General features: G+C 60.7%; 106 protein-coding genes, 3 tRNA genes and 1 pseudogene (2 of these 110 only partly in view). 33 read left to right on the plus strand and 77 right to left on the minus strand.

All coding sequences use genetic code 11. The features are described from left to right. Positions 1 to 508, plus strand: the 3' portion of a protein-coding gene (locus tag I6E56_RS02220; RefSeq protein ID WP_197135713.1) for a PadR family transcriptional regulator. It extends 131 nt beyond the left edge of the window; only the last 508 of its 639 coding nucleotides appear in the window; the start codon falls outside the window, past its left edge; its stop codon occupies positions 506 to 508. Positions 509 to 558: 50 nt separating this feature from the next. Here I6E56_RS02220 and I6E56_RS02225 read toward each other — a convergent pair whose 3' ends face one another. The 6 genes from I6E56_RS02225 to aceA all read right to left on the minus strand — a co-directional run bounded on the left by I6E56_RS02225 (position 559) and on the right by aceA (position 8,799). Next, a complete protein-coding gene (locus I6E56_RS02225; protein WP_197135714.1) occupies positions 559 to 2,241 on the minus strand; it encodes a bifunctional 3'-5' exonuclease/DNA polymerase in 1,683 nt (560 codons plus the stop codon). Between the two features lie 36 nt (positions 2,242 to 2,277). Next, positions 2,278 to 2,685 (minus strand): DUF779 domain-containing protein, encoded by a 408-nt coding sequence (locus tag I6E56_RS02230; RefSeq protein WP_197135716.1) that lies wholly within the window; start codon positions 2,683 to 2,685, stop codon positions 2,278 to 2,280. An 84-nt stretch (positions 2,686 to 2,769) separates the two neighbouring features. Continuing rightward, on the minus strand, positions 2,770 to 4,293 hold the full coding sequence (locus I6E56_RS02235) for an aldehyde dehydrogenase family protein (protein WP_197135718.1): 1,524 nt from the start codon (positions 4,291 to 4,293) through the stop codon (positions 2,770 to 2,772). A 168-nt stretch (positions 4,294 to 4,461) separates the two neighbouring features. Next, the gene (locus I6E56_RS02240) at positions 4,462 to 5,754 is read right to left on the minus strand and encodes a transcriptional regulator (RefSeq protein WP_197135720.1); all 1,293 of its coding nucleotides are present in this window, start codon (positions 5,752 to 5,754) and stop codon (positions 4,462 to 4,464) included. A 60-nt stretch (positions 5,755 to 5,814) separates the two neighbouring features. Then, positions 5,815 to 7,434: a malate synthase A gene (gene aceB / locus I6E56_RS02245; protein WP_231606214.1), complete on the minus strand. Its 1,620-nt coding sequence runs from the start codon at positions 7,432 to 7,434 to the stop codon at positions 5,815 to 5,817. A 63-nt stretch (positions 7,435 to 7,497) separates the two neighbouring features. Next, positions 7,498 to 8,799, minus strand: coding sequence for an isocitrate lyase (gene aceA, locus I6E56_RS02250; protein ID WP_197124446.1), 1,302 nt, complete (start codon positions 8,797 to 8,799; stop codon positions 7,498 to 7,500). A 142-nt stretch (positions 8,800 to 8,941) separates the two neighbouring features. Between aceA and I6E56_RS02255 the strand changes: the two genes are divergently transcribed. After that, complete coding sequence (locus I6E56_RS02255) at positions 8,942 to 10,411, plus strand: helix-turn-helix domain-containing protein (protein ID WP_197135723.1); 1,470 nt, start codon at positions 8,942 to 8,944, stop codon at positions 10,409 to 10,411. Here I6E56_RS02255 and I6E56_RS02260 read toward each other — a convergent pair. After that, positions 10,408 to 11,235 (minus strand): DUF1684 domain-containing protein, encoded by an 828-nt coding sequence (locus tag I6E56_RS02260; RefSeq protein WP_197135725.1) that lies wholly within the window; start codon positions 11,233 to 11,235, stop codon positions 10,408 to 10,410. The two genes, I6E56_RS02255 and I6E56_RS02260, sit on opposite strands and share 4 nt — an antisense overlap. 76 nt (positions 11,236 to 11,311) lie before the next feature. Next, the gene (locus I6E56_RS02265; RefSeq protein WP_197135727.1) at positions 11,312 to 12,670 is read right to left on the minus strand and encodes a CoA transferase; all 1,359 of its coding nucleotides are present in this window, start codon (positions 12,668 to 12,670) and stop codon (positions 11,312 to 11,314) included. A 34-nt stretch (positions 12,671 to 12,704) separates the two neighbouring features. Here I6E56_RS02265 and I6E56_RS02270 point away from each other — a divergent pair, with 34 nt between their 5' ends. The 3 genes from I6E56_RS02270 to I6E56_RS02280 all read left to right on the plus strand — a co-directional run bounded on the left by I6E56_RS02270 (position 12,705) and on the right by I6E56_RS02280 (position 14,373). Beyond that, complete coding sequence (locus tag I6E56_RS02270; RefSeq protein WP_197135729.1) at positions 12,705 to 12,893, plus strand: PLDc N-terminal domain-containing protein; 189 nt, start codon at positions 12,705 to 12,707, stop codon at positions 12,891 to 12,893. Positions 12,894 to 12,976: 83 nt separating this feature from the next. Further along, entirely contained in the window at positions 12,977 to 13,639 is a 663-nt protein-coding gene (locus I6E56_RS02275) for a Pr6Pr family membrane protein (protein ID WP_197135730.1), read from the plus strand. 65 nt (positions 13,640 to 13,704) lie between these two features. After that, positions 13,705 to 14,373, plus strand: coding sequence for an HAD family hydrolase (locus tag I6E56_RS02280; RefSeq protein ID WP_197135733.1), 669 nt, complete (start codon positions 13,705 to 13,707; stop codon positions 14,371 to 14,373). Positions 14,374 to 14,383: 10 nt separating this feature from the next. On the opposite strand, the gene I6E56_RS02285 is transcribed toward I6E56_RS02280, so the two are convergent. Further along, positions 14,384 to 14,457 (minus strand) — tRNA-Ile (locus I6E56_RS02285). Between the two features lie 216 nt (positions 14,458 to 14,673). Between I6E56_RS02285 and I6E56_RS02290 the strand changes: the two genes are divergently transcribed. After that, positions 14,674 to 15,216: a Dps family protein gene (locus I6E56_RS02290; protein ID WP_197135735.1), complete on the plus strand. Its 543-nt coding sequence runs from the start codon at positions 14,674 to 14,676 to the stop codon at positions 15,214 to 15,216. A 55-nt stretch (positions 15,217 to 15,271) separates the two neighbouring features. Here the strand turns inward: I6E56_RS02290 and I6E56_RS02295 are convergent, their stop codons facing one another. Both I6E56_RS02295 and I6E56_RS02300 read right to left on the minus strand, forming a co-directional pair. Next, positions 15,272 to 16,516, minus strand: coding sequence for a glycosyltransferase (locus tag I6E56_RS02295; RefSeq protein WP_197135737.1), 1,245 nt, complete (start codon positions 16,514 to 16,516; stop codon positions 15,272 to 15,274). A 130-nt stretch (positions 16,517 to 16,646) separates the two neighbouring features. Continuing rightward, positions 16,647 to 17,588, minus strand: a complete 942-nt coding sequence (locus I6E56_RS02300) for a DMT family transporter (protein ID WP_197135739.1) — start codon at positions 17,586 to 17,588, stop codon at positions 16,647 to 16,649. A 40-nt stretch (positions 17,589 to 17,628) separates the two neighbouring features. Here I6E56_RS02300 and def point away from each other — a divergent pair, with 40 nt between their 5' ends. Then, complete coding sequence (gene def, locus I6E56_RS02305; RefSeq protein WP_197135741.1) at positions 17,629 to 18,192, plus strand: peptide deformylase; 564 nt, start codon at positions 17,629 to 17,631, stop codon at positions 18,190 to 18,192. A 4-nt stretch (positions 18,193 to 18,196) separates the two neighbouring features. On the opposite strand, the gene I6E56_RS02310 is transcribed toward def, so the two are convergent. From I6E56_RS02310 to dusB, 12 genes are all read right to left on the minus strand, one after another. Continuing rightward, positions 18,197 to 18,862: a response regulator transcription factor gene (locus tag I6E56_RS02310; protein ID WP_197135743.1), complete on the minus strand. Its 666-nt coding sequence runs from the start codon at positions 18,860 to 18,862 to the stop codon at positions 18,197 to 18,199. Beyond that, positions 18,859 to 20,154: a sensor histidine kinase gene (locus I6E56_RS02315; protein WP_197135744.1), complete on the minus strand. Its 1,296-nt coding sequence runs from the start codon at positions 20,152 to 20,154 to the stop codon at positions 18,859 to 18,861. The genes I6E56_RS02310 and I6E56_RS02315 overlap by 4 nt, the downstream gene beginning before the upstream one ends. Before the next feature lie 196 nt (positions 20,155 to 20,350). Next, positions 20,351 to 20,423 (minus strand) — tRNA-Asn (locus I6E56_RS02320). 51 nt (positions 20,424 to 20,474) lie between these two features. Continuing rightward, on the minus strand, positions 20,475 to 21,512 hold the full coding sequence (locus I6E56_RS02325; RefSeq protein WP_307842729.1) for a beta-propeller fold lactonase family protein: 1,038 nt from the start codon (positions 21,510 to 21,512) through the stop codon (positions 20,475 to 20,477). Then, entirely contained in the window at positions 21,499 to 22,320 is an 822-nt protein-coding gene (locus I6E56_RS02330; protein WP_307842730.1) for an ABC transporter ATP-binding protein, read from the minus strand. Before I6E56_RS02330 ends, I6E56_RS02325 begins: the two co-directional genes overlap by 14 nt. A 1-nt stretch (position 22,321) precedes the next feature. After that, complete coding sequence (locus I6E56_RS02335) at positions 22,322 to 24,001, minus strand: ABC transporter ATP-binding protein (RefSeq protein WP_197135748.1); 1,680 nt, start codon at positions 23,999 to 24,001, stop codon at positions 22,322 to 22,324. After that, positions 23,998 to 25,026, minus strand: a complete 1,029-nt coding sequence (locus I6E56_RS02340) for an ABC transporter permease (protein WP_197135750.1) — start codon at positions 25,024 to 25,026, stop codon at positions 23,998 to 24,000. The genes I6E56_RS02335 and I6E56_RS02340 overlap by 4 nt, the downstream gene beginning before the upstream one ends. A 2-nt stretch (positions 25,027 to 25,028) precedes the next feature. Further along, entirely contained in the window at positions 25,029 to 26,123 is a 1,095-nt protein-coding gene (locus tag I6E56_RS02345) for an ABC transporter permease (protein WP_197135752.1), read from the minus strand. A gap of 108 nt (positions 26,124 to 26,231) precedes the next feature. Further along, positions 26,232 to 27,854 carry an ABC transporter substrate-binding protein gene (locus I6E56_RS02350; RefSeq protein WP_197135754.1) on the minus strand — a complete coding sequence of 541 codons (1,623 nt, stop codon included), beginning with the start codon at positions 27,852 to 27,854 and terminating at the stop codon, positions 26,232 to 26,234. Between the two features lie 160 nt (positions 27,855 to 28,014). Continuing rightward, positions 28,015 to 29,922 (minus strand): DNA primase, encoded by a 1,908-nt coding sequence (dnaG, locus tag I6E56_RS02355; protein WP_197135756.1) that lies wholly within the window; start codon positions 29,920 to 29,922, stop codon positions 28,015 to 28,017. A gap of 32 nt (positions 29,923 to 29,954) precedes the next feature. Then, positions 29,955 to 31,199, minus strand: coding sequence for a deoxyguanosinetriphosphate triphosphohydrolase (locus I6E56_RS02360; protein WP_197135758.1), 1,245 nt, complete (start codon positions 31,197 to 31,199; stop codon positions 29,955 to 29,957). Next, positions 31,189 to 32,397, minus strand: coding sequence for a tRNA dihydrouridine synthase DusB (dusB, locus tag I6E56_RS02365; protein ID WP_374059088.1), 1,209 nt, complete (start codon positions 32,395 to 32,397; stop codon positions 31,189 to 31,191). The genes I6E56_RS02360 and dusB overlap by 11 nt, the downstream gene beginning before the upstream one ends. A 15-nt stretch (positions 32,398 to 32,412) precedes the next feature. Here dusB and I6E56_RS02370 point away from each other — a divergent pair, with 15 nt between their 5' ends. The 5 genes from I6E56_RS02370 to I6E56_RS02390 all read left to right on the plus strand — a co-directional run bounded on the left by I6E56_RS02370 (position 32,413) and on the right by I6E56_RS02390 (position 38,064). Beyond that, a complete protein-coding gene (locus I6E56_RS02370; RefSeq protein ID WP_197135761.1) occupies positions 32,413 to 32,892 on the plus strand; it encodes an aminoacyl-tRNA deacylase in 480 nt (159 codons plus the stop codon). Then, on the plus strand, positions 32,892 to 33,332 hold the full coding sequence (locus I6E56_RS02375; RefSeq protein ID WP_197135762.1) for a hypothetical protein: 441 nt from the start codon (positions 32,892 to 32,894) through the stop codon (positions 33,330 to 33,332). The genes I6E56_RS02370 and I6E56_RS02375 overlap by 1 nt, the downstream gene beginning before the upstream one ends. 304 nt (positions 33,333 to 33,636) lie before the next feature. After that, the gene (locus I6E56_RS02380; RefSeq protein ID WP_197135763.1) at positions 33,637 to 35,307 is read left to right on the plus strand and encodes a glycosyltransferase; all 1,671 of its coding nucleotides are present in this window, start codon (positions 33,637 to 33,639) and stop codon (positions 35,305 to 35,307) included. After that, the gene (locus tag I6E56_RS02385; RefSeq protein ID WP_197135764.1) at positions 35,304 to 36,038 is read left to right on the plus strand and encodes a biotin/lipoyl-binding protein; all 735 of its coding nucleotides are present in this window, start codon (positions 35,304 to 35,306) and stop codon (positions 36,036 to 36,038) included. Before I6E56_RS02380 ends, I6E56_RS02385 begins: the two co-directional genes overlap by 4 nt. 4 nt (positions 36,039 to 36,042) lie before the next feature. Then, complete coding sequence (locus I6E56_RS02390) at positions 36,043 to 38,064, plus strand: glycosyl hydrolase (RefSeq protein WP_197135765.1); 2,022 nt, start codon at positions 36,043 to 36,045, stop codon at positions 38,062 to 38,064. A gap of 65 nt (positions 38,065 to 38,129) precedes the next feature. On the opposite strand, the gene I6E56_RS02395 is transcribed toward I6E56_RS02390, so the two are convergent. The 5 genes from I6E56_RS02395 to I6E56_RS02415 form a co-directional block, all read right to left on the minus strand. Beyond that, positions 38,130 to 38,285, minus strand: coding sequence for a hypothetical protein (locus I6E56_RS02395; protein ID WP_197109842.1), 156 nt, complete (start codon positions 38,283 to 38,285; stop codon positions 38,130 to 38,132). A 3-nt stretch (positions 38,286 to 38,288) separates the two neighbouring features. Continuing rightward, positions 38,289 to 38,957, minus strand: coding sequence for a DsbA family protein (locus I6E56_RS02400; protein ID WP_197135766.1), 669 nt, complete (start codon positions 38,955 to 38,957; stop codon positions 38,289 to 38,291). A gap of 57 nt (positions 38,958 to 39,014) precedes the next feature. After that, positions 39,015 to 40,004, minus strand: a complete 990-nt coding sequence (locus tag I6E56_RS02405; RefSeq protein WP_197135767.1) for a hypothetical protein — start codon at positions 40,002 to 40,004, stop codon at positions 39,015 to 39,017. Between the two features lie 464 nt (positions 40,005 to 40,468). Next, positions 40,469 to 41,854 carry a glycine--tRNA ligase gene (locus I6E56_RS02410; RefSeq protein WP_197135769.1) on the minus strand — a complete coding sequence of 462 codons (1,386 nt, stop codon included), beginning with the start codon at positions 41,852 to 41,854 and terminating at the stop codon, positions 40,469 to 40,471. Positions 41,855 to 41,909: 55 nt separating this feature from the next. After that, on the minus strand, positions 41,910 to 42,956 hold the full coding sequence (locus tag I6E56_RS02415; protein ID WP_197135771.1) for an aminotransferase class V-fold PLP-dependent enzyme: 1,047 nt from the start codon (positions 42,954 to 42,956) through the stop codon (positions 41,910 to 41,912). 81 nt (positions 42,957 to 43,037) lie between these two features. On the opposite strand from I6E56_RS02415, the gene I6E56_RS02420 reads away from it, so the two are divergent. Then, entirely contained in the window at positions 43,038 to 44,000 is a 963-nt protein-coding gene (locus tag I6E56_RS02420; RefSeq protein ID WP_197124404.1) for a LysR family transcriptional regulator, read from the plus strand. Here I6E56_RS02420 and I6E56_RS02425 read toward each other — a convergent pair. The 7 genes from I6E56_RS02425 to recO form a co-directional block, all read right to left on the minus strand. Continuing rightward, positions 43,970 to 45,136, minus strand: coding sequence for a cysteine desulfurase family protein (locus tag I6E56_RS02425; protein ID WP_197135773.1), 1,167 nt, complete (start codon positions 45,134 to 45,136; stop codon positions 43,970 to 43,972). The genes I6E56_RS02420 and I6E56_RS02425 overlap by 31 nt on opposite strands. After that, a complete protein-coding gene (gene nadC, locus I6E56_RS02430; protein WP_197135776.1) occupies positions 45,133 to 45,993 on the minus strand; it encodes a carboxylating nicotinate-nucleotide diphosphorylase in 861 nt (286 codons plus the stop codon). The genes I6E56_RS02425 and nadC overlap by 4 nt, the downstream gene beginning before the upstream one ends. Then, positions 45,990 to 47,555, minus strand: a complete 1,566-nt coding sequence (gene nadB / locus I6E56_RS02435) for an L-aspartate oxidase (protein ID WP_197135778.1) — start codon at positions 47,553 to 47,555, stop codon at positions 45,990 to 45,992. Before nadB ends, nadC begins: the two co-directional genes overlap by 4 nt. A 2-nt stretch (positions 47,556 to 47,557) precedes the next feature. Then, positions 47,558 to 48,847: a quinolinate synthase NadA gene (nadA, locus tag I6E56_RS02440; protein ID WP_197135779.1), complete on the minus strand. Its 1,290-nt coding sequence runs from the start codon at positions 48,845 to 48,847 to the stop codon at positions 47,558 to 47,560. Beyond that, positions 48,834 to 49,550, minus strand: a complete 717-nt coding sequence (locus I6E56_RS02445; RefSeq protein WP_197135780.1) for an NUDIX domain-containing protein — start codon at positions 49,548 to 49,550, stop codon at positions 48,834 to 48,836. Before I6E56_RS02445 ends, nadA begins: the two co-directional genes overlap by 14 nt. A 133-nt stretch (positions 49,551 to 49,683) precedes the next feature. Further along, positions 49,684 to 50,496 carry an isoprenyl transferase gene (locus I6E56_RS02450; protein ID WP_197135781.1) on the minus strand — a complete coding sequence of 271 codons (813 nt, stop codon included), beginning with the start codon at positions 50,494 to 50,496 and terminating at the stop codon, positions 49,684 to 49,686. Next, the gene (gene recO, locus I6E56_RS02455) at positions 50,493 to 51,221 is read right to left on the minus strand and encodes a DNA repair protein RecO (protein WP_197135782.1); all 729 of its coding nucleotides are present in this window, start codon (positions 51,219 to 51,221) and stop codon (positions 50,493 to 50,495) included. Before recO ends, I6E56_RS02450 begins: the two co-directional genes overlap by 4 nt. A gap of 201 nt (positions 51,222 to 51,422) precedes the next feature. Between recO and I6E56_RS02460 the strand changes: the two genes are divergently transcribed. Beyond that, entirely contained in the window at positions 51,423 to 52,169 is a 747-nt protein-coding gene (locus I6E56_RS02460; RefSeq protein WP_197135783.1) for an SDR family oxidoreductase, read from the plus strand. A gap of 347 nt (positions 52,170 to 52,516) precedes the next feature. Next, entirely contained in the window at positions 52,517 to 53,179 is a 663-nt protein-coding gene (locus I6E56_RS02465) for a trimeric intracellular cation channel family protein (protein WP_197135784.1), read from the plus strand. 150 nt (positions 53,180 to 53,329) lie between these two features. Here I6E56_RS02465 and leuA read toward each other — a convergent pair whose 3' ends face one another. The 9 genes from leuA to hrcA all read right to left on the minus strand — a co-directional run bounded on the left by leuA (position 53,330) and on the right by hrcA (position 62,266). Then, positions 53,330 to 55,108, minus strand: a complete 1,779-nt coding sequence (gene leuA / locus I6E56_RS02470) for a 2-isopropylmalate synthase (protein WP_197135785.1) — start codon at positions 55,106 to 55,108, stop codon at positions 53,330 to 53,332. Positions 55,109 to 55,298: 190 nt separating this feature from the next. Further along, positions 55,299 to 56,198 (minus strand): GTPase Era, encoded by a 900-nt coding sequence (era, locus tag I6E56_RS02475; RefSeq protein ID WP_197135787.1) that lies wholly within the window; start codon positions 56,196 to 56,198, stop codon positions 55,299 to 55,301. Next, positions 56,195 to 57,505: a hemolysin family protein gene (locus I6E56_RS02480; RefSeq protein ID WP_197135789.1), complete on the minus strand. Its 1,311-nt coding sequence runs from the start codon at positions 57,503 to 57,505 to the stop codon at positions 56,195 to 56,197. The genes era and I6E56_RS02480 overlap by 4 nt, the downstream gene beginning before the upstream one ends. Before the next feature lie 6 nt (positions 57,506 to 57,511). Then, positions 57,512 to 57,973: an rRNA maturation RNase YbeY gene (gene ybeY, locus I6E56_RS02485; protein ID WP_197135790.1), complete on the minus strand. Its 462-nt coding sequence runs from the start codon at positions 57,971 to 57,973 to the stop codon at positions 57,512 to 57,514. Position 57,974: 1 nt separating this feature from the next. Continuing rightward, the gene (locus tag I6E56_RS02490; protein WP_197135791.1) at positions 57,975 to 59,024 is read right to left on the minus strand and encodes a PhoH family protein; all 1,050 of its coding nucleotides are present in this window, start codon (positions 59,022 to 59,024) and stop codon (positions 57,975 to 57,977) included. Then, positions 59,011 to 59,364: a histidine triad nucleotide-binding protein gene (locus I6E56_RS02495; protein ID WP_197135792.1), complete on the minus strand. Its 354-nt coding sequence runs from the start codon at positions 59,362 to 59,364 to the stop codon at positions 59,011 to 59,013. Before I6E56_RS02495 ends, I6E56_RS02490 begins: the two co-directional genes overlap by 14 nt. Before the next feature lie 17 nt (positions 59,365 to 59,381). Then, positions 59,382 to 60,113 carry a 16S rRNA (uracil(1498)-N(3))-methyltransferase gene (locus I6E56_RS02500; RefSeq protein ID WP_197135793.1) on the minus strand — a complete coding sequence of 244 codons (732 nt, stop codon included), beginning with the start codon at positions 60,111 to 60,113 and terminating at the stop codon, positions 59,382 to 59,384. A gap of 6 nt (positions 60,114 to 60,119) precedes the next feature. Then, entirely contained in the window at positions 60,120 to 61,220 is a 1,101-nt protein-coding gene (gene dnaJ, locus I6E56_RS02505; protein ID WP_197135794.1) for a molecular chaperone DnaJ, read from the minus strand. A gap of 23 nt (positions 61,221 to 61,243) precedes the next feature. After that, entirely contained in the window at positions 61,244 to 62,266 is a 1,023-nt protein-coding gene (gene hrcA / locus I6E56_RS02510; protein WP_197135795.1) for a heat-inducible transcriptional repressor HrcA, read from the minus strand. A 211-nt stretch (positions 62,267 to 62,477) separates the two neighbouring features. Here hrcA and I6E56_RS02515 point away from each other — a divergent pair, with 211 nt between their 5' ends. Continuing rightward, positions 62,478 to 62,846 (plus strand): DUF4870 domain-containing protein, encoded by a 369-nt coding sequence (locus tag I6E56_RS02515; protein ID WP_197135796.1) that lies wholly within the window; start codon positions 62,478 to 62,480, stop codon positions 62,844 to 62,846. Between the two features lie 107 nt (positions 62,847 to 62,953). Beyond that, the gene (locus tag I6E56_RS02520) at positions 62,954 to 63,328 is read left to right on the plus strand and encodes a DUF4870 domain-containing protein (RefSeq protein WP_231606215.1); all 375 of its coding nucleotides are present in this window, start codon (positions 62,954 to 62,956) and stop codon (positions 63,326 to 63,328) included. Between the two features lie 31 nt (positions 63,329 to 63,359). On the opposite strand, the gene hemW is transcribed toward I6E56_RS02520, so the two are convergent. Next, positions 63,360 to 64,610 (minus strand): radical SAM family heme chaperone HemW, encoded by a 1,251-nt coding sequence (hemW, locus tag I6E56_RS02525; RefSeq protein WP_197135798.1) that lies wholly within the window; start codon positions 64,608 to 64,610, stop codon positions 63,360 to 63,362. Positions 64,611 to 64,714: 104 nt separating this feature from the next. On the opposite strand from hemW, the gene I6E56_RS02530 reads away from it, so the two are divergent. Further along, positions 64,715 to 65,386 carry an HAD family hydrolase gene (locus I6E56_RS02530; protein WP_231606379.1) on the plus strand — a complete coding sequence of 224 codons (672 nt, stop codon included), beginning with the start codon at positions 64,715 to 64,717 and terminating at the stop codon, positions 65,384 to 65,386. Positions 65,387 to 65,430: 44 nt separating this feature from the next. Here I6E56_RS02530 and I6E56_RS02535 read toward each other — a convergent pair whose 3' ends face one another. From I6E56_RS02535 to I6E56_RS02545, 3 genes are all read right to left on the minus strand, one after another. Then, positions 65,431 to 66,069, minus strand: a complete 639-nt coding sequence (locus I6E56_RS02535; protein ID WP_197135802.1) for a DUF1990 family protein — start codon at positions 66,067 to 66,069, stop codon at positions 65,431 to 65,433. A 4-nt stretch (positions 66,070 to 66,073) separates the two neighbouring features. Beyond that, on the minus strand, positions 66,074 to 67,942 hold the full coding sequence (gene lepA / locus I6E56_RS02540; protein WP_197135804.1) for a translation elongation factor 4: 1,869 nt from the start codon (positions 67,940 to 67,942) through the stop codon (positions 66,074 to 66,076). A 102-nt stretch (positions 67,943 to 68,044) separates the two neighbouring features. Then, entirely contained in the window at positions 68,045 to 68,386 is a 342-nt protein-coding gene (locus I6E56_RS02545; RefSeq protein WP_197135806.1) for a DUF4190 domain-containing protein, read from the minus strand. Positions 68,387 to 68,674: 288 nt separating this feature from the next. On the opposite strand from I6E56_RS02545, the gene rpsT reads away from it, so the two are divergent. Beyond that, the gene (rpsT, locus tag I6E56_RS02550) at positions 68,675 to 68,935 is read left to right on the plus strand and encodes a 30S ribosomal protein S20 (protein ID WP_197135808.1); all 261 of its coding nucleotides are present in this window, start codon (positions 68,675 to 68,677) and stop codon (positions 68,933 to 68,935) included. Positions 68,936 to 69,031: 96 nt separating this feature from the next. Here rpsT and holA read toward each other — a convergent pair whose 3' ends face one another. The 6 genes and pseudogenes from holA to I6E56_RS02580 form a co-directional block, all read right to left on the minus strand. Then, positions 69,032 to 70,060 (minus strand): DNA polymerase III subunit delta, encoded by a 1,029-nt coding sequence (gene holA / locus I6E56_RS02555; RefSeq protein ID WP_197135810.1) that lies wholly within the window; start codon positions 70,058 to 70,060, stop codon positions 69,032 to 69,034. Positions 70,061 to 70,090: 30 nt separating this feature from the next. Beyond that, positions 70,091 to 70,837: pseudogene (locus tag I6E56_RS02560) on the minus strand (ComEC/Rec2 family competence protein); the annotation flags it as partial. 24 nt (positions 70,838 to 70,861) lie between these two features. Beyond that, positions 70,862 to 72,472 carry a ComEC/Rec2 family competence protein gene (locus I6E56_RS02565; protein ID WP_197135812.1) on the minus strand — a complete coding sequence of 537 codons (1,611 nt, stop codon included), beginning with the start codon at positions 72,470 to 72,472 and terminating at the stop codon, positions 70,862 to 70,864. Next, a complete protein-coding gene (locus I6E56_RS02570; protein WP_307842734.1) occupies positions 72,469 to 73,065 on the minus strand; it encodes a ComEA family DNA-binding protein in 597 nt (198 codons plus the stop codon). Before I6E56_RS02570 ends, I6E56_RS02565 begins: the two co-directional genes overlap by 4 nt. A gap of 61 nt (positions 73,066 to 73,126) precedes the next feature. Next, positions 73,127 to 75,733: a leucine--tRNA ligase gene (gene leuS / locus I6E56_RS02575; RefSeq protein WP_197135814.1), complete on the minus strand. Its 2,607-nt coding sequence runs from the start codon at positions 75,731 to 75,733 to the stop codon at positions 73,127 to 73,129. 175 nt (positions 75,734 to 75,908) lie between these two features. Further along, positions 75,909 to 77,333, minus strand: a complete 1,425-nt coding sequence (locus I6E56_RS02580) for an anthranilate synthase component I family protein (protein WP_197135816.1) — start codon at positions 77,331 to 77,333, stop codon at positions 75,909 to 75,911. Between the two features lie 11 nt (positions 77,334 to 77,344). Between I6E56_RS02580 and I6E56_RS02585 the strand changes: the two genes are divergently transcribed. Continuing rightward, entirely contained in the window at positions 77,345 to 78,109 is a 765-nt protein-coding gene (locus tag I6E56_RS02585) for an aminotransferase class IV (RefSeq protein ID WP_197135818.1), read from the plus strand. Positions 78,110 to 78,200: 91 nt separating this feature from the next. Further along, positions 78,201 to 78,863 (plus strand): DedA family protein, encoded by a 663-nt coding sequence (locus I6E56_RS02590; RefSeq protein WP_307842824.1) that lies wholly within the window; start codon positions 78,201 to 78,203, stop codon positions 78,861 to 78,863. 101 nt (positions 78,864 to 78,964) lie between these two features. On the opposite strand, the gene I6E56_RS02595 is transcribed toward I6E56_RS02590, so the two are convergent. The 5 genes from I6E56_RS02595 to I6E56_RS15270 all read right to left on the minus strand — a co-directional run bounded on the left by I6E56_RS02595 (position 78,965) and on the right by I6E56_RS15270 (position 82,918). Next, positions 78,965 to 79,876 carry an ABC transporter substrate-binding protein gene (locus I6E56_RS02595; protein ID WP_197135821.1) on the minus strand — a complete coding sequence of 304 codons (912 nt, stop codon included), beginning with the start codon at positions 79,874 to 79,876 and terminating at the stop codon, positions 78,965 to 78,967. 2 nt (positions 79,877 to 79,878) lie between these two features. Then, entirely contained in the window at positions 79,879 to 80,631 is a 753-nt protein-coding gene (locus tag I6E56_RS02600) for an ABC transporter permease (RefSeq protein WP_197135823.1), read from the minus strand. Further along, on the minus strand, positions 80,628 to 81,314 hold the full coding sequence (locus I6E56_RS02605) for an ABC transporter permease (RefSeq protein ID WP_197135825.1): 687 nt from the start codon (positions 81,312 to 81,314) through the stop codon (positions 80,628 to 80,630). The genes I6E56_RS02600 and I6E56_RS02605 overlap by 4 nt, the downstream gene beginning before the upstream one ends. Then, positions 81,311 to 82,138: an ABC transporter ATP-binding protein gene (locus I6E56_RS02610; RefSeq protein WP_197135827.1), complete on the minus strand. Its 828-nt coding sequence runs from the start codon at positions 82,136 to 82,138 to the stop codon at positions 81,311 to 81,313. The genes I6E56_RS02605 and I6E56_RS02610 overlap by 4 nt, the downstream gene beginning before the upstream one ends. Before the next feature lie 129 nt (positions 82,139 to 82,267). Continuing rightward, positions 82,268 to 82,918, minus strand: a complete 651-nt coding sequence (locus I6E56_RS15270) for a TetR/AcrR family transcriptional regulator (protein ID WP_197135828.1) — start codon at positions 82,916 to 82,918, stop codon at positions 82,268 to 82,270. Between the two features lie 103 nt (positions 82,919 to 83,021). On the opposite strand from I6E56_RS15270, the gene I6E56_RS02620 reads away from it, so the two are divergent. From I6E56_RS02620 to I6E56_RS02635, 4 genes are all read left to right on the plus strand, one after another. Next, a complete protein-coding gene (locus I6E56_RS02620) occupies positions 83,022 to 83,705 on the plus strand; it encodes an SOS response-associated peptidase (protein ID WP_197135830.1) in 684 nt (227 codons plus the stop codon). Positions 83,706 to 83,764: 59 nt separating this feature from the next. After that, complete coding sequence (locus tag I6E56_RS02625) at positions 83,765 to 84,817, plus strand: App1 family protein (RefSeq protein WP_197135832.1); 1,053 nt, start codon at positions 83,765 to 83,767, stop codon at positions 84,815 to 84,817. A 79-nt stretch (positions 84,818 to 84,896) separates the two neighbouring features. Further along, positions 84,897 to 86,693 (plus strand): glycoside hydrolase family 15 protein, encoded by a 1,797-nt coding sequence (locus I6E56_RS02630; RefSeq protein WP_197135834.1) that lies wholly within the window; start codon positions 84,897 to 84,899, stop codon positions 86,691 to 86,693. After that, the gene (locus I6E56_RS02635; RefSeq protein WP_197135836.1) at positions 86,690 to 87,733 is read left to right on the plus strand and encodes an FUSC family protein; all 1,044 of its coding nucleotides are present in this window, start codon (positions 86,690 to 86,692) and stop codon (positions 87,731 to 87,733) included. Before I6E56_RS02630 ends, I6E56_RS02635 begins: the two co-directional genes overlap by 4 nt. Here the strand turns inward: I6E56_RS02635 and I6E56_RS02640 are convergent, their stop codons facing one another. Both I6E56_RS02640 and I6E56_RS02645 read right to left on the minus strand, forming a co-directional pair. Then, on the minus strand, positions 87,734 to 88,936 hold the full coding sequence (locus I6E56_RS02640; RefSeq protein WP_197135837.1) for a glycoside hydrolase family 3 N-terminal domain-containing protein: 1,203 nt from the start codon (positions 88,934 to 88,936) through the stop codon (positions 87,734 to 87,736). 33 nt (positions 88,937 to 88,969) lie between these two features. Further along, positions 88,970 to 89,440, minus strand: a complete 471-nt coding sequence (locus I6E56_RS02645) for a hypothetical protein (RefSeq protein WP_197135839.1) — start codon at positions 89,438 to 89,440, stop codon at positions 88,970 to 88,972. A 69-nt stretch (positions 89,441 to 89,509) separates the two neighbouring features. Between I6E56_RS02645 and I6E56_RS02650 the strand changes: the two genes are divergently transcribed. Next, the gene (locus I6E56_RS02650; RefSeq protein ID WP_197135841.1) at positions 89,510 to 90,331 is read left to right on the plus strand and encodes a UbiA family prenyltransferase; all 822 of its coding nucleotides are present in this window, start codon (positions 89,510 to 89,512) and stop codon (positions 90,329 to 90,331) included. Positions 90,332 to 90,369: 38 nt separating this feature from the next. On the opposite strand, the gene I6E56_RS02655 is transcribed toward I6E56_RS02650, so the two are convergent. Genes I6E56_RS02655 through I6E56_RS02665 form a run of 3 tightly spaced genes read right to left on the minus strand, consistent with a single transcriptional unit; the run spans position 90,370 to position 95,282 of the window. After that, complete coding sequence (locus I6E56_RS02655; protein WP_197135842.1) at positions 90,370 to 91,755, minus strand: MFS transporter; 1,386 nt, start codon at positions 91,753 to 91,755, stop codon at positions 90,370 to 90,372. 45 nt (positions 91,756 to 91,800) lie between these two features. Then, entirely contained in the window at positions 91,801 to 94,350 is a 2,550-nt protein-coding gene (locus I6E56_RS02660) for an RNA helicase (RefSeq protein ID WP_197135844.1), read from the minus strand. A gap of 38 nt (positions 94,351 to 94,388) precedes the next feature. After that, positions 94,389 to 95,282: an EamA family transporter gene (locus I6E56_RS02665; protein ID WP_197135845.1), complete on the minus strand. Its 894-nt coding sequence runs from the start codon at positions 95,280 to 95,282 to the stop codon at positions 94,389 to 94,391. A gap of 69 nt (positions 95,283 to 95,351) precedes the next feature. Here I6E56_RS02665 and I6E56_RS02670 point away from each other — a divergent pair, with 69 nt between their 5' ends. Together I6E56_RS02670 and I6E56_RS02675 are read left to right on the plus strand one after the other, a co-directional pair. Then, a complete protein-coding gene (locus I6E56_RS02670; RefSeq protein WP_197135847.1) occupies positions 95,352 to 96,830 on the plus strand; it encodes an SDR family oxidoreductase in 1,479 nt (492 codons plus the stop codon). Continuing rightward, positions 96,824 to 97,063, plus strand: a complete 240-nt coding sequence (locus I6E56_RS02675) for a hypothetical protein (RefSeq protein WP_197135849.1) — start codon at positions 96,824 to 96,826, stop codon at positions 97,061 to 97,063. Before I6E56_RS02670 ends, I6E56_RS02675 begins: the two co-directional genes overlap by 7 nt. Here the strand turns inward: I6E56_RS02675 and I6E56_RS02680 are convergent. From I6E56_RS02680 to I6E56_RS02690, 3 genes are read right to left on the minus strand one after another with little or no spacing between them, the layout of a single operon-like run. Further along, positions 97,047 to 99,029 (minus strand): FAD-binding oxidoreductase, encoded by a 1,983-nt coding sequence (locus I6E56_RS02680; protein WP_307842736.1) that lies wholly within the window; start codon positions 99,027 to 99,029, stop codon positions 97,047 to 97,049. The two genes, I6E56_RS02675 and I6E56_RS02680, sit on opposite strands and share 17 nt — an antisense overlap. Next, positions 99,026 to 99,721 carry a 1-acyl-sn-glycerol-3-phosphate acyltransferase gene (locus I6E56_RS02685; RefSeq protein ID WP_197135851.1) on the minus strand — a complete coding sequence of 232 codons (696 nt, stop codon included), beginning with the start codon at positions 99,719 to 99,721 and terminating at the stop codon, positions 99,026 to 99,028. The genes I6E56_RS02680 and I6E56_RS02685 overlap by 4 nt, the downstream gene beginning before the upstream one ends. Continuing rightward, positions 99,718 to 100,530, minus strand: a complete 813-nt coding sequence (locus I6E56_RS02690) for an SDR family oxidoreductase (protein WP_197135853.1) — start codon at positions 100,528 to 100,530, stop codon at positions 99,718 to 99,720. The genes I6E56_RS02685 and I6E56_RS02690 overlap by 4 nt, the downstream gene beginning before the upstream one ends. Before the next feature lie 110 nt (positions 100,531 to 100,640). Here I6E56_RS02690 and I6E56_RS02695 point away from each other — a divergent pair, with 110 nt between their 5' ends. The 5 genes from I6E56_RS02695 to I6E56_RS02715 are packed head-to-tail and all read left to right on the plus strand — an operon-like array spanning position 100,641 to position 106,308. Further along, a complete protein-coding gene (locus tag I6E56_RS02695; protein WP_197135855.1) occupies positions 100,641 to 101,441 on the plus strand; it encodes a hypothetical protein in 801 nt (266 codons plus the stop codon). Beyond that, positions 101,438 to 103,741, plus strand: coding sequence for an SDR family oxidoreductase (locus I6E56_RS02700; RefSeq protein WP_197135857.1), 2,304 nt, complete (start codon positions 101,438 to 101,440; stop codon positions 103,739 to 103,741). Before I6E56_RS02695 ends, I6E56_RS02700 begins: the two co-directional genes overlap by 4 nt. A 12-nt stretch (positions 103,742 to 103,753) precedes the next feature. Next, positions 103,754 to 104,548 (plus strand): ferritin-like domain-containing protein, encoded by a 795-nt coding sequence (locus I6E56_RS02705; RefSeq protein ID WP_197135858.1) that lies wholly within the window; start codon positions 103,754 to 103,756, stop codon positions 104,546 to 104,548. A gap of 56 nt (positions 104,549 to 104,604) precedes the next feature. Then, positions 104,605 to 105,099 (plus strand): cation:proton antiporter regulatory subunit, encoded by a 495-nt coding sequence (locus I6E56_RS15275; RefSeq protein WP_197135859.1) that lies wholly within the window; start codon positions 104,605 to 104,607, stop codon positions 105,097 to 105,099. A gap of 9 nt (positions 105,100 to 105,108) precedes the next feature. Then, complete coding sequence (locus tag I6E56_RS02715; RefSeq protein ID WP_197135860.1) at positions 105,109 to 106,308, plus strand: cation:proton antiporter; 1,200 nt, start codon at positions 105,109 to 105,111, stop codon at positions 106,306 to 106,308. Between the two features lie 57 nt (positions 106,309 to 106,365). On the opposite strand, the gene I6E56_RS02720 is transcribed toward I6E56_RS02715, so the two are convergent. The 10 genes from I6E56_RS02720 to I6E56_RS02765 all read right to left on the minus strand — a co-directional run. Then, positions 106,366 to 106,758, minus strand: a complete 393-nt coding sequence (locus I6E56_RS02720; RefSeq protein WP_197135861.1) for a DUF2510 domain-containing protein — start codon at positions 106,756 to 106,758, stop codon at positions 106,366 to 106,368. Between the two features lie 86 nt (positions 106,759 to 106,844). Then, positions 106,845 to 108,257, minus strand: a complete 1,413-nt coding sequence (locus tag I6E56_RS02725) for a DUF2130 domain-containing protein (protein WP_255529365.1) — start codon at positions 108,255 to 108,257, stop codon at positions 106,845 to 106,847. Between the two features lie 173 nt (positions 108,258 to 108,430). Continuing rightward, a complete protein-coding gene (locus tag I6E56_RS02730) occupies positions 108,431 to 109,504 on the minus strand; it encodes a YHYH protein (RefSeq protein ID WP_197135862.1) in 1,074 nt (357 codons plus the stop codon). Continuing rightward, positions 109,501 to 110,601, minus strand: coding sequence for a hypothetical protein (locus I6E56_RS02735; protein WP_197135864.1), 1,101 nt, complete (start codon positions 110,599 to 110,601; stop codon positions 109,501 to 109,503). Before I6E56_RS02735 ends, I6E56_RS02730 begins: the two co-directional genes overlap by 4 nt. A 116-nt stretch (positions 110,602 to 110,717) precedes the next feature. Further along, positions 110,718 to 110,794 (minus strand) — tRNA-Ala (locus tag I6E56_RS02740). A 198-nt stretch (positions 110,795 to 110,992) separates the two neighbouring features. Continuing rightward, positions 110,993 to 111,820, minus strand: coding sequence for a MetQ/NlpA family ABC transporter substrate-binding protein (locus I6E56_RS02745; protein ID WP_197135866.1), 828 nt, complete (start codon positions 111,818 to 111,820; stop codon positions 110,993 to 110,995). Positions 111,821 to 111,892: 72 nt separating this feature from the next. Beyond that, positions 111,893 to 112,594 (minus strand): methionine ABC transporter permease, encoded by a 702-nt coding sequence (locus I6E56_RS02750; RefSeq protein WP_197124307.1) that lies wholly within the window; start codon positions 112,592 to 112,594, stop codon positions 111,893 to 111,895. Continuing rightward, on the minus strand, positions 112,591 to 113,580 hold the full coding sequence (locus I6E56_RS02755; RefSeq protein WP_197135868.1) for a methionine ABC transporter ATP-binding protein: 990 nt from the start codon (positions 113,578 to 113,580) through the stop codon (positions 112,591 to 112,593). Before I6E56_RS02755 ends, I6E56_RS02750 begins: the two co-directional genes overlap by 4 nt. 119 nt (positions 113,581 to 113,699) lie before the next feature. Beyond that, positions 113,700 to 114,092 carry a ribosome silencing factor gene (gene rsfS / locus I6E56_RS02760; RefSeq protein ID WP_197135877.1) on the minus strand — a complete coding sequence of 131 codons (393 nt, stop codon included), beginning with the start codon at positions 114,090 to 114,092 and terminating at the stop codon, positions 113,700 to 113,702. Positions 114,093 to 114,133: 41 nt separating this feature from the next. Next, positions 114,134 to 115,343: the 3' portion of a hypothetical protein gene (locus tag I6E56_RS02765; protein WP_197135879.1), read on the minus strand. Its footprint extends 629 nt past the window's final position; only the last 1,210 of its 1,839 coding nucleotides appear in the window; its start codon lies beyond the right edge, outside the window; it ends in the stop codon at positions 114,134 to 114,136.

Raw genomic sequence — 115,343 nt, forward strand, 5'->3', positions numbered from 1 at the left:
CGATCGACTCGTGCGCGATGACCTCGTGACCAAATCAAGCGCACCGCTAAACGCGGACGCTGACGCCTCGCAACAGACCTACTACACGATTACGGATGCTGGCAGGCGCGAAGCGGAGGAATGGCTCAACACTCCTGTGGATGGCTACGCTGTGAGCCGCGACGAACTGGCAATCAAGCTTGCTCTGGCAATCACACTGCCCGGCGTTGACGCTCACTCAGTGATCGAGCATCAACGCCAAGCGACGCGCGGCGCCGTTGACGCGCTCTCCCTCACCGCAGAAGTACGGGAGGAAGCCAGCGATGCCAGCCAGTTCGCAGAGCAACTAGTCACCGACTCGCTTTTCGCCCACGCTCAGGCCGAACTGCAGTGGCTGGATCACCTCGACGCAACGTTGGCTGCTGCGCAGTCGCGCGGTATCGCTGACGCGTTTCCGCTCAACCTCGCCAAACCCAAACGGGGCCGCCCGGCAATGGGCGCCGCTGAACACCCAGCCGCGACCTCATAACCAACCCACAGAGCATCGCTGGCTAGGCGTCCGCGGTTCGGAACGCGAAGCTATTTTGCCTGATCGTACCGTTCAACGATGGCGGTCGTGAGCGGGAACGTCACAGGAATATCGCCGAATACGAGGCGGCCAGCATCTGCTGCTGCCGCCGTCACGTGCTCCGCGACGCTGTCCGCGAGCTCTGCCGGCACGTGCACCACGACTTCATCGTGCAAGAAAAACACGAGGTGTGGCGCGTCGGTAAACCAGTCGGTCTCTGACAGCTGGCTCAGTCGATTGCGGATGCTCGCCATCCAGCACAGTGCCCACTCGGCAGCAGTGCCTTGCACAATGAAGTTGCGAGTGAAGCGGCCCCACGACCGCCCCCGTTCTTGCGAGGCAGCTCGTTGAGCGGAAGACTGCGAGTCGTCATACGCCGCAGCATGTTTACCTGGCGGGGAACTGCGACCCAGTTGAGTGCTCACGACCTCGCCACGCTCGCCCGCCCGCGCAGCCTGCTCCACGAGAGCAATTGCCTGTGGGTAGGCTCGCGCTAGGCGAGGCATCAGCCTGCCGCTCTCCCCCGAGGTCGCTCCGTACATCGCGCCAAGCATCGCAAGCTTCGCGTGAGCGCGAGTATCGACCGCACCGCTGGCGACGATGCCTTCGTAGAGATCACCGGATGCTCCGGCCGCGACCATTCCGCGGTCTCCGGCCATTGCCGCGAGGATGCGAGGCTCTAGTTGAGACGCGTCGGCCACGACGAACTTCCAACCCGGATCGGCCTTCACTGCACCGCGAATGAGGTGCGGCAATTGCAGCGCCCCACCGCCACTGGTCGCCCAGCGACCCGTAACAACACCGCCCGGAACATAATCGGGACGAAAACGTCCGTCGACAACCCACGAGTCGAGCCACGACCATCCATTGGCCGTCATGAGACGCTGAAGCTTTTTGAACTCGAGAAGGGGCGCGATGACAGGATGCTTCAACTGTTTGAGTTCCCACGACCGCGTTGTGGTGGCCTGAATTCCCGCGACGCTCAAGGCCCGAAGGAGCTCAGCCGGAGATTCAGGCGTGAGTCGCGGTGAGTCGAGCAGGATGCGGATCTGGTCAACCAGAGCTTGAAGCTTCTCGGGCCGCTCACCATCAACACTCGGACGCGGGCCCAGCATCTCTGTCAAGATCCCGTCATGAGCTTCGGCACTCCACGGGAGACCGGCGAAGCGCATCTCGGCGGCGATGAGCGCTCCCGCTGACTCCGCTGACAGAAGCCGTTGCAGTCGGCCCGGTTCGGTCGAGGTTGCGACAGCATCGAGCTGACGTAAAAATTCAGCGAGTACATCGAGTTCTGTGTCCGCAACCTGCGCCTGGTCATCGTCAAAGTCGAAGAGCGTCGAATGTTGCGGGGCACGGTGCTCGATGGGAGCTTCGACCCCGGCTTGAACAAGCGCATCCCAGCGGCTGGGCGGTGCCTGTGCCAGCGTTGACTCACGAGTGAAAGCGGAGTTACGGAGAATCGCGTGACAGAGCCGAAGGTCGAAGCACCGGTTCACTCTGACGTGGGCAGCTAAAAGCCCCGGGTACCACGCTGCCGTGTCGTGCCACACCCAGCGAATGTCGGGCTCAGCGCGTTGGGACTGCACCACAAACGCCGCCACGTCGTCAATCGCGTGCTCGGCAATGACCGCGCCGTCTGCAGCCACTCGGGTGGCGGTGAGGGTGCGGCCGCTAGTCGCGAGCACGAGGTACACATGACTAGTCTGCCCTGCGCCGCCGACAGCGATTGCCTAACTAAATGGTTCGGCAGTCTCCATGAGGGTCGAGCGAATCAAGAAACGCACTCCCTCCGGCGCTTCAAGAGAGAATCCGCTGCCGCGACCTTTGACAACGTCAATTGTCAAAAACGTGTGGCTCCAGTAGGCAAACTGTTCGACCGACATCCAGAAGTCGATGAGTTGCTCTGGTTGCCCCTGAGGCGCAATGTCGAATACCCCCAGGAGCACATCGCTTGCTCCCGTCAGAAACTCGCCAGCAGCAAAACACATGGGAGAGCTGCCGTCGCAGCATCCGCCAGACTGATGAAACATGAGCGGGCCGTGGGTGCTCCACAATGCTCGCAGCAGGTCGATACTTTCGGCCGTCATGGCCAATCGAGGCCGAGTTTCGCCCGGGATCACAACACGTGCATCAATCATTCGTAGGCTCCTCGCCTCGCTAGTGAACTGGGTGGCGACCAGCACTTGCGCACCGGTCGCCACCCCCTCCGTGCGATCCCTGGTTTAGAAGAATCCGAGAGCGTTCTCGGAGTAGGACACGAGCAGGTTTTTGGTCTGCTGGTAATGATCGAGAGCCAGCGCACTGTTCTCGCGGCCAATTCCTGAGCTCTTGTAGCCACCGAACGCGGCGCCGGCAGGATAGGCATGGTAGTTGTTGACCCAGACTCGACCGGCTTGGAGATCCCGCCCAGCTCGATACGCGATGTTCCCATTGCGCGACCAGACACCAGCACCGAGGCCATAGAGCGTGTCATTGGCGATCGAAATGCCGTCCTCGTAATCATCGAAGCTCGTCACAGAAACCACCGGCCCGAAGATCTCCTCTTGGAACAGACGCATCTTGTTGTGGCCTTCAAAAATGGTTGGTTGCACGTAGAAGCCGCCGCTCAAATCGCCGCCAAGATCGACACGCTCGCCGCCGAGGGCAAGCTTCGCCCCTTCCTGTTGACCGATGTCGATGTAGCTCAAAATCTTCTCGAGCTGATCGTTAGAGGCTTGCGCGCCAACCTGTGTGGCCGTGTCGAGCGGATTGCCTTGAACTGCGCGACTCGTCCGTTCGACAGCATCGCTCAAGAAGGAGTCATAGATCGACTCCTGGATGAGAGCGCGACTCGGACTCGTGCAGACTTCTCCCTGATTGAACGCGAAGAGTGCGAAGCCCTCTTGCGCTTTGTCGTAGTAAGCATCGTCGCGGTCGGCAACATCCTCAAAGAACATGTTCGGACTTTTGCCGCCCAGTTCGAGAGTCGCCGGGATAATGTTCGCGCTCGCGTACTGGAGAATCAGTCGACCGGTTGTGGTCTCCCCCGTGAACGCAATCTTGCGGATGCGCGGGCTCGACGCGAGCGGCTTCCCGGCTTCGACACCGAATCCATTCACGATGTTGAGCACCCCGGGAGGCAGGATGTCGCCAATGAGTTCGATAAGCACCAAGATCGAGGCCGGTGTCTGTTCGGCCGGCTTGAGTACGACAGCATTGCCCGCAGCGAGTGCGGGAGCCAGCTTCCAGACCGCCATCAGGATGGGAAAATTCCAGGGAATGATCTGGCCGACAACACCGAGCGGTTCCTTGTAGTGATACGCCGTCATGTCGCCGTCCATTTCGGCGAAATGTCCTTCCTGCGCCCGAATTGCTGCAGCAAAGTAGCGGAAGTGATCGGCAGCAAGGGGAAGGTCGGCGTTGAGCGGCTCACGGATCGGCTTACCGTTGTCCCACGTTTCCGCAACAGCCAGCATCTCGAGATTCGCGTCAATGACATCCGCGATCTTGTGAAGAATCGCGGCACGCTCAGTAGTGGAGGTCTTGCCCCACGCGGGAGCCGCCTTGTGGGCTGCGTCGAGAGCCAGCTCGATGTCTTCCGCAGTGCCACGTGCGATCTCCGTGAACGGGCGACCGTTGACCGGCGACACGTTTTCGAAGTACTGCCCCTTGACGGGCGCGACCCACTCACCACCAATCCAGTTCTCGTAGCGTGGCTTGAAAGTCATAAGAGATTCGGGTGTGCCCGGGGCTGCATAGATGGTCATTCGCTGACTCCTGTCGACGTCGTTGTCTGGGATGCGGCGGCACAACTCGTGCCGTGGCCAGAACTCTAGGCGCGGGAAGGTTGCAGCAACGTTGCAACTTCTTGCAACGGTGGGGTTCGGCGTGTGTTCGATCCGAACCTCACCAGGCAACGAAAAAGGAAAAGGCAGCTAAGCCAATTCCGCGTTGATGCGTTCGAGACGGGAAACGATTGACGCACGTTTGGGCGACTTAGCGGGGAGGCGCGTGAGGCACGCTGTCCACACTTCGACGTCGTAGGCCGCTTCGTCGCTGCGGGCGTAAGCCAAGAGTGTGTCGAGGGAGGCATCCGTCAACATGGATTCCCGCACGCGGGAGCACACCTCATCCCGAATCGCACGGACGCCGGGAGCGACTGAACTGGGAAGCACTTGCCCTGAATAGCCGGCGAGAGCAACCCGGTGTGCGCCGCGATCGAGGAAAGCCAGCACGCGGTGCACGTCGAGATCGAGAGCTCGCGCCAACTTGTACGGACGCGACGTTGGGACAAGGCTGGGATCAGCTCTCTCGAGCACCCGCCGAAGTCGGACCATCTCCGGGCGCACCGTATCCACTGAACACCCCAAGAGCTCGCCGAGCCGCTCGGCAGACAATCCAGACGCATGCCACGCCAAGAGCACCATAATTTCAGCATGGCGCACACTCAGCTCGATCACAGTGCCAGAGATTTCGAGGGAACCGCCCTCAAGGCCAAGCACAGAGAGTGCCGGCAGCGCTTCAGGCCGCACAACCGCGCGGTGGATGGTGCGCCGCGGACGAGCTCGCTCGGCATCGAGGGTTTGAATGCGCAACTCTGACTCGACTGCAGCCACGGCTGCTTCCATGAGCGGAAGCGTCGCGGGCGCCACAGCTTCGTCGCCACCCGTGATGTCGATGACCCCGAGCATGGCGCCCGTGCTGGGATCGTGCACAGGAACAGCGGTACAACTCCACGGATGCACAATCCGATTGAAGTGCTCGGCTCCATGAATTTGGATGCCGTGGTCGAGAGCGAGCGCTGTGCCTGGCGCACTTGTTCCCACGGCTTTCTCGCTCCAGTCCGCGCCTTCGACGAACAGCATGCCCTCCGCGCGGCGGCGGAGAGTGCGATCGCCGTCGATCCATAAGAGGCGGCCGTCTTGGTCGCCGATCGCGACGATGAGGCCAGCATCGAGGGTGTGGCGGATGAGTAAGCGATGGATGGCGGGAAGAGCGAGCGACAGTGGGTGAGAGTCTCGATACTCGCGCAGGTCGTGGTCGGTGAGTTGTCGCGAGTCGAGCGGCTGATCGGGGTCAAGCTCGAGTTGGAGTGATCGTTGCCACGATTCATGCACCAACCGGCGAACGCCGGTGGCGACGGAGCGATCACCGATCGCAATATTGTGCGCCTGCTCCACGAGGGCGCGCGCGCTGGATTCAGCGGTGGACATCCACGGGCTAGCCACTGGCACTCCGATCAACGTTGGTCGAGTGCCCTCATAATACGCGGCTAGCCCATGGACGGGTCAGGCAGCAGTCTCGCGGGGCTGTTCTACGAGATAGCTGCTGTAGGCGCTGAGGGTGAGGAAGGTGGGGAAATCATCCTCAAGCGTCACTTCACGGAACACTGCCGCAGCATCATCGAAGCGGTCACCCGGGGTCCGCTCGAGCGTCGCGAACACGTGGGCGAGTTCTTCCTCAATACCCCGGTGCGTGATGGGCGTGCCCTCAGCGGTCACGACGCGCTGGTGCATCCACTGCCACAGCTGGCTGCGGCTGATCTCAGCGGTAGCGGCGTCTTCCATCAGGTTGTCGATGGCGGCAGCGCCAACTCCGCGCAACCAGCTCTCGATGTAGCGCAACGCAATGGAGACGTTGGAACGCACTCCGGCATCCGTTACCGCACCATCGATGCGCAGGTCGAGCAGATCGTCGGCGGTCACGTGAACGTCGTCGCGCAGGCGGTCAACCTGATTGGGGCGCTCCCCCAGTACCGCGTCAAACTCGGCGCGAGCGGTGGGGATGAGATCCGGATGAGCGACCCAGGTGCCATCGAAGCCATCGGTGGCCTCGCGGCGCTTGTCTCGCGTCACGGCGTCGAGGGCGCGAGCGGTCACTTCGGGGTCACGACGGTTTGGGATGAACGCGCTCATGCCGCCGATGGCATGTGCTCCCCGCTTGTGGCAGGTCGCAACGAGCAGCTCCGTGTAAGCCCGCATGAACGGCACCGTCATCGTGATGGCGGAGCGGTCAGGGAGCACAAAGCTCGCCCCGCGACCGCGGAAGTTCTTGATAATCGAGAAGATGTAATCCCAGCGACCAGCGTTGAGGCCAGCGCAGTGTTCGCGCAGCTCGTACAGGATCTCTTCCATCTCGAACGCGGCAGGAATCGTCTCGATCAGCACCGTCGCGCGAATCGTGCCGTGCGGAATGTTCAGAGCGTTTTCGGCGAATGTGAACACGTCATCCCACAGGCGCGCTTCGAGGTGGTTCTCGATTTTGGCGATGTAGAAGTACGGGCCACTGCCGCGCTCGATGAGTTCGTGCGCGTTATGGAATATGTAGAGCCCGAAGTCGACGAGGGAGCCGGATGCCGGCGTGCGCAACCCTGCCCGGTCGGTGTACCGGAGGTGCTTTTCTACCAGGTGCCACCCGCGCGGTCGCATCACGATCGTTGGCGTCTCCTCGCCGAGAGCATAGGTCTTGCCCTCGGGAGAAGTGAAGTCAATCTGGCGACGGATCGCGTCGTACAGATTGATCTGGCCACCGATGACGTTGTGCCAGGTCGGGCTTGTCGCGTCTTCCTGATCTGCAAGCCACACCTTCGCGCCCGAGTTCATGGCGTTGACGGTCATCTTGCGATCTGTCGGCCCCGTGATCTCCACCCGACGGTCATCGAGTCCAGGACCGGCACCGGCAACGCGCCAGCTGTCATCCTCCCGAATCGCTGCCGTCTCCGGCAAGAAGCGCAAGTTGCGTCCGTTCGTGATGTGCTTGCGCGATTCCATGCGAGCCGCGAGGCGATCATGGCGGCGACCAGCGAACTGGTCATGCAGCCGCGTGAGGAAATGCAGCGCATCCGGGGTCAAAATTTCGTCGAATCGTTCCTCCGATTCAGCGATCGGTTCCATTCTGCGAGTAGTCATTATCTGTCCTTAGAAAGTTGTGTAGTCGAGGGGTAGCAGTGCCGATTTAGTGGCGGTGCCGGTTTAATGAAATTGCGCCGTTTCGGTGCTGCCGACGAGGGCGAGGGTTTCGCTCGTGGGGTTAAGGGCCGTCGCGATGCGATCGAAGTACCCTGTTCCGACCTCGCGCTGGTGGCGCGTTGCCGTGTAGCCGTCTGCTTCAGACGCGAACTCTGCCTCTTGCAGTTCCACATACGCACTCATGTGACGCTCGCTGTAGCCCCGAGCCAGGGTGTACATCGAGTGGTTGAGCGCGTGGAACCCGGCAAGAGTAATGAATTGGAAGGCATAACCCATGGCAGCCAACTCGCGCTGGAAGCTCGCGATCTGGTCATCGTCGAGGTGACGCTTCCAGTTGAACGATGGCGAGCAGTTGTAGGCGAGCTTTTTACCGGGGAACTCCTTGTGGATGCTCTCCGCAAAGGTGCGCGCCAACTCAAGATCGGGCTTCGCACTCTCCACCCAGAGAAGATCTGCGTAGGGCGCGTAGGCGTGGCCGCGACTGAGAACCGTTTCGATGCCCGGAGTGGTGCGGTAGAAGCCGTCACTCGTGCGCTCCCCCGTCAAGAATGGCTTGTCGCGGTCATCCACATCGTTGGTGATGAGGTCGGCAGCAAGAGAGTCGGTGCGAGCAATGATGATGCTTGATACTCCGGCGACATCGGCAGCGAGTCGAGCCGCGTTGAGAGTGCGAACGTGCTGTGCGGTCGGGATGAGAACCTTGCCGCCCATGTGGCCACACTTCTTCTCTGACGCGAGCTGATCTTCCCAGTGGACGCCAGCAGCTCCGGCTTCGATCATGGATGACATGAGCTCGTAGGAGTTCAGAGGCCCACCAAAGCCGGCTTCTGCGTCGGCCACAATCGGCGCCATCCAATCAATCTTGGGAGCGCCATCCTCGGCGGTCTCGATCTGGTCGGCCCGCATCAGCGCGTTGTTGATGCGACGCACAACGGCCGGCACGCTGTTGGCCGGGTAGAGGCTCTGGTCGGGGTAGGTCTGGCCGGAGAGATTGGCGTCGGCGGCAACTTGCCAGCCGCTGAGGTAGATCGCTTCGAGCCCGGCGCGCACTTGCTGCACGGCCTGGTTGCCGGTGAGCGCGCCAAGCGCGGCGACCCATTCGGTGTTGTCGCGCTGCAGGAGGTTCCAGAGGTTCTCGGCGCCGCGACGAGCAAGCGTGCGGTCTTCCCTAACACTTCCGCGGAGGGCGATGACGTCTTCGGCGCTGAAATCGCGTTCGATTCCGTTCCAGCGCGCATCCGTCTTCCACTCGGTTTCGAGTTCGGCTGCGGTCTGGTTTTGGTCGCCGGGGCGGTTGTTCGTCATTGCTGGCTCCTTCGTCAGTGGTTCATCGGTACTTCGTTTCTTCGACTCTGGTACCCCTGCACTAGTTCTTCACCACGATTTATTGCAGAATTATCATGATTCTTCTGTTTTTCGACAGAAGGCCATCAAGGAGGATGTTCGGATGACCCCACGCACGCGTACGCAGGCAGACGATGAGGACATGTTCGATTCCCTCACCGTTGGCCGCCGCATCCGTCAACTCCGCACCGATCGCGGTCTCACCCTCGATGACCTCGGTGCCGCGCTCGAGCGTGCGGCCTCTCAGGTGTCTGTTATCGAGAACGGCAAGCGAGAGCTCAAGCTCAGCGAGCTGCAGAAGATCGCCCGCTTCTTTGAGGTGTCGGTGGATGAACTGCTGAGCTCAGAGCCACCGTCACCGCGTGCTGCCCTCGAGATAGCTCTCGAACGCGCGCAGCGCGGTCCGCTCTACAACTCGCTCGCGCTGCCCGAGCTGCCGGTGCGCAAGACCCTCAGCGATGAGGCAATCGAAACCGTGCTCGGCTTGCACGACGAATTGCAGCGCCTCCACCGCGAACGTGCGGCAACGCCCGAGGAAGCCCGCCGCGCTAACACCGAACTGCGGCGCGTGATGCGCAGGCGCAATAACTACTTTGGCGAACTTGAGACGACAGCCCGAGAACTATTGGATGCCGTCGGCCACACCGGCGGCCCGCTCTCCCAACGGGTTGCCTCTGACCTTGCCTCCCACCTCGGGTTTTCACTGCACTACGTGCCCGATCTGCCCGCCACTACTCGCAGTGTGACGGATCTACGCAATGGCCGCATCTACCTGCCAGTCGCGCAGGCTGAGGGAACAGACCCGCGCTCGACGCTGCTGCAGGCGCTTGCCGGGCATGTGTTGGGCATCCGGGAACCCGCCGACTATTCAGAGTTTCTCTATCAGCGGGTGGAGACGAACTATCTTGCGGCGGCCCTCATGGTGCCGGAGAAGACCGCGGTCGAGTTTCTCACCGCAGCCAAGGCGCAGCGAGAACTTTCCGTCGAAGATCTGCGCGATGCATTCGCGGTGCCGTACGAGACGGCGGCCCACCGCTTCACGAATCTGGCGACTGAGCATTTGGGCGTTCCCGTGCACTTCTTGAAGGTGCACGAGGGCGGCACAATTTCCAAGGCCTACGAAAACGACAGTGCAGCTTTTCCGACGGATGCGCTCGGCGCGATCGAGGGACAAATCGTGTGCCGGCAGTGGAGTGCGCGCCAAGTCTTTGATGTCGAGGACCGCTTCAGCCCGTACCACCAATACACCGACAAGCCGGGCGGCACCTACTGGTGCACGTCGCGCATCCAGTCGGGTCGGCGTGGCGATTTCTCGGTGAGCCTTGGCACTCCGTTTGCGTCAGCAAAGTGGTTCCGTGGGCGCGACACCACGAACCGTGCCGTCTCAACGTGTCCGGATGAGGGGTGCTGCCGCAGCGCGCCCGAGAACCTGTCGTCCCGCTGGGCGCAGCATTCGATCCCGAGCGCGCGGCTCAACAGTTCGCTGCTCGCGGCAATGCCCACCGGAATGTATCCCGGGGTTGACACCACTGAAGTGTTTGAGTTCTTGGAGTCGCACTCGCCGCGCGGCTAGTCGTGAAGCAGCGAGCCGTCCTTCTTCAGCACGTTCTTTTCGCCGGCCTCAATAGCGACGGCAAAACGGTTTTGCTTCGGAGGCATGGGGCAGTTGAAGTTATAGCTGAAGGCGCAGGGCGGCAAGATCGCGAGATTGAAGTCGAGAACGATGGTGCCGTCGGGGTTGGGAGCGACGAACAGGAAGCGGCCAACGCTGTAGGTATCGACGTCGCTGGTGGCATCCGCGAACACGAGCTGAAGCGCACGGCCTGATTTGAAGGCGGCGAGGCTGTAGTCGACGCCATCCTTGGTGAAGGAGATGTCGCCTGGAATCGGCTGTTCGCGCTCCTGGCCGTTGTCTTTCAGGTGCTCGAAGCCGAGGGTGGTTCCCTCGGGGTTGGGTGTGAACGCGGCGGTGATTACCCAGTCCGGGTTGTACGCGTAGGCGTCGATCGTGCCGAATTCTTGGATCGCGGGCGAGTTGGTGTCCCAGACGCGCAGGGCGTGGTTTCCTTCGGGGGCTGTGATGACGAACCCGGTAACGGTTTCTCCGAACACGATCGTGCTCGGGTCTACATCACTCTTGCTGCGCACAACGGCGCTGCCCTCAACAAGCGTGCCATCGACAACGATGTTGTCTTCTGCGGTGGCGGTGACCGTGAGACCATCCTCGTGCGGAGCCCAGGTTCCGGGAACGCCCCAGATCGTCTGCTCAGCGTCAACCCACTGAGTGTTCGTCAGCGCAAGGTTGCCGTTCTGCTGCACGACCGCCTGGTCGCGACGTTCGCGAAAGAGCGCGAGCTTAGCTTCGGGCGTGAGTGTTGGCGCAGCAGTGTCAGTCATAAGTCCATCCTTGTTGAAGTCCATGATGCCAACCACCGCCGACACGGGATTATTTCAGGAAAGCCAGATCGGCTTGCTAAGAAAGCCACGCGGCGTCGCTCGAACCCCACTCGACCGCCGGGGCACTGAAGCGCCCGGGACTGCCATCGTAGGCGGGAGCCGGAACCGCGCTCGTGACCCCCTCCTGCGTTGTCACCGTTGGAGTGAAACCAGCGGATGCCGTGGGCGCGTGCCGCGGACGGCGCTGCTGCAACAGTTCGCTCGCCAGTCGCGCAAGCGACACCTCCACGAGCCACGAGTGGCCCGCATCGATGCGTCGTCGCACCGCGGTGGCGATGCCCGCCGCAAGCAGATAACCAGCGGCATGGTCAAGAGCTTGAGCGGGTAGAGTGCCCGGCGTTCCCTTGCCTTCGCCCTCAACCAGCGCAATTCCTGTTGCGGCCTGAACGATGCTGTCGAAGCCGCGGCGTTCAGCCAATGGTCCGACTGTTCCCCACGCCGAAAGGCGGCCCACGATAATTCCCGGGCGTCGCTCGGCGAGAGCCTCTGGTGAAAGTCCGAATTTATCCAACGAACCGGGACGGTAGGCGGTGAGTACGACATCCGCGGTCTCGAGCAGCTTCTCGAAGGTTGCCCGGTCGGTGTCGTCGTCGAGGTCGAGCAGGGCCGAACGCTTGCCGGCACCAGTGTCGAGGTGTTGCCACGGGATTTCAGGATGCCGCGGGCCGTCGATGCGCAGAACGTCGGCGCCCCACAGGGCCAAGGTTCGCCCCGCGACCGGCCCAGCGATCACGCGAGTGAGGTCGAGCACGCGGAGGCCAGCCAGTGGCGCGTCGATAGTCGTCTCAGCAAGCTGAGCCGGTTCGGTATCGCCGAGCGACGACACCTCGATGACAGGCAGTTCGGCCAACGCCTGAGCTTGCGGATGCTCGGCCCACTCCTCTGCGGTGCGCACCACGGTCGCGACTCCCCCGGCGGCTACAACTCTCTCTTCAACCTCGGCCGCATCCATCGTGTGGAGCGCGAGCATGAACTCGTCGGCGCCCGTACCATCGGGCAGGTCGAGCGCGCTCAGCAGGGCTGAGCGGTGGTGCGGATAATTGGCATGCGTGCGCACCCAACCGTCGCTGCAGGGCCAGAATCCAGAGAGCTCTGCCCACGCAGCAACCGGTTCGCCACCGTGGCGAAAGTGCTTGTCGCTCGTGACGGCAGTCGCCACTTTGAGCGGATTGAGCTCAACTGAAGGAACCGCGCAGCCGACCCTCCGTGCCGCCAGCAGCGACGCAGAAAACGAGGCGGCAGCGATCGCGTCATGAACGAAGCGGCCCGAAGGCAGCGTTCCGGTGAGGGGCACGGCAGTGCCGTTGTCGCGCACTAAGGCGAGGGCGGCGGCATCTTCCCCAAGGGACTGCCACGCTGCATCCAGCAAACTCATAACTTGATAGTGCCACGCCGGGTAGATTTAGACCATGGAACCTATTAGCTTCAGTTTTGGCGTCGTCGGACTGGTCATCTTCATCATCACCGTCGTTTCGATAGCCAAGAGCAACAATCACGGTGTGCTCGGCAAGTTCGTGTGGATCTTGGTCGCCTTCTTCCTGTCGATCTTCGGCTCGATCCTGTGGCTGATCTTCGGTCGCGGCAAGGTGCGCAACTAACGACACAGTTCACCTTCCGCGTGCGATCGCGCTGCATTCGCTAGAGTCAGAGCGATCGCACGCTTTTTAGTTCGAGGGGAACTATGACTTACGCCGCCAAACCCGCCACGCCCGAAACCCGAAATGGCGCGGTCGTTGTCGCAGTATTGCGCTTAGCGATTGCCGCGCTCGTCGCTGCTGCGGTGCTCGCAACCGTTGCCGAAGCGGCAGGTCGCACGGTGATTAACCCGTTCAACATGTTTGGGTATTTCACGATTCAGTCAAACATCATCCTTGCGGTCGTGTACGCGGTCATCGCGGTAGTTGCCCTGCGCGGCGAGGCTGCTTCGCCGGCTCTGAATATCGCGCGCGCGTCAGTCACGACCTACATCATCATCGTCGGCGTTGTGTATGCGACGCTGCTCGCCCCACTCGGTGCAGCCGGCGGCGTTCCCGTCGCTTGGGCGAACACAGCACTGCACATCATCACCCCGATTTTCGCCCTGGCCGACTGGATCCTTTTCTCCGACCGCGCCCGCATCGCCTTCAACCGGCTCTGGATCGTGTTGATCTACCCGATCGTCTGGGTCATCGTCGTTCTCGTACGCGGCGCAACTGATGGTTGGGTGCCGTATCCGTTCCTGCACCCCGACACCGGCTACGGCAGCGTCTTCTTCTTCGTCGGCCTCATCGTCATCGTCATGATCGCATTCGGGTCTCTCGTATTCTGGATCTCAGGCAAACGTTCACTTCTGCGCGTACCGTAAGCCCCAGTACTTGAGATAGCCGCAGCATTCGGGCTGTGACGCTGGAGTGCGGAAAGCCGGTAGAGATGACAAACGCCCCTGTGACTCTGTTTTTCGACGTCAACGAAACCCTGTCTGATCTTTCGCCCGTCGCCGATGCTTTTGAAGCGGTTGGCGCAACGCGAGATCGTGCAGCATCGTGGTTCGCGAGCATTCTGCGTGACGGATTCGCGCTCACCAGCACTGATAGCGATGCGCGCTTTCTCGACATTGCCACCGTAAACGCGCGCGACGCTCTCGGCAGCTCTCCCATCACCATTCCGCTGGACGACGCAGTGGATGCTGTCATCACCGCTTTCTCCAGCGTGCAGCTTCACGAGGATGTTGCTCCGGGATTCAGGTCGCTGGCCGACGCCGGCCATCGACTGTTCACTCTCTCCAACGGACCTGCGAGCAATGCCGAGCGGATGCTGACGGAAGCTGGTCTCGCCGATTCCATGACTGGCTTCCTGTCGGTGGAGGGTTACTCCCCCTGGAAACCTGCGCGCGCAGCCTACGAGAGTGCTCTGACTCGATCAGAAACTGCAGGAACCGCGTACCTTGTGGCGGTGCATCCGTGGGACATCCACGGTGCCGCCAACGCCGGACTCTCGACCGTGTGGGTTAACCGCACGAAGGCGACCTATCCCAAGCACTTTGTATCGCCAACGCTGACCGTCGAAACACTCGGTGAAATCGACGAGCGCTTGGCTTAGAGGACGAATGTAGGGCGGATGGGACTTGAACCCATGACCGACGGATTATGAGTCCGCTGCTCTAACCAGCTGAGCTACCGCCCCGTGCCCGCACGAGTGCGAGCGTATCTACGTTACCGGCAAAATCGGTTAGTGAGCGCACGCCACTGCGCAGAGAGAACATGGTCGTAGGATCAGGATTCTCCGAGCGTGATCTCGCGCTCGGCAACCGGATCTGCGAACACGAGTTCGCCGAACACATTCAGCTAGCTCCCAAGCAACCTTGAGCCAGCCTTCACCCAACACTCCTACGGTGGAGCCATGACTGATTCACAGAAAGCGCAGACCACAAGTCCGGCCAAATCTGGGGCTCGCAAAACCCGCCAGCAGAATGCTGAGCGAGGGTTCACTGCGTCCAAGGGGCTGGCGGATCGTCTTCAGCAGGTGCTCGTAGAACTGCTCGAACTTCAGTTGCAGGGCAAGCAGGCTCACTGGAATGTCGTCGGCAAGAACTTCCGCGACACCCACCTCGTGCTTGACGAGATCATCGATGCCGCTCGGGGCTTCAGCGACACGATCGCGGAACGGATGCGCGCGCTGCATGCCACGCCTGATGGCCGTAGCGACACTGTTGCGGCAACCACCACGCTCCCCGAGTTCCCCGCGGGCGAAGTGGACACCGCGCACACCATTGACCTTCTGACGGAGCGGCTCGAAGGCACTATCGCTACCATTCGCGAAGTGCACGACCCCATCGATGAAGAAGACCCTACGAGCGCGGATCTACTGCACGGCATCCTCGAAACGCTCGAACAATACGCCTGGATGGTGTCGGCCGAGAACCGCACCCCCGCAAAGAAGTAGGCTCCACGCCTTCGCTCACGAGCCGATTGCTGTGGCTCCGAAGAGAGCGTCTCCGCTAGGAGGCGCTCTCTTTTTTGTTACTCGACGAGGATGCAGCCGCGACTTCTTCGCCGCGATACATGCTCTCGAAGGTGTCTAGGGTGCGCTGGATGTCGTGGTCAGCCACAATGGCCAAGCTTTCTTTCTTGAACTTCAACAGCTCATCCGCGGGCAAGGTGAGCACCTGCGTGAGCTTTGCGGCTAGGTCGTCAACGTTGCCGGGCTCGAAGAGGAAGCCGTTCTCACCATCGTGCACGAGGTGCGGAAGCGCCATGGCGTCGGCAGCAACAACGGGAAGACCCGACGCCATCGCTTCCATGGTGGAAATGCTCTGAAGTTCTGCGATTGACGGCATCGCAAATACTGAACCACGCTGCAACGCCTCGCGGAGTTGTTCCTGGTCAACGAAACCAGTGAGCGTTACACGATCCTCGATGCCCAACGAGACTGCGAGGGCACGGAGTTTACCTTCGAGCTCTCCCCCGCCCACGATCTCAAGCTTTGCATCGAGTGCTTGGTCAAGAATCGCGACCGCGCGAATAAGCTTGTCGATCTGCTTTTCGTCCGAAAGCCGCCCCAGGAACACAATGAGATTCTCTGGCTTGGGTTCAAGGTTTCCGTTGTAGCCATCAGCGTTGATGCCACACGACACCGCGACGACGTTGCGCACGAGCGTGTTGGCTTCGAGATATTCGGCGGCTCGGCGCGTAGGTGTGGTGACCCAGGCAGCGCGCATGAAGGAGCGTCCCGCCGCTGCCCAGCCTGCCTGGATAGCTTTTCGGCGCAAAAACTTGGGGATGATGTAGGCGTGATCGAGAAGGTTTTCGGGCATGAAGTGATTGGTTCCGACGAGACGGATTCCTCGCTTCTCACCCTCGATCGTCATGCCACGGCCGATAATAATGTGCGACTGAAAGTGGATGACGTCAGGCTTCACCTGATCGAGAATGCGTGCCGAGTTTTGCTTCACCCGCCACGGCATCATGAATCGCAGCCAGGGATGGCCGAGCCAGCGCCACGAGTAAAGGCGGTGCAGGGTTACTTTGTGACCCTCGTGCACTTCAACCATCGTGCCCAACTTCTTGTTGGAGTACGACGGAGCCACAATGTGCACATCGTGACCGCGCTCGGCGAGCCCGGCCGCTAGCCGAGCAATGAAAGTTGCCGCCCCGTTGATTTGTGGCCAGAAGGTGTCTGCGCCAATCAGAATGCGAAGTCGCGGTTTGCCCTCGTGGGGCGAGCGTCTCACAGCGGAAGTCACAGTCGAAGAGTTCCTTAACAGTTGTGCGTCACGAGGCAATTCGTTTACGACCCGGTCAGGTCAACGGCACCTAATAACGTACCTCACGACACCTACCGCCACGGGCCGATAAGCCGAGCCACGCGAAATGCTAAGACTTTAGCTGCGGGTGGTGCTTCGAGAGCGAGAAGACGCCGAAAATGGCCACCGCACCCGTAATCACGAACACGATCACTGCCCACAGGGGCGCATCCGCGGCTTCGCCGAGCACAATGATGCCGATCGTGACCGCGACGAGAGGGTCAACAACAGTGAGCCCTGCAACCACGAGATCGGGCGGACCGGAGGCGTAAGCGGTCTGCACGAAGTAGGAGCCAAGCAGGGATGCTGCAATGAGTCCGACGATGCAGAGAATCGTGAGTAAATCGGTGCTTTCGAACCCGGAACCCGCAATCATGATCGTCTTGATGCGATCGATGACGACCTTTGCTAGCGTCGCGACGAAACCGAACAGCATGCCGGCGCCGAGAATATAAAAAACTGGAGAGGCGTTCTTTCGGAAAACCAGAAACAAGACGATCCACAGCGCCAAAACGATCGCCAACACGATAAGCACGATCGACAACTCCCGTTGGGTGATCACCGTCGATTTCGCGAACATCGCTGCGATCCCGACAAACACCCCAACTCCCACAACACACATCACGATGGCGCGAATAGAAATGGCATCCAATCGCACTTTAGCGATGCGGGAATTCATGATGGCTGTCATCACGAGCGCCACCGCGCCAAGGGGCTGAACCACCATCAGTGGAGCGAGCGACAAGCTCGTCAGCTGGAACACAATCGCCAGCCCCAAGAATGCTGTTCCGATGACCCATGACGGGCGAGCAAGTAGCGCTCTCACCTGCGAAAAATTGAGGCCCGTACTCGCTTCGCTGCCGTGGTGTTGTTCCATACGGGCGACGCCACGATGTTGGAACTGTGCCCCAAGCGACAACAGGATCGCGCCGATGATGGCGAGCGGAATTCCCACCGTTTGCAGCGGCGTCAGGGTGATCTGATCGCTGAGGTCAAGGATGTCCGGCGGCACTCGTCAAATCTACTCGGTTCACACGGGATATTCTGGGTACATGGCCGTTCTTCCCATCATTATCACCGGTGACCCGGTGCTCCACACTCCAGCGAACCCGGTAACGGCCTTCGACAGCGAGCTCACCACCCTCGTCAACGACATGGTCGAGACCATGGAAGAAGCGCCAGGCGTTGGCCTTGCCGCTCCCCAAGTGGGCGTCGGTCTGCGCATTTTTGTCTACGACTGGACTGATGACGACGACGTGCGCTGGCATGGAGTGGCCATCAACCCTGAGCTGTGGCAAAGCCCGACCCCCGTTGTTGATTCTGAAGAAGCGGATGAAGAGGGCTGCCTCTCGATCCCCGGCGAACGCTACCCCCTTGCCCGTGCCGACCTGGTCATACTGCGCGCCTTCGATCTTCAGCAGCAGCCCTTCGAGATCAAAGCGTCCGGTTGGCTCGCCCGCATCTTCCAACATGAATACGATCACCTCGACGGCGTGCTCTACGCCGACCGCCTGCAGGCTCCGGATGCCAAGGCCGCCGCGAAAGCGATCCGCAAGCAGGGCTGGGGCCAGCCTGGCCTCTCGTGGTTGCCCTCCGAGGAGCAACTCGACGCCTAACTCGTCACACCGCCCGCCCCAGCGATACCAGCCCGGTCTCATAGGCAATGACAACGAGTTGTACGCGGTCGCGCGCCATGAGCTTGGACATAATGCGGGAGACATGAGTTTTGGCTGTCAGCGGGCTCAGAAAGAGTTTGACGCCGATTTCGGCATTTGTGAGCCCCTGCCCAACCAGAGCAAGAACCTCGCGTTCACGCTCGGTGATCGCCGACAGGATGCTGGCATCAACCGCCACCTGCGAGCCGCGGGCAAAGCGTTCGAGTAGTCGTTTGGTTACGCCGGGGCTCAGCAGCGCGTCGCCGGAAGCGACCACACGCACCGCCCGGATCAGTTCGACCGGCTCAGTGTCTTTCACGAGAAAGCCACTGGCTCCGGCGCGAATAGCCCGCGCGACATACTCATCGACCTCGAACGTTGTGACGACAACGATGCGCGTCTCAGCGAGGTCGGGAAAGGTCGCAATTTGTTCGGTTGCCCAGAGGCCGTCACCATCGGGCATCCGGATGTCCATCAGCACGACATCGGGACGTTCTCGCCGCACAACCTCGATAACCTCGGTTCCGGTGGCCGCCTCACCCACGACCTCGATGTCATCTTCGGCGCTGAGCAGACTGCGAAAGCCCGCGCGAATCAGTTGCTGATCATCCGCAACAACAACACGGATCATGCGGATGCCGAACGATGCGGAATACGAGCGGTCACCACAGTGCCGCACGGCTGTGCATCGGCCACGCGGAGCGTGCCGCCGAGTAGTTCAGCCCGTTCGCGCATGCCCAACAGCCCCCGCCCCGCTGAGTGTCCGTCGGCATCGATACCGACACCGTTGTCGGTAATAGTAACGACATAGTCGTCGCCTTCGACCGCCAATGAGACGATGGCGGAGGTTGCTGAGGCATGACGCACCACATTGGTGAGCGACTCTTGCACGATTCGGTAAAGCGCCAGTTGCAGCGCCGGGGCAGTATGTTCCGAAATCTCTGAGGTGAGTTCCACCTCGATACCTTGCGCTCGCACCGAGTCGGCGAGGCTCGCGAGTCGAGAGAGATCGGGCTCAGGAACCAGCGGAGCATCATCCTCACCAGCGTCGACGCTTTCGCTTCGCAACATACCTAGCAGCGATCGCACTTCATCGAGCGCTTCTTTGCTGGAGAGTTTGATGCTCGCGAGTGCTTCTGCGGCTTGTTCTGGCTGCTTATGCATGAGATGAAGACCGACGCCAGCCTGCACGTTGATCTGGCTCAGTGAGTGCGCTAGGACGTCGTGCAACTCCCGCGCGATTCTTGTGCGCTCAGCTCGCAGCTCCTCTTCACGGCGACTCGCAAAGGCGGTGTGGAACTTCTCGAATTGCTCACGCCGGCGACGATTCGCTTCAGCGAAACCCAGCACCAACAGCAGCCCGATCGTGGTGGGAACAACGCGATGCGGGTCTAACTCAATGCCTACAACCAGCGCGGCGAGAAGGGTCGCTTCCCACACGACAATCATCGACACCCAGGTCCAGGTGCGTGCCCCATACGAAATCGCGATGACAATGGCGAACGCGAGAGCAAGATAGGGCGGGGAAAGCAGTGAGTAGCCGATGAGAAAGTCTGCAGCAGCCAAAGCTGAGATGACGGCAATGAGAGGCCCCGGATACCGGCGGATCCACAAAAGCAACAACGGGCCGATGAGGGAAAGCGCGATGGCAGCGATCCCGCCGGCACCAATGCTGCTGAGTTCAAGAACGGTGCTGAATGGCAGCACCGATGCCGCATCGCCATACTCCGCGTAGGCGCCCGTCCAGATCACCCCCACGATCGTGATCGGCACTTGCACTAGCAGCGAAATCACCACCGGAATCCAGCGTCGCAAGCGCCGCGATCGCGAAGACTGCGACGCGCTGATACCCGTGCCACTCAGAAGCGATTCGAGCATCGCATTCGATGTGCGCGGTGCGGAACGACGGGACAGCGAAGGCATTCTTCGATGCTAGTTGGCCGTGTGGGCTGTTGCGTCGGCCCGGCGGTGCAGCTCGGGGTACTCCCGGCGGAGTAGGACGCGACGCTCGTCCCCCGTTGGCATCTCCACGGCACTTCGAATGTCGCACGAATCGCCGTGAGGCTAATGGCACCGGGATGCACAAAGTCCCGGCCACCTTAGTGGCCGGGACTATAAGCTCCTCGACTTGGACTCGAACCAAGAACCTACGCATTAACAGTGCGTTGCTCTGCCAATTGAGCTATCGAGGACCGCTGTGCAACTCAATTACTTTAGCAAATGATTTCGCAGTTGAAAAACCATCAGGCGATTCTGGCGAGGTATGTTGGCGAAAGTACCCGGGTTGGCGGGGCAATCAGCTGCGGAATACCGTTCGGATCGATTCTGAAACTAGCCACTTCGTGCGAATACTGGTTGCAGACGTGAAGAACGTCGTCACTCATGATGATGTGGCGCGGCCAGTTTCCCTCGCACGACACCGATGTGAGCGGTGCAACGCTTCGCCCGTCTTCGGCGATGGCCATAACCGCAATCTGATTGCTGTGACGCACCCCAGCGTAGGCAAAGCGGCCGTCGGCAGAAATCGCGATGGCGGAGGCCTGGTCGCCTTCCACAGCACCGGGCAGCGCGATGGAACACAGCTGCGTTAGCGCACGGTTCTTCCACTCGAAAACGAGCAAGCCGCATCCGTGTTCTCCCAGCACATAGAACAGATCGCCGGGGCGGGCCACAATGTCGCGCGGACCAAACCCTGCCGGCGTAGCGACCTCAGCAATCTGTTCGATCGCAAAATCGGTGTAGCTAAAAATACGGATGAGGTCGGCGCCCAAATCGAGAGTGAAGAGGGTGTTGTCGTCGACAAAAACAGAGGAGTGAGCGTGTGGGCCCTCCTGTTGCGGTCGCGGACCGAGGCCAACAGTCTCGACCACTTGACGCGTGTCGAGCGCGGTGGGTTCCGCCGAAGCCTCGATGACTCCGAGCGTGCCAGTGCCATAGTTTGCGGCAATGATCGTAGTGCCGTGGACCGTGATGTGACAGGGAAATTGGCCGCCGCTGGTGGTGAATGCAGGGTCGCTGAGGGTCTCGCCGTCGCGATCGAATGCTGCGACCTGGCCTGATCCTTCGAGCGTCGAATACACGCGGTCACCATCGACCACGATGAAGGATGCCGAGGGCACCTCCGCAACGCGCTGCGCGAGCTCGAGCGACCCATCCGGCCTACTGCGCATGACAAAGATGCCTTCGGACTCGCACTCCATGTCTGCGCCCCAGCCGCCAACCAACCAGGTCGAGGCGGGCACGGGCGTGATCTCGGGCGTTGAGTCGTTAGCGCTGTTCACGTTCAAGCTCCACAAGTGAGTTAGCGAGCCCCTTCACGTAGGGGTGCCAAGGATCGGAAAGGACTTCGGAGAGTTCGCCAGAGCCGACGAGGATTCCCCGATGCATGATAGCGACATTCGTCGCGACCCGACGCACCGCAGCAAGGTCGGCGGTGACTAGCAGGGCCGAGAATTCGCGTTGGGCTTGCAGATCGACGATGAGATCGAGAATGGCGGCACGCACATTGACGTCAATACCTGCGGTGGGATCGTCGGCCACGAGCAGTTGCGGCTCCAAAATCATGGCGCGGGCGATCGCCACCCGTTGGCGCTGCCCCTTGCTCAGTTCGAACGGATACCGGTTCATCACCGAGAGCGGCAGCCGCACCGTATCAATGAGGGTCGCGACCGCTTCGGCGGCTTCCCGCTGACTGAAACGACGATCGCGCACAAAGATCGGTTCGGCGATATTTTCAGCAACAGTGAGCCGACTACTGAGGTGGTTGCCGGCATCCTGAGGCAGATAACCCACCCGCAAGCTCAAGTGATCACGCTTGCGTCGACTTACCGACCTCAACTCAGTGCCCAGCACGGCGAGTTCTCCCCCGCTAAACAGCGGTGAACCGTGGGCACCGGTCTCAGCATGCAGCGCGACCGCTTTGGCGAGAGTGCTCTTGCCCGAGCCACTCTCCCCCACGACTGTCAACACCTCGCCAGCAGCAATCTCAAAACTCAGCCCGTTGACGGCAATCGAACGCGTTTCCGGATTTCGAGAGGGATAGCGCAGCGACAGGTCGCGCGCGCTCACGGTGGGCTGAGTAGAAGTCACCTCAATAATCTACGGCAGTCAGCGCCCTCAGTGCTTCGCGGCGCTCTGTCTGCTCACGAGGATCCGGCACCGGCAGCGACGCCAGCAAGCGTTGAGTGTAGGGATGCTGCGGATTGCCGAGCACCTCTGAGCCCACACCCTCCTCCACGAGCTGCCCCTTGTAGAGCACCGCGATGCGATCGGAGAGCATGTCGACGACCGCAAGATCGTGACTAATGAACAGGGCTGCGAAGCCGAGATCCCGTTGCAGATCAGCGAACAGCTCAAGCACTTTCGCTTGCACCGACACATCAAGCGCACTCGTCGGTTCGTCGGCGATCAGCAGTCGTGGCCGCAAAGCGAGCGAACGGGCAAGGCTGGCGCGTTGCCGCTGTCCACCGCTTAACTCGTGCGGGAAGCGATCGCCAAAGGCTTTCGGCAACTGAACGGCTTCGAGAAGCTCATCAACACGCGCCCGCGCATCATTAGGGTCTTCGGCCTTGCCGTGCACGATCAGCGGCTCAGCAACGCACTGAGCAATGGTGAGCAGCGGGTTGAAGCTGGAGGCGGGGTCTTGGAAGACGAAACCAATGTCGCTGCGCAGTGGTCGGAATTGACGTTCCTTGAAGCCAAGCATTTCGTGGCCCAGAACAGACAACGAACCGCCGGTGATTTTGTTGAGCCCACCAATCGCACGCCCGATCGTGGTCTTGCCGGAACCACTTTCACCAACCAGGCCGAGCACCTCACCGGGTGAGATCGTGAAGCTCACGCGATCAACGGCACGGAACGGTGCGCGACCGAAACGGCCAGGGAACTCGATCTCGAGGTTGTCAGCAATGACGACAGGTTCGACATCCTTCTCGCCGCCAGCGGCCGCACGATCAGTCACGCGTGCGGCTGCCCGCGAAGCACCCGAACCGATACGAGGAACGGCTGCGAGTAACTTCTGCGTGTAAGGATGCTTGGCCGAATCGAACAACTGCTGAGCTGGGGCTTCTTCAACCAGCTTGCCTTGATACATCACGGCGACCCGATCGGAGAGATCGGCGACGATGCCCATGTTGTGGGTGATAAGGATGATCGCAGCACCAAACTCATCACGGCACCGGCGCAGCAGATCGAGGATCTCCGCTTGCACCGTGACGTCCAGAGCGGTTGTTGGCTCGTCGGCCACGATCAGCTCTGGCTCGAGCACGAGCGCCATGGCGATAACGACACGTTGCTTCTGCCCGCCCGAGAACTGGTGCGGGTAATAATCGACCCGCGACTCCGGCTCCGGAATGCCCACCTTGCGCAGGATCTCGATCGCTTTCGTACGCGCCTCGCGCTTACCAACATTGCCGTGGGCGCGAAGCCCTTCTGCGATCTGCCAGCCAACCGTGAAAACGGGGTTGAGCGCTGTGGAGGGCTCTTGAAAGACCATCGCGACGTCGACGCCACGAAGCTCACGCAAGCGCTTGCCGGACATGCCAATAACTTCTTTGCCGTTCAGCACAATGGCACCGCGTGATACTGCCGTCTCGGGCAACAGCCCGAGAACAGACTTGGCCGTCACGCTCTTGCCACTGCCGCTCTCGCCGACGATCGCCAGCACCTCGCCCGGGGCAAGACTCAGCGACACATCATCGACAGCTTTGACGTCTCCACCATCGGTCGCGAACGTTACTTCGAGATTCTTAATCTCCACAATGTTGGTCATGATCGAGCCTCCAGCGGGTCAACAGAGTCCATATCGTCGTTGAGGTCGAGCGTCGAGATAGGAGCAGTTTCTAGCGCCGGCGCCGACTGGTCGGCACGCCGACGGGTGCGCAGTCGCGGATCAGCAAGGTCATTGAGTGACTCCCCCACCAGAGTGATTCCGAGAACCACGAGAACGATCGCGAGCCCGGGGAACAGTGACGTCCACCAGATGCCGCTCGTGACATCCGAAATCGACTTGTTGAGGTCGTAGCCCCACTCGGCCGCCGCGGATGGCTCAATACCGAAACCGAGGAAACCAAGACCCGCGAGAGTCAGGATGGCCTCAGAGCTGTTGAGCGTAAAGATCAACGGCAGGGTGCGCGTCGCGTTGCGGAACACGTGGCGGAACATGATCCGCGGAGTGCTCGAGCCAATGACCTTCGCCGATTCGACGTAAGCCTCCGACTTGATCCGTACCGTTTCAGCACGGATAACGCGGAAATACTGCGGGATATAGACCACAGTGATCGATACCGCCGCCGCAAACACTCCACCCCAGAAACTCGACTGGCCACCGCTGATCGCAATTGCTGCGACGATCGCGAGCAGGAGCGTCGGGAACGCGTACACCGCGTCGGAGATGACCACGAGAACGCGATCAATCCAGCTGCCAAGGTAACCCGAGACCAAGCCGAGAAGCACTCCGGCGAAAATCGACAGTGCAACCGCGACGACGATCACGAGTAGCGCAGTTCGCGAGCCCCAAATCACTCGCGAGAGCACATCGTAGCCACCGACGGTGGTGCCCAAAATGTGTTGACCGCCGGGAGGAATTTGGGCTCCGAAGGAACCCTCTTCGTCTCGCAGCTGCGAGAAACCATAGGGAGCAAGTAGCGGAGCAAAGAGCGCCGTCAGCAAGAAGATGCCGGTCAAGATGAGCCCGGCAACGAGCATGCCGCGCTGGAGTCCTACCGACTGGCGAACCTGGTGAACAATAGGCAGTTTGCGCCATACAGCCACAAAACGTGAGGGTGTCGTTGTCATGATTAGTACCTCACCCTCGGGTCGATAATCGCCGCAATGATATCGACGATGAAGTTGGTCAGTGCCACGATCACCGCGAGCAACACCACAATGCCCTGCACCGCCACGAAGTCACGAGCACCCAAGTACTCGACGAGCTTGAAGCCAAGGCCCTTCCACTCGAAGGTGGTTTCAGTCAGCACCGCGCCTCCCAACAGAAGTGCGATCTGCAAACCGATAACAGTGATGATCGGAATGAGCGCGGGCTTGTAGGCATGCTTGCGCACGAGACGGTATTCGCTCACGCCACGGGAGCGCGCAGCATCCACGTAGTCCATCGACAGCGAACCAATGACGTTGGTGCGCACGAGCCGCAAGAAGATGCCGGCCGTGAGCAGCCCGAGCGCGAGACCAGGAAGCACGGCGTGCGAGAGCACATCGCCGATTGCTGCCGGGCTGCCCAGACGGAACGCGTCAATCAAGTAGATACCCGACTTGTTGTCGAGCGTCGTCAGTTGCAACTCTGTGCGAGTGGATGCTCGGCCTGCCACCGGCAACACCTTCAGCCAGACGGCAAACACGAGCTTGAGAAGCAGCCCCGCGAAGAAGACCGGAGTCGCGTAGGCGAGGATCGCGGCAACCCGCAGCACGGCATCCGGCCACTTGTCGCGGTAGTACGCCGCGACCATGCCGAGCGGAATACCCACGACGAGAGCCACGAGTACAGCGTAAAACGCAAGCTCGAGAGTGGCGCTGCCGTAGGTGACCAGCAACTCAGAAACGGGACGACCATCAGTGATGGCGGTACCAAAATTGCCGGTGAAGACCTGACCGAGGTACTCGAAATACTGAACCAAGAGCGGACGATCGTAGCCTGCAGCGCTAATGCGTTCCGCAAGCTGGGCTGCCGTGAGCCGGTCGCCCAGAGCCGCCGTGATGGGGTCACCGATCGAGCGCATCAACAAGAACACCATCGTCACGAGGATGAACACGGTCGGGAAAATCAGAAGAAAGCGAACTATAAGAAAACGAGCAAGAGGATTTGTGATCCCCCGAAAACGCCGGGTGGGCGGTTCTGACTGTGCCGGATTGATCACGGCGGGAGCGGACTGCGACATACCTACCTATCGTGCAGAGAACGAAGACGAGGAGGTGACCCACATCGTGTGTGGGCCACCCCCTTTCGTCACTACGCTAGGCCAAGGCCTAACTAGAGCGAATTGCTCCTATTTGGCCAAGCTGCCGTAGCGGAACTTGAACGAACCGTCGAGCGTAGCTCCGGTAACGTCCTTGCCCGTCACAGCGATCTGTGCGCCCTGAAGGAACGGCACGGTCGACAGCTGAGCTGCAACCTTCGCCTGAATGTCCTCGATCATTCCCTCACGCGTAGCAGGGTCGAGTTCGGTGGCCTGAGCCACGATCAGATCGTTAACTTCGGCATCCGCATAGTGGTTAGCGAGGAAGTTACCGTCTCCGAAGAACGGGGTCAGGTAGTTGTCAGCGTCGGAGTAGTCCGGGAACCAACCCAGCTGGTAAGCCGGGTAAGCATCGGCCGTACGCTCGCTCGCGTAGGTAACCCACTCGGTCGACTGCAGGTTGACTTCGAAGATTCCGTCAGCCTCAAGCTGGCTCTTGACCAACGCGTACTCGTCACCCGAAGACTCGCCGTAGTGGTCTGGGTTGTACTGGAGGTTAAGAGCTACCGGAGTCTCGACACCGGCATCCGCGAGACGCTTTTGCGCTGCTTCAACGCTCGGGCCGCCGTCGCCGTCGCCGTAGAGGTCCTTGAGAACCTCGGTAGCGCCGGTCAGTCCGTCGGGAACGTAGGAGTACAGCGGCAGGTAGGTGCCCTTGTAAACCTGGTCAGAGATTTCCTGGCGGTCGATGAGGTCAGCAACAGCACCGCGAACAGCGAGCGACTTCTCGGCGTCAGCCTCGGGAGTCTTCGCGCCGTAGGGCTGCGTGTCGAAGTTGAACACGATGTAGCGGATTTCTCCACCGGGGCCAACGATCACATTGACGTTGTCGTTGGTCTCAAGGTCAGCGACGTCGGTTGCAGACAGGCTGCGGTGTGCGACATCAATGTTGCCCTCTTGAACATCGAGCTTCAAGTTTGAGGCATCGGTGTAGTACTTCAGCGTGATGCTGTCAGTAGCTGCAGCGCCAAGAACACCCTGGTAGTCGGGGTTGGCCGTGAACGACACGATGTTGTTGAAGTCGTAGCTGTCGATGACGTACTGGCCAGCGAAAGCCATGCCGTCAACGATCTCTTCATCGGGGGTAACCGAGTCAGCAGAGAATACTTCTTCATCAACAATCGGGGCAGCCGGGCTCGACAGAATCTGAGCGAACGTCTGGTCGTTACCGTTGATCAAGTGAAAGACCACGGTGGTGTCATCGACGGCTTCAACGCTGTCGATATTTCCGAGAAGAACAGAAGGACCGTTCTCGTCGTTGATCGCAATCTGGCGATCGAAGCTAAACTTCACGTCCGATGAGGTGAGGTCATTGCCGTTGGCGAATGTGAGGCCCGGCTTGAGCACGACCGTGTATTCGTCTTCGCTCGTGTACTCCGCGGACTCAGCAATGTCAGGTTCAACATCAGAGGTGCCGAGCGGCGAGTTGAGCAGGAACGGGAAAACCTGGTTCATCAGGGCAAACGAACCGTTGTCGTACGAACCGGCCGGGTCGAGGAACGTGACTTTGTCAGTCGTGCCCACGATAAGCGACTCGGAACCGCCAGAGCTGGAGTCATCTCCAGCTTGGCAACCGGTCAAAGCGAGCGCGAACGCTGCTGTGCCGGCAATTGCAGCAAGGACTCGCTTGCTGCTCTTGGATGCGGATGTCATATCCGTCTACCTCTTCCTGTTGCGTGCAGAAAATGCGACGGCGCGTTTGTAGGCGCCGCACATCGTAGTTGTCCAGTAGTAACACACGAGGAACCTTCGAGACTAGGTCGTCCGCCCCCGAACAGGGGATGTTTACACGACTGCAACCAAAGACGCTGAACTAAGCGTCATCGTGGAGCGCTCGACGCTCCGCTTCGATCCTCATCAGGTCACGTTGGGTCTGCACATAACGCTCGGGATCGCTCTCACGGACCATGCGCTGGAGCACGCCGAGCAACTCACGCTTCTGGCGGAGAAAGTCCCGCTCGATGAGGTCTGTAGTGACCTGCACGCAATACACCGGGATGCGCTCTTCGCGCTCCGGAATGGGGGCAACACTGAGCTGCTTCACGAACGTGGAGAACGACGACGGCACCTCATCGGCGACCGCCGATGCCCAACCAGGATCGAGCGCTCGGTCAGCGAGAGACGCGATCGCATCCCGCACGACCGCAAGCGATGGCTCAGCAATTGAAATCTGGGTGAGCTTGCCGATCAGCTCGGCGCCGACGACATCCGGATGCTGCAGCACCGCCATGAGGGCGTCGCGTTCTAGACGCGTGATGGCATCGACGCGCAGGTTCATGATCGACGGCCCCGGCTGTGCTGGCGCTTCCCCAAAACCCTCTGGCGGAGTCTGCGTCGATGGAGCGGACTGCGACTGCTGCGGTGCCTTCGAGGGCCCAGACGGGGCAACGTGACGCTTCGCTTCGGTGACAGCGGCCTGAACCTCAGTGGGCTCCATGCCGAGCCAGCCCGCAACACTGCGCACATAGCCAATACCGAGCGCCGAGTCACGAATACCGGCAACCACGGGGGCCGCAGCGCGCAAGGCAGCAACACGACCCTCAACTGTTTCGAGATCGTGCACCGCCAGCTCACGACGAATCTTGAACTCGAACATCGGCTTGCGCGTGGTGACGAGACGACGCACCGCGCCGTCACCCTTCTTGAGTCGCAAATCGCACGGGTCGAGCCCGTCGGATGCCACCGCAACGAAGGTTTGCGCTGCAAAACGGTGTTCCTCGGCGAACGCACGGTTCGCGGCCTTCTGGCCCGCCTCATCCGGGTCAAAGGTGAAGATCACTTCACCCGTGGCGGTGGTGTCTGCGTTGTCGTAATCGCCAATCATGCGACGAACAATCTTGATGTGGTCGACGCCGAACGCGGTTCCACAGGTAGCGACAGCGGTCGTAACTCCCGCAAGATGGCAGGCCATGACATCCGTATAGCCCTCGACGACCACGATCTGCTTGCCGCGCGAAATATCTTTCTTGGCAAGATCGAGCCCGTAGAGCACTTGGCTCTTGTGATACACCGGGGTCTCGGGAGTGTTCAGGTACTTGGGGCCCTTGTCATCGTCGAGCAAGCGGCGGGCACCGAAGCCGAGCGTTTGGCCCGTGACATCGCGGATGGGCCACACCAGCCGACCACGGAAACGATCGTAATAATCGCCCCGCTCCCCCTTGCCGATGAGGCCGGCGACGACGAGGTCTTCTGAGGAGTACCCCAACTTGTTGAGGTGCTTCGTGAGCGCACCACCGCGCGGCGCAAAGCCAATACCGAAGCGCTCGGCCGCGGACTGGTCGAAACCACGCTCACCCAAGAAGCTACGACCTGGCGCCGCTTCTGGGGTCGCCAACTGAGCGACGAAGAAGTCGGATGCAGCCTGATTAGCAGCCAAGATGCGAGCGCGATTGCCGTGATCGGTTGCCGCGCCGCCATCCTCATAGTGAAGTTCGTAGCCGAGGCGCCCGGCCAAGCGCTCGACGGCCTCGGAGAAGGAAACGTGATCCATGCGCTGCAGGAAGGTGTAAACATCGCCGCCTTCACCGCATCCGAAGCAGTGATAAAACCCGACCTGGGGCCGCACGTGGAAGCTAGGGCTGCGCTCTTCGTGGAAAGGGCAGAGGCCCTTCATCGAGCCGGAACCAGCGCTCTTGAGCGTGACGTAGTCGCCAACGATATCGGCGAGGTTGGTGCGCGAACGCACCTCGTCGATATCGCTTCTTTTAATCAGGCCAGCCACAATCGCAATTCTAGGCCGAGCGGCCGACGACTCTAGCCAACCAAACGTGTATGCCACGCAATCGCGGACTGATCAGTGAGGCTAGCCACCTGATCTACTACTGCCCGCTTGCGCTGGTGATCGTTCTCAGCGGAATTCCAATCGGCGGTGAATCCGGAATCAAGGTTCACCGGAGCGGTCCACAGCAGCACATCGGCCAGTTCAGTGAGCACATCACGCTGCTGCTGGTAGATGGGGCGGCGCGCATTCGTCGACATGACGAAGGCAGCAACGATGCCCTTGAGCACAGCAATCTCCGCTTGGATCTCAGCGGGGATCACAAGGCTGCCGCCGAAGCGAGCCAAAGCGTCAGTCGGATGAGCTTCACGCGTCGCCTGAACGGCGGCACCGGCGAAGCGGCCGATGAGCTGACTCGTGAGGTTCTTGAGGCGACCATGCGCGGCACGGGAGCCATCCCACTGATCAATCCACGGGTCGAGAAGATCGAGACGGTCGAAGGCCGCAATGAGTTCGTCGTGCGTGAACTCGCCACCGATCCACTCAAACATCGACTTCACAAGGTCGTCGTGGTTGACGCGAGCACCGAGCGCGGTGACATCAATAAAGTCACCAACGATGGCGTCTTCGAAATCGTGGACCGAATAGGCGATGTCGTCAGAGAGATCCATCACTTGCGCTTCGATGCACCGCTGGCGGTCGGGAGCACCGGCACGCAGCCACTCGAACGCGGCAGTGTCATCATCGAAGAAGCCATATTTGCTGCGACCGCTCGGGTCAGGAATACCCTGAGCGCTCGGCCACGGGTACTTCGTGCTTGCGTCCAAGCTGGCCCGCGTGAGGTTGAGACCGTAGCTCTTGCCATCCGGGCCAAACACCTTGGGTTCGATGCGCGTCAACAGACGAAGCGTCTGAGCATTGCCCTCGAAGCCGCCAATGTCAGCCGCCCACTCATTGAGCGCACGCTCGCCATTGTGGCCAAAGGGCGGATGCCCGAGGTCGTGCGAGAGACACGCTGTGTCGACAACATCAGGGTCAAGGCCGAGGCTGTCGGCAAGCTCGCGGCCCACTTGAGCGACCTCGAGCGAGTGGGTGAGACGGTTGCGGGCAAAATCGGTGCCCATCGTCGGGCTTAAGACTTGAGTCTTGGCGGCTAGACGGCGCAGTGCACTCGAATGAAGCACTCGTGCACGGTCCCGCGCAAAATCGCTGCGACGACTCGAATGCTGCTCGGGAAACCAACGCTCGGCGTCAGCCTCGGTATAGCCATTAGCCGCCACTGGTGCTCAATTCTGCTTGGTTGAGTTCACTACGGTGAGTCTCCTGCAGTTCGCGGCTATCGAGCCAACCCTGCGGAAGTGATGGCTTCTTCGGCGTTCCCGCGCGACCACGTTGGCCTTCAGCGTCAGCACCCGGGTACTGCTGGCTCCAATCGAGCTGAGCCAACAGTTCGTCGAGCTGAGCGAGGTCGTGCACGGTCGCCATTGCTGCGCGCAACTCTCCGCCGACCGCATAGCCCTTGAAATACCAGGCGACATGCTTGCGGATGTCGCGGCACGCTCGATCTTCATCGCCGAAGAATTCCACCAGCAGTTCGGCATGACGCTTAAACGCAATGGCGACTTCGCCGAGTGTTGGCTCTGCCTTGAGGGACTCTCCTCGGAAGGCGGCAGCGAGGTCACCGAACAACCACGGGCGGCCGAGGCAACCGCGACCGACAACGACTCCGTCGCATCCGGTCTCGTCGACCATGCGCAGAGCATCGGCGGCACTCCAGATGTCACCGTTACCGAGAATCGGGGTATCGGTGATGGTGTTCTTGAGCTTTTCGATGGCCGACCAGTCTGCGTGCCCCGAATAGAACTCTGCGGCAGTGCGCGCGTGCAATGCGATGCTCGCAACACCAGCGCCGGCGCCAACGCGGGCAGCCTCAAGGTAGGTCAAGTGGTCAGAGTCGATGCCCTTGCGCATCTTGATCGTCAGCGGAACATCGCCGGCAGCCTTCACCGCGCCCTCGACGATGTCGCGGAACAGGTCGATCTTCCACGGAAGCGCCGCTCCCCCACCCTTGCGAGTGACTTTGGGAACGGGGCATCCGAAGTTCAAGTCAATGTGGTCGGCACGGTCTTCGGCCACCAACATCGTGACCGCTTCAGACACCGTCTTAGGGTCAACCCCATAGAGCTGGATGCTGCGGGTCGTCTCTGACTCGTGGTGCGTGATGAGACGCATGCTCTCCGGCGTGCGCTCAACGAGGGCACGACTCGTGATCATTTCGCTGACATACAGCCCAGCGCCGTATTCGCGGCAGAGCCGGCGAAAAGCGGTGTTGGTGATGCCGGCCATGGGCGCCAAAACGACAGGAACATCAAGGTCGAGGTTCCCGATTGAGAGCTGTGGCGCGACACGCGGGTCGGCAGGGGCAAGAATAGTCACGTAGCAATTGTCCCACGGCGCGCCTGAACCAGCGCCGCACATACCGGGAGGCCCCGAATGACCGCAGGAACCGACCGCGTCCGCGACGATGCCGAGCGCCGCGGCATCCCGATCGAGATCGTCGAACGCGCACCAGCGACCTCTCTCGAACACGCCGCCGAACTGCTCGGAATCACCCCCGCCGAGATCGTGAAGTCCCTCGTTGTCAAACGCAGCGACGGCAGCTACCTCTTTGCCCTCGTTCCCGGCGACCGCCAGATTTCGTGGCCAAAGCTGCGCGCCGTCGTCGGCGTCAATAAGTTGCGGATGCCCGAAGCCTCCCTTGCGCTCGAAGCCACCGGATTTGCGCGCGGCACCATCACCCCGCTCGGCAGCAGCACCGCTTGGCCCGTGTTCGCCGACGAACGCATCGCGGGCAAGCGAGTATCGATGGGTGCCGGAGATCACGGCCACACGGCGTGGATACAGGCCGACGAACTCATCAGCGGCCTAGAGGCGACCGTCGCCGACATAACGAGCGAAACAGGAACCGACTAATGGCCCTCGAGGAACATCCCAACGTCTTTCGATTCGAAGCTCGCCTGTGGGTGAGCCCCGCACCGCGAGAAGAAGCTCGTGAACAGCTGCGCGCCCAGCGCGCATGGGACAAGGAGAACGCGAGGCTTCAGCGCTGGTGGGTTTCCTTCAGCATTGGTGCCGCGGTTGGGGTTGGCGGAATTCTGGCGGTCGGAGCCGCATCGAACCTCGATCCCACCCTCTACCTGCTGCTGTTACCTCTCGGCTTTGGCGGCGGCGCCATCCTCGGAGCCCTCATCAACAAGCGCTTCAATGCCCCTGAAGCGCAGCATGCCTCCTTGCCCGCTCGCCCCACCACCGTGCCGCTCACGCTCATCCCGTCGCGGGTTGCCAAAGCCGCACCAGAATTCGCTTCCGCTGCAGAAATCATCGAATGGTCTCACCGAGGTTTCGTGAGTTAACGAGCATTTGTTACAAATAGAAGTCGGGAATGTGGCCAGTGTCTTAACTTGCTAGACCACCGTAGATTTCTGGCGCTCACGCACACTAACGTGAGCCTCTAACCCGCACAACCCACACCCGCATTACCCGTACTCCTGAACTTCTCGGAGTCACGACCCACCCTGTCGCGATTCCTGCCTGCACGCACGCCAACGATGCCGCTGTGACCTTCCGTCGCGCTCGTTCTTTCGTGCGCCCGGCACCGTGTCATCGCTCATTCTGGCGTGCTGCGTCGTATTAAGACTTCTCCCGAAAGAAGCACAAATGACGACCCTAGATACCCGCTTTGCCGCACCCCCGAGCGACCTCCCACCCGCGCTGCCCGCGCCCCGCGTCGCTGAGCCGGTGAAGGCCGAATCACCATCGTTGGTGATTCTGGTGCTCATCGCGACCTTGGGCATCCTCGCCTACGCCGGGTTCTTGTTGAACCCGGCGAGCCGCGGTGACTGGTTGCCGTACACGCTCGTCATCATCGCCGAGACGGTCCTGATCAGTCAGGCACTGCTGTCGATGTGGACAATCCTCTCCGCGTCGCAAGACCCCCGTGACTTCGCCTTTCACAACGCCAAAGCCAAACTCTTTCGCGAACGCGACATTCTGCGCGACGGTCTGACCTCAACGCCCTCGCGCTGGACGATGTACCTGCACAGCGCCGAAGCCACCGTCGACGTCTTCATCACGACCTACGGCGAACCGGTGAGCGTCATCCGCGAAACCGTGACGGCGGCGATGCGGATGCGCGGCTCCCACATCACGTGGGTGCTCGACGACGGCCACTCCGACGAGGTGCGCGATCTCGCCCACGAACTCGGAGCCCGCTACGTGCGCCGGCTGAGTTCTGGCGGAGCTAAGGCCGGTAACGTGAATCACGCCCTCACCCTCGCCAAGGGCCGCTTCTTCGCCATCTTCGATGCCGACTTCGTGCCCTCCCCCGAATTCCTCAGCGAAACAGTGCCGTTCTTTTCTCGCGACGAGGTCGCCTTCGTGCAAACGCCGCAAACCTACGGCAACCTGCATAACGTCATCTCGCGCGGCGCTGGGTATATGCAGTCCGTGTTTTACCGCTTCATTCAGCCCGGCCGCAATCGCTTCAACGCCGCGTTCTGCGTTGGAACCAATGTGATCTTCCGTCGCGCTGCCATCGACGACGTTGGTGGCATGTACACCGATTCCAAGTCAGAGGATGTGTGGACTTCGCTGATGCTCCACGAGCGCGGCTGGCACACGATCTATATCCCGAACGCCCTCGCCGTCGGCCACGCGCCTGACACCGTCGAGTCCTACACGAAGCAGCAATTGCGCTGGGCGACCGGCGGTTTTGAGATTCTGTTTAAGCACAACCCGCTCACCCACAAGCGCAAGCTCACGCTCGACCAGCGGCTGCAGTACTTGGTCACTGCCTCGTTTTACCTCACGGGCATCTCACCACTACTCCTGATGATGGTTCCCGCGCTCGAGATCTATTTCGACCTGCGCCCCATGAACCTCTCGACCACGGTCGTGACCTGGATGCTCTACTACGCCGGTTTCTACGTCATCCAGATCGTGCTCGCGTTTTACACGATGGGCTCATTTCGCTGGGAGACCCTCATGCTGGCAACCGTGTCAGCGCCGATCTACCTCGCGGCTCTCATCAACGTGCTCACCGGTAAAGAGCAGTCCTGGAGCGCAACCGGCGACCGCACGAAGGTCTCCTCGCCGTTCAACTTCATGATTCCTCAAGTGCTGTTCTTCGTTTTCCTACTACTGACTTCCGTCGTGGCCGTCTTTCGCGACATCGACAACGAAGTGCTTACCCTCGCCACGGCCTGGAACGTCACCAACACGTTTATCATGGGAAGTTTCGTTGCTGCCGCAGCGCGAGAGCATGTCTCGCTCGGCCGCGCCCACCGCCTCACCACCCGTGCTCTGTCCACGAAGGGAGCCCCAGCATGACTTGGCGCAGCAATCTCAAACTCGTCTTCGGCCTTATCGCTGTGCTCGCCCTCGTGCTGGTGTTGACGGTCATCTTTTCTCAACGACAAGCCCAGGTCGCGAGCGTTTCAGCCTCCATCGAAGCGGAACGTTATCCCGTTGGCATTGACTACGGTGGAACGCTCGTCGAGAGCTTTCTGACCGAGGTCGATCAACGCGTCAACAAAGGCGACGTGCTGTTCACCCTACAAAGCCCCTCGTTGCAGGCAGATCTCGCAAAAGGCCTGCTCAAACCTGAAACCGTCGCCTACACCGTGAGTAACGATGGTGGAATTACCCTCACTGCCGCGGTTTCCGGAACGGTGCGCGACGTCACAGTCAAACCCGGCTCCTTCGTGCAGGCCGGTCAGGTTCTCGCGACCATCGAGAAAGCGGGCTCACTGTGTGTCGTTGCTCAATACGAACTAACCGGACGTGACTATTCCCGAATCGGCGAGCAAGCATCGGTTAACCTGCTTCTCCCCAATGGCGCCAGTATCGCTGGCACCGTTTCGACGATCGATGTGCAGACCGTTGGCGGACAGGCCGAGACCACTATTCGTGTGGATAGCGACGCTCTGACCGACGGCGCCTACAACGGGCTCGTTGAAGCGGGCACCCCCGTGAGCGCGACGCTGCAGCTGCGCGACGATGGCATTCTGGCGGGCGCAGTCGACGGGATTTCTGATTTTCTGAGAAAGATTGGTCTGTAGTCGAATGTCTCGGGACGTCCGGCTTTTCTTCGTGATGACGGTGGCGGCAATGTTGACGGCACTAACCGGATGCACGGCCGCGACACCTGCGCCATCAGCACCCGAGTCGAGCACCGACAGGATTCTTCCTGACAGCACCGTCGCCCCTCTGATCGCGGCGCTGCCAACGCGTACCGTCGCCGAACTCGGGAGCAGCAAGCTCGCAGACGGACTCATCCCACCCACCAACCGCTGGTTCTCCGGACTCGTCTTCGGAGACGACTCGTTACCCGTCTTCCCGCTGCCGCTCTCGTTCCAACTGGCCGCGGGCGGATTCGCGTTGGGCGTTCCCGCTGTGGTCAGCGCAGAGAATGTCATCGCTGGCGGCTTTACTCCGGCAGTATCCGCCGACTTCGGCGCTGACGACTACGTCGTGAGTGGCTACGACGAAGCATCCGTCACGATCTCGCAGACGGCAGCCGGAAATGAAATCGGCACGACAGTGATTGCTGAAGGCTCCCCCTTTGTCAGCTTCACGGCATCCGAAGCAGTCACGGTGACGCTCGGCCAGCCGCTGCGCGACGACGACGGCGCCTGGACAGCGGAGGTCAACGGCACACAGTACGGGCTCGTCAGCGACGGCGAGATGAATGCGGCGGGCAGCGAGTTGACTCTGGCCGCCGGCGACGCAGCAACGTGGTTCGCGGTGTCTGATGGCGGTGTTGTGGCCGACTTCATCCAGGCTGCGACACCCATCGTGAGCACGAGCATCCAGTACACGGTAGATGCTGCCGTGGCCTCGACCAGCATCCGCTACGAGACACGGGATTCCTCGTCCACGATCGTGGCCGCCATGCCCCATCAGCAGGCCGGGCTCGACTCGTCAGTCTCCTGCGATGCTGGATCCTGGCCGAGCATTTATGGCGAACTCGTCGCGTGCATGACGACCGAACTCACCTGGACAGTCCCCACTATCGAGCCGGCTGGTGCCCTCGACCTCGCCAATCTCACAGAAGAGCACCGCGAAAGACTGCGGCAACAGCTGAACGTGGATGTTGCATCAACAGTGCCCGCCCCAGCAGACACCTATTACGGCGGCAAATGGCTCTACCGCCTGACCAACATGCTCGAAGTAGCCCGCCAGATCGGCGCGGATGACATTGCCGCCACCATCACGGAACAGCTTGTCAGCGCCCTGGATACCTGGACCGACCCCGAAGGCTGTGACGAGCGAACCGAACGCTGCTTCGTTTACGACAATCAGGCTCGCGGGCTCGTCGGACTTGCGGCATCCTTCGGCTCTGACCAGTTCAACGACCACCACTTTCACTACGGCTACTTTCTCTACACCGCCGGAGTTCTCGCCGCCGCCGACCCCGCCCTCGTCGAGAAGTGGGCCCCCGTCATGAATCTGCTCGCTGCCGACATTGCGGCCCAAGGCGAGAACAGCTACTTTCCCGAGCGCCGGGTTTTTGACGCCTACGCCGGCCACTCGTGGGCCAGCGGAACGTCACCATTTGCCGATGGAAACAACCAAGAATCGAGTTCCGAAGCGGTCACCGCCTGGAACGGCCTTGCCCTATGGGCTGCTGCCAGCGACCAAGCCGCGCTCGCTACCGAAGCCCGCTGGATGCTGTCAGCCGAAGCCCACTCGGCAAACGCGTACTGGACGAACTTCGATCGCACCGAAGCCGTGTACGACGGCTTCGACCACACCGTGGCTGCCCTCAACTGGGGCGGCAAACGGGACTACGCCACATGGTTCAGCGCCGAGGCGAGCGCAATGCTCGGCATCCTTGTGCTTCCGATGAGCCCCGTCTCGGGGTACCTTGCCGCCGACCCCGATCGGCTCCGTGCCAACATCGCCGAAGCTACGCCCGATGGGTCAGACGTGCTCTTCGGCGACTATCTGCTCATGTACTCAGCACTGGCCGGAAAAGCGGATGCTGCAGCAGCGCTCGAAGAGAGCGATAACCTCAACGAAGATCGCATTGATGACGGCAATAGCCGCACATACTTGCTCGCCACGATCATGAGCGCGCTCTAGAGGAGCGAACTCAGAGACAGCGCCGTCGGCGGGTAAAGCGGCACTGGACGTTGGTGAAAAACCTCTTAAACGAGGCCTTCGTCGATCTGGCGGTTAACGAGGGCTTGCGAGCGGTGATCATCGACGGCGATGCCACAAGCATCGCCCTCACACGCTACTGCGTTCGGGTCGCCGAGCTGCTGAAGGGCGAAGGTCGGGATTGGCTTCGTTGCGGCATCCATGTGTTAGACGTCTCTTTCGGTAAGTACTTGTGTGAGTACGTTAGCGAACGTTTCACTTTCTTGCGCGCCCGAAACCCCATACTTGCCATCAATCACGAAGAATGGCACTCCCTGGATGCCGTATTGCATGGCCTGTTCCATGTCAGCCTTTACGGCGGGGAGGTACTCGCTCGACTCGAGAACGCGCACCACTTCGGCGCGGTCAAAGCCAATGGAGGCCGCGATATCAGCGAGGTCTTCGATACGGCCGACGTGCTCAGTCTTGATGAAATAGGCGTCAAGAAGACGCTCTTTCATCTCAAGTTGGCGACCGTGAGCCTTCGCAAAATGCAGAAGCTCGTGCGCCTTCACCGTGTTGGTCTGGTGAATGTGCTCGTAGTCGTAATCGAGCCCAACGCTCGACGCAATATCGGTGACGCGCGTGAGCATCTCCTCGACCTGCGGCATTGGGAGCCCCTTGCGCTCGCTCAAAAACTGGATGGGTGTGCCCTCGTACTCAACCGGGGTGTCGGGAGCCAATTCGAACGAGTGGTACACGATCTCGACGGGAATGCCCGATGTTTCTACCGCGGCTTCAAAGCGTCGCTTTCCGATGTAGCACCAAGGGCACTGAACATCAGACCAGATGTCGACTTGTACGGGTTCGGTCGCGGTTGCTGCTGCATTATTCACCTCAGGGTCAACGCGCGCAGGCTGTAGGTATTCCCATCCCCGCGTATTCTCGGAAATTCAGGAGATCCGCGAGTAGCGCCTCGGTCGCGCGCGCGACTTCGGGCCTGCTCTCTCGGAAATTGCGAAATCTCCTGAATTTCCGAAGGCACGTCGTCGATGCAGAGCAAGAGCAGCGTCGAGGCCACGCAAGAAGATATCCCACTGAGTGAAAACCATCTTGGCGCTCACACTCATCGCGTGAAAACCCGCGATCGTGATCTCAATTGCCTTGAGGTGATCTTCTTCGAAGGTGTGAGCGTGGAATTGTTTTCCGTTGATCTCGAGACCAATCGTGCCATTCACGACTAGGTCAATTCTCTTGGCGCCTACGGGAACCTGAATATCGACGCGATGACCCCGCCGTCTCAGCCGAGTGCGCGCAAGGCTCTCCGGGAGGCTCTCACACCGGCCGTCGACCCAGGAACGTATGAAGCGTTTGTGTTGCGGCACAGTGAGAATCAGCTGTTCGAAGTCGAACGCGTCAATCCTGCCGGTGTGCAACGCCCAATCAATGGCAGCGACCGCTGTTTCGAGTTCTTCGTCAACGACAACGCGCCTGAGCGCCTCCACGATGCTCACGTGCCAGTTCGTTCCCTGCTCGGTGACTGCGACATGATCCCAGTGCAGCCGCACCCCACGCCGCGTACCGAGAGGACGCCGTCGATTCCATTGGCTCCGAAGCCGCGCAGCATTTCGCGGCACGGATACCTGCAAAGGATGGTCCTTGAGCACCCATCCGCCCCAGTCCGCAATCGCCGAGATGCCGGTGAGACGCCCGCCTACGCGCACGGCTCTCACTCGCGGCTCTGACTCTTCGACCGTCGTGTACCAGCCTTGGCGCGCCCTAGTAACTTCACCTCGTCGCACAGCGCGAGTGAGGTCGAAGTCCTGAGCCCCACGTGCGACAAGCTGACGTTTCTGGGCAAGCCCACCTAGCTCCATCACTAGTTCGTGCACATCCACCATGGCGCCAGCATCGTCGGAACTACCGGAGCTAGGGCGAAACACTCGCCAACAGTGGACTCGCTTGTCACGAGGGCGCTGTTGATGAGCCGCGCACCACGGAAATTCAGGAGAATGCGCCACGCGCGATTCAAGAAGCACGGTGCGAGGCGATTCGTCGGCAACGAGCACCGCGCGCTGACTCATATCTCCTGAATTTCCGAAGTGCGCGCGGCAAAACCCCGAGTTGGGGGCGAGTGACTCGGCAAAATACGCGGGCCTCGGCGCAATACGGGTGGTGAGCCGCAATACCGGTACCTCGACTGGTCGCCGGTGGGGCGGCGGCAGCCGGCAGCGGTAGTGGCAGTGGCGGCGCCCGACGGTCGGCGGCGGCAGCGGCAGCGGCGGCAGCGGCCTTGTGGCCCGCCAGCGCAGAAAAGCGACCCCGGAACATGTCCGGGGCCGCTTCCGTCGCAGTGCGATTACCGTGCGGCAATCACCCCACGAGGAGGTTTAGCGAGTTGCGTTGGCTAGCAGCCGATGAGCTCCTGCGCGAGGTAGCCGCGCAGCTCCTCGATTGGCATACGCTTTTGTTCCATCGTGTCGCGCTCGCGAATGGTCACAGCGTTGTCGTCGAGCGAATCGAAGTCGATCGTGACACAGAACGGGGTGCCGATCTCGTCCTGGCGACGGTAACGACGGCCGATAGCACCCGCGTCGTCGAAATCAACGTTCCAGTACTTGCGCAGGTCTGCGGCGATCCCGCGAGCCATCGGCGAAAGACGTTCGTTGCGCGAGAGCGGCAGAACGGCAACCTTGACCGGCGAGAGGCGACGGTCCAGGCGCAGAACGGTGCGCTTGTCGACGCCACCCTTAGCGTTGGGAGCTTCGTCTTCGGCGTAGGCGTCGATGAGGAACGCCATGAGGGCGCGGGTGAGCCCGAACGCGGGCTCGATAACGAACGGCGTCCAGCGCTCATCCTTGGCCTGGTCGAAATACGATAGGTCGGCACCGGATGCTTCGGAGTGCGTGCGCAGGTCGAAGTCGGTGCGGTTGGCGATACCCATGAGCTCGCCCCATTCGCTGCCGGCGAAGCGGAACCGGTATTCAACGTCCACGGTGCGCTTGGAGTAGTGCGAGAGCTTTTCTTGAGCGTGCTCGTAGAAGCGCAGGTTTTCAGGCTTGATGCCGAGATCGGTGTACCACTTCATGGATTCGTCGATCCAAGTCTGGTGCCACTCTTCATCCGTGCCGGGCTCGACGAAGAATTCCATCTCCATCTGTTCGAATTCGCGGGTACGGAAGATGAAGTTTCCGGGCGTGATTTCGTTACGGAACGACTTGCCGACCTGACCGATTCCGAAGGGCGGCTTCATGCGCGCAGCACCCATGACGTTGGCGAAGTTGGTGAAGATCCCCTGAGCGGTTTCGGGGCGCAGGTAGTGCATGCCCTCTTCGTTGTCGACGGGGCCAAGGTAGGTCTTGAGGAGCCCTGAGAAGTTCTGCGGTTCGGTCCACGATCCGGGCTGACCGGTGTCAGGGTCGCGGATGTCGGCAAGCCCGTTCACAGGCGGGTGACCGTGCTTCTCTTCGTAGGCTTCGAGAAGGTGGTCGGCGCGGTAGCGCTTGTGGGTGTGCAGCGATTCGACGAGCGGGTCAGAGAAGACCTCGACGTGCCCAGATGCTTCCCACACCTTGCGGGGCAGGATGACGGCTGAGTCGAGACCGACGACGTCTTCGCGACCTTGAACGAAGGTCTGCCACCACTGCTTTTTGATGTTCTCTTTGAGGGCGGTTCCCAGCGGGCCATAGTCCCAAGCTGAGCGTGAACCGCCGTAGATCTCTCCCGATTGGAAGACAAAACCTCGGCGCTTGGCGAGGTTGATTACGGCGTCGAGGGGGTTAGGCGTAGCCACAGAAACTCCAATAGTCTGCCGAGCTGGATGCACGGTCGGCGGACATCCAGTTTAGCTAGACACGCAGAGCAGCGATAACCGCCGCGACGTCGTCTTCGGTATTCCAGAGGTGGAATGCGGCGCGAAGACGGCCAGCGCGACCGGAGGCGGTGATGCCAGCGGCCGTCAGCTTGGCGAGGTCGGCACCCGATTCATCCGGCCACGTCACGATCGCCTGATTCTGGCGTTCGATTCCGAGCGCATCGCAGAGCGTGTTGGCGAGGCCGCTGCAGTGCTCCCAGACTTCGGCGATGTCGAGGTCGGCAAACATGGCGATCGGATGCTCGGCCCCTACCCAGGCCTGCCACGCGGGTGACACGTCGAACTGGCGAGCATCCTTCGCGAGGTTCATCTCGGTGCCGTACACACTCGACCACACGTCTTCTCCCGCATACCAACCCGCTTGCACGGGCGTAACGTGCTCGCCGAAATCCTCGGAGATCGTGAGAAACGCGACGCCGCGAGGCGAACACAACCACTTGTAGGCGTGGCAGACTGTCGCATCGAATTGGGTGGCATCCACGGGGTAAACGCCGGCGGCTTGGGTCACGTCGCAGAGCGTGCGCGCTCCGTGTGTGGCTGCCCCTGCGGTGATCGCCGCAACGTCGGCGACTTTGCCGTTGCAGGATTGGATGAGCGAGAACGCGACGAGCGCAGTGCTGTCGGTGATGGCATCCGCAAGTTCCGCCAGCGGCACAGCGCGAACCGCGAGGTCGGGGTGTTGCAGAAACGGGTACACGATCGAGGTGAAGTCGGATTCGACGACGAGCACTTCTGAGCCGGCCGGTAGCGAGCACGCGATGAGCGAGGCCATGACCGAGGTTTGTGAGCCGATCGCAACGCGCGCGACGTCGATGCCGACAAGGCGGGCGTAGTGGCCGCGCGTGCGCTCCACGATGTCGCCGTAGTTCATGGGGTTGCAGGTGGCGGTGGCCCACAGTTGAAGCTTCTGGGTCATCTCGGTGACTGCCGCACACGTCGGCAGTCCCATGGTGGCGGCGGAGAGGTAGCCGCGAGTGTTCGCGAAACTCTCGATAGCGTTCGTGAGGGCCGGTGATGTCATGCCTCCATAGTGCTCTCGTGCCATTCATGCGACAAGAGCATGATTGGGATATGAACTATCACGTTTAGTTATGCTTGCGTCATGGACACCACGCCCGATCTGCTCACTCTGCGCATCGTTCGCACCATTTCCGAACATGGCACTATCAGCGAAGCAGCGCGCATCCTGGGGTACAGCCAACCCGCACTCAGCCAACACCTCACCCGCGCTCAAACTCGCTTGGGGCTGGCGCTCGTCGTTCGTGCCGGTCGCGGAGTGCGGCTCACCGAAGCTGGGCGGGCACTCGCCAGCCATGCCGTCACCGTTCTCAATGCGGTGGATGCCGCGAGCGCCGAACTAGCCGAGCTCGCCGGCCTCTCGAGCGGAACGGTGCGCATTGCGGCCTTCCCGACGGCGTCGTCGACGCTCGTGCCACGGTTGATTCGTCAATTGCGGCAGCAGCATCCGAATTTGACAGTGAATTATGTCGAAGCCGAGCCTCCGCAGGCGTTGCAGCTGCTGCGGGATGGCGCTGCGGATGTCGCGATCACGTTCTCCTACCCCGAAGACCGGGCTGACCCGCATTTATCTCGCGATGGCGGGCACACGACGGTTCCCCTCTTCACCGAGCCCGTGGTCTTGGTGCTTCCCGATAGTCACGCGCTAGCGACAGCGGATGACGTGGGCTTGGCAGATCTTGCCAACGATGCCTGGATTGCGGGCTGCACTCTCTGCCGAGGTCATTTATTGGCACTGTGTAATCTCGAGGGTTTCGCTCCCGAGATCGGTCTGGAGACCGACAATGCCTTAGCGGTGCTGAACTTCGTGTCACGGGGGCTCGGCGTAGCACTACTCCCCCAGTTGGCACTGTCGTCGCTGACTCTGCCGGAGGGCGTCAGCATCCATTCTCCGCAGCCGTCGAGTGAGCGCACCATTCAGTACGTGATTCAGCCGGGGGCGACGCGCATTCCCAGCGTGGCGGCCACTATTGCGATGTTGACTGCTCTGGATGGCGCGTCGTGGGGTTTGCGGGACTACCCCGAGAGCGAGCGCACCGCGCGGTAGGCGGTTTCGATCTCCGCGGCGACCGTAGCGAGTTCTTCGGCCGTGGTTTCCCCGTTAAGGCTGAAACGGACGGCGGTCTGGGCGATGGCTTCATCAACGCCCATGGCGAGCAGCACGTGAGAAGCGTCGTCACTCCCCACCGCACAGGCAGAGCCCGCCGAGCAGATGATGCCCGCACGACCGAGTTCGAGCAGGAGTGATTCGCCGCTCGTGCCGGGGAAACAGAATGACGCGTTGTTAGGAAGGCGAACGGATGACGTAGCGGTCGTGTCGCTCAGTGTCGGTCCTGTAAGGATCACCCCCGGCACTCGAGCCTGCACGTCCGCCACGAAGTCAGTGCGCAAGGCAGCGATGCGTTCTGCCCGTTCGGCACGGTCGCTCTCGGCGAGTGCCAGAGCGTGCGCAAAGCCGACAGCACCGGCAACATTTTCGGTGCCGGAACGTTTGCCGCGTTCTTGACCTCCCCCGTGCAGCACGGGTTCGAGGCTTCGGCGTCCTTTGACGATGAGTACTCCGATGCCTTTCGGGGCACCGAGCTTGTGTCCAGACAGACTGAGGGCATCAACGCCCAACACTGCAGGGTCGAGAGGAAGCCAGCCTGCTGCTTGTACGGCATCCGTATGCAGCGGTACTCCGTGAACGCGGCAGAGTTCAGCTATCGCGGCAATGGGCTGCACGACGCCCACCTCGTTGTTGGCGTACATGATCGTGCAGAGGGTGGTGTCGGGGCGAAGAGCCTGACGCACCTCGTCGAGGTCGACAAGGCCGTGGCTATCGACCGGCAGCACCGTCACTTCGAAGCCGTGGATGCGCTTCAGGAAGTCAACGGTCTCCAAGACGGCCTCGTGCTCGACCGCGCTCGTGACGATGTGGCGGCCGCGGGGGTCAGCGAGTGCGAGCCCTTTGATCGCGAGGTTGTCTGACTCTGTGCCACCCGACGTGAAGATGACATCGGATGCCCGGCACCCGATCGACGCGGCAACACTCTTGCGGGCGCCATCCAGAGCCCGCTTGGCGGACTCCCCCAGCTCGTGATGACTAGAAGGGTTGCCGAAGTCTCCCGTCAGCAGCGGCCACATCGCTTCGAGCACCTCACGGCGCACGGGTGTGGTTGCTGCGGAGTCGAGAAAGATCATTGGTGCGCTGCGCTCACCGCAATGTCGAGACCGAGGTCGAGCGAACGAACGCTGTGTGTGAGGGCGCCGACCGAGATGACATCGACACCGGTGGCAGCAATCGCCGCAATGGTGTCGAGGTTCACACCTCCGCTGGCCTCGACGATTGCGCGGCCGGCCACGAGCTCGACACCCGCACGCAGATCTTCGAGCGAGAAGTTGTCGAGCATGATCGTGTCGACGCCCGCCGAGACGACAGTCTCCACCTGGTCGAGCCGATCGACCTCGACCTCGAGGTGAGTGGTGTGACCGATCCGCGCACGAGCCTGGCGGATGGCCTCGCCGAGATCGATACCCGCGGCAGCAAGAACTGCGAGGTGATTATCTTTAGCCATCACGGCATCCGAGAGGCTAAAGCGGTGATTGTGGCCACCACCCGAGCGAACGGCGTGACGCTCCAGCGCGCGAAGCCCCGGAGTCGTCTTGCGGGTGTCAACTACCCGGGCGTGAGTGCCGACGACTTGCGCCACGTACGCCGCGGTCTGGGTGGCGATTCCCGACATCCGCTGGCTGAGGTTGAGAGCGATGCGCTCCGCCCGCAGAACAGCGCGGGCGTTACCGGAGACGGATGCAAGTTGCTGGCCGGCGGTGAACGAGTCGCCGTCACTGGCCTGCAGCGTGACCTCAGCCTGAGCATCCACCAGCTGGAAGGTGCGAGCGAAGACATCGAGGCCACTGGCGACCCCCGCCTCACGCGCATTGAGAACAGCGGTGGCGGTGGCGTCTTCGGGCACGAACGCATCGCTCGTGATGTCACCCCACGGCGCATCTTCGGCGAGGGCCATCAGGATGACATTGTCAACGAGCTGCTGATTCATCGCTTGATCGTTTCTGCTTGGTCTTCTGCCGGGATGAAGTCGCCCGCTACGTTGACTGCCGCCCAGCGCGTGGAGAACGCGAGCTCTTCGCGGGTCTCCGGGTAGTCTGTGCGCTCGTGGGCTCCGCGCGATTCCTTACGGCGGAGCGCCGCGACGACGACGAGGCGTGCGAGGTCGAGCAGGTTCGCGTTCTCGGCGCCCTCGACCGTGTTGGATTCGGAGTGCCAGCTCGCCAAGATCGCGGATGCTTCTTCGAGGCGGGTAGCGTCCCGCTCAAGACCGACATGGCTCCACATGAGTTCGCGCAGCTGATCGCGAGTGAAAGCGTCTTTACCCGTGATCTCGAACTGCGGCTCGAGCGCGTCAACCTCGATGGCCCGCTGGGGCTCGTTGAGAGCATCAGCAGCGCGCCAGGCGAAAACGAGTGATTCGAGCAACGAGTTGGAGGCGAGACGGTTGGCGCCGTGCACACCGGTGCAGGATGCTTCTCCCACGGCATAGAGACCACGCACGCTCGTACGGCCATCGATGTCGGTGCGGATGCCGCCCATCCAATAGTGCGCTGCCGGCGTCACCGGAATTGGTTCCGTGCCCCAGTCGAAGCCGTGCTCTTCGCACACCTCGGTGATGCCGGGGAAACGCTTCGCGAGAAACTCGGAACCGAGGCCCGTGGCATCGAGCATGATGGGCCGGCCACCCTGTTTTTCCATGGCTCGAGCAATACCGCGGGCAACGACATCGCGCGGGGCGAGCTCGCCATCGGGGTGCACGTCGAACATGAAGCGCTTGCCGTGCTCATCGAGCAGCGTTGCGCCCTCGCCTCGCACAGCTTCTGACACCAGCGGGTTGCCGGGCACCGCGAGCGACGTGGGGTGGAACTGGAAGAATTCGACATCGGCAAGGGCAGCACCGGCTCGGTACGCCGCAGCCACACCATCCCCGGTCGTCACGAACGGGTTCGTTGTGTGCTTGTAGAGCTGGCCAGCACCACCACTGGCGAGAATGACAATGTCACCGTCGATCACGCGCGAATTGCCGTCGGGGGCAATCACATCGATGCCAGTGACGCGGGGCGTGCCGTCGGCATCCGTCTCCGTCACGAGATCGCGCATGAAGGTATAAGCGTAGGTCTCGACCGCGAGAGCACGGACGGCCCGCAGCAGGGCAACTTCGATCGCAAGACCGGTGGCATCTCCCCCGGCATGAATGACCCGCCGTGAGGAGTGAGCGGCTTCATGACCGCGCGCTAACTCGCCATTGGCGACTCGGTCGAACTCAACCCCGAGAGAGATTAGCTCTTGCACTCGCAACGGACCTTCACTGCAGAGCACCTCAACGGCATCCCGCTCGCACAGGCCAGCGCCGGCAATCATCGTGTCAGAAACATGGCTGGCGACCGAGTCATCGGGGAACAGCACGGCAGCCACGCCACCCTGGGCGTACTTCGTGTTGCTCTCCGCCATCTCCGCCTTCGTCACGAGAACCACATCGTGATGCGCGCTCGCGCGGTAGGCGGTGATAAGACCGGCAATTCCTGTGCCGACAACAATGACCCGTGCCATGGTTATGCCTCTTTCGTCGCTACCGGTGGCTTCGCTGCGAGCATCCGCTCAAGCGCCACCTTTGCTGGTGCCGCAACATCGTCGGACACGGTGATCTGATTGAGCACTTCGCCGCGAACGAGGCCCTCAAGAACCCAGGCCAAGTAGCCGGGGTGGATGCGGTACATCGTCGAACACGGACACACCACCGGGTCGAGGCAGAAGATCTCGTGCTGCGGGTACTCGGCAGCGAGACGGTTGACCATGTTGATCTCGGTACCGATCGCGAACGTCGTTGGTTCGGTCGCGGCAGCAACAGCCTTTTGGATGTAGTCGGTCGACCCCGCCTCGTCAGCGGCATCCACGACGGGCATCGGGCACTCGGGGTGCACGATCACGCGAACACCGGGGAGCTCAGCGCGAGCCTTCTCGATTTGGCCGACGGTGAAGCGCTTGTGCACGCTGCAGAAGCCGTGCCAGAGCACAACCTTCGCGTCGTTCAGCGTCTGGGCATCGTTACCACCGAGAGGCTTGTTGGGGTTCCACATGGGCATGAGATCGGTCGAAATGCCCATCTTCTTTGCCGTGTTGCGACCGAGGTGCTGGTCGGGGAAGAACAGAACGCGCTGGCCACGCTCGTAAGCCCACTCCAGCACGGTTGTCGCGTTCGAGCTGGTGCAGACGATTCCACCATTACGACCGCAGAAGCCCTTGAGCGCGGCAGACGAGTTCATGTACGTCACGGGGATGATCGGCACGCGGCCATCGGCATCCGGCTCGGTTCCGTAAATCTCGGTGAGCTGCTCCCAGCACTCCTCGACCGAATCGATGTCGGCCATGTCGGCCATCGAGCAGCCAGCCGCGAGGTTCGGTAAAATCACTGCTTGGTCCTCGCGAGCCAGGATGTCAGCCGTCTCGGCCATGAAGTGCACTCCGCAGAAGATAATCGCTTCCGCATTCGGCACCGTCTGGGCGGCGTTGGCCAGCTGGAAGGAGTCGCCGAGGAAGTCCGCGTGCTGCACAACCTCATCACGCTGATAGAAGTGGCCCAAGATAACCGCGCGGTCGCCAAGAGTCGCTTTCGCAGCGACGATGCGAGCGTGGAGGTCTTCGTTGGAGGCCTTCTGGTACTCGACCGGAAGTTGGCCCTGACGGGGTGCTCCCGTCGGGATGACGTCGCCCATCGAAGCCCCGGGCCCATAGCTGGGAACGCCCAGATCGAAAGTCCACGGGCCATCGGCTAGCTCAGGAGCACAGGTTTCCCCGTCGCCCGTCTTAGTGATGCGCTGAATAGTCGAATCAATGGATGACACGAGTGCTCCCTGTCGTTAAGCGGCCGAGCGGGCCATTGTCAACGAGCTCAACGCCCTCGTCATAGCGGTACAACCTCGGAGGCCGGTGACGCCCTCCCGAGACAACGTGATCAGTGGGAACCAGTGAACCTGAATTCTCAATCTGTCGACGGAAATTGGCGGGATCGAGCTGCTTTTGCAACACGGCCTCGTGAACGATGCGCAGCTCGCTCAGGGTAAAAGTTTCGCCGAGGAAGGCGCGAGCGATGCGCGAGTACTCCATCTTGGTGCGCAGGCGCCAGAGGGCGTAATCGACGATGACGTTGTGGTCGAAGGCCAACTCAGGCAGGTTATCTGCCGGGAACCAGCGCACGTTCTCGCCCTCGGTCGCACGGTCTGCCTCTTCTTGGCGCACGAGCGCCCAATAGACAATCGACACCGCGCGGGGACCAATTGAACGTTCGACTTCACCAAAGGCGTAGAGCTGTTCGAGATACGCCGGTTCAAGCGCGGTCGTCTCACGCAGGTTGCGGGCTGCCGCACCTTCGAGGCTCTCCGTGTTGTCGACCCAGCCACCGGGCAACGCCCACTGACCGTCGTACGGTTCACGGGTGCGACGCACGAGCGGAATCCAGAGCGCACTCTCACCCGATTCCGGAAGTGGGCGCAGGGCAAAAATTACGGTGGATACCGCGAGCGAAATCGCTTGCTCGTTCTGTTGCATCGCCACTCCCTTCGGTAAGAGTCATGCTGACCTGAACACAGAATACACCTTAAAGTCATCCTGACCAAAAGACGTGACGAGCGATCAGTATCGGGCGCGATCAGTCGCGGTCGCCGCTGAGGAAGGAGCCGGCTTACTTCGAGTCGTCCGTCGGTGCATCGACGGCGCCACCGAACCGTCGCGAGCGGCCAGCATAAATCTCGATCGCCCGCCACAGGTCTTCGCGGGTGAAATCAGGCCACAGCGTGTCCAGAAATACCATCTCGGCATACGCGCTCTGCCAGGGCATGAAATTGCTCATCCGCTGCTCCCCCGACGACCGCACAAACAGATCGACATCGGGTAATTGCGGCTGGTAGAGCCGCTTCTGGATGAGCTTCTCCGAGACCGCAGACGGCTTCAGTTTTCCTGCCGCCACATCATCCGCAATCGAACGCACGGCATCCGCAATCTCATTGCGTCCGCCATAGTTGACACACATCGTGAGCGTGAGGGTGCTGTTCTTCTCGGTCAGTTCCTCGGCGAACTGCAACTCTTTGATGACCGACGTCCACAGTCGAGGCCGACGACCGGCCCAGCGAACACGCACGCCCCACTCGTTGAGCTGATCGCGGCGACGGTGCAACACGTCGCGGTTGAAGCCCATGAGAAAACGAACCTCTTCGGGCGAACGACTCCAGTTTTCGGTCGAGAAGGCATACACGCTGACATGCTTCACCCCGATCTGGATGGCGCCAGCCACCACATCGAGCAGGCTCGCCTCCCCCGCCTTGTGGCCTTCGACGCGCGTCAGCCCTCGAGCGTTCGCCCAACGACCGTTGCCGTCCATGACGATGGCAATGTGCTCGGGAACAGAACCCTTGGGCATCGCCGGCGGATGAATGCCCGTCCAGTCCAGCGGACGAAACTCGACCGCATCTTTGTGAGTTTTTGCTACGCGGCTCATGCGCTCCGATCCACATGCTGAATGGAACGAAGACTGCGTTCCAAATGAAACTGGGCATAGGCAGCGACGACGCCGCTGGCCTGGGAACGAGACCGTTCCTCGGATGCTTCTGCGACATCCCACTGGCCCGCCAACAAAGCGCCGAGCAGCTCAAGCGTGTCCGGGCTGAGTCGAGGTGAACCGGGCGGGGCAACCTCATCGGCAACCACACCACCCATTTGTGCCACGAAAACCGAATGCGGGCCCGGTGCTCCGGTCACCGCACAATCAACAAAACTTGGCGCCCAGCCTGCGATTGACAGGCTGCGCAAGAGGTAGGAATCGAGGGTGAGACTCGGGTTGTGCTCGCGCCGCGACAGAGACCGCAGCGCACCGACTAGCAGAAGGTATTGCTGCAACGAACCGTCATCATCCGTGACCTTGTCGGCCGTCTCGACCATCACACTCGCCGCGGTATAGCTCGCATAGTCGGCCGTAATCTCTGAGCCATACGACCCCAGAGACTCTGCCTGCTGGATGATGTCGAGGCTGCGCCCGATGTAGCACTGGATGTCGGCGACCATAAACGGTTCCAGTCGCGCCCCAAACTTGGAGGCAGTGCGACGTACCCCTTTGGCTACCGCCCGGATCTTGCCGTGCTCACGTGACAGCATGGTGACGATGCGGTCTGCTTCCCCCAGCTTGTGGGTGCGCAGCACGACGGCTTCATCACGATAAGTTGGCACTGCTCAAGTATCCCCCGCCGTGTTGCAGTTTGCTGGATGCCAGCCCGCAGCGCCCACTGATGTCGGCAACTTTGCGCTCAACTCGCGCAATTTCTGGCTCCACTCCCTCAACCGCTCTCCCCTCGCCGTCCGCTTCGGAGTAGATTCTGTGGGGAACAGGACGCCAACGCCGAACGCGGGTACGGCTACGGGGAGAACACGATGATTCTTGTCACTGGCGCGACGGGCACTCTCGGCAGGCCGACCGTTTCGATTCTTGAAGCCTCCGGTCACAGCGTGCGTGCGTTGAGCCGCCAACCGGGCCCAGGCCGCGTCGTCGGCGACTTGAGTACCGGAGCAGGCCTGACGGCCGCTCTGTCCGGTGTCACCACCGTCATCCATCTGGCGACCGGAGCGAACACCCACGACTCGCACCACATGCGGCAATTGTTGAGGGCCATTGCCGCGCATCCGATTGATCATCTGATTTTCATGTCTATCGTCGGCGTTGACCGGCATGCGCTTGGGTACTATCGCGACAAATACCTCAGCGAGGAGTTCGTCGTCGCATTGGGCGTTCCGTACACGATTCTTCGTGCCACCCAATTTCACAGTTTTGTGGCGAAACTCTTCACCGCCCAGCGGCGATCACCCGTCACGCTCGTGCCCGCTTTCAGCATGCAACCGGTTGCCGTCGAAGACGTTACTCAGCGACTCGTCGAACTAGTGGATGCCGGCCCCAGCGGGCACGTTCCCGATTTCGGCGGCCCGGAACAACTCCACTTTCGGGAGCTCGCGCGCCAGTGGAACGCGGCCCATTCGGTGCGCAAACCTGTGTGGTCATTGCCGGTTCCGGGAGCTGTCGGTCGAGCCTTCGCGCGTGGAGTGCACCGGGCAACACTGCCCGGAGATGGGCGTACACCGTTCGCGGCCTTCGCGGAGGCAGACGCGCGCTCGGCGGCGGACTAGCCCTCGGCATCCGCCGTCGTCCGCCACCGCCGTCCGCCGCCGCCGTCTGCCACCCGCCGCCCGCATCCCCATCTGGCGTTGACCGCTGGCTACTAGCAATTGGCTGCTGGCTACTAGCTACGACCAACTCCGATTGGAAACTCAGGAGATTTAGCCGCGGTTACACCAGCACACGCCATGGATGACGGGCAATGGAGTTCCCGCACCTCACATCTCCTGAATTTCCAACAAGCGGGCACCTCTCGCGCGATACTCCGTGCGAAAACCGTCGCTCTCGCCGCACACGCCATTGCGGCTTGCCCACAACACAACCTCGCCGCCAGGGGCACGCGTGGTACGAATGGTGCGTGAACGAGACTTTCGAGATTCCGCTGTGGGCTGGCCTCCTCGCGGTCGGCGTTGGCGCGATGCAGGGCGCGATGTTTGCAGCCCAGTTTCGTGACCGCCGCTTGGATCTCCTCGGCGTCGCCATCATCGGTATTTCGTCAGGGTTCGGCGGCGGAATGGTGCGTGACATCGTGTTGTCAGAAGTGCCTGCCGTCCTCTCAACGAATTGGTATCTCCTCGTCGCGACCGGTGCCGCGCTCTTCGGCATGCTCCTCGAGCGCCTCATTGCACGTTTGGGGCCACTGATTACCCTGCTCGACGCTCTCACCATTGGGCTGTTCGGCGCGATCGGCACCACGAAAGCTCTCGCCATGGGTCTGCCCGATGTGCCCGCCATCTTCGTCGGCGTGATCTCGGCCGTCGGCGGCTCGATCCTGCGCGACATGCTGCTTTCGATGCCTATAGCCCTCATGCACGTGGGATCGCTCTACGCTGTCGCCGCAGTGTCGGGCACAACAAGTCTTGTGATCATGCGCAACTATGACGTGCCCGTGCTTCTGGCTGCATCAATCTGCGTGGGCATCACCGTGGGCGTTCGGGTTCTCGCAGTGTTGTTTAATTGGACTCTGCCTGAACAGCGCACGATCAGCGGGATGCCCAAATTCCGCCGCCCGTCACGCTAGCGAGCACGGCCAGTGCCTCCCAGCGCGGCGACAGCCCCAACTCAGCAGCTCAGCAACTTAGCCCGGCCTCTCAACAACAGAGCAGCACGATCGCCTTTAACGCGCGAACGCCCACAGCACAGGGCTGCAGGGCGTTCGTGAGGCGCAGACTTAGCCTGCGACGAGTTCTGATTCGGGAGCGTCTTGAGTGGCGCGTACCCAACGGTTGACCGCAGACACGATTGCTTTGAGCGATGCCCGCGAGATGTCGCCATCGATGCCGACGCCCCAGAGGCGCTGGCCGTTGATGTCGAGCTCGACGTAGGCCGCTGCCTGCGCGTTGCTACCCGTGCTCATCGTGTGCTCGACGTAGTCGTAGAGCTTCACTTCAATGCCCTGCCCCTGAGCGGACAGCATGCCCAAGAACGCATCGATCGGACCGTTTCCGACGTGGCTGGTGTCGATCTCGGTGTCGTCGACACGCAGGCGCGCTTCGAGGCTGACTTCGCCGTCGTTAGCGCTGGTGGTGCGGGTCGCCAGCAGTTCGTAGCGCCCCCACTTTTGCTCGGCGTGATCCGCGGATGCTGGCAGGTACTCGTCCTGGAAAGCTGTCCAGATCTGCTCACTCGAGACTTCGCCACCCTCGGCATCCGTCTTCGACTGCACGACACCGCTGAACTCGATCTGCAGTTTGCGCGGCAGATCCAAGTTGTGGTCGGTCTTCAGCAGGTATGCCACGCCGCCCTTGCCCGATTGCGAGTTCACGCGCACGACAGCTTCGTAGCCGCGCCCGACATCCTTGGGGTCGATCGGTAGGTACGGGACTGCCCACACCAGATCATTGACGTGCTTGCCTTCGCGCTCCGCCTGCGCCGCCATCGACTCGAAGCCCTTCTTGATGGCGTCTTGGTGCGATCCGCTGAAGGCGGTGTAGACGAGGTCGCCGGCCCACGGGCTGCGCTCGTGCACCTTCAACTGGTTGCAGTGTTCTGCGGTGCGGCGAATCTCGTCGAGGTCGCTGAAGTCGATCTGCGGGTCAATGCCCTGCGTGAACAGGTTGAGGCCCAGCGCGACGAGGTCGACGTTTCCGGTGCGCTCCCCGTTTCCGAACAGGCAACCCTCGATGCGGTCAGCACCGGCCATGTAGCCGAGCTCTGCCGCGGCGATTCCGGTTCCGCGGTCGTTGTGCGGGTGCAGCGAGATGATGACGCTCTCACGGTGATTCACGTTGCGCGACATCCACTCAATGGAGTCGGCGTAGACGTTGGGGGTAGCCATTTCGACGGTGGCGGGCAGGTTCAGGATGACCTTGCGCTCCGGTGTGGGCTGGAAGACTTCGAGCACCTGGTTGCAGATATCAACGGCGAACTCGAGCTCGGTGCCGGTGTAGCTCTCGGGCGAGTACTCGTAGTAGACGTCGGTCTCAGGAACCATTGCCTCGGATGCCTTACAGATGCGAGCGCCGTTGAGGGCGATGTCGATGATGCCCTGCTTGTCTTTGCGGAACACAACATCACGTTGCAGCACGCTCGTGGAGTTGTAGAGGTGAACGATCGCCTGCTTAGCGCCCTTGATCGATTCGTAGGTGCGCACAATCAGTTCTTCGCGAGCCTGCGTCAGCACCTGAATGGTGACGTCATCCGGGATCGCGTTGGTCTCAATAAGCGAACGAACGAAATCGAAGTCGGTCTGGCTAGCCGAGGGGAACCCGACCTCAATCTCTTTGTAGCCCATCTTGACGAGCAGATCGAACATGATGCGCTTGCGTTCGGGGCTCATCGGGTCGATCAGAGCTTGATTGCCATCGCGCAGATCAACGGCACACCAGCGGGGTGCCTCGGTGATGCGCTTGGACGGCCACGTGCGGTCCGGCAGATCAACGGTGATGATCTCGTGATACGGACGGTACTTGTGGATCGGCATCGATGATGCGGACTGATTGTTCTTCATGGTGTGCTCCTGCTGTTCTCAAAGCCTTGTGGGCCACTCGTTACGGATCTGGTCAGCCAATGACAAACACCGCGACGAGGGAGGCCTTATTAGGACTCGTCGCGGCAGCTAAGGAGGAGCAGACCGAACAACACATTTTCAGACTAGCACTGCCCACGCCGCTACGAGTGATTGGTTACAGAACCGCGACTTAGAAACCTAGGCGCCCCAGTTGCTTGGAGTCTCGCTGCCACTCTTTGGCCACCTTGACGCGCAGCGAGAGGAAAATTTGCTTACCCACGAGCTTCTCGATCTCCGCCCGAGCGCGCGCACCAACATCCTGCAGGCGCTCGCCACCCTTGCCGATGATGATGCCCTTTTGGCTGTCGCGCTCGACAAAGATGTTGGCGAACACTTCGAGCAGGTTCTTGTCGTCCCGCTCGATCATGTCGTCGATCGTGACAGCAATCGAGTGCGGCAATTCGTCCATGACGCCCTCTAGCGCGGCTTCACGAATGAGCTCAGCAACGCGCGCCTCAGTCGATTCGTCGGTGACGGCGTCAGCGGGATAGAGCGCGTTGGAGACCGGCATGAGCTTCACGAGCTCGGTCGAGAGAATGTCGAGCTGGATGCTGTCGAACGACGAGATCGGGATGATTTCGTCCCAGTCGCGCAGTTCAGCCACGGCCTTCAGCTGCTCCGCGACGCCGGGGCGCGAGGAGGCATCGATCTTGGTGACGATCGCGACCTTCTTGGCGCGAGGGAAGGAATCCAACTGCTCGTTGATGTAGCGGTCGCCCGGACCGATTTTTTCGTTGGCCGGAATGCACAAACCGATAACGTCAACTTCGCCGAGCGTGTCTTGGACGATCGAGTTGAGTCGTTCACCGAGCAACGTGCGCGGACGGTGCATACCCGGAGTATCGACGATGATGAGCTGCCCGTCGTCACGATGCACGATCCCGCGGATGGCGCGACGAGTGGTCTGCGGCTTCGATGACGTGATCGCCACCTTCTCCCCCACTAGCGCGTTGGTCAGTGTGGACTTGCCCACGTTGGGTCGACCAACAAAGGTCACGAATCCTGCTCTGAATTCACTGGCGTCGGTCACTGTGATTCACCGTTCTCTCGTTCATTCGAGCGTGGGTCCTGCTGATCTTCAAGCCAAGGGTCTCGCGAGACCAGCACTGTGCTGATGCGTTTGCGACGCCCCTCGGTACGTTCTGCGGTGAGGACGAGCCCGGAGTAATGCGCCACGGCACCGCTCTCGGGCAGTCGCCCCAGCGTTTTCATGATGAGCCCGCCGACGGAGTCGACTTCGTCATCATCAAGTTCGAGACCAAATAGGTCACCCAGTTCATCGATGGGCAGTCGGGCGCTCACGCGGAACGTTCCGTCAGCCAGCTCTTCGAATTCGGCAACTTCACGGTCGTACTCGTCAGAGATGTCGCCAACAAGTTCTTCGATGAGGTCTTCCAACGAGACTAGCCCTGCGATTCCGCCGTACTCGTCGACGACCATCGCCAGGTGGTTCGATTCGAGCTGCATTTGCCGCAGCAAACTGTCGGCGCGCTGCGACTCTGGCACGAAGAGGGCTGGCCGTGCGAGTTCTTGAGTCGTCATCTTGTCGGCTTCTGCCGGCTGTTCGTAGACCACTCGGGCAACGTCGCGCAGGTACAGCACTCCCATCACCTGATCGATGTCTTCGCCAATGACTGGCACTCGAGACACACCACGGCTCAAGAAGAGCCCCATGGCGGCGCTGGCGGTGACCTCCGCCTCGATGGTGACCATGTCGGTGCGCGGAATCATGACCTCACGCACCACGGTGCTGTTGAACTCAAAGATCGAGTGGATTAGGTCGCGATCGTCTTGATCAAGAACTTCGTGTTCAGCAGCTTCATCCACCATGCTGAGCAGTTGTTCTTCACTCGAGAATGTTGCCGTACGCGGACGACCAGGAGTCACTCGGTTACCCAGCGCCACCAGCGCATCCGCAATCGGACCAAGAATCACGCGGATGCTGCGCACCAGCGTTGCCGAGACCTGCATCACCTTGCGAGAGTGCGCGCGCCCAACACTGCGGGGGCTGGAACCGACGAGCACAAACGATGCCCCGGTCATGATGAGCGCACTCAGCAGCAGCACGAGCCACCACTGCTCGAAGGCAGAGGCAAACACGAGAGTCACCAACACTGCTGCGGTGGTTTCCACGACAATGCGCATGAAGTTGAGCGCGTTGATGTGCGCGCCGGTGTCGAGCGAAATCGCCGTGATTGACTTTTTAGCACGACTGCGAGCCGCAAGTTCGACGAGGTCGGTGCGGCTCATGACACCGAGTGCCGCGTCTGCGGCTGCGAGCAAACCACCGAGCGATACCAGCAGAACCGCGGCGGTGATGAAAATGCCGATCAACATGACCGGCTACTTATTTCGATCTGCAAGGGCAAAGCCCGCCAGGATTTCGCGCTGAAGGCCAAACATTTCTTTCTCTTCTTCAGGCTCGGCGTGATCGAAGCCGAGCAAGTGAAGCAGACCATGAGTCGTCAGCAGAAGCATTTCTTCCAGCGGCGAGTGGCCGGCAGTTTCAGCCTGGGAGAGCGCAACTTGCGGGCACACGACGATATCGCCGAGCAGCCCTGCGGGAGTCTGGCGGTCTTCCGTGCCGGGGCGTAGTTCGTCCATCGGGAAACTCAAGACGTCGGTGGGGCCCGGCTCGTCCATCCACTGCACGTGAAGCTGCTCCATCGCGGCCTCGTCGACAAAAACTATCCCGAGCTCGGCATCCGGGTGCACGTGAAGCTGGTCGAGGGCAAACGTGCACAGGCGCTGGAAGGCGTGCTCGTCGACGTCGACGCCCGACTCGTTATTGATTTCAATCGACACGCTAGCGTCCCTCGTGGTTGCGGCTGCGCTTTGGCGACCGGTTCTTGCGGTTGTATTCGTCGCGCTGTTTTTCAGCGTCATAGGTTGTATAAGCATCCACGATCTGGCCGACAAGGCTGTGGCGAACCACATCGGCGCTCGTCAACTCAGCGAAGTGGATGTCGTCAATGTCTCGAAGTACGTTCGAGACGAGTTTAAGTCCGCTTGCTCCCTCGGGCAGGTCGACCTGAGTGATGTCGCCAGTGATCACCATTTGGGAATCGAAGCCAAGGCGCGTGAGGAACATTTTCATCTGCTCTGGCGTGGTGTTCTGAGCTTCATCAAGAACGACAAAAGAGTTGTTCAGGGTGCGACCGCGCATGTAGGCGAGCGGGGCAACCTCAACGGTGCCCGCTGCAAGAAGCTTGGGAACCAGCTCGGGATCCATCATGTCGTTGAGAGCGTCATAGAGCGGGCGCAGATAAGGATCGATCTTGTCGGTCAGCGATCCGGGCAAGAATCCCAAACGCTCCCCTGCTTCAATGGCAGGTCGGCTCAGGATGATGCGGTCGACCTCTTTGCGCTGCAATGCCTGCACAGCCTTGGCCATCGCCAGATACGTTTTTCCGGTGCCGGCCGGGCCGATTCCAAACACGATCGTATTGTTGTCCATCGCGTCGACATATTGCGACTGACCGAGCGTTTTCGGCCGAATCGCTTTACCGCGTGCCGTCAGAATTGTTTGACCAAGGAGCGTTTTCGGGCTGCCCTGGTTCTTTCGCAGAATGCGCGCCGAGGAGTCGACCTCAATCTCGCCCAAATCGTGCCCGCCGCGCACCATCGTGATCAGTTCATCGACGAGTTCTTGAGCCGATTCCACCGACGCTGGTGGACCGCTCAGAGTGATTTCGTTACCGCGGACATGCATTTCAACGTCGGAGAACTTGCTCTCCACCACTCGCAAGAGTCGATCTTGCGGACCGAGTAGTCGCACCATGGCGACACCGTCTACTTCAATCGAGACGCTTGTGCGGTCTGTGGAACGTTCGGACTCAGAGTCACGAGTGACCAAGGGTGCCTTCCTCGAGGTTTCCGCCGAGCACATGAGCGTGCACGTGGAAAACAGTTTGCCCGGCGTTTTCACCGGTGTTGAAAATGAGTCTGTACTGCCCGCCTGCAAAATCGTCGGCAAGCTTCTGCGCCACCGAAACTATGTCGGCTAAGAGTGCAGGGTTGCCAGCAGCGAGTTCTGTCACATTGGCGAACTCTTCGGTCTTCGGCACAATGAGCAGGTGCACGGGCGCTTTCGGGGCGATGTCACGAAATGCGATCACCGAATCTGACTCGAAGACAATATCGGCGGGAATTTCGCGAGCAATGATCTTCGTAAAGATCGAGGGGGAATCAGACATAGCTCTAGCCTAAACCTCTAGCTCCAACGGCCAAGCTTGACGTTCAAAGCCGCCAATGCTGCGGGGCCCGCCGTTGAGGTACGCAACACTTCACTGCCCAGTCGAATCGTGGATGCACCAGCCGCAGTCAGGAGCGCTAGCTCGTGATCCGCGACACCACCCTCCGGCCCCACGACCAGAACGATGTCGCGGTCGTCAACCTCAAGCTCTGCGAGCGTTTCTGTGGCAGTGGGTTCGAGCACGAGCATCCGCGTCGTCGACGCAAATGCCGCCAATTGCTTTGTCGTCACAAGATCGAGCACGTCAGGAAGCCACGTGCGCAACGACTGCTTGCTCGCTTCACGCACAATTGCTGCCCAGCGGTCGCGCCCCTTGGCGACCTTAGAACCTTGCCAGCGCGAAATGCTGCGCGCCGCCGACCACGGAATCACGCCGTCGACACCGAGTTCTGTCGCCACTTGCACCGCGAGTTCATCGCGGTCGGCCTTGGCGAGAGCCTGTGCGAGGAACACTGCCGGGGTTCGCCGCGGAGTTTGCTGCACTTCGGCGACTTCGATGGTGAGCTGCGTGTGTTCTGCTGTGACGACCGGCCCCGAGACCACGAGGCCCGCCCCGTTACCGATGGCAATGACTTCGCCTACCTTCAAGCGTGAAACGGTGACAGCATGGCGCGCTTCAGCATTGCCGAGCGAAACAGTATCGCCGACACTCGTGTCACCGAGCTCCTCATCGATATAGAGGTGAGCCACGACGACCTAGAGGAACCGGTCGCGGAGCTTCGCAAACAAGCCCTGCTGGAACTCAGCGAAGTGCGGTTGCTTGCTCTTGCGCACGGCAGCCAATTGCTTGAACAACGTTTGCTCGGCACCGCTGAGCTTGGTGGGAGTGACCACCTGGATACCCAACCGCAAATCACCGCGACCGCCACCGCGAAGGGCGGTGATTCCGCGGTCCTTGACCGTGAGTACCTCGCCGCTCTGCGTTCCCGGCTTGATGCCAACCTCAACTTCGCCGTCGAGCCCATCAAGCATGACGGTGGTGCCCATGATCGCGTCGATCATTTGCACTTCGACGGTCGCCAGCAAATCATCGTCTGAGCGACTGAAAATGTCGTGATGGCGAACCTTGATCTCCAAGAACAAGTCACCGTGCGGGCCACCAGCGGGACCGACTTCGCCTTGACCGGGCATCTGCAGACGCAGACCGGTCTCGACGCCAGCGGGAATATCGACCGAAATCGTGCGCTGAGCTCGAACGCGACCCTGGCCTGCACACGTGGCGCACGGGTTCACGATGATGTTTCCGTAGCCGCGGCACGTGCCACACGGGCTCGATGTCATGACGTTGCCGAGAAGGCTGCGCACCTGGCGTTGAATCTGCCCACTGCCCTGACAAATATCGCAGCGAACCGGAGAGGTACCGGGAGCAGTGCAGCTGCCCTCACACGTCTCACAGAGTTCAGCGGTGTTGACCTCGATGTCGCGAGTGACGCCGAACATCGTGTCCTTGAGGCTGACCTCGACGCGCAGCAGAGCATCCTGGCCACGCTCACGACGCGAACGAGGACCAGCGGTCTGGCCGCCACCGCCGCCACCAAAGAACGTTTCGAAGATGTCGCCGAAACCGAAGTTGGCTCCACCGAATCCGCCGCCACTTCCGCCCATGTCGTACTGCTGGCGCTGCTGCGGATCACTCAACACGTCATACGCGTGAGTTACCGACTTGAAGCGTTCCGATGCATCCGCGCTCGGATTTACGTCGGGGTGCAACTCGCGAGCAAGCTTGCGGTATGCCTTCTTGATTTCTTCTGGCGTCGCTTCGCGCGCAACGCCGAGGGCTTCGTAGTGATCTGCCAAAGTTCCGATTGCTCCTTACGAGCTCAGTTGTCTTCTAAAAGTCGTGACAGGTATCGCGCTACCGCGCGAACCGCTGCCATGTTGTTCGAATAGTCCATGCGTGTTGGGCCGAGCACTCCCAGCCGCGAAAGTCCGCCGCCGGAGGAGGAATACCCTCCCGTGACGACCGATGTCTCTTCTAATCCAAATTCTGCGTTCTCTCGCCCGATGCGAGTAGAAACTGATCCATTTGCTACTTCCATCTCTCCAAAGAGGCGCAACAACGTTACTTGCTCTTCTATTGCCTCGAGTACAGGAAAAATGCTGCCGGTAAAGTCTTGCTCGGTTCGTGCAAGATTTGCTGTGCCAGCCAAAACGAGCTTGTCGGCACGGTTAGCCAACACCTGTTCCACCAAACTCGACGTCACTAGAGCGACGAACGGACGGCGTTCCACTGGAAAAATTTCAGCGAAGCTCGCCAGTCGTTCAGCGGCAGCCGGCAATGCCTGCCCGTTAAGCGCCGAGTTGAGTTTCGCCCGCAACTCGCCCAAGAACACCTCATCAAGCGCCTCTGGGAGATCAATAAGTCGCTGCTCTACCCGACCTGCGTCGGTGATAAACACCGTCATGATCCGCGTCGCCGTGAGCGGAACTAGCTCCACATGGCGCACCCTGGCCGTTGCCAGCGATGGGTACTGCACGAGAGCGACACTGTTGGTGAGCTGCGACAGCAGGCGAACGGAACGTGCAAGCACGTCATCCAGATCGTCAGCTTGGCCAAGAAACGACTCGATTGCTTGACGCTGCGCACTCGTGAGGGGTCGCAAGTCAGCCAGTTGGTCGACAAACATGCGGTAGCCCTTATCGGTGGGCACACGCCCCGACGAGGTGTGCGGCGCCGTAATAAGTTCTTCGTCTTCGAGCAAAACCATGTCGTTGCGAATCGTCGCTGCTGACACTCCAAAAGAATGCCGTTCAACGATCGACTTAGAACCGACAGGCTCGCGCGTAGCAACGTAGTCCTGCACGATGACTCGAAGCACGTCAAGTCCGCGGGCGGAAACCATGCCACCACCCACCTTTCCTGATTGGCACTCAATCCGTTCGACTGCCAATCTTACTCGACACACCGCGACACACCCGTTGCACCGCGCGAGTCATACCGCTAGCGTGTCTTTGTACTTGAGCGCTACCTTTCTGAGGAAATGCTCAGGTGTGACACCGAGCACTTTGATGAAACCCGGGAAGTTCCCTCGTTCACCTGAAAGGCACGAACACATGACTGACGCAAATCCTCAGCCCGCAGCCCCCCAGCCGGCCGCACAACTGACCGCAACCGAAGACAACCAGTGGGCATCTTTCGCTCACCTCGGTGGAATTCTCGGCTTCCTGCCGGCGCTGATTATCTGGTTGGTATTCAAAGACCGCGGTGCTTTCACGAACACCGAAGCCAAAGAAGCGCTGAACTTCCAGATCACCATCGCGATCGCTTACGTCATCTCGAACATTTTGGTTGCCGTCTTCATCGGTGCCATCCTGCTCCCGATCGTCTTCATCGTGTCGGTAATCTTCTCGATCATCGGCTTCACCAAGGCGAAGGACGGCACGAGCTACCGCTACCCCTTCGCACTGCGCCTCATCAAGTAATTCTCCTCATCGGCTAGTCCGATCGGGTTTCGCCCCGAGAGCTTCGGCTCTCGGGGCTTTCTTTTTTCCAATGCACGCTTCTCGCCAATGCAGGGTTTAATGGAGTCATGTCAGATTCCACACCACCACCCACCTCGCCGTACGCGCCGATCCAGCCAATGAGTCCCAGCGACGAGAAGCTCTGGGCAACGTTGATTCACATCGGCGGAATCTTCTTCTTCTTCATTCCCGCCCTTATTGGGTACCTCGTACTCAAGGACCGCGGTCCGTTCGTGCGAGCCCACACTCGCACCGCACTCAACTTCCAGATCACGATGGCAATCGCTTACGCGATCGGCGTCGTCCTCAGCACGATCTTCATCGGCCTCTTGTTGATCGTCGGTGTCGGCATCGTGATCATCATCTTCAGCATCATTGCCGCCGTCGCTGCCAACAATGGTCAGGCGTACAAGTACCCGCTAACCATCGAGTTCATCAAGTAACTCGACGCTCTCGAGCTACGAACTCTTCGCTCTAAATAGGGGCGTCTGCCAGCAATCGCCGCACTACGGCATCCGCTAGCAGGCGCCCCTTTAGCGTGAGATTGACGGTGCCACCGATCGCTGCCCGAGCGTCTACGAGCTCATCAGCGATGAGGCCGGCAACCGCTGTGCGACCCTCGGGATCAAGCGTTGCCGTCGTTAAGCCGTCACGAACGCGTGCCCGCAAAAGTACGTGCTCGAGATATTTGCTCGAGTCAGCGAGCGTTTCCCGCCCCGCGCCAGGCGAATGACCAGCCGCAATGCGGTCGGCATACGCCGCCGGATGCTTCACGTTCCACCAGCGCACCCCGCCGACGTGGCTGTGAGCGCCGGGGCCAACGCCCCACCAGTCGTTGCCTAACCAGTAGCCAAGGTTGTGGCGGCTCACATGACTGATCTCAGGATTATCGTCGCGCTTGGCCCAGTTGCTGACCTCGTACCAGTCGTAACCTGCCGCAGCCAGCTTCGCGTCAGCCAGCTCGTACATGTCCGCCTGCAAGTCATCGTCGACCGGGGCAACATCGCCGCGCTTAATCTGCGCGGCCAACTTAGTGCCGGTCTCAATAATCAAGGCGTACGCCGAAAGATGATCGGGGTTCTGCGCGATGGCATGATCGAGCGATCGCTCCCAGTCGGCCAGCGACTCCCCCGGCGTGCCATAAATGAGGTCAACGCTCACGTCGAGCCCAACCTCTCGGGCCCATTTCACCACGTGCGGAACTTTCTCGGGGTCGTGAGTGCGTTCCAGCGTAGCGAGCACATGCGGGACCGCTGATTGCATGCCGAAAGAAACCCGCGTGAAGCCAGCCTCTTTGAGCGCGAGAAGGTACTCGCGGTCTACCGAATCCGGGTTGGCTTCGGTCGTGACTTCAACGTCATCCGTGAAGCCCCAAGTGTCGCGCGCTGCCGCAAGCATCCTCGTGAGGTCAGTCACCGGGAGCAGTGTTGGCGTGCCACCGCCAAAGAACACGGTTGACGCTTTGCGCGGCGCAACACCAGCGTCGGACAGCACAGTGGACGCCTGCCTGATCTCGGCAATTGCCTCATCCGCGTAGTCAGAACGCTTCGCCCCACGCAGCTCTTCACCCGTGTACGTGTTGAAGTCGCAGTAACCGCAACGAACCCGACAGAACGGCACGTGAATGTACACGCTCCAGTCGCGGTTCGCAGAGTCAACCGCGACACTCGCGGGCAGCGCTCCGTCGAGAGGGGCAGGATCAGCAATCGGCAACGCACCTGGCACGAACTAATCCCCTTAACACACGGTGAAGAAAGCGTGCCAACGCTATGACGAGCGGGCACACGTCAATTGTCTCACCTCGGACATGGGAGCATTGATGCGTGACTATGCACATCCTGTGGGACATCGACGGAACACTCATCCACAACTCGACAGACGGTGCTGCGGTGTACCTCGACGCATTCACCCGTGTCACTGGTGGCCCGCCACAGAAGCTCATCACGAACCCCCACGGCAAGACCGAAGGACAGATTCTCACCGACCTGCTTGTGCTCAACGGACACCCCGCCGCTCTGCTCGAGGATGTCCTCGCCGAGCTCGACATCCGCACTCAAGCGCTGCAGGACAACGGCTATGTGCGCTCCGCTGTTGCCGGAGGGCACCAAGCCCTTGTTGCCGCCACCGACCGCCGCTGGACAAACGCGCTGCTCACAGGCAACGGACTTCAGCATTCGCGCGTCAAGCTAGTTGCAGCGGGCTACGCAGCAGACGATTTCAACTGGAAGAACTCGTTTTTCGGCGATCGCTCACCCGACCGCCACCACCTCACGTCCCTTGTGGCGACCGTGCTCGGAGACCAGCCCAGCGTGATCGTCGGCGACACCCCGAATGATGGCCTCGCCGCCGATTCGGCGAAGATCCCGTTTATTGCGGTAGCGACCGGCGCCTACAGCGTCGCTGACCTGCGCGAAACCAGTGCGCTCGTCGTGGTCGAAAACCTTGAGAATGGACTCGACGATGTGCTCGAGGCAATCGACCGGCTAGCGACGCGCGGCTAATAGCGCGAAGCAACATCGCGGGCTCATCGCGCGCGCAATGAGAACTACTCCGCGGGCTCTATCGGAGCAGTGCCGCTGCGCTCACCGGGCAGGCTCGCGGGAATCGCGCCAGTGAGTGCGCGCAAGTAGCGGCCAACCACGAAGAACTGGAACAGTCGCAGCGCGGGTGAGAGCAGCATCCACTTGAACGATGCTGGCCGCGAGAATGAACGCACCGTCATCCACACCGAGTTGTCGTCACGGCGTTCGATCATGAACGACTCTTCGCCGCGCAGCGGATGCCCCTCGAGCGTTCCGTAGGCGAAGCCGGCAACCGTGGGGTCATCAACGACATACACAACGCGCACTGGTTCGTGCGCCGTGTAGCGGCCGCGGCCCACCGACAGCACGATCGTGTCGCCGGGGCGCACGAAAGGATGATCTGCACTATCGGCAGAAAGGTCCTGCAGTTCGCCATGCGGATCACGGGGCAACAAAGTGACACCGAAACCGCTGCGACGCTTCACACCCCAGGTAAGAATCTGCTCGCGAGCAAAAGCCCAACGCTGCTCACCATGCCCAATGCGGGCACTTCGCTGAACGCGACGGAAACCCGCGGGAGGAAGCACCGTGAAAGTGCTGCCGCGCGTAGCACCGACCGCCCCGTACGTGACGGGAGCATTGGGGTAGGTGCGGGCATCCATAGGTCTACTTCTTTTCTTTCCCGGCTTCGACTTCGCCTGAGAGCGCGGCAATGAAGGCAGACTGAGGAACTTCGACGCGACCGACCATCTTCATGCGCTTCTTGCCCTCCTTCTGCTTCTCTAGGAGTTTACGCTTACGGCTAATGTCACCGCCGTAGCACTTAGCGAGAACGTCTTTACGCATGGCGCGGATCGACTCACGGGCAATAATGCGTGCACCGATGGCCGCCTGGATAGGAACCTCGAACTGCTGGCGCGGAATGAGGTTCTTCAACCGTTCCGTCATGAGCACGCCGTAGGCATAGGCCTTGTCGCGGTGAACGATCGCGCTGAACGCGTCGACGGCCTCGCCCTGAAGAAGAATGTCGACCTTCACGAGGTCAGCTTCTTGATCGCCACTTGGCTCATAGTCGAGGCTTGCATAGCCCTGAGTGCGGCTCTTGAGATGGTCGAAGAAGTCGAACACAATTTCGCCGAGCGGCATTGTGTAGTGCAGCTCAACGCGGTCGGTGCCGACATATTCCATGCCCTGCATCGTGCCACGACGCGACTGGCAAAGCTCCATAACCGTTCCGACGAAATCTTTCGGAGTCAGAATGGATGCCTTCACCATCGGCTCAGAAACACTGGCGATCTTGCCGCCAGGGAACTCGCTCGGGTTCGTGACTGTCGTGAACTTCTTGTCGTCGCCCATGACTTCGTAAATAACCGAAGGAGCGGTAGCAATCATGTCGAGATTGAACTCGCGCTCGAGACGCTCGCGCACGATCTCCAAGTGCAGCAGGCCGAGGAACCCACAACGGAAACCAAAGCCAAGCGCAACGGACGTTTCGGGTTCGTAAACCAACGCAGCATCCGAGAGTTTCAACTTGTCGAGAGCTTCACGCAAAACCGGATAATCGGAGCCATCGATCGGGTAAAGACCCGAGAACACCATCGGCTTCGGTTCGGAGTAGCCCTTGAGCGGCTGCGTCGACGGCTTAGCAAAGTTCGTGACCGTGTCGCCGACCTTGCTCAGGCGAACGTCCTTTACACCCGTAATGAGATATCCAACCTCACCAACGCCGAGCCCCTTCGTCGGGGTCGGTTCTGGCGAACTGACGCCAATCTCGAGCAACTCGTGAGCCGACTTAGTCGACATCATCATGACTTTCTCGCGCGGTGCCATCTTGCCGTCGATCATGCGGACGTACGTGATGACGCCGCGGTACGCGTCGTACACCGAGTCAAAAATCATCGCGCGGGCAGGAGCCGCTGGGTCACCGACCGGAGCCGGGATGAGGCGCGTTGCCTCGTCGAGAAGCTCGGGAACGCCCATGCCTGTCTTGCCCGAAACGCGAAGCACCGTAGACGGATCGCAACCGATGAGGCCGGCAATTTCTTCGGCATACTTGTCGGGATCTGCCGCCGGCAGGTCAATCTTGTTCAGCACAGGAATGATCGTGAGATCGTTTTCCATCGCCAAATACAGGTTCGCCAGCGTCTGGGCCTCAATGCCCTGCGCGGCGTCTACCAAAAGAATTGCGCCCTCGCACGCCGCCAAGGAACGCGACACCTCATAGGTGAAGTCAACGTGCCCGGGTGTGTCGATCATGTTGAGCGCGTAGGCCTGCTCCTTACCGTTTTCGTCGGTAAGCGCCCACGGCATTCGTACAGCCTGGCTCTTGATAGTGATGCCGCGCTCACGCTCAATATCCATACGGTCGAGGTACTGCGCCCGCATATCGCGGTCGCTAACAACCCCCGTGACCGACAGCATGCGGTCAGCGAGGGTGGACTTGCCATGATCGATATGCGCAATGATGCAAAAGTTGCGGATAAACGCAGGATCGGTCGAAGCAGGCTCAAGTGTGTAAGAGGCGCGAGGAGACATCCGCCCAATTCTCCCATGAAGCCGACGATCCTGCGCGCACCCGGCTCCACGACAGGCCAAAAGCCCGCACCACAGCGGGTACGGGCTGACGCATAGTGCCCTCTACAGCGCGGCCGCGAAAAGGATAAAGGGCAATGAAACAATGGCACCGGCGATAACGAAGAAGACCCAGCCGAATGTGGCCACGCAGGCCAAGACAATCCCCCAGATCGAAAAACTGCGACCGGTAGGTTCATCCCGCAGGCCAAAGACACCCAAAATGATTGCGGCTAGAGGCACCACGATGCTCTGAGCAAAAAAGATCGAGGCAATGCCCAAAACGAGCGCGAGGACGCTCATTGTGCGAACACCCGGCTGTGCAACGGTGTCGGATGCTGCCGGCGCCTCTGCAACTGCGGGTTCGAGGCTGCCAACGGTGGAAGGAGTAGCGGTTGAAGAAGTCATACCTCAACGGTAGAAAAACAGCACCGGACCGGGAAGCGGGGTAACCCCCGAAATCTGGGGTGGGTCGACCAGACACCCATCCGCAGTATTCTTGAACAAGCCGATGACAACGCCGCGCAGCTTTGCTCTGCAATTGCCATAGCTGCATTGCGCTGGTAACGTTGCCTGTTGGCTTATGCATATGGTTCTTCGTCGAACAGTATGCGCATCGCGGCCGGGAATCAGAACACCGATTCTCTTCCACGGCCGCCCACCATCTCTGATCCACAAACAAGAAAGCACATACACGTGGCAAATATTAAGTCGCAGATCAAGCGCATTGGTACCAACAAGAAGGCACAAGACCGCAACCGCCAGGTCAAGAGCCAGATCAAGACCGCTATCCGCGCAACGCGCGCAGCGATCAAGGCTGGCGACAAAGACGCCGCTCTCGCGAACCTGAAGGTCGCTTCCAAGACACTCGACAAGGCAGCTGGCAAGGGCGTAGTTCACAAGAACCAGGCAGCCAACCGCAAGTCGGCCATGGCCAAGCAGGTCGCAGCACTCTAAGACCTCCGCTCGACATCACGTCGAACACACAGAAGCCCCCAACCGTTCGCGGTCGGGGGCTTCTGTCGTTAAGCGCTGAGATCTGCCGGGAGCAGGTCAGTGATTGCCTCGTGCGGCGACCACAGAAATCATGCGTTCAAGGGCAAAGACAGGATCACGCCCGAGGCCCTTCACTTGGGCATCGGTATCCGCGATCGCCTCAATGGCTGAACCGAGCCCGGCATCACTCCAGCCGCGCAAATCTTTCATCGCACGATCAGCCTGCCAGGGTGCCATGCCGAACATCTTCGCGGCTTGCCCAGAAGACATTGAACCACCCGAAAGCTTTGCCATCGTGCGCAGTTTGGAGGCGAAAGCGGCAACGATCGGTACGGGGTCGGCACCCGACGCGAGAGCGTGGCGCAGAAGCACAAGAGCTTCACCAGATCGACCGGCGATTGCCGAATCCGCCACCTTGAATGCACTCGTTTCGACTCGACCTGAGTAGTAGCGGGCGACAGTTGCCTCGTTGATCTCATCAGCGTCATCGGCGAGCAGCTGTTGGCAGGCCGCAGCGAGTTCAGCTAAATCAGCAGAGAATGCCGACACGAGAGTTCGGAGTGCGCCCGGGGTGACACGTCGGCGCTTCGCTGCAAACTCTGCAGAGGCGAAATCGTACTTTTCGGTATCCTTCTTGAGCTCGAGGCAGGTGATCTCAATTCCGCCACCCTTGCCGGCGCGGATCGCGTCGAGCAACTTCTTGCCGCGCACTCCCCCGGCATGGCGCAACACGAGATAAGTGTCGTCTGCGGGCGCCTCGAGATAAGACAGGGTTTCAGTGATGAAAGCGTCGGTGCACTTCTCGACGTTCGTGACCCGAATCAGCCGGGGCTCGCTAAACAGGGAAGGGCTCGCAAGACTGATGAGTTCACCGGGACCGTAATGGTCTGCTTCAAGGTCATTGACCTCAAGACTGGGATCTTCGATCCTGAGGGTGTCACGAAGCGTGCGGATGGCACGGTCAGCAAGGAAACCCTCGGTTCCGCTCACGAGAATAATGGGTGCGGGACGCACCTGGTTCCACGTCAGTTGCGGGATAGCGACCTTCGACTTCGTCGTCGATCGTGCAGGGGTTCTGGCGGCCACGAGACTCCTCACTATGAACTGCAACCCAGCCTAATGCCGGGCACCCACATCGTTCTCCGACCACACAGAAACCACACCGGGCTGCACCGTTGAAGAGACCAACACCAAGCCGTCTTCGTCACTGCGGGCTACTGCCGTGCCAGCGTCATCGAGCATGGTGAGCGCATCGGCCGTCGGATGCCCATAACCGTTATCCGCTCCGACACCAATGAGTCCGAGAGTCGCTTTCAGCTCGAGATAGAGGGCCGGATACTGATCGCCGGAACCATGATGGCTTACTTTGACGACATCCACTTGTGTGAACGCGTGAGCGGAAGCGAGGCGCGACTGAGCGCTTTCGCCGAGGTCGCCAAGGAACACCGCGCTGAGACACTGCTGGAGACAGTCGGAGCGTGGAGCGAACTCGACAACCACGCTCGCGTCGTTGCCAGGGTCTATCCCCGACAGCACTGCTGCAGGCCACAGGATGCTCCACTGCAGTTCGCCAATCTGGCCCCGATCTCCTGCACTGACCTCCACCACGCGTGCCCCGGACGCCGCAAGTGTGCTGAGCAATTGCTCGTCGTCCGCTGAGCCGACCGGGCCAACGATGGCGGTGCTCACCTTGCCCACCACCGCCTCGGTTCCGCCAACATGGTCGTGGTCGAAATGGGTCAATACCAACAGATCGATGTGGCCAATCGCGAGGCGATCGAGACAGTTTTTGAGGAGTTCTGGCTCGGCACCGGTGTCGATGAGGGCAGTTTTGCCCGCGCTACGAACGACTACGGCGTCTCCTTGCCCGACGTCGCATTGGGCGAATTACCAGTCGCTCGGCCACGTGAGCGCCGTGCTCACGGCAGAGCCCACGACGACGGCGATGGCGAGAGCACCGGCGATGAGCAGCGAGGTTACAGCGTGCGCCCGCCACGCTCCAGTGGTCATGAGAGCGGTCAGGAGGAGCACCGTGAGCACGCTGAGGGTCACGACCCCCACCCAGCCCTCCCACCACGGTATGCGCGCCCACGGGGCCTCGGCGAAGAATTCAGCTACCGCGGCAACCCACGCGGAGGGAATCCACGCGATCCACATGAGGCCAAGCCCGAGCGCCGGGATCACCGAGAGCGCCACACACGCCGCGAGGCCGACGACAGTAGCGATGGGAGCGGCGGGCGCCGCCATTACGTTCGCGAGCACTCCATAGGTCGGCAAGGAGGGCTGCAAGAGCAGGAGCACGGGCTGACAGGCGAGCTGAGCCGCCAAGGGCACGGCAACGACGAGTGACAGCCAGCGGGGCATCCAACGTGCGAGAAATTGCGCAAGCGGTTCCGCAAACAGCAGTAGCCCAGCGGTAGCGAACACGGAGAGCACGAAGGCGAAGTTGCGCGAAAGCCACGGGTCGAACACGAGGAGTGCGATCGTAGCGAGGGAAAGAACGGCCATCCCCCGGATCGGCCTGCCGCTGCCCAGCGCAATCAGCACGAATGTTGCCATCAGCGCTGCACGCAGCACGCTCGGATCGGGCGTGACAACGATCACAAACGCCAGCAGCACGAGTATCGAGAGAGCAATCCGCAGTGCGCGTTGAACTCCGGCACGTCCGCCGAGCGCCATGATCAATCCGACCACGATCGCGCAGTTTGCCCCAGAGACGGCCGTGAGGTGGCTCAGCGAGCTTGTCTTCATCGCGGCATCCAAATCATCGCTGACGGCGCTGGTGTCGCCGATCGCGAGGCCACCCAAGAGTTCGCCCCCGCCACCCGGAAGCTGGGTCGTTGCAGCGGCAAACGTGCGGCGCAGCTGATTTGCCCAATCGAACTCCCGATTCGGAGCTGCGCGCCACTCTGGAGCATCCGAAGCGAAGAGGAGCACCGCGCGCCCGTCGCCGGGTTCGGTGTTCGCGAGAGTGCCGGTGACGGTGAAAGTGACACCGATCCCCCACGGCACGTTTTCGCCGGCGGACTCTGAAATCTCACGGCCGTCTGGCACGTCAGCCGCTGTCGTTTCGCTCGCGCCGAAACCACCCCGTTCGCTGAAAATGAGTGCAGGAGAATCGAGCTCTACGATTTCGCCATCACTCTCCAACTCGATGATGTTCGCTTGAAAGAACTCTGCATCGTCAAGCACCGCGCTCGTCGTCACTGCTGTCGCGGTGACGGTCGAATGTTGTGCAGCGATCTCCGCGAGCACCGCTGGTTGTCGATTCTCGGCCTGAAACGCGACCGATGTTGAACACAGAGCCGCGAGGGCGCATCCCAGCGCGAGACTGGGCAACAGTCGTCGCTCGGTCACGAGCGCAGCCGCCGCACACACCCCAGCTCCGAGCCATAGGGCAATTGAAACGTGAACAGACCACGCTGGGACCGCGATCAAGAAGACCGCCACGATCCACGCGGCGGCAACCGGCAGGCTCAACCGCAGATCGAGAGTCATACCGTGACCAAGTCGCGCAATCCGTCAAAGGTCGCGTCGCCAATTCCAGCAACGTTGCGCAAATCATCGATGCTCGTGAAGCGTCCGTTTGCGTCACGCCAGGCCAGAATGCGTGCCGCCATCGCGGGGCCGATGCGGGGCAGCGTATCGAGCGCTGCGGCATCCGCGGTGTTCAGATTCACCCGGCCATCCGATTCCGTGGCCCCGGCTGCGTCGTCGCCGTCGCCGGCGGCAGGCACGGCGAATTGTTCGCCATCCGTCAGCAGCCGCGCAAGATTGAGTTGATCGCGATTAGCGTCGTCCGTGAATCCCCCAGCCGCCGCAATCGCGTCGATAACCCGCGCTCCCTCCGCCAGTTCGAAGAGACCGGGGCGAGCCACAGCACCCGTGACGTGCACGAAGAGAGACGGAGCCTCAATCGCAAAGCTGTCGCCTCCATCACCAACCTCGCCCCGTGCGATCTCGAGGGCCGTCGGACTATCGGTGAGAGCCGTTGCCAACACCGCACATCCCAGCGCGACGAGCACCACAACGATGACGGCGCCAACGCGCACTCGCAGCCGTGCTTTGCGAGCCTGCTCAAACTCTTCCACCCCCAAAAACTAAGCGCGCCCCGATTACTCGGGACGCGCTTAGCGGTAAGTGTGGAGCTTCTTAGCCTTCGGTGGGCTGTTGACGAGTCGCGATGTTCACGATCTTCGGAGCACGCACAATGACCTTGACGATCTCGCGGTCACCGACGGTGCGCTTGACCGCTTCGGATGCCATGGCGAGAGCTTCGAGGTCGGCACCATCAATCTTGGGCGAGACTTCGAGGCGGTCACGGACCTTGCCATCAACCTGAACGACGGCCGTCACGGAGTCCTCAACGAGGAGCGACGGGTCGGCCTTGCGCCAGCCGGCGAGAGCGACGGTGGGCTCGTAGCCGAGCTTCTCCCACATCTCTTCTGCCGTGTGCGGAGCGAACAGGCTCAAAGCGATCGTGATGACTTCAGCAGCTTCACGAACCGCAGCGTCGCCGCCGCCAGCGCCGGTGTCGATCGTCTTGCGCGTCACGTTGACGAGGTCCATGATGCGAGCGACGAGCACGTTGAACTTGAGCGACTCGGCGAGGCCTGGGCCATCGGCGAGGAAGCGGTGGGTGGCGCGACGAAGCGTTGTGTCGCCTGTCTTCCACTCGATCTCGGGGGCACTCGTGACATCCCGCACCACACGGAACGCGCGAGCCAGGAACTTGTGGGATGCAGCGGGCGACACATCTTCCCAGTTGATGTTTTCCTCGGGCGGGCCAGCGAACGCCAACGTCAAACGAAGCGCATCGGCACCGTGCTCGGCGATTTCGCCCGAGAACGTGACAGCCTTGCGGCTGCGCTTCGACATCTTCTTTCCCTCAGAGAGCACCATGCCCTGGTTCAGCAGCGCGCTGAAGGGCTCGGTGAAGCTGACGTAGCCGAGGTCGAACAGCACCTTGGTGATGAAGCGCGAGTAGAGCAAGTGCAGGATCGCGTGCTCAACGCCACCGACATACTGGTCGACCGGAGCCCACTTTTCTGCTTCTGCCGGGTCGAAGGCCTGTTCGGAGTCGTTCGGGGACAGGAACCGCAAGAAGTACCACGAGCTGTCGACAAACGTGTCCATCGTGTCAGCGTCGCGAAGAGCAGGGCTGCCATCGCGCGGGTCTTCAACGTTGATCCAGTCTTCGGCGGCGGCGAGAGGCGACTTGCCCTTCGGCTTCAGGTCGAGACCTTCCGTCGACGGCAGTTCAACAGGCAGCTGGTCGAAGGGAACCGGAATCAGCTCGCCATCGGAACCGTGAATGATCGGGATGGGGGTTCCCCAGAAACGCTGACGGCTGATCAGCCAGTCACGCAGACGGTAGGTCTTCGCAGCACGACCGGTGCCGGCAGCCTCAAGCTGCTCCACAATCTTCCTGATCGCATTGTTCTTGCTCAGACCATCGAGAGGGCCTGAGTTGATCATGCGGCCATCGCCCTGCAGCGACTTGCCCGTCTCGCGCGGGTTCAACGGCGGCAGGTCATCTGGGAGGATAGCCATGCCGTTTTCGTCGAGCTCGAGAACAGGAATCAGGCCAGTAATCGGCGCATTCGTGTCGAGCACGACACGCACCGGCAGGTCGAACTTGATCGCGAACTCGAGGTCGCGCTGGTCGTGGGCTGGCACTGCCATAACCGCGCCGTGACCGTAATCAGCCAGAACGTAGTCAGCAGCCCAGATCGGGATGCGCTCGCCCGTGACCGGGTTGATGGCGAAGCGGTCGAGAGGGATGCCAGTCTTTTCGCGACCGGCATCCTTGCGCTCGATCTCGGTCTGCTTCTGGGTCTGCTCGAGATAGCTAGCGAATGACGCCTTCACATCGTCGCTGGCGTTCTCCACGAGTTCAGCAGCCAAGTCACCATCAGGGGCGACGACCATGAACGTCACACCGTAGAGGGTGTCGGGGCGCGTGGTGAAGACCGTGACCTTGCCGTCACGACCTTCAATCTCGAAGTCGACATCCGCACCGACCGAGCGGCCGATCCAGTTGCGCTGCATCGTGAGAACCTTCGACGGCCAGGCGCCCTCAAGCTGGTTGAGGTCGTCGAGCAGACGGTCGGCGTAGTCGGTGATCTTCAAATACCACTGTGTGAGCTTCTTCTTGACAACGACGGCGCCGGAACGCTCGGACGTGCCGTCGGCCAGAACCTGCTCGTTTGCGAGAACAGTCTGATCTACCGGGTCCCAGTTGACCCAGGAATCCTTGCGGTACGCGAGGCCCTTTTCGTACATCTTGAGGAACAGCCACTGGTTCCACTTGTAGTACTCGGGGTCGCTCGTGTGCAGAACGCGGTCCCAGTCAAAGGAAACGCCATAGAGCTTCATGCTCTTCTTCTGCTGGTCAATGTTGTCGTACGTCCAGCCACGAGGGTCAATGCCGCGCTCGATGGCAGCATTCTCGGCGGGCAGACCAAAGGAGTCCCAGCCGATGGGGTGCAGAACGTTGAAACCACGCTGACGCCAGTAGCGTGCCGCGATGTCACCGAAGGCGTAGGCCTCGGCGTGGCCCATGTGCAGGTCGCCCGAGGGGTACGGGAACATGTCAAGAATGTACTTGCGCGGGCGCTTGTCTTCGGGGTCGCTCGTCGCGAACGGCTTAAGCTCTTCCCACTTGGCTTGCCACTTGGCGTGGATGGCGGCTACATCGTAGTCCGAGGCACCATCGCGGTCGTCGTGTGCACCAGCAAAGTTGGGCTGCTCAGTCACGTAAACACTCTCAATTCGTTACAGGGAAGATCTAAGATTACCCAACTCACGGCCGCGCTCGAGGGGGCCAAAAAGTGTCGGGCAATTCCATTGTCTATGAGTTGACGTCTCTCACAGTACACAGCCCCACGGTAGACCGGTGGTTCGCTACAGCCGGGAGCGGATGCGCGACCGCTTAATCAGCCGGAACGCCGAGCACTCGCAGCAGTGCAGCCGCCTTCAACTTGACCTCGGCCAGCTCCTCTGCGGGCACCGAGAGAGCCGTGATGCCACCGCCGGCGCCAATCGTGGAACCCCGGGCATCCATCACGATGGAACGGATGACCATAGCAAGGTCAACGGAACCGTCAAGCCCCACGTACCCGAAGACGCCCGAGTAGATGCCGCGCGGGGCACGCTCAAGAGAATCGAGAATGAGCGTCGCCGAATGTTTGGGCGCTCCCGTCATCGATCCAGCCGGAAACGACGCCTTGATGGCATCGACAGCGCTCACCTCAGGCCGCAATTGACCCCGGATGGTGCTCACCAACTGGTGCACGGTCGCATAGCTTTCTACGTCGAACAGCTTCGGCACCGTCACCGAGCCGACCTCGCAGACGCGACCGAGGTCGTTGCGCATGAGGTCAACAATCATGAGGTTTTCGGCGCGCTCTTTGTCACTCGCGAGCAGCTCGGCGGCGAGCCGGTCGTCGTCATTCTGGTCGGCGCTGCGGCCGCGCGTGCCCTTAATCGGCTTGGTCTCGATCAGGCCGCTCGGGTCGATAGAGAGAAACTGTTCGGGAGTGGAACTCAGCAGCGCGGTCTCCCCCACCCGCATGAATCCACCGTGGTGGCTCGGGTTCGCGGCACGAAGCGCCAGATAGGTGGCGACAGGATCAGCGACCTCATCGACGTGCACACTCGTCGTGAGACACAACTGGTAGGCATCGCCCTCGGTTATTGCGCTCTGGCAGGCTGCGATCATGGCGAGATAGTCAGCGTCGGAATCGCGCCAGACTGCGCTCGGCGGCGGCGGTGTCGCGGCGCGTGGTGAGTGTTCCAGCGGTTGCGCGGCGGTTGCCGGCGGTGCCTGCGCTGCCGGCATTGCCTGTGGCTCGGGAGCGCGTGCTTCACCCGCCGCGGCAACGAGCGCCGCTATGTCATCGCGCCACTGCGCGAGCTCTGGCGTCCAACTCTCGCCGAGAGCGAGCAGGCTGAGCGACTGAGACGAGTGGTCGAACGCCAGAGCGCGGTCTACCCACAGCCAGGCGGCATCCGGCGTCTCGGCCGGTTTAGCGATGGGAACCCCGAGCGATTCGCCGCGCAGTTCGTAGCCGAGCCAGCCGACCCAGCCGAGCCGGAAACCCTCTGGCGCGTCGGACACATCGACGTCGGGCACGGCAAACTCGCGTCGCATCCAGTCGAAAACGGGTTCCGTGAGGTCAGTGCTGAGCACGGCGCGCTGCGAGAGCGCGAGGTAGCTGCGGCCGGTCGTCGCGCTCACTCCGCTGTCCAGCCAGATTGCGCCCGCCGCACTATCGGCACTCTTCAGGAGTTCGCTAAACACCGCCGCGGGGTCGACCCAGCGCGGCAGGTCAGCAATGAGAACGCGAGAGCGCATAACCTAAGCCTATGAGTGCGGACGCAATTTACCGGTGGCAGAACGACCAACTCCTCGAAGTTTCCCCCGACGACGTGCCTGAAAACCCCATGACCGTCGCCGATTCGTGGCTCGTCGACTCCGGCAAGGTACTCGCCCTCAACCTTCATAAGCAACGATTCTTGGATGCCGTCCCCGCTGCCCAGCAAGAAACTGCTGAAAAATTCTTCACGGCTGCGATCGCGGCTCTCCCCCGCGCTGGCGCCTGGTTTCCGCGCGTCGAGCTTCGCGGAGCCGAGTTCCTTCTGCGCTTGCGCGCCAACCCCGAGTTGCACCGCTCAGCGAAGGTGATCAGTTTCACGGGTGAGGATCCTCGGAGCCAGCCCAGCATCAAAGGGCCAGACATTCCCGCCCTGGGAGCCCTGCAGGTTGGCGCTCGCGCTCACGGCGCCGACGAAGCAATCATTCTCACCGACGAAGGCTTTGTTATCGAGGGCGCCTACAGTGCGATTTTGTGGTGGCGCGGCGAAATTCTCTGCGGCCCCCCGACGGAGTTCGCACGCGTAGACAGCGTGACCGCCCGCAGCGTGCTCACCCTGGCGCGGGCTCTCGGGCTCGACACCCACGAAGAAGCCGTGACCCCGGCCGAACTCGCCGAAACCGAAGTGTGGGTAGTGAATGCTCTGCACGGCATCCGTATCGTGTCGGAGTGGGTTGAGGGGCCAGCTGTCGCGGAGAAGCCGGGCCGTCTCGCGCAGTGGCGCACCCGGCTCGGAGCACTCGCTCGCACCATATAGCCAGTCTGCTTTCGGCTTGGCTCGCTAGGCTGATTCTGTGGATCCCGCTGACCTTGCCCTCAACACCGCAGCCGCCGCTGCCGGCGTTGATATCGGCCAATGGGTCAACGATGCGCTGAGCTACATTCTTGACACCGTGCAGTCGGTTGACCCGGTACTGCGCACCATTTTGGCGGGCGTCGCGATCATGCTCGAGACCTCGATCTTGGTCGGGCTGCTCGTGCCCGGCGATACCGTGGTCTTAGTCGCCAGCTCAGCAGTGGGCAGCATTCTCGAGGGTGGCATCCTCATCGCCGTCGTTATCATTGGCGCCCTCATTGGTGAGAGCGTCGGGTTCGCCTTGGGGCGCTTCTTCGGCCCCAAGATCAGGCACTCGAAGCTCGGCAAGCGCATTGGCGAGCAGCACTGGGTTCAGGCCGAACGCTATCTTGGGCGCCGCGGCGGCATCGCGGTATTCATCTCCCGCTTCCTGCCGGTGCTGCACTCGTTGATACCGGTAACGGTCGGCATGAGCACCATGCGTTACCGTACCTTCATGGCGTGGACCGTTCCTGCCACCAGCATCTGGTCAATCGGCTATGTCTCCGTCGGCGCCCTCACCGCCGGTAGCTTTCGGGAACTCCTCGATCAGTTGCATTACGCGGGCTACATTTTCGTCGCCGTTGTGGCAGCGCTTGCGATCATCGCGTTTGTCGCCAAGAAATTGTTGCACCGCTCCCAGCAGCGCCATATGGAACATCACGACAGCGAATAAACGTTAACGACTGAGGGGCGGATGCTCGTGCATCCGCCCCTCAGTGCTGAACTAGTCAACAGTGCTGAACTAGTCAGCTAGGTGTTGTTGCTTGGCCAGTATTAGCTGAGACCGTTTTCGCTCAACCACGCGCTGGCGATGTCGTCAGACGACATCTTGTCAACGGTGCTCTGAACGTTAAGGGCTACGAGGCCTTCGGGCGTGAGCTTGGCGCTCACAGCGTTGAGCACGTCAGCAACAGAGTCAGCGATATCTGCGTTTACCAGCGGAACAACGTTGGATGCCAAGAAGAGCCCCTCAGGGTCAGTCAGGCTCACGAGGTTCTCGGTCTGGATGCGCGGGTCGGCGCTGTAGACGTTCGCGATGTTGATCGTTCCCGCTACGAGAGCGTCAACGGTCGTGTCGCCGGTCGCGGTGAAACTGACGGTTGCACCGTAAGTCTCTTCAAGACCGGCGGGGCCGTAGGGACGCTCTTCGAGTTCAGCGTTGCCGCCGAGCTTGAGGTCGCTCACGCCAGCCAGGTCCGCGAGCGTGACAAGCGAGTTCTCCGCGGCGAAGTCAGCAGTCACGTTGTAGGAGTCCTGATCGGTGGCAGATGCCTGATCGAGAACGGTGAGACCCTCGGGAAGTGCGTCAGCGAGCTCTGCATAGACCTCGTCTGAAGCGGTAGCCGTGGTGTCGGCGCTGTAGAACTGGAGAAGGTTTCCCGTGTACTCGGGCATGATGTCTACTTCGCCGCTTTCAAGAGCAGGAAGGTAGGCGTCGCGCTGACCGATCTGGAACTGACGCTCCACATCAAAGCCGGCGTTTTCGAGTGCCTGCGAGTAGATTTCCGCAATGATTTCGTTGGAGTAATAAGCCTGCGATCCTACGACGATGGTGTCGCTAGAGGCGTTATCATCACTCGATCCAGTGTCCAGGGGATCACTAGTTGCACACCCTGACAGGGCAATTGCAACCCCGACCGCGGCGGCGCCAAGCGCGAGCCGGCCTTTGTTCTTAGCTGTGAACATTTCTATCCTCTTCTTTCTTGGGCAACTTTTGCTGCCACCGTACGTCGTCGAGGTGACGACGTTCGGACATCTTTAGCACGCCCAGCCGAAACTCCGCGGGGAACCGCGAATTGTTGCAGCAGAGCAAATATTCCATCGAGAGCGAGTGCGAGCGCCGCGATCAGCAGAGCGCTGCCGAGCATCTCGTCATAGCGCTGGAGGGGAAGGCCGCGGAAGATATAAATTCCGAGACCACCAAGGCCGACGTAGGCCGCCAGAGTAGCGGTGGCGACGACTTGCAGCGTGGCCGCCCGCAACCCACCGATTAGCAGCGGAAGCCCCAGTGGCACTTCCACTTTCCACAGGATCTGCCACTCAGTCATACCAATTGCGCGGGCCGAATCAATTACTCGACGGTCGACAGCCTCGATGCCCGCATAGGCACCAGCCAGAATCGACGGGATGGCGAGCAACACGAACGCGGTGACGGCGGCAATCTGCAGTTGAGTCTGGGCCACTCCGAAGAGGAGAACCAGCAGCAGGATGAGGCCGAAAGACGGCAGGGCTCGAGCCGCACCAGAAAGTCCGACAGCAAATTCGCGTCCCTTTCCGGTGTGCCCGATGTAGAACCCCAACGGCACTGCGATCAACGCGGCGATCACTACCGAGAGGAAGGTGTAGAACAAGTGCTCTTCGACGCGCACGGGGACGGGGTTATTGCCGCCAAGACGTTCCGGCGAGAAGAGCCACTGAACTGCTTCTACGAGGAGGTTCATACAAGCTCACCTTCCCTCACGGGTTCAGCGACAGGCTTCTTCTTTTTCTTAGCAACCGTCGCCCACGGCATAAGGAAACGTCCGAGCAACACGAGCGCTCGGTCGATGAGTAGCGCAACAACCACGGTCATGACAACGCCGGAGAAAATCTCCTCGGTGATGCGACGCTGAAAACCGTTGGTGAAGAGATAGCCAAGGCTTTCGACTCCGATCAGAATTCCAACCGTCACGAGGCTGACGGTGGAAACCGCTGCCACACGCAATCCGGCAAGCACGACAGGACCGGCGAGCGGAAAGTCGACCGTCCAGAATCTGCGCCAGCCGCCAAAACCGACAGCGGTGGCAGATTGACGAATCGCGGGATCTACGGAGGCGAGAGCATCCGCTACTGAACGAGCCATGATGGCCACCGCGTAGAGCGTGAGCGCAATCATGATGTTGTATTCGCTCAAGAAAGGAATCCCTAGCAGCGGTGGCAAAATCACGAAGAGCGCGAGCGAGGGAATCGTGTAGAGCAGCCCGGCAAGGGTCAGCAGGATGCCCCGAGTGAGCTTGAAGCGATATGCCAGCCACCCGAGGGGGATCGAAATGAGGAACCCGAGAACGATCGGCGGAATACTCAACCGAATGTGTTCAAGCGTGAGGCCCCAGATCAGATCAAGATTATTGATGATCCAGGTCACGCTAGTTCTGACCCTCCTACAAGAACGCCGGCGCCGCGGCCTTCACTGTCGACAAGAATTGTTCCGCTAGCGGTCTTTTTGAGCGTGAGCGCGCGCTTGCCACGGTCAGTCCCGATGAAATTGGCGACGAAGTCGCTTGCCGGGGCTGCCATGATCTCGGTCGGGCTGCCGACCTGCGCGATCTTGGCACCCTTTTCGAGAATGACGACCTGATCGCCGAGCAAGAATGCTTCGTCGATGTCGTGGGTCACGAAGACGATCGTCTTGTCGAGCTCGTGCTGCAACCGAATGGTTTCTTGCTGCAACTCCGCACGCACGATCGGGTCAACGGCACCGAAGGGTTCGTCCATGAGCAGGATGTTGGGGTTGGCCGCAAGTCCGCGCGCTACTCCGACGCGTTGCTGCTGCCCGCCCGAGAGTTGACTCGGGTAGCGGTCGGCCAAGCTGCGGCTGAGACCGACGGTGTCAAGCAACTCGAGTGCTTGCTCCCGTGCTTTCTTCTTCGGCACGCCATTGAGCATCGGCACCGTGGTGACGTTATCGATCACCTTGAAGTGCGGCAAGAGCCCGGAGTTCTGCATGACGTAGCCAATGCTGCGCCGGAGAGCAACCGGTTCTTTGCTCATGATGCTGACGCGATCGATTTCGATGTCGCCATCCGTGGGATCAACCATGCGGTTGATCATTCTCAACAGCGTTGTTTTACCACTGCCGGACGAGCCGACGAAGACCGTAATCTTGCGTGACGGAATCACGAGATTAAAGTCTTCTACGGCCACGGTCCCGTCGGGGAAACGCTTGGTTACTGCTCGAAATTCAATCATAATTTCGGCTCATTCCTCGCGCCTCTACGCGGATCGACACTTGCCAGCACTATTAGCTAAACAGTATTCGACGCCGCTGTCATTCCCGATTGGGCATAACTAAGGCAAATTCGCATAAAGCGAACTTAACTACCAGCTGATGTTCTCCGCAATGAAGCCGCGAACATAGGAGGTGCTTACGGTAATGAACTCTTCGTCGCCCTGCGGGTTCATCAAGAATGCGCGTGCCACGAGTGCATCGCTCATCTCAAGACCTGCTTCAAGCGTGAAGCGAGTTGCTGCGGAGTTCTCGACGCCAAATCGCGCTGAGAGTGCCTCAACGATGCGTTCGGCTACCAACGACTTGTGCGTGCGGCCGTTTGGCAGCGGGCGCAGGTCAAGCTGGTCGCCGACTCGCAGGCCGCGGAACCCTGGCTCTGTGCGGTACGTGTCAATTACGGAAGCAAACGCCGTGCTCAATGCCGCACGCCAGTCAGCGTGGGCTGGATCGTTGATGGCTTCGGTGATTCGTGCCATCACTCGATCGAAATTGCGCGATCCCAGAGCCTGCAACAATACGATGCGGTCGGGGAAATAACGGTAAACGGTGCCGATCGATGCTCCCGCGCGTTCGGCAACCATAGCGGTGGTTAGCCGCTCGATTCCGACCTCGTCGACGACGGATGCTGCTGCATCAAGTAGTGCGGTTAGACGAGCTGTGCTTCGTGCTTGCACTGGCTCGTTGCGTAGCGAGACTGCTGGTTCAGTCACGATCTCAATGGTGGTTGTTTGTGCGGACACAATGGCCCCCTTCTCGGTGTCTGATCAATCCTAACCTTTAGAACGATTGTTCTACGTGGGGTAGAAGCTCACTTTTTCTGGCAATAGGCCGTAAAATTCATATATGTGCGGTCGATTTGCTATGGACGACACGGTGAACCAGATGATCACCGAGTTTGTTTCGGCGACGGGTAGACCACCCGAAGAGTGGCAAGCCGATTGGCTGGCAACGCCAGTCGTGCGCCCAACGGATCAGGTCCCGATACTTCTCAAGACGACGCGTGACCGCGATGACCCCAAGTCAGAAGTGACTCCCCGAGCGGCACTCGCGCAATGGTGGCTCACGCCTCCCTTCTCCCCTGTACTGCGTGGCAAGTATCCGACCTTCAATGCTCGCAGTGAGACAGTCACTGAGAAGCCAACCTTTCGCTCTGCGGTAATTAGTCAGCGCGCAGTGCTGCCAGCGATTGGCTACTTCGAGACCAAGAAGAGTGGAGCGAAGCCTGTTCCCTATTACATTGCGCCCGCCCAGGGACTCATCTTCTTCGCTGGTCTCTACTCGTGGTGGAAAGATCCCGCCGCCGACCCGAGCGACCCCACGCGCTGGCATCTGACGACCACTATGTTGACGCAACCGGCGGCCGGCGCACTTGCCGACATCCATGACCGGATGCCTGTCCTCGTAGCCCACGACGCGATCGATGAATGGATCGACCCACACACTCGCGGAGACCGCTTTCTGGTCGATAACGTGGTTACGGCATCCGCAACAGTGAGTGAACAGCTTCGTGCTGTGCCGCAGCTTTAGGCAGCCCTAGAGAACTCGTGTGCACCCCGGATGACCGCCAGTCACCCTAGGCTGGCTTCATGGCTCGAACCAGCGCGTCCAACACTCAGTCGAAAAAAGCGGGCGAGATCCTCCACCGAGCCGCCCGCATCGAGGATTCCTTTCACCGCTGGCGTGAACGCCGTGGTCGCAAGCGCGGACTCACCACCACGATTATTCCGTACAGCAGCTACGGCGCTCCGGGCTGGGCCCGTGTTCTCTGCCGAGTAGTTCTGACTCGCGGCACTGAGACGTCAAAGAAGCGTGCAGAGAAAGTTCGTGGCTGGCGCAGCTTCTTCAGCATCCCTGTTGATGATGAAGTCGTCACGGTGACCATCGGTGGCACAAAGGTCGAAGTCACCCCCAGTCGCGGTGGTGTCATCGACACTCAAATCAAGGCCACGCTGAGCCCTGGCTGGCAGACGGCCACCCTCGATTCTGCCGGTGCTGAACCAGCGATCGCCCACATCTTCGTTGTAGACCCACAGTCGAATTTCGGCGTGATTTCAGACGTGGATGACACGGTTATGGTCACGGCGCTTCCCCGACCGCTCCTCGCCGCGTGGAACACTTTCGTGCTCGATGAACATGCCCGACGCCCCGTTGCAGGGATGGCCGTGCTCTATGACCGGATCGCTCGGGCGAATCCGATTGCTCCCGTGATCTATCTGTCGACCGGCGCGTGGAACGTCGCTCCAACGCTGACCCGTTTCTTGCGTCGTAATCTTTACCCGCGGGGAGCAATGCTGCTCACCGACTGGGGTCCAACCCACGATCGATGGTTCCGCAGCGGCGCTGAGCACAAACGTGCCGAGCTGCGACGCCTCGCCGCCGAGTTTCCTCAAGTGAAGTGGCTGCTCGTGGGCGATGACGGGCAACACGATGAAGAGATTTATGGCGAATTTGCCCGGAGCCATCCTGAGAATGTGGCTGCTGTAGCTATTCGCCAGCTCTCCACCGGTGAGGCAGTTCTCGCTGGTGGGCGTAGTAGATCAGCCGAGTACGAAGAGACCTCATCGATTCCGTGGCGTTTTGCCCCCGACGGCGCACGATTGGCCATCGAGCTTCGCGAACTCGGCCTCATCAACGACTAGTTCCAAATTCTTTGTTAAATTTCGCGCACGATGCGCCTATCTGCAGGAACACGACGGTCGACGCTGCAATGATTGCCTAATGGCGTTACCAATCGAAGACTATGCCCTCATCGGCGACTGTCAGACTGCTGCCCTGATCGGAAAAGACGGCAGCATTGACTGGCTGTGCTTTCCACGATTCGACTCTGCGTCGATGTTCGGTGCGTTGCTCGGCAACGAAGACCATGGCCGTTGGCTGGTCGCTCCCCGAGCGAGTGTGGATGCCCCCGCTACCGTCACAACGACGCGCAAGTACCAAGACAACACCTTCATCCTCGTCACCAACTGGGTGACAGAAGACGGCGAAGTAGAAGTCACCGATTTCATGCCCCACGGCAACCGCCGGGCCGATGTGATTCGTCGTGTGCGGGGAATCAGCGGCAGCGTAGAGATGTACGCCGAGCTCCTCATTCGATTCGGATACGCGACCGCTCTACCCTGGCTGCACCAAGCCCCCGAGGCTGGTGGCAACGCCATTATCGGTGTCGCCGGCCCGGATGCGATCGTCGCGCGCGGTGTCGAAATGCACTCCGCGGACCACACCCACCGCGGTGAATTCACCGTGAGCGCTGGCGAAGTTCGTGACTTGACGATGACGTGGTACCCCGCCCATCGCAATCCACCATCCGAGGTTGATGTGGATTCGCTCTTAAACAGCACGCGGCAGTGGTGGCTTAACTGGTCTGACCACTGTGAGCCAACCGAGCAGTATCGCGAAATCGTCAAGCGATCACTTCTCGTGCTTCGCGTACTCACCCACGAAGACACCGGAGGGATCGTTGCCGCGGCCACGACCAGCCTCCCGGAATGGTTCGGCGGCACCCGCAACTGGGACTACCGCTACGTGTGGCTCCGCGACGCCGCCCTGACCCTGCATGTGCTTCTCGACCACGGCTACGTTGCCGAGGCTGAAGCGTGGCGTCGGTGGTTGCTGCGAGCGATCGCTGGTGACCCCGCGGACGTACAAATCATGTACGGGCTCTCAGGAGAACGCTGGCTGGAAGAGCGCGAGCTCACGTCGTTACCCGGCTATGAAGGGGCATCCCCCGTTCGCGTCGGCAATGGTGCCTTCGACCAGTTTCAAGGCGATGTCTTTGGCGAGGTCATGGTTGCTCTTCAGGCAGCACGCCGATCGGGAGTTCACGAGAACGACTTCTCGTGGCCCCTCCAGCGGGCGCTCATGTCTCACGTTGAAGACAACTGGAGCCGACCAGACAACGGCATTTGGGAGATCCGCGGGCCAGAACGTCACTTCACACACTCTCGGGTCATGCTGTGGGCGGCAATGGACTGTGCAATCACCGCTGTCGAAGAGTTCGGGCTTGAAGGTCCGATCGAGACGTGGAAAGAGATTCGCGAAGAGATTCACCAAGAAATTGAACGAGACGGGTGGGATGCCGAGCGCGGCACATACACGCAGTACTACGGCGGCACCGGCGTCGACGCATCGCTACTGCAGCTACCGCAGGTCGGGTACATCGCTGCCGACGACCCCCGCATGCTCGGCACAGTGGCTGCGATCGAAGAGGAACTGCTCTCCGACGGTCTCGTGCTGCGCTACCTCACCGAGAGCGGCGTCGATGGCTTGCCCGACGGAGAAAACCCGTTCCTCACATGCTCGTTCTGGCTAGTGGAGCAGTATGCCTCCTCAGGCCGCATGGATGACGCGACCACCCTCATGGATCGCCTCGTCGGCTTCGCAAATGATGTCGGTCTCCTCAGCGAAGAATACGACACCGTGAACAATCGCCAGGCGGGAAACACTCCTCAAGCGCTCAGCCACTTGGCACTCGTGCGCGCCGCGGATGCGATTTCGGAAGCAAAGACACCCCGGTGAAGTTTGTAACGACGCTTGTTATTGCGCGTCGTTCTCCGCTGCTGCAGGTCTTCAAAACCTCTGTGGCCGCAGTCATTGCCTGGGTCGTCGCCGGCTTTGCCGTGCAGCAATCGTTGCCAATATTCGCAGCGATCGCTGCGCTGCTCGTCGTGCAACCCAGCGTCACACAGTCGATCGAAAAAGGGCTCGAGCGCAGTATCGGAGTTGTCGCGGGCGTCGTGATCGCCCTCGGCGCCGGCCAATTCTTTGGCGATGCCAGCTGGGTCATCCTGATGGTGATCGTGCTCGCCGTTGTGCTCGCGTGGGCACTAAAACTGAGCGCCGGTTCTGCCAACCAAATTCCCATCAGTGCCATGCTCGTGATCGCGCTCGGCGGCCAAAATGCGGAATTCGCCATCGATCGCATCATCGAAACGATCATTGGTGCTGTGATTGGCCTCATCGTGAACCTGGCGATCGTTGCCCCTGTCATCGTGAGCCCCGCCCATACGGCGGTATCGCTGCTGACCAAGCACACCGCCGCCGCCCTCGAGTCCCTCGCTTCCGCCCTTCGAGTGCCCAAAACGGATGCTGAGCTCGGCGTCTTATTGGCAGACTCGCGACACCTCAAAGAACTTCGCGACGCAGCATCCGCAGCCCTGCGCAAGGGTGCAGACAGCCTTACTTTGAACCCCCGTCGCAGCAAGCACCATCGTATTTTGCGTCGGGATCGCGAGCTCTTCGAGATGCTCACCGTGATCGTCACCCGAACACTCGGAATGGCGCGTGCTATCCATGACCGCTATGACTCCGAATTGGCATCCGACCCGGTCGCACTGTCAATCGCCGGAGAGCTCGAACGTGCCGCTCATGACCTGCGGCTGCGTGGGCGCTCTCCAAACGAGCGAGAAGCAGCGCCGCCGACGCGGGAGCTGCTCACCCTCACTGCCCCGCTCACGGTACTGACGCCGCATCCGCTGCATTGGATACTGATCGGTTCGTTGCTCGAGGATGTGCGGCGCGTGCACGAAGAAATTGTCGGCGATAAGCCAACGGGTTAGCTAGCCTACAATCGCGGTGCAGTCAGCGAGACAGTGCACAAACCGACCGGTCTCGCTCGATAGCCCGCGGCGCAGCTCTAGTAATTTGAGGGCTGCATCGTCGATAACCGATTCGTCAAGTTCACCCTCATCGATTGCTTGCGAGACTGCCGTCACGATGCCAGAGGTATCGACAGCTCCGACGTACAGCAGCATCGTGTTGCCGGCCTCGATCGCGCGCACCGCGTTAGCGACTTGGTCTGAATACTCGGCCACCCCGGAGCGCTCCAGCATTCCCATATCGTCAGTGATCGATACGCCGTCGAACCCCAAATCGTCGCGCAAAATGTCGTGCCAGCGCGTCGAAAACGTCGCCGGTTCTGGATCAACAGCGGTGAATTCTAGATGCCCAAACATCACCAAGGGGGCGCCAGCAGCAATACCCTCCTCGAACGGCACCGCATGAGTGGATTGCCAGTCGTCATACGACAGTGCCGTTGTCGGGATGCTCGTGTGCGAATCCCCTTCGGCTGCACCATGCCCCGGAAAGTGTTTGAGCGTAGAAAGGATGGGCGATTCACCCTCAACGGCCTCAGCAACGCGCGCCCCCGCATCCGCTCCGGTACTGCCGAATGAACGTTCGTAGATGAAACTCGACTGATCGCTGGCAACATCAGCAACGATTCCAAAATTGACAGACACTCCCACCGACTCGAGCAGGGCGCCCCGTTGGGCAAAAGCGTCGAAGGTGGCCTGAGGATCACGATCGCGCAGTTCAATCGCCGCTGCGGCGTCATCCGTGGGCACGCGACGCACGATTCCACCCTCTTGGTCGGTAGCCACCAGCACCGGAAGCCCAGCGTCGTCGCTGAGAGCTGCGGTCTCTGCGGTGAGTTCGCTGAGGGTGCTGGGGATGTTGTCGCCCATCAGGATGAAGCCGCCGACATCCGCAAAATCGGAACTGATGCGATCGGCCGGAGCGACTCCGGGAATGTGCACCATGAGCATGCTCAATACTTTTTCACGCAGAGACATCGTGGAAAGGCGATCACTGGCATACTGCGCAGCCGGATCGATGTGCACCGGCGTTGGCCGTGGATCAAAAGTGGGCGACGGCTCGATATCGGACTGCGAATTAGCAGTGCAACCCACGAGTGCGAACGTGAGAGCGAACGTGAGAGCGAACGCCGCAACGCACGCAGGAAGTCGGCGCGCACTGGTCATGGTGCGATGGTACTCGGGATCAGAAAATTGGGATTAAGAAAGCCACGTTAACGAGGCAAAGTCTTCGGCGGTCAGCCCAAACTCTTCGGTAGCGTGGGCCACCGTTGTGCGCACATCAGGAACGTCAACATTCTTGCGCGTGATGATGTCGATACCCGACGGCGTGAGCCGGGAGCGCGAGAACCGCAGAACAACGGTATCGAAAGGTTCATCCGCCCCGACCACCTGCCAGCGGCTGGTCAACACTTTGAGCCAGCCCTGACCACGCCACACGAACTCGTCGCCCTGAAACCGGTCAGTGCCCACGATCGTCTTGGTCTCACCCGCACGGGTCGTGTAGCTCACGGTGTCAGCGAGAGTTAACTCTTCGCCCTCAACTCGCTCATAGGAAAACTCAGGACCATGGCGTGTTCCATCGAGCCACATCGGAAAATTGGTCGCCGCGACAACCCACGTGCCTGGCAGCTTGGTTGCCAGCACCGACGCATCAAAAACTTCACTCACAATGATCAACATAGGTCACAATGTCTGGGAGTCAGCGTCACGACTCCGGTAAAACGCTACTCTTGCGTCATGTTTCGCGCCCTCGCCCGGTCGACCCACCCGGGACCAACCATTGCTGTCACTCTCATCGCATTCGCGCTGGCCTGGGGTTCTGGCCTTGATGGATGGCGCATTGCGGTGGTAACGGTGGTGATCCTCTTCAACCAACTCTCGATCGGACTCTCCAACGATTGGCTCGATGCAGCGCGCGATCGCCGCACCGGACGCACCGACAAACCCATCGCGAGCGGCGAAGTTTCCGCAGGGCTGGTGGCTAGCGTCGCACTCGTCGCCGCCGCGGCATCCGTCGGGTTGTCGTTGTTGCTCGGCCCGCTTGCAGCCGCAGCGCATGGCGTGTTTTTGGCTAGTGGTTGGCTCTACAACCTTGGGCTCAAGTCAACCGTTGCCTCCGTCGTGCCGTACATCGCCGGCTTCGGCGCCCTACCCGCCATCGTGACCTTGGCCGCGCAACCACCACAGTTGGCTGCGACCTGGGTAATCGCCGCCGGCGCCCTCCTAGGCATCGCCGCCCATTTCAGCAATGTGCTCCCTGACCTCGATGACGACCGGGAGACGGGGGTGCGAGGGTTGCCGCATTACCTCGGCTCCCGAGCATCCGGAGCGATCATCGCGGTGAGTCTCGTCGCGGCATCACTCGCGATCGTGTTCGGGCCAGGCACACCGCCAACCACGATCGGTTATATCGGTGTCGGCGCTATCGGCGCTATCGCCGTCGTCAGCGCCACGCTCATCGCCCGCAACATCATGAAGCGGATGCTATTTTGCCTCAGCATTGCCGCCGCGTTGATCAGCGTCGCGCTCTTGCTGCTCTCGGCACCGCAACTCAGCTAGCGCACTTGACACCTGCGCAACGTTGCCGCTCGGCGTGGTTAAGCCAGTGGCGGAGCAAAATCCGGAACGGTTGTTTCTGCCGGAGCGGGATTGCGGATGCCAAAGAATGACACGATTCCTCCCGCGACCAACAGTGCCGCGATCACGATCACGACGTGGTGAAAGTTCTGCGGCGAAAGCGGACCGACAACGATCACGCCGATGAGGGCAACCGTGACAAGGCCGGCGATACGCGACACCGCGTTATTCAGGGCAGAGCCGATTCCCGCTTGTTCCGCCGAAATCGCGCCCAGAATTGCGGAGGTCAGCGGCGCGACAGTCATCGACATTCCGACAGCAAAGAGCACGATTCCCGGCAGAACTTCAACGAAGTAGTTGACGGTTTGCCCTAACCCCAAGAACGTGATGTAGCCGATACCGCCCAACACCGGCCCTAAGGTCATGAATAACCGTGGGCCATACTTTCCGCTGAGCTTGCCAAAATACGACGACAGCAAAATGATGCCGATTGACGAGGGCAGGAACGCCAGCGCCGCAAAAGTCGCCGAATAATTCGCCACTTCTTGCAGATAGATCACGACGATAAATCCGCCGAGTGCCAATCCCCCATAAATGAACATCGTGGCGATGTTTCCCATACTGAAATTGCGGTGGCGGAACAGCTCAAGCGGCAACATCGGATGAGGCGCCCGGTGCTGCCAGAACAGGAAAGCGACAAGGCTCAGAATCCCGAGCGCGAACGGCACAAAGACCACGGGGCTATCCCAGCCGAAATTCCCCTGCTCAATGAGAGCGAAGACGGGGCCACCGAGTCCGATGATCCCCAACACTGCGCCGAGATAATCGATGCTGGTGTTGGCCTTACGTTCGTCTTTGTGGCCGAGCAGCACAATCATCCACAGGGTGACAGCAATCGGAATCACATTGATCGCGAACACGAGGCGCCAGCTCAGCAGGTCAACGAAGAGCCCGCCAAGCACCGGGCCGACAAGAAACGCGGCACTCGTCCAGGCCGTCCACTGACCAATCGCGTGCGCTTGAGCCGCGCCCCGGAACGACGACATGATCAATGCAAGCGAACTGGGAACCAGTAACGCTCCAGCGATCCCTTGGACCCCACGGAACGCAATCAGAAACTCGACGTTCGGGGCAATCGCAATCAACAACGATGCAACGCCGAAGCCGATGAGCCCCACCCGCAAAATGACGATGCGACCGAACACATCGGAGAGTGAGCCCGCCAGCAAAATGAGGGAACCGAGAGTGATCAAATAGGCATCAACGACCCACTGTTGCGTGCTCAGTCCACCGCCCAACTCGTCGCTGATAGCGGGAAGCGCAACGTTGATGACGGAGCCGTCGAGAAACGCCACAAACGACGCGAGAATCGCGACAACTAGTACGAAACGCTGAGAGCGGAGCATAGAAGAATTCAACACCGATTCGCCGACGAATATGCCCTGCCCGCGCTAATCAAGGCGGGAGAATCCCGTTACGCGAACTACCGCAATCCCTTCGGCGGCTGACTCGGCCAGATCCACCGTGGCCGTGATAGCCCAGTCGTGGTTACCGGCCGGGTCCTCAATGATCTGACGCACATGCCACTGGCCCGGCTCCTCGGTGATGACGATCATGGCGGGGCCGCGCGCGTCACCCGCCACAGAAAGAGTGTCGTGCTCGTCGAAGTAGCGGTCGAGCGCCTCGCCCCACGCCTCCTCATCGAAGCCGGCTGCGGCATCCAGCTCGCCTAGAGCGACAGCATCATCGCGGGCCGCCAGCTGCACACGGCGGAACATTTCGTTGCGCACGAGCACGCGGAAGGCCCGACCATTGGTGACAACGGATGCCGGGGTCGGCGGCAGAACCGGCTCGCCGCTGGTAGCGGAGTCGACCCCGTTCGTCATGGCCTCCCACTCGTCGATGAGGCTCGAGTCGACCTGGCGCACCAGTTCGCCGAGCCACTCGATGAGGTCGAGAAGTTCGTCAGTCTTTGCGTCATCCGGAATCGTTTGACGGGTCGCCCGGTAGGCATCGGAGAGGTAGCGCAGCACCAGACCTTCGCTGCGCGCAAGACCGTAGAAGCCAACAAAGTCGGCGAAGGTCATGGCCCGCTCGTAGAGGTCACGCACGACGGTCTTGGGGCTGAGCTCGAAGTCGCCGATCCAGGGTTGGCTCGCGCTGTACATGTCGAACGCGGCCGTGAGCAACTCCTCGAGCGGCTTGGGCCACGTGACCTCTTCGAGCAGTTCCATGCGCTGGTCGTACTCGATGCCTTCGGCCTTCATCGCCGCAACGGCCTCACCGCGGGCCATGAACTGCTGCTGCGACAGAATCGGTCGCGGATTGTCGAGCGTTGCCTCGAGCACCGAAATCATATCCAGCGCATACGTGGGTGATTCCTTGTCGAGCAGGTCGAAGGATGCCACAGCAAACGGCGAGAGCGGCTGGTTGAGAGCGAAGTTCGCCTGCAGGTCAACGGTCAGTCGAATCTCAATGCGTTCGTCAAAGCTCTCGACCTCTTCGCCATCCACGATCATGGTGTCGGAGACGCGGTGTTCTTCGACAATCTCGGCGGTGCGCAGGGTGCGGTAGATCGCCAGGGCCTGTTTCGCCAGTGCACGTTGGCTGTGGCGAGGTTCGTGATTGTCTTGCACGAGCGTGCGCACGTTAGTGAAGACATCTCCCCCGCGGGCGATCACGTTGAGGATCATGGCGTGGTTCATGCGCATATTGCTCGTGAGCTGTTCCGGCTCGGCGGCAATCATGCGGTTGAAGCTCGCTTCACTCCAGGTGACAAACCCGTCCGGAGCTTTTTTGCGCACGAGCTTGCGCAGCTTCTTGGGATCGTCTCCCGCTTTGGCCACCATCTTGGCGTTGTCAGATTCGTGTTCGGGTGCTTGAGCGACCACCGTTCCGGCGGTGTCGAAGCCGGCACGGCCTGCTCGGCCCGCGATCTGGTGGAACTCGCGAGCGGTGAGCTGGCGCATCCGCGTTCCGTCGTACTTAGTGAGTTGCGTGAGCAGAACGGTGCGGATCGGCACGTTAATGCCGACGCCTAAGGTGTCTGTTCCGCAAATGACGCGCAGCAGCCCGCGCTGGGCCAGTTGTTCGACGAGGCGACGGTATTTCGGCAGCATGCCGGCGTGGTGCACGCCGATGCCCGACCGGATGAGGCGTGACAGCGTCTTGCCGAACACCGTCGTGAAGCGGAAGTCTCCAATGGCATCAGCGATCTCGTCGCGTTGCTCGCGCGTCACGACCTTGAGGCTCGTCATCGCTTGAGCACGCTCGAGGGCTGCAGCCTGCGAGAAATGGACAATGTAGATCGGGGCCTGGCCCGTGGAGAGAAGATCTTCGACCGTCTCGTGAATCGGGGTAAGCGCCCAGGAGTAGTGCAAAGGCACCGGGCGCTCAACGCCGGTGATGAGGCTCGTCTCGCGGCCCGTGCGACGGCTGAGGTCATCCGCCAACGGCTGCATGTCGCCGAGCGTGGCCGACATCAACACGAACTGCACGTTCGGCAGAATGAGCAGCGGCACCTGCCACGCCCAGCCGCGATCGGGGTCGGCGTAGAAGTGGAACTCATCCATCACTACCTGGTCTACTCGGGCATCCGCGCCTTCACGGAGCGCAAGGTTGGCGAGAATTTCTGCCGTGCAGCAAATGATGGGCGCATCGGCGTTGACGGACGAGTCGCCGGTAACCATCCCGACGTTCTCGGCGCCGAAGACCTCAACGAGCGCGAAGAATTTCTCGCTCACCAGCGCCTTGATCGGCGCTGTATAGAACGTGCGCTGGCCTTGGGCGAGCGCAATAGCGTGAGCGGCAATAGCGACGAGAGACTTGCCCGTGCCCGTGGGGGTTGAGAGGATCACGTTCGCGCCCGAGACGAGTTCGATGACGGCTTCATCTTGCGCGGGATAGAGAGTCAACCCGCGATCGGATGCCCACCCGACGAAAGCGTCATAGGTTGCGTCTGCGTCAAAGGGCGTCGGAAGCGCATCCAGAAGTGAGGCCATTGTTCCACCGTAGCCGGGTCAGCAACCCTCGGAGCACGCTAGCTGAGCGCGAGCATCACCGAGGCGACGAGGGCAAGCACCATTCCGAGCAGTTGGATCCGGCTGACTTTCTCGTGCAACGTGAAGCGAGCGAGCACAATCGTGGCGAGCGGATACAAACTCACAAGAACTGAAACGGCCGCCAAACTTCCCGCCTGAAGAGCGAACAGGATGAACGCATTGGATGCTCCCACGAGCACACCACCCGCGGCGGCCAATATTCGCGCCCGGCTCACACTTCCCACGGGGCCACCCTCGGGCTGGTGATCGAACTGTGCGAAGAAGCGGCGCAGCGGAGCGCTCACCCGGATGGCACCGAGCAGCACAAGCATCACGCTAAGCCCCACAACAATCTCGACTACAGCAGGAGCGAGCCCCGCACTGTGCGGAGCCTGGTCTAGGGCGATGAGAGCGCCGCCAAGGCTGAGCCCCGACACAATGCTGATCACCACGGTGCGGGGCCGAACCCGCGCGCCAGAATCTGATCGAGTGATCGACACCAGCAAGGCGCTCACGAGAGCGAGACCAATGGCGATCCACGCCTGCACCGAAAGCTGATCGCCAGCAATCACTGCGAACGCGACAGGGACGACAGCGCCAACGACAGCGATCAAAGGTGCAACCAAGCTCATCGGACCATCCGCGAGGGCAGCGTAGAACGTCAGCAAACCGAGAATGGCGCCGAGCCCAGCCAAGCCGCCCCAGAAAACAGCATCGGGCTCGAAGCTCACTGGCACAAAGAGAATGGCGATCAGAAGCGAGACGGTAGCGAATGCGTGGATGATCGTCGTCGCGGGCACCACACGCAAACGTCGAGTGCTCAAGCCACCGAAGAAGTCGGACACTCCATAAAACACGGCGGCGGCAAGCGCGAGCACAACGCTGAGGATCATTCCGTCAGCATAAGGCTCGTACGCTCCCGTATGAGGTAGGGAGAGCTAGTGGCGCGGGTAGAATTGGGTGTGCCTAATTCCAGTGATCTCCCCGAGCCCGACGCTAACGTTGTGGATCCGGTTGAACTTGAAACCACTCTCAAGGTGCTCAGCCAGATGGCAAGCATGGACGAGGAGCACCCCGACTTCGTGACGGTGCGCCGCGCTACCGCCGCCATGTTCAAGGCCGTCAAGAAAGAGCGCCGCCTCGAGAAACGTGCCGCCATCGCCGATGCCGACCGCGAAGTGATTGCGGCAACCGCCACGGGCGCCGCTGACCGCATCGATGATGAGACTCGCGGAATCCCGATTTCAACGAATACTGAAGCGCCGACGGCGGGCGAGCTGATCAAGGCGCGCCCCTGCTACATCTGCAAGCAGCCGTATACGACCGTCGATTCGTTCTACCACCAGTTGTGCCCCAGTTGCGCCGCCTTCAATCACGCCAAACGCGACGCCCGCACCGACCTCACCGGCAAGCGTGCCCTGCTCACGGGTGGCCGCGCCAAGATCGGCATGTACATCGCGCTGCGTTTGCTGCGGGATGGCGCGCACACCACCATCACGACCCGCTTTCCTCGGGATGCCGTTCGTCGCTTTTCGAGCCTTCCCGATTCGGCAGACTGGCTGCACCGGCTCCGTGTCGTCGGAATCGACCTTCGCGATCCCGCTCAGGTGATCGGGCTTGCCGAATCGGTTGCTGCCCAGGGCCCGCTCGACATCCTGATTAACAATGCGACTCAGACGGTGCGCCGCTCCCCCGGTGCCTACCAGCCGCTCGTCGACGGCGAGCTAGCACCGCTGCCCGATGGCCCGTTGCCCGAGCTCACGACCTTTGGCCACACCAACGATCCTCACCCGCAGGCGCTCGCCCAGTCGGTATCCGCTCACCCGATTTTGGCCGCGGCCGCGACGCGCGCGGAAGAACTCACTGAGCAAGCGATGACGGCCGGCTCGAGTTCCCTTGAGCGCCTTGCTGCTGGAACGGCAATCGATGCGGGCGGGCTCGTTCCCGACCTCGACTCGATCAACTCGTGGACCCAGCATGTCGATCAGGTCGACCCGCTGGAGATGCTCGAAGTTCAGCTCGCGAACACCACGGCGCCGTTCGTGCTGATCTCGATGTTGCGCCCTTCGATGGCATCGTCCACCGCTCGCCGCAAATACATCGTCAACGTGTCAGCGATGGAGGGCGTCTTCGGTCGCGGCTACAAGGGTCCAGGGCATCCCCACACCAACATGGCCAAAGCCGCCGTCAACATGCTCACCCGCACGAGTTCTCGCGAGATGTTCGAGAGCGATGGCATTCTCATGACGAGCGTCGACACCGGCTGGATTACGGATGAGCGCCCCCACCCCACCAAGGTGCGGTTGGCAGAAGAGGGCTTTCATGCGCCGCTCGACCTCGTCGACGGTGCGGCCCGGGTCTATGACCCCATCGTGCGCGGCGAGGACGGCGAAGATCTGTTTGGCATCTTCTTGAAGGACTACGACAAGAGCTCATGGTGACCCCGGCCGAGTTTCTGAAGGCGACCGCGAGCGGTACGCGGGTTGTTGTTCGCCACCTCATCGATGATGGACGCGCAACAGACTCGCTCGGCTATTTTCATCTCGCCGATGACGCCCGCTGCGTCGTTGCGACAAAGCGCGGGCTCGAGACGATCGAGCTCGCTCAGGTGATTGCAGCCAAAGAAGTGCCACCTCCTCCGGCACCGCGCCCGCGGGCTACTTCTTCGCGGTAGCCTTCGCAGGCGCCGTCTTTGCTGGCGCCTTTGTTGCTGGCGGTTTCGTTGCTGGCGCCTTTGTTGCCGCAGTCGCGGAGGTCTTCGCTGGGGCTTTCTTCGCTGGCGACTTCGTTGCGGCTCCCGTCTTTGACTTAGCGGGGGCCTTCTTCGCGACAGGCGCCGCCGTCTTTGCTGCCGAGGTCTTTGCTGCTGCCTTCGTTGCAGTAGCGGGCTTCGCCTTCGCCGGCGCTTTCTCCACAGGAGTCGTTGCTACCGGTGCCCTCTTCACTGGCGCCGAAACCGTGCCGGCGAGCTCTGCGGGCGTGACTTTGCTAGGGTTGAAGTGCGATCCTGGGTCGGCAGCGTCGAACAGACCCTGCATGACTTTGACGCCCTCGGTGGAAATGTCTTGTTCAAGCCAGGGCGAGTGCTCTACACCGACGCCGTGGTGGTGCGAAATGGTGCCATCGTTGTCAACGAAAGACTGCTGAATCGCACGCTTTACCGTGTCGTACTCCCCCATGGGGTCATCGCCGAACGCGAATGCGAAGGTAAAGTAAAGGCACGCTCCCGAGTGATACGAGTGCGACATGTGCGACATGATCCAGCCCTTGGTGCCGAGGGAATCGTAGGCATCGTTTGCGGCTTTGTGTGCTGCCGCATGGAGCTTCACGACCGACGACCATGGGGTCGCCGTCTCGGAAACATCGCCGGCAGCTCCCATGTCGAGCAAGAAGTCGCGCAAGTAAGGAGTGTCGAACTTCTTCTGGTCGTAGAGGATGCCCGGCCCCGTGCCTACGCCCATTCCACCGTGTTTGCTAACGATTTTGTCGACAAGGCTCTTCTGACGTTTGGCGTGCGATGCTTCGCCCTCAAAGCCAATAAACGACAGACAAATGTCGTCAAGGTTCCAGCCCTTGGCGGTCATAATTTTGGGCAGTGCGGTCTCGGCGGTGAACTTGCTAAAGCCGGTGCGTGTCTTGCTCGTGGCGAGGGAGAAGCCGGTCTCTTTGGCATCAGAAATTCTGGTGATGGATGGTGTGGCGTCCGATTCGGCAATAGCTTGCATTGCCGCGATACCCGACTTCCAATTGGGGAAGAAGTACGCGTAAACATCGCGTTTCTCGGGAATGCGGTGCACCTGAACAGTAACTTCGGTGATCACGCCGAGTCGCCCTTCGCTGCCGAGAATCATCTCCCGCACGCTTGGACCGCTTGAGGTGCTCGGTAACGGCCGCAACACCAGAACGCCACCGGGCCGTACGACGCGAAGACCACGAGTGATGTCGGCAATGTCGCCGTATTTGTCTGACTGCATTCCTGAAGAACGCGTCGCAACCCAACCGCCAACCGTAGAGTGAGTAAAGCTGTCGGGGAAGTGACCGATTGTCCAGCCTTGAGCATTGAGTTGTTCTTCGAGGTCAGGGCCCTGAGCACCCGCTTGAATGCGGGCAAGTCCTGCTGCCTCATCGACCGCGATGACTTCGCGAAGGCGTCCGAGGTCGAGCGAAATGACGACACGCTTCTCGGCAGGAAGCGGCTCGAGGCTGCCAGCGATGTTGCTTCCGCCACCAAAGGGGATGATGACAGCATTGGCAGCGACAGCGGCATCCACTATGGCTTGCACTTCGCTCTCATCGCCCGGATACACCACAACGTCCGGGCTACGCAGAATTGCGTTGCTGCGAATGCGAACGAGGTCTCGCAGGCTCTTTCCATAGGTGTGGATGACGCGAACCATGTCATCACGCGTTACGTTCTCGTCGCCGACGATTTTCGCAAGCTTTTTAACGAACGGCGCCGCCGCTGTGCTCTTGGGCACGTTGAGTTCTTCGAACGAAGGCTCACCCGCGCGCACGGCACTGTCGAGATCGAGCCCGACTGCATAGTGCACGAAGGGAGCAAAACCGGGCTTGTCTTCGTGGTGAAAACCGACGCCTTCGTTGCCCCAGCCCCACCACTTCATGTGCTTTACAGCGGTCATCTTGATCCCTTCGACAATGCGGTTGGCATTGGCTGAACTGTTTCATGCAATTCGCGCACGGCGGCAGCCAATCGCACAGAGAATTTCTCGGGTGTTTCAGAACCTTCGCGGTACATTAATTCGCCACAGACTACCGTGACGGGGAGGCGGCCAGGCTTAGGCCAGTTGTAGCCACGCGGCATTGCGGCCGATGCTCCCACGAGAGCGATAGGCAAGCACGGTGCCGACGTGGCGATGGAAAGCGCAGCAGCCCCTGGCATGAAGCGCCCAAGCGCACCTTCGCGCGTGCGACCGCCCTCCGGAAAAATGAGCAGCGGAACTCCACGCTCTAGCAGCGCACGAGATGCGCCCGCTCGCTTGCCCTCCGAATTGCGTTCGATGGCGAAAGCGTTGAAAAAGAGCGTCGTGAGCCACTTTCGCCACCACATCTCAAAGAAATAGTCCGCTGCCGCACCGGCGGCAAGGTAGCGGGCACGGGCGCGGGGCAGCGCTCCGATGATGAGCGGAGCATCCAAATGGCTTGAATGATTCGCGACGACGATAAACGGCTGGGTGAACCGCGCGATGTGCTCGGTGCCCACGACGGTCACTGTGACGAGAGACCAGACCACGGGCTTGAGGAGCCCTCGCTGCGCGACAAAGCGCGCGCACGCCACTAGCGGCGACGTAAAGCGGTCAAACCTGCGAGTCATTCGATGGAATCTTTCACGCCACGTGGTTCGGAACCCTCGTCGCTTCGGCTTGAAGAAATCTTGGCCGAAATAGAGCGAATTGTCGATTGCGGCAAATGTCGGGCAAACCATCCGATGAGTCGGTACCGAATAGTAGGTATGGATACGACCTTGCCGCGAGATGCATCGCGCAGTGCGCCCCGCACGAGGATTGCGGCATCCATCCACATAAAGTCAGGAATCGAGGACGTGCGGATGCCGGCACGTTCGTGGAACTCCGTTACTACCCAGCCGGGCATGAGGGCGGTCACCGTTACCCCTGAGCCTCGCAACTCGACCGAGAGTCCTTGGCTATACGAAGCGACCCAGGCCTTAATCGCGGAGTACGACCCCATCGTGACGAGACCAGCGATACTCGCGACATTAATGATTGAGCCTGTGCCCCGCTCTCTCATGGCGTACCCCGCTGCTCCGCCGAGAAGCAAGACAGCCCGGCACATAACGTCGAAGGCATGTTCGTGCACGGATGCCGCCGCGGGGTCCGTCAGTTTCGCATGTACGCCGAAGCCTGCGTTATTCACAAACAGGTCGATGGGGCGTGCGAGATCGGTCAAGCGCTCAGCGACGCGGCTCACGTCAGTACGATCGGCGAGGTCGGCGCTGATCGTCTCAACAGATATTCCGAAGGTGGCGCTGAGGACAGCGGCGGTGCGCGTGAGACGGTCCTCGTTGCGTGCGACTAGAACTAGATCGGTGCCTGCATGCGCCAATTGGCGTGCGAATTCCGCGCCGATTCCCGAGGTGCCGCCAGTGATGAGCGCTGTTGCCATGGTGCCAAGACTACGGTACGACTCGCACCGAAGTCAGGACCAACGAGCCCTCCGCGAACTACACTTGACCACAGCCAGCCGCCCACAACAGCCACGAGCGGAGTAGCACTATGCCTCAGGCACTTGAGATTGCTCTCGACAATATGTCTATACCGGCACCTGACTTCAACGTGCGCAAATACGCCGATGAAGCCGAGGCCAGCTACCGGGATGTCTTAGAACTGAACGCGTACGACGATCAGAAATTGAACCCCGAAACGCTGCGCGCGCTGCGGTATCTGCATGTCGTAGAACGCGGAACGATGACGCACCTGCGCAGCGTACTCGTGACCGCGACGCACAAAGATTCTCGCGTTACCGCGTTCCTCATTACGTGGGCGTTCGAGAAGTATTGGATCGCGGATGCCCTCGATCAGATCATTCGCGCTCACGATGGAGCCGACGCCGATCGCGCACCGTTCAAGACACCGGTTGAGCGCACGATCCGCGAGTCGATTGTGGCCAATATCGTCGGGCTGCCGATGATCGCCGTTCATACTTCTCTGGGAACCGTGGACGAGTGGCTCATGCAGGCGGCATACCGCCGGGTTGTCGAGCTCGATCCGCATCCTCAGCTCGCCGACACCGTTGCCCGCATTGTGGCGACGAAAGAACGCCAGCTGACCTTCTTCGAGGCGCAAGCTCGACACCGGCTCGCCGAGTCCAAGCGCGCTCAGAAGGTCACCCGCAAACGACTAGCCAAGACCCCGTGGCCGATTGGGGCGCGTGCCGAGCCGAGCGCCAACACCGAGTTCTTTTTTGAGTACCTCTTTCACAGTTCCCCCGAGACCCTCCCCCAGATTGACGCCCTCATCGATTCCCTCGCTGGTCAGGCAAATCTCAACCTCATGACAAGGGCAGCCGCCAAATGACGACCATTACCGCCCTCACCAACGAGCACGTCTTCCTTACCGGGGCCACTGGTTTCGTCGGGCAAGCCATCTTGGAACGACTGCTGTCGAGCCATCCCGACACCCGCATTTCGATTCTTGTGCGCGGTAAAGGGTCAACGACCGGAGAAGGTCGCCTCACTAACCTCATGCGTAAGCCGGTGTTCGGGAAGTGGATGGAATCCATCGGCAAAGAGGAGGCACTCGCTCAAGTCGCCCGTCGCGTCACCGTGATCGAAGGCAGCTTGACGGATGTTGGCACGCTGCCCGATGACATCGACGTCGTCATCCATGGTGCATCCACTGTCTCGTTTGATCCGCCCATCGATGAAGCCTTCGACACCAATGTTGGCGGAGCGAACGGCATTTACTCGGCGCTGCTCGCGAGCAAGTCACGGCCACACGTTGTGCATATCTCCACCGCGTATGTCGGCGGCATTCGCAAGGGCATCGTTCCTGAAGCTTCTCTTGTGCACGACGTTGATTGGCGCGCCGAGTACGACGCTGCTCGTACCGCTCGATCGCGCGTTGAGTTTGAATCCCGCCAACCAGAAGCCTTGCGCGCACAGCTCACCGCAGCTAAAGCGCGTCACGGTAAGGCAGGTCCGCAAGCGGTCGCGCAGTTCACCGAGGCCGCTCGCGCCGAGTGGGTGCACGATCGACTCGTCGACTATGGCCGCATGCGCGCAGAGAGCCTGGGCTGGACCGATGTTTATACGCTCACCAAAGCGTTCGCGGAGCGCGTCGCCGAAGAGATGTGGGCTCAAGCGGGACACCGCCTCTCGGTCGTTCGCCCATCCATTATTGAGAGTGCGCTGCGGCATCCCTTCCCTGGCTGGATCGACGGCTTCAAGGTCGCCGATCCGCTGATCTTGGCGTACGGGCGCGGCCAGTTGCCGGACTTCCCGGGACTGCCCGACTCCATCCTTGATGTCATCCCGGTGGACTTCGTGGTCAACGCCGCTCTCGCGGCTGCGGCCACGAAGTCGGATCCTGAGGCGCCGAAGTACTACCACGTGAGTTCAGGAGCGAGCAATCCCCTGCCGTTCCACCGCATGTATGAGAACGTCAATGCGTATTTCACCGCCAATCCGCTGCCGGCCGAGGACGGCGAGATCGCCGTTCCGCTCTGGCGATTCCCCGGCGGTCTCAAAGTCGAAAAGGCTCTCGTCAAGCGTGAACGTCAAGCGGCTCGCGCTGAAGGCGTCATCGCAAAACTGCCGACCACTCCACGCACGCGCCGCTGGCTCGACGACGTCAAGAGCGGCCAGCACCAGCTTGAGGTGCTGCGCGGCTTTACGAATCTCTACCGGGCCTACGTGCAGACGGAGATCATCTTCGACGACGCGAACACCCGGGAGCTGCTGGCATCGCTGCCCGCGACCTCAGAGGAAAGCGCGCGTTTCGATGTGACCGATATCGACTGGGAAACCTACTTTCAGCAGGTACATTTTCCTGCGATCACCACCCTCACCAGGGCGTTCGCCAATCGACCGGCTGCGAAAGCACGCACGGCTAAGAAATTGCCCGAGCGCACGGATGTCGTCGCTGTTTTCGACCTCGAGGGAACAGTCGTCGACTCCAACCTCGTGAAGCAGTATTTGCTGCTGTGGGGCGGCACCGTTCCGCGGTCGAAGGTAGTGCACGACTTGGCCGATTTCACCTTTTCGTTGCGCAAGTACGTGCGGGCCGAACGTCGTGACCGCGGTGAATTCATTCGCACCTTCATGCGTCGCTACGAGGGCTTCAAAGTCGCCGAAATCGAACGCATGGTTCGCGGAAGCTTCGGCCGAGCGATGATGCGCCGGGTGATGCCGGATGCGCTGCGTCGCGTTCAGGAACATCGCGATGCCGGCCACCGCACCATCCTCGTCACCGGCACGATGGATCTCGTCGTGACTCCGTTCTTGCCGTACTTCGATGAGGTGATTGCGGGCCGGATGCACGAACGTGACGGTGTTCTCACGGGATTCTTGGCTGATCCGCCCCTCGTCGACGAAGCTCGGGCGGCGTGGCTATTGCACTACACCGACCAGCATGGCTTCAACCTCAGCCAGTCCTACGGTTACGGCGACAGTCATGCCGATATGCGCTGGCTTCAGCTTCTGGGACACGCCAATGCGGTAAATCCCGACGTCAACCTCTATAAGCACGCTCAAGAGAAGCGCTGGAATGTGCTCGACTGGAAGCGCCGCTCCCCTAACTCCCGCATCCCGCGACCTCGCGCCGCGGCCACTGCGAACACGGAAGGAGAGGAACAGAACTCGACGCCGTCGAGCTAGTTCCCACATCTCATGGCATTTGATATTGATCGCTACACGTCCACCTCTAAGAAGGTTCAGTGGGGCGACCTCGACTTCAGCGAGTTCGAGCGCAACCCGCTGCCCGACTCCACGCTGCGCAGCCTGCGCTACATGGCGGATGTCGAGTACCACACGGTCTGCTACCTGCGAGACCTGCTCGTCACGCCTTCCCACAAGGAGGTCGATGTCAGCGCGTTTATGACGATGTGGAACCGTGAAGAGTTCTGGCACGGCGAAGCGCTCTCGAAGGTGCTCGGCGCGCACGACGTCACTCTTGACTATGACGAGCTCAAGGCCACGCGCCTCAAGCTCGGTTGGAAAGACCGCCTCGACCCGATCAAACAGTCCGTACTCGGCAACGTGATTGGCAAAGACTTCATTGCTGTGCACATGATTTGGGGCGCAGCGAATGAATGGTCGGCTGTTGCCGCTTACAACCGCCTTGCCGACATGGAGAAACATCCCGTGCTGTCGGAATTGCTTCGCCGCATTGCGAAGCAAGAGGCACGTCACGTTGCGTTCTATGCGACCCAAGCTCGTGAGCGGCTTGCCAAGAGCAAGAAAGCGCAAGTCCTTGCGCGTTTCGCGCTCAAGGGTGCCTGGGGGCCAGTGGGTTCGAGCATCATGCCGGCCGAAGAAGTCACGCACGTGATGGGCCACTTGTTCTCGGGCGAAGATGGACTGCGAGAGATCCGCAAGCTCGACGAACATATTTCGCGCATGCCGGGCCTCGAAGGTTTGACCATTGTCGAGACCTCCATGAAAAAGTATGGCGTAGCCGCCTAACAGGCGTAGGCTGCTCGCTGGACTATTAGCCGCAATCGAATGAGTAAGTTGGAACTGTGGGCGTAAGAATCGAACGAATCGACCTTCCCGGGTTTGGCGTACGCAACGACGTCATTACGGGTTCAGGATGCCGCGTCAGCGTGGTTTCGCTGCGTTCAGGTGAGCGCGACCTCGCTTTCTTTAACGCTGACGACCCCGACTCCAACGCTGCGTCAATCTCGTTGACAGACGACGAAGCCTCCGCCATCGCGGAAGTTCTCGGGTCGTCTCTCACTCTCAGTCGCTTGTCGGCACTCGGCGAGAAAGCCGAAGGGTTGTTCAACGAAGAGATCTCGCTGCCTAACGGCTCCGACTTCGTGGGGCACCCCATGGGAGATATGAAAGCTCGCACTCTCACGAGTGCATCGATCGTTGCCATCGTGCGAGGCAATGACGTTGTCGCATCGCCCGGTCCCGAAGTTATTTTCGAGACCGGTGATGTCATCGTCGCGGTGGGTACTCGTCAGGGTCTCGACGCACTGGGCAAGCTCATCAATAACGGCCCAAGCTAAGCGCCGCGTATGCATGAGACGACGCAGCTACTCATCGAGGTTGGCGCTCTCCTGCTCGTACTCAGCATGCTCGGCAGAGTTGCCGCACGCTTCGGGTTTTCCGCGATCCCTCTTTACCTCCTCGCCGGTCTCGCTGTCGGCGAAGGTGGGCTTCTTCCACTGCAAGCTAGCGAAGAGTTCTTCGAGGTGGGCTCGCAAATTGGCGTGATCTTGCTGCTCGCGATGTTGGGGCTGGAGTACTCGGCCGATGAACTCATGTCGAATCTCAAGACGTCGCGCATTTCGGGAATTCTGGATGGCGTCTTCAACGCTCTTCCTGGCGCGCTGTTCGCGATTCTTTTGGGTTGGGAACCGGCCGCAGTGGTCGCTCTAGCCGGAGTGACGTGGGTCTCATCCTCCGGTGTTATCGCCAAGGTGGTGCGCGACCTTGGTCGCCTCGGAAACCGAGAAACCCCGGTCATCCTGTCGATTTTGGTGATGGAAGACCTAGCGATGGCGTTCTACCTTCCCGTGCTGTCGGCACTCGTGATCGGTGCCGGTCTCATGCAGGGCGCCATCACTGTGGCGATCGCCGTCGCCGTTGTCGTCACGATTCTTTATATAGCGCTCCGCCACGGACGCGTTCTGTCCCGCTTGCTCCCCCAGAAAAATGCTGAAGCATTGCTGCTGGGTGTGGTCGGGCTCACGATGCTCGTTGCAGGCCTTGCTGAGGCGGTGAACGTTTCTGCTGCCGTCGGCGCATTCTTAGTCGGTATCGCCATCTCCGGGCCAGTGGCCCATCAGTCGGCACAGCTCATCACTCCCCTGCGTGACCTCTTCGCTGCTGTCTTCTTCGTCTTCTTCGGGATTTCAACGTCACCCGCAGACATCATCCCTGTACTGCTACCGGCATTTGCTCTCGCGGTGCTGACCATCGGCACAAAAGCGTTTTCGGGTTACATGGCAGCGAAGCGTGCCGGAATCGCAGTGCCAGGCCGCTGGCGCACTGGTCTTGCCCTCACTCCCCGTGGAGAGTTTTCCATTGTAATCGCCGGGCTAGCCGTCGGAGCCGGCATCGAGCCCCTTCTCGCGCCGCTGGCAACCGCCTATGTACTCATGACGATCATTGCGGGCCCACTGCTGGCTCGTGTGCCCGACACCGCGTGGTTCAAGGCGAAGGTGCGCAAGACAGCGTCGGCGCCGCCGACGACACCTGTCGCTACTCGCTAGTCGCAGCCGCTAATGGCACGGCCCGACTCCAGCGTGAGCTGAGCCTCGAGTCACACGCTAGCGCGCGAGGGCTTTCGCGTTGTAGGCGCGGACATAGCTGGGGATCAAGAATAGATCAACGATCAGCCAAACGTAGGCAGCCGCGATGAGCACAAAGCCAATGTAGATCGCTGCGGTAGCGATCCCGATCCACCACAACGCGAGGAAGCCAATCGCGCTGCCGATCCGCCCGAGGTAGAAGTAATGGGCCGCGAATCCTGTCAAAAGGAGAGCCAGCAGATACGTAATCGCGACGTCTTTGCGGGGCGCTATCGCCACTACGTGGGAGGGCGCAGCCACTTTCGGAGCAGAGTGTTCAGTCCACGTAGTGCCGTTCCACCACCGGCTCAGTGTGGGGTCGCTAGGGTCGGAATACCACCCTGCGGGCGGGGCAACGGTGTTATCGGTCACAGAATCTCCTTTGTAGAACTGAGCCTATCTCTGCACTGCCCTGAGGCGGACCTACCTCCAGTCGAAAGCAGGCGTCGCTTCGAACTTTAGCTGTCGAGCTTGTTCAGGTCGGAGAACTTCTGGGCCATCGTCGGGTTGCCCTTGGTGAGCTTCTTGATGGTCACATCCTGAGCCTTGTCGTTCGCGAGACGCAGGTTGCGGTTGGTGCCGAGCAACGCATCCTTGGTCTTCTGCAGGTGATCGATCGACTTGTCGATCTCATCGATCGCGGTCTGAAACTTGCGGGATGCCAGATCGAAGTTGCGCGCGAAGCCTGATTTGAACGAGTCCAACTCTTCTTCGAAGTTGGTTACGTCGATGCTCTGCGCTTTCACGAGCGCAAGCTCATTCTTGTAGGAGAGCGAGTTAAGCGCCGCGTTGCGGAGAACCGTGATGATCGGAATAAAGAATTGCGGGCGCACGACATACATCTTCGGGTAGCGGTGGGAGACATCCACAATTCCAGAGTTATAGAGCTCGCTTTCGGGCTCAAGCAACGACACCAGCACGGCGTACTCGCAGCCCTTTTCGTTGCGGTCCTTGTCGAGTTCTTTCAAAAAGTCTTCGTTGCGCTTCTTGGTCGCCGTCGTGTCGGCTTCGTTCTTCATTTCGAACATAATCGACACGATTTCGGTGCCCGATTCATCCGCTTCTTTGAAGATGTAGTCGCCCTTGCTGCCGCTGCGAGCGTCATTGTCTTTCTCAAAGTAGGCGCGCGGGAAGGCTGTAGCGCGAATCTGGTTGAACGTGGTCTCACAGTGGATCTCGAGCGTCTCACCGATCATCTTCGTGGAGAGCCGCGCTTTCATGTCGCGCAGTCGCTCAATCGCATCGTCGCGATCCTTGATCTGGGTCTCATACTTGTCTTTCATCGATGTCTCGGCGAGCTTCTTCTCCAGCTCCACCCGCTCGAGCGTGCCCTTGAGCCCGTCGCGTTCCTTCTCCACGGCGCCTACCGCTGCCGAAAGCGCCAGCTGCTGCTCCGAGCCTGCTGCCTGGAGCTTCGACTTCAGCAACTGAATTTCGGCTTCCTTCTCGGCAGTCGCCTTCTGCAACTCATTGACCCGCTTGGCCTCGGCAAGATCGGCCGCAGCCTGACGCTCCCGCTGCGTCTTCTCAAGCTCATTCGCCAGAGAATCGCGCTCGGCCTGCACAGTACTCAATGCTTCGGAAACCGCGAGCTTCTGGGCAACAGCGCCCGCATCCAGCTGTGCCTTGAGCTCTTGGATGGCGGCATCCTTCTTCGACGCCTCCGCCTGTAAATCACGGGCAATCTTCGCCTCGGCAAGCTCGATCTCGGCCTTCTTCGTTGCCTCGGCAGACTCCAGTCGCTCGTGCAGTTCGCTCTCGAACTCACGGTCGCGAATCTGCTTCACGATGTCGGCATAGCCAGCCTCATCTATCGTGAACGCTTTGCCACAGTGAGGGCAGGTAACTTCGTGCATCGGCGCGTAATCCATTCGTCTCAACGTTCAGATGGATGCACGCCGGCTGCGGTTACTTCACGCGACGCTCTCCAGATCGTTCTCGCTCAGGCTAACGGCTACGACGATGCCGCGGGAGTTGCCGCACGAGTAGCCTTCGAATAATCGGAGTCGTCCTCTGGCTGAAGACCGATGCACAAGCCGAAAAGCTAGCGAGAGAAGGTTTCCGTCCCGGAGTTTCCGATCGTCTCCGAGTAATCAAAGGTGACCGTCGTGTCGGTGACCGTGTACGCGATAACGCTGGACTCGCCATCCAGCTCGAAAGTAAGCCTGTAGCTACCCGGTTCGACAGTTTCGAAATCGGTGATGACCGCCCCGCGGAGGGGCTCACCGGCAGGGCGCGCCGGGGTTGTGTGCGGCTGTGGGTCCACGGCGTCATTCGTGACGGTCACTTCGCCCACCAGACCGCCGTTGATATACGGATACGTTTCGGTGCCGTGATAGTGATAACCCGCGCTCTCATCAGGATGCCCGTTGTAGTCGTCGAGCGGCTGAAGAGCGGAACCGTCAGGCTCCAACGAGCCGTAGATCGCATAGCCGTCAAGCGCGTAGGCAATCGGCTTCGCGTACCCCACAGCGCTCTCGAGATGGAGCGGAGCCACGTGGTAGTGATAGTCATCGGCCTTGCCGCAGTGACCGCCCCATTCGTCGAGCTCGCCGGCCAACAGCGCGTCATCCCCGCGGTTGTTCAGTGCATTGAAGATAGGCACTCCATTGACCGCAAGGGCGATGGCGCCGCTAAAGAGGCCGGTTCTTGCTGACACCGGTGTCTGCGCGAGCGACGGAGACACCGGGAGCCGAAACGCATTGTCACCGGAAAACGGCTGGGGAAAGGGGAATTGCTGTTGCCAACTTGTGATGCCTTCCATCATGTTGTGGGCGGGGAGGCCGTTGCTTTCGACCATCCAATAGTCCCCGCTCACAAAGGTGTTCACCGTCGACGCAAATTCGTCGAATCCGGGCAAGCCAGCTCCCGCGCTTTCGGATGGTAGCGGCGTGGGACTCGTCTCCGCCGTTGCCGTGATCTCCGCTGGTTGAGCGGCGCACGCGGCCAGAAGGAGTGCGCCGATGCTCAGTCCACCCGCGCCCAAGAGTGTTCGCCGAGAGAGCCCGGTGGTTCGTGGCTCGTGGGGGTGGACGTGTTCGTGCGGATGCGGATGCTCGTGGGGATGAGCGTGTTCGTGAGGGTGTACGTGCTCATGGGGATGGATGTGCTCGTTCATGGCGTTGCAGCTCCTGATCGTTCGTAGGTAACCGTGAGAGTCGATTCAGCTCGTTGCTGCCGACGATAGATTTCAGTCCGCTTGCCCCGACGTCGTGAAGCCAGGAGTGCCACTGAACCCGAGGCCACGACGATGGCCAGCGTAACCAACCCGATCATGCCCGCAGTGGCAAGAATGAAGCCACCGAGAACGAGCGCAGCAGCAGCAGACACTCCGGTGAGTAACAGGTCAACGACTTCGCGCCGCCTCGTGTCATTGCTGGCCCAGCGGTAGGCCCGCGTCGCGAGATCTCCGCTCACGGTATCGCCCAGGCTCATGCCTGCCAAGAAAAGAATCGGAAGGCACACGCTCAGTCCGACTACCCCGTAAAAGGCCGACGAGGAGCTCGCTACGATAAGCAGCGTCACCGATGCCGCTGTATCCAGACCGAGTCCGAATAATAGGCCCACCACGTACATACGACCTGGCCGAGGCGCCGTGCCTACTAGGCGCGCGAGCACAGGCCAGAGCACGCCCCGTGCTTTCGGGCGTGGAGCAGGTTCGCGCGCGGATTCGTTTCGCGCGCGACGCCGAGAGCGGACTATCCTCACACTGATCGCTGCGTTCATGACGCCCACGAGCACGAGAAAAGAACCCGAAATTGTGCCTGCAATGCCGGTGCCGTCCGGCAACACCGAAAAGCTCGCCGACTCCGCAGACGCTGTCCCCGAGGCGCCAGAAAGAGCGAGACCAACGATCGCGATAGCCGAAGCAACGAACACGATCGTGCCGTGTCCTAGCGAGAAAAAGAAGCCCAGCATTGCGCTCGGTTTTGCCTGACCGACCGCAATGCGCGCAGAGTTGTCGATGGCCAAGATGTGATCCGGGTCGAACGCATGTCGAAGTCCGAGAAGATACGCTGCGACGCCAATGCCGACAGCTGCCGCACCCCCACTGCCCATTCCTACCGGGACCAGGAGAGCGACTCCCAGAAAATGGAAGAGGGCTATCAGCATCCACACCAAACGTGGGTGTGAGTGAACGCGGCCCTTGTGATGGACGAACGGTTGCCCCACCGATTTCGTGGCGGTGGCGTGCAGCTCCCCCGTTGTAATCACGTGCCCCACGCTAGGAAGCGATTCTTGGAATCGTCAATGGGGAAGCCCAGAGTCTTCCTAGCCACGCCGCCTGCACAACGAAAAAGCCCCGCAATCTTTACGATTGCGGGGCTAGATGGTGGATCCAAGGGGATTCGAACCCCTGACCCCCTGCATGCCATGCAGGTGCGCTACCGGGCTGCGCCATGGACCCATCTGTTTTGTTTTCTTTCGAAAACGCAACTTGTCAAGATTACTACACGCTTGGCGCATCCAGAACCATCTGAGCGATTCCCAGCCAATTGTCTCCGAAAATTGTGGGGAAAGAGTGAAGGGCGGCCGACATCCCGATGGATGACGACCGCCCTTTCACAGCGAAGTGCAGTTCACGCGGCGCGCGACCGCCTCGCGACTAGGAAACAGGAATAACGAGTCCGGCGTAGAAGTCGTTGATGTACGCCTTCGTCTCGTCAGAAGTCAACAGCTCGTAGAGCTCGAGCACGCGAGGATCAGTCTTGAGCTCATCGCGCGTAACGAGCGTGTTGTAGTAAATGCTCGAGGTGCCCTCGGTGACGAGTTGCAGGTCACCCGAGAGTCCGGCAGCGCCCGCGTAGTTGAAGTTCACGATCGCAGCATCTTGATCATCAAGAGCGGACGGCAGGCTCGCTGCGTCAATCTCGATGAAGTTGTAGTCGTTGGGGTTGGCGGTGATGTCCGACACGGTCGACGGGGCATCCGTGGTTTCAATGAGACCGGCATCCGCAAGCAGCAGAAGCGCACGGCCCTCGTTGCTAGCATCGTTCGGCAGCGCAATGTTGGCACCGTCAGGCAGGTCAGCAAGCTCGTCAACGGTCTTCGAGTACAGGGCCAACGGCGGGAGGTAAACCTGACCGACAACGAAGAGGTTGTCGCCTGTGTTCTCGTTGTACAGGTCGAGGAATGACTCGTGCTGGAACAGGTTGACGTCGAGGCTGCCCTCGCTCAGTGCGGGGTTCGGTGTCGTGTAGTCGGTGAACTCAACAATGTCGAGTTCAAGGCCAGCAGCCTCAGCCTGTCCGCTGTCGATCACGAACTGAACGATTTCGCCAGCGGGCGTTGCTGTGGCGCCAACGGTCAGCGAACCGAGGGTTCCATCAGTGGGGGCTGCTTCCTCAGCAGGAGCCGAGCATCCGGCCAACGTGAGAGCGAGCACGCCAGCGGCGGCAACGGTCGAGAGTGAGAAGAATTTGGAGCGTGACATTACTAATCCTTTGGTGAAGGGTGAAACAGATGGGATAAAAGAGAACTACGTGGGGGTAAGCCGCCGACCGCGTCAGCGGTGAGACATTCGGTTGGCCAGGCGCGCGCCGACCACTTGAACGATCTGCACAATCGCCACCAACACGATGATGACCGCAACAATGTGGATGACGCTGTAGCGCTGGTGTCCGTAGCGAATAGCAACGTCACCCAGACCTCCACCACCAATCGCGCCCACAATGGCGGAGTAGTTCACAATCGACACCACTGTCGTTGTAAAGCCACGGATGAGGCCAGGAACAGCCTCAGGAATGATCACTTTAGAGACGAGCTGCCAGCGCGTCGCACCGAGCGAGTGACCGGCTTCGACAAGGCCCTCGTTGACTTCGCGCAACGAGATCTCGACGATACGGGCGTAGAACGGGATCGCAGCCACGGTCAGCGGAACAATCGCGGCCGTGACACCAAACGCCGAGCCAAGCAGCAGCCGGGTGAACGGGATGAGCGCGATCATCAAGATGATGAACGGGATCGAGCGGCCTAGGTTCACCACGGTTTGCGTAACCGCATTGATGATGCGGCCGGCCACGATGCTGCCGAACGGGCGTTCAAGGATGCCACCGCGGTCGGTGACCACGAGCAGCGTTCCTAGCGCCAACCCGATCACGAGCGTGATGATCATCGTGACGCCCACTTGGTAGAGGGTCTCCCCCGTTGCCTTCAGGAGCGTTTCGAAGAGCTGCGGCCAGAAGCCGGGAGCAGTGGAATCAATCATCGTCCGCTCCTCACAATCTCAACCACGAGGCCCTGAGCTCGCAGGTCATCAATCGCAGCAGTGTGCTGCTCGATAGTTCCTGGTAGTTCAAGGCGCGTACGACCAGACTGTGCGCCTCCGATAGTTTCCATCGCAGCGCCGAGCAGACCAACATCAAGGTGATGAGTTCTAGCCAGCTGGGCTACGACCGGGCGCTCAGAAGACAGGCCCACAAACGTGACGTCAATGACCGTGGAGTTGCCCGCTGGCAATTCGCCAAGCGGAAAGAGCCCACGAGCCAGCTGCGAGCCTGGTTGACTCAGCAAGTCGACTAAACGGCCGTGTTCGAGAATGCGGCCACCACTCATGAGCGCAGCAGAGTCGCAAATGCTTTTGACGACATCCATCTCGTGCGTGATGAGCAAAATGGTAAGTCCGAGCTCTTTATTGAGACTGCGCAGCAGCTGCAGGATCGAGTCGGTCGTCTCGGGGTCGAGCGCACTAGTCGCTTCATCGCTGAGCAACACCCGAGGGCGGGATGCCAGCGCACGGGCGATACCGACTCGCTGCTTCTGACCGCCCGAGAGCTGAGCCGGGTACTGCTGAGCTTTGTGCTCAAGGCCAACAAGTTCGAGAATCTCATTCGTGCGTGCGGTGCGTTGGCGACGCTCGACGCCCACAATCTCGAGAGCCAGTTCAACGTTTCCACGAACGGTGCGGCTATCGAGCAGATTGAACTGCTGGAAGACCATGCCAATTTCGCGTCGCGCTTGGAGCAGTTCACGATCACTCAGGGCGGTGAGTTCGCGGTCGGCAACCGTGACGGTTCCCGAGTCGGGCCGCTCGAGAAGGTTGACGGTGCGGATGAGCGTGCTTTTACCTGCACCGCTCTGGCCGATAACCCCAAAGATCTCGCCACTCGCGACGGAGAGACTCACGTCGTCGAGGGCGCGAACTGGATTCGCGGCGTCACCAAAGGTCCTGGTGACGGAAGAGAGCGTAATCATGAAACCCCAGTGAGAGAAGGTGACCGGTGAGAGTCGCCCCGGGGTAGAACTGCCCGGCTAAAACAAGCAAACCAGCACGACGTAACCCGCACAAATTGGGTTACGAAGTGTGAAGTTTGTTACTCCGAATCAGACTCAACGTCTGTGGCAACGGGCGTGATGGTGATCGGGATGACGGGGCAGTCGCTCCAGAGTCGCTCGAGCGAGTAGTAGAGGCGGTCTTCTTCGTGGAAGATGTGCGCAACGACGTGGCCGAAGTCGAGCAGGATCCAGCGACCCTCAGCACGACCTTCGCGGCGCAATGGCTTAGCGCCAGCGGCAATCATCTTCTCTTCGATCTCGGAGGCGATCGACTGAACGTTACGTTCGTTGCGACCGGTCGCGAGGAAGAAGATATCGGCGTAAGGCATAGGACCGGTGACGTCGAGCGCAACCATGTCGGTCGCCTGCTTGGCGTCGGCGGCGTGCGCGACGATGGAAAGTAGCTCGTTGGCACGAGGAGAAGCAGTCACAGGATCCTTAATCGGAAGTAGCTGAAGGCAAAGAGTTAAACCTACAACATGTTGAAGGCGAAGGCTGCCACAAGCAACCCTGCCACGACAACAGCCATCGACGCAGCCGAGATAAGCAACACCGTCAGAGCACGAGTACCCTTCGGTTTCTGTGTCTGTGTGACTGATTGATTCGAGAAGGTGCTGACGGCTTTCACCGCACGCACGGGCGCCGAATCGGTGGAGACCATATCGCTGTCATTGAGGTCGAGCAGCGAATCGATGTCTCCGCGGTCGAAGCGGTCAGAAACCCCGCTCGCCGAGAGCGTGCTTGGGAGGTCAATCGACCCCGTGAGCATCGCTTCGCCGCTAGAAGTCAGAGGACCGCGGATGTCGGTAGCAAACGGAATCGCCGGCAAGACGAGAGCGTTGGTTGCGCTGCTTCCGCTGCTAATGGTGCGCGTGACGACCGCGTCGCTCGCCGTGTCGGCGGCGGTGGCTTGCTGTGACCAATGTCCGATGGAAATACCGGCCGCTGCTGACACTTGCGCGACCTGGGGAGCCTGTGGGGCACTTGCCGCCGCAGGAGTTTGTGGAGCCGGAGCTTGCTGCATAGCCGGAGCTGCAGTGGGCTTCGCTGTTGGAGCAACGGGAGCCTTCGCAGCGGCGGCTGACGCCACAACGTCGCCATCAAGTCGTTTGCGAGCTAGCTCGTCGAACTCTGCCCTGGCGTTGCTCAGCGTGGTCTGGCTTTGGGCTATCGGCGTCGTTGGGGCGGACGGAGCCAGAGGCTTTACGGCCTGCGGATTGGTGTCGAGCCCAAGAAGCCCCTCGATGGTTTGGCGCGGTGGCTGTTCCGTCGTCGGAGCCGGCACACGTTGTGCTGCAGCTGAAGGGTTCCCGGCCTGTTCGGGCTTCGTGGCGGGCATCACCTTAGTGGCGGGCTCAGCCACAGCCGCTGTGTGCGGCGCGGCGTTGACGTTGGGCGCCGGAAGGTTTGCCAAGGGCGACCGCGGAGCTGTCGGAGCAGGCGCGCCCTTAGCGGAGCCGTCTGGGTTAGCCAGCAGCGATTCGAAGGCGCTGAGCGCATCCGTTGGCGCTGCAACGGCGGAAGCGGCCTCGGGCACAACAGCCAGAGGATCAACTAGTGCCGGCGGCTCGATGTAAGCCTGAGCATCAGATGTGAACGACAGTTCATCGACCGATCGGGCTGGCTTGACCGGAGCAGCCGAAGCTGCTGACGCTGCCGCAGCGAGATCTGCCAAGCTCGGA

Origin of the sequence: Salinibacterium sp. NK8237, from assembly GCF_015864955.1 — a bacterium.
Taxonomy (GTDB): Bacteria; Actinomycetota; Actinomycetes; order Actinomycetales; family Microbacteriaceae; genus Rhodoglobus.

Excerpts from the sequence above, each read along its gene's own strand:
- I6E56_RS02630 (WP_197135834.1), top strand. The coding sequence starts at position 84,897 with ATGGCGTTACCAATCGAAGACTATGCCCTCATCGGCGACTGTCAGACT.
- I6E56_RS02450 (WP_197135781.1), bottom strand. The coding sequence starts at position 50,496 with ATGAGCCGCGTAGCAAAAACTCACAAAGATGCGGTCGAGTTTCGTCCG.
- I6E56_RS02415 (WP_197135771.1), bottom strand. The coding sequence starts at position 42,956 with ATGACATCACCGGCCCTCACGAACGCTATCGAGAGTTTCGCGAACACT.
- I6E56_RS02730 (WP_197135862.1), bottom strand. The coding sequence starts at position 109,504 with ATGAACGAGCACATCCATCCCCATGAGCACGTACACCCTCACGAACAC.
- I6E56_RS02700 (WP_197135857.1), top strand. The coding sequence starts at position 101,438 with ATGACGACCATTACCGCCCTCACCAACGAGCACGTCTTCCTTACCGGG.
- I6E56_RS02625 (WP_197135832.1), top strand. The coding sequence starts at position 83,765 with ATGGCTCGAACCAGCGCGTCCAACACTCAGTCGAAAAAAGCGGGCGAG.
- I6E56_RS02350 (WP_197135754.1), bottom strand. The coding sequence starts at position 27,854 with ATGACATCCGCATCCAAGAGCAGCAAGCGAGTCCTTGCTGCAATTGCC.
- lepA (WP_197135804.1), bottom strand. The coding sequence starts at position 67,942 with ATGTCTCCTCGCGCCTCTTACACACTTGAGCCTGCTTCGACCGATCCT.
- I6E56_RS02680 (WP_307842736.1), bottom strand. The coding sequence starts at position 99,029 with ATGACCGCTGTAAAGCACATGAAGTGGTGGGGCTGGGGCAACGAAGGC.
- def (WP_197135741.1), top strand. The coding sequence starts at position 17,629 with ATGGCCGTTCTTCCCATCATTATCACCGGTGACCCGGTGCTCCACACT.
- I6E56_RS02530 (WP_231606379.1), top strand. The coding sequence starts at position 64,715 with ATGCACATCCTGTGGGACATCGACGGAACACTCATCCACAACTCGACA.
- I6E56_RS02600 (WP_197135823.1), bottom strand. The coding sequence starts at position 80,631 with ATGAACCTCCTCGTAGAAGCAGTTCAGTGGCTCTTCTCGCCGGAACGT.
- I6E56_RS02310 (WP_197135743.1), bottom strand. The coding sequence starts at position 18,862 with ATGATCCGTGTTGTTGTTGCGGATGATCAGCAACTGATTCGCGCGGGC.
- I6E56_RS02420 (WP_197124404.1), top strand. The coding sequence starts at position 43,038 with ATGGACACCACGCCCGATCTGCTCACTCTGCGCATCGTTCGCACCATT.
- I6E56_RS02665 (WP_197135845.1), bottom strand. The coding sequence starts at position 95,282 with ATGATCCTCAGCGTTGTGCTCGCGCTTGCCGCCGCCGTGTTTTATGGA.
- aceB (WP_231606214.1), bottom strand. The coding sequence starts at position 7,434 with ATGACTACTCGCAGAATGGAACCGATCGCTGAATCGGAGGAACGATTC.
- I6E56_RS02725 (WP_255529365.1), bottom strand. The coding sequence starts at position 108,257 with ATGGATTACGCGCCGATGCACGAAGTTACCTGCCCTCACTGTGGCAAA.
- I6E56_RS02585 (WP_197135818.1), top strand. The coding sequence starts at position 77,345 with ATGAGTGCGGACGCAATTTACCGGTGGCAGAACGACCAACTCCTCGAA.
- I6E56_RS02595 (WP_197135821.1), bottom strand. The coding sequence starts at position 79,876 with ATGTTCACAGCTAAGAACAAAGGCCGGCTCGCGCTTGGCGCCGCCGCG.
- I6E56_RS02480 (WP_197135789.1), bottom strand. The coding sequence starts at position 57,505 with ATGTTGATCGGCATTTTCATCACCGCCGCGGTTCTGCTGGTATCGCTC.
- I6E56_RS02690 (WP_197135853.1), bottom strand. The coding sequence starts at position 100,530 with ATGGCAACAGCGCTCATCACTGGCGGCACCTCGGGAATCGGCGCGGAA.
- I6E56_RS02315 (WP_197135744.1), bottom strand. The coding sequence starts at position 20,154 with ATGCCTTCGCTGTCCCGTCGTTCCGCACCGCGCACATCGAATGCGATG.
- I6E56_RS02255 (WP_197135723.1), top strand. The coding sequence starts at position 8,942 with ATGACCCCACGCACGCGTACGCAGGCAGACGATGAGGACATGTTCGAT.
- I6E56_RS02260 (WP_197135725.1), bottom strand. The coding sequence starts at position 11,235 with ATGACTGACACTGCTGCGCCAACACTCACGCCCGAAGCTAAGCTCGCG.
- dusB (WP_374059088.1), bottom strand. The coding sequence starts at position 32,397 with ATGTGCGGCGCTGGTTCAGGCGCGCCGTGGGACAATTGCTACGTGACT.
- I6E56_RS02290 (WP_197135735.1), top strand. The coding sequence starts at position 14,674 with ATGACTGATTCACAGAAAGCGCAGACCACAAGTCCGGCCAAATCTGGG.
- I6E56_RS02640 (WP_197135837.1), bottom strand. The coding sequence starts at position 88,936 with ATGACCAGTGCGCGCCGACTTCCTGCGTGCGTTGCGGCGTTCGCTCTC.
- I6E56_RS02580 (WP_197135816.1), bottom strand. The coding sequence starts at position 77,333 with ATGCGCTCTCGCGTTCTCATTGCTGACCTGCCGCGCTGGGTCGACCCC.
- I6E56_RS02620 (WP_197135830.1), top strand. The coding sequence starts at position 83,022 with ATGTGCGGTCGATTTGCTATGGACGACACGGTGAACCAGATGATCACC.
- I6E56_RS02695 (WP_197135855.1), top strand. The coding sequence starts at position 100,641 with ATGCCTCAGGCACTTGAGATTGCTCTCGACAATATGTCTATACCGGCA.
- I6E56_RS02520 (WP_231606215.1), top strand. The coding sequence starts at position 62,954 with ATGTCAGATTCCACACCACCACCCACCTCGCCGTACGCGCCGATCCAG.
- I6E56_RS02230 (WP_197135716.1), bottom strand. The coding sequence starts at position 2,685 with ATGATTGATGCACGTGTTGTGATCCCGGGCGAAACTCGGCCTCGATTG.
- I6E56_RS02340 (WP_197135750.1), bottom strand. The coding sequence starts at position 25,026 with ATGACAACGACACCCTCACGTTTTGTGGCTGTATGGCGCAAACTGCCT.
- I6E56_RS02380 (WP_197135763.1), top strand. The coding sequence starts at position 33,637 with ATGACGACCCTAGATACCCGCTTTGCCGCACCCCCGAGCGACCTCCCA.
- aceA (WP_197124446.1), bottom strand. The coding sequence starts at position 8,799 with ATGACGAACAACCGCCCCGGCGACCAAAACCAGACCGCAGCCGAACTC.
- I6E56_RS02270 (WP_197135729.1), top strand. The coding sequence starts at position 12,705 with ATGGAACCTATTAGCTTCAGTTTTGGCGTCGTCGGACTGGTCATCTTC.
- I6E56_RS02705 (WP_197135858.1), top strand. The coding sequence starts at position 103,754 with ATGGCATTTGATATTGATCGCTACACGTCCACCTCTAAGAAGGTTCAG.
- hrcA (WP_197135795.1), bottom strand. The coding sequence starts at position 62,266 with ATGGTTTCCGCCCGCGGACTTGACGTGCTTCGAGTCATCGTGCAGGAC.
- I6E56_RS02715 (WP_197135860.1), top strand. The coding sequence starts at position 105,109 with ATGCATGAGACGACGCAGCTACTCATCGAGGTTGGCGCTCTCCTGCTC.
- I6E56_RS02275 (WP_197135730.1), top strand. The coding sequence starts at position 12,977 with ATGACTTACGCCGCCAAACCCGCCACGCCCGAAACCCGAAATGGCGCG.
- I6E56_RS02535 (WP_197135802.1), bottom strand. The coding sequence starts at position 66,069 with ATGGATGCCCGCACCTACCCCAATGCTCCCGTCACGTACGGGGCGGTC.
- I6E56_RS02650 (WP_197135841.1), top strand. The coding sequence starts at position 89,510 with ATGTTTCGCGCCCTCGCCCGGTCGACCCACCCGGGACCAACCATTGCT.
- I6E56_RS02565 (WP_197135812.1), bottom strand. The coding sequence starts at position 72,472 with ATGACTCTCGATCTGCGGTTGAGCCTGCCGGTTGCCGCCGCGTGGATC.
- I6E56_RS02685 (WP_197135851.1), bottom strand. The coding sequence starts at position 99,721 with ATGACTCGCAGGTTTGACCGCTTTACGTCGCCGCTAGTGGCGTGCGCG.
- I6E56_RS02370 (WP_197135761.1), top strand. The coding sequence starts at position 32,413 with ATGACCGCAGGAACCGACCGCGTCCGCGACGATGCCGAGCGCCGCGGC.
- I6E56_RS02750 (WP_197124307.1), bottom strand. The coding sequence starts at position 112,594 with ATGATTGATTCCACTGCTCCCGGCTTCTGGCCGCAGCTCTTCGAAACG.
- I6E56_RS02610 (WP_197135827.1), bottom strand. The coding sequence starts at position 82,138 with ATGATTGAATTTCGAGCAGTAACCAAGCGTTTCCCCGACGGGACCGTG.
- I6E56_RS02425 (WP_197135773.1), bottom strand. The coding sequence starts at position 45,136 with ATGATCTTTCTCGACTCCGCAGCAACCACACCCGTGCGCCGTGAGGTG.
- I6E56_RS02385 (WP_197135764.1), top strand. The coding sequence starts at position 35,304 with ATGACTTGGCGCAGCAATCTCAAACTCGTCTTCGGCCTTATCGCTGTG.
- I6E56_RS02515 (WP_197135796.1), top strand. The coding sequence starts at position 62,478 with ATGACTGACGCAAATCCTCAGCCCGCAGCCCCCCAGCCGGCCGCACAA.
- I6E56_RS02660 (WP_197135844.1), bottom strand. The coding sequence starts at position 94,350 with ATGGCCTCACTTCTGGATGCGCTTCCGACGCCCTTTGACGCAGACGCA.
- I6E56_RS02395 (WP_197109842.1), bottom strand. The coding sequence starts at position 38,285 with ATGGATGCCGCAACGAAGCCAATCCCGACCTTCGCCCTTCAGCAGCTC.
- I6E56_RS02495 (WP_197135792.1), bottom strand. The coding sequence starts at position 59,364 with ATGTCTGATTCCCCCTCGATCTTTACGAAGATCATTGCTCGCGAAATT.
- I6E56_RS02345 (WP_197135752.1), bottom strand. The coding sequence starts at position 26,123 with ATGTCGCAGTCCGCTCCCGCCGTGATCAATCCGGCACAGTCAGAACCG.
- I6E56_RS02235 (WP_197135718.1), bottom strand. The coding sequence starts at position 4,293 with ATGACCATCTATGCAGCCCCGGGCACACCCGAATCTCTTATGACTTTC.
- I6E56_RS02335 (WP_197135748.1), bottom strand. The coding sequence starts at position 24,001 with ATGACCAACATTGTGGAGATTAAGAATCTCGAAGTAACGTTCGCGACC.
- I6E56_RS02675 (WP_197135849.1), top strand. The coding sequence starts at position 96,824 with ATGGTGACCCCGGCCGAGTTTCTGAAGGCGACCGCGAGCGGTACGCGG.
- I6E56_RS02545 (WP_197135806.1), bottom strand. The coding sequence starts at position 68,386 with ATGACTTCTTCAACCGCTACTCCTTCCACCGTTGGCAGCCTCGAACCC.
- I6E56_RS02265 (WP_197135727.1), bottom strand. The coding sequence starts at position 12,670 with ATGAGTTTGCTGGATGCAGCGTGGCAGTCCCTTGGGGAAGATGCCGCC.
- I6E56_RS02445 (WP_197135780.1), bottom strand. The coding sequence starts at position 49,550 with ATGCAACAGAACGAGCAAGCGATTTCGCTCGCGGTATCCACCGTAATT.
- nadC (WP_197135776.1), bottom strand. The coding sequence starts at position 45,993 with ATGAATCAGCAGCTCGTTGACAATGTCATCCTGATGGCCCTCGCCGAA.
- I6E56_RS02655 (WP_197135842.1), bottom strand. The coding sequence starts at position 91,755 with ATGCTCCGCTCTCAGCGTTTCGTACTAGTTGTCGCGATTCTCGCGTCG.
- nadB (WP_197135778.1), bottom strand. The coding sequence starts at position 47,555 with ATGGCACGGGTCATTGTTGTCGGCACAGGAATTGCCGGTCTTATCACC.
- I6E56_RS02390 (WP_197135765.1), top strand. The coding sequence starts at position 36,043 with ATGTCTCGGGACGTCCGGCTTTTCTTCGTGATGACGGTGGCGGCAATG.
- I6E56_RS02375 (WP_197135762.1), top strand. The coding sequence starts at position 32,892 with ATGGCCCTCGAGGAACATCCCAACGTCTTTCGATTCGAAGCTCGCCTG.
- I6E56_RS02745 (WP_197135866.1), bottom strand. The coding sequence starts at position 111,820 with ATGTCACGCTCCAAATTCTTCTCACTCTCGACCGTTGCCGCCGCTGGC.
- I6E56_RS02280 (WP_197135733.1), top strand. The coding sequence starts at position 13,705 with ATGACAAACGCCCCTGTGACTCTGTTTTTCGACGTCAACGAAACCCTG.
- I6E56_RS02460 (WP_197135783.1), top strand. The coding sequence starts at position 51,423 with ATGATTCTTGTCACTGGCGCGACGGGCACTCTCGGCAGGCCGACCGTT.
- I6E56_RS02755 (WP_197135868.1), bottom strand. The coding sequence starts at position 113,580 with ATGATTACGCTCTCTTCCGTCACCAGGACCTTTGGTGACGCCGCGAAT.
- leuA (WP_197135785.1), bottom strand. The coding sequence starts at position 55,108 with ATGAAGAACAATCAGTCCGCATCATCGATGCCGATCCACAAGTACCGT.